The following is a 111,746-nucleotide window of genomic DNA, read 5'->3' as shown; positions in this document are numbered from 1 at the left end:
GCTTCTTTCTCCTTTACATAAATATCTCTATTGAATATTTGGTTATAAATGCGGTTAAAATATGTTTATAAATGAACTATACATGATAGATACTCACAATAAAAACAAGCTGTGGATAAATGTTATTCTTAGGTGGTGGATAAAACTATCCACACATTATCAACAATTGTGGATAACATTTTGCATACACAAATTTATTTACAGAGTAAAACACAATAATCTTATCAAAAAAAACCAGGCAGTTCAAGATTTTTTCGAAGTTATCCACAAATTGCATAAATATACACAACGAACTTATCCACAACAAGTGAATTTGTGTAGAACCTGTCTATAAGTCTTGTGGATAATTTTGAGGGTGTAAAAAAGTGTCCACACTAGTTTTTGAGAGTGAGATAGTAGATTGTGGATAACTTACTAATAAAAAAACGCTGCTAACTGGATCGCGATAAAATGTATTTTCTAAATAAGCATTGACAGAATGACTGTAATTTATATATAATATGCAAGACTGTCTGTAGTATTTTTTATAATAGACTTTCCAGGAGGTGTCATATAAATGAAACGCACATACCAACCGAAAAAACGTAAACATAGTAAAGTACATGGCTTCCGCGCACGTATGAGTTCTAAAAATGGTCGTAGAGTACTTGCTGCACGTCGCCGTAAAGGAAGAAAAGTATTATCAGCATAAGTCCACTGACCAACATCAGTGGTCTTTTTTTTCTTTATGGAGAAATTAGTGTTTAGTATTGTTGGTTTTTCTCCAAAACGGCCAAACTATTATGGTCAACTCCTTTTGCAAAGCTTTAAGAGGTAGGTCGTAAAAATATATCGTTTTGGAGGGAATCAACGATCAGTGTAATTGAAACCTTCATATAGAGAAGAAAGAACAATGAATAAGCAGGTGCAAAGATGAAAAAACGCCGCAGAATTAAAAAGAATGAAGATTTTCAAAAAGTATTTCGTAAAGGCAAGTCATTTGCGAATCGTCAATTTGTTGTCTACTGTTTACCAAAAGAAGGACAAGAAGAATTTCGCATTGGGCTATCCATTAATAAGAAAATAGGTAAGGCAGTCACTAGAAATCAAATCAAACGTTATATCCGTCAGAGTTTCTTCGAATTACAAGATGATTTGAGAAATGATATGGAATACGTGATCATCGCCAGACATCCGGCGGCCACTATAGATTTTCATGAAACGAAAAAGAGTTTACAGCATGTTTTAAAAATTGCGAAGGTTTTAAAAAGAAGTAGTAGAGAGTAATAGAAGGTGCATGATAAAATAGCTGATAGAAAATGAAAGTTATTTTAGGGGGATGAAGATTGAAGAAAAAACTTTGGATCATTCTCGCGCTTACTTCAATAACATTATTATTAACTGGGTGTACAGAATATAACCAACCAATTTATAGTGACACTGAAGGTTTTTGGAGCAAATATATCGTTTGGCCATTCGTAGCTTTCATAACGCTATTTAAAGGATTACTGGGTACGTATGCTTGGGGAATAGTTTGTGTAACAATCATTATTCGCTTAGCTATTTTACCGTTAATGATTAAACAGACAAAAAGTGCGAAGAAAATGCAAGAATTACAGCCTAAATTGGCGAAGTTAAAAGAGAAATACAGCTCCAAAGATGCAGTAACTCAGAAAAAGTATCAAGAAGAAATGATGAAATTAATGAGCGAATCTGGTGCTAATCCAGCAGCTGGATGCTTACCAGTGCTGATTCAAATGCCAATTCTAGTTGGTTTCTATCACGCAATTAGTCGTATGAACTCGACACCAGAAATTAACTTGGGCGACTTTTTCATGTTCCCATTAGCAGAATCGAGTATTGTACTCGCTGTTCTAGCAGGTATCATGCAGTTTATTGTTTTACGTACTGGCCCAGCGATGGATAATCCTCAAATGCGAATTATGATGTACATCATGCCATTTATGATTATTGGATTAGGTAGTTATTTACCTGCCGCTTTATCTCTTTACTGGGTAATTGGTAATATTATTACATTCATACAAAATCTTGTTATGTATAAGCCGTGGAACAAAACAACAAAACCTGCAAAAACAGGAGGGGCCAAAAAGTGAAACAGATTACGCAAATGGGAGCAACCGTAGAAGAAGCGATCTCTATAGCGTTAAAAGAGCTTGACCTTACCCGAGAGCAAGTAGATATTGAAATACTTCAAGAAGGTAAAAAGGGTTTTTTAGGTTTTGGTTCACGTAAAGCAAATGTACGCGTAACTGAAAAACAACTTGAGAAATCGGATCAAGAGCAACAATCTGTGCAACAGGCAATGGTAGAAGTGAGTGAAATTGAATCATCAGAAGCAGTAGCGCTTATTTCGAAAAGTGAAGTAGAAAATATACAAGAATCGACAACTGAAAACTTACAAGAACTATCACCTTTGGAAGTTGAAGAAAATGAATTAATAGATGAGAAACGTAACGATAACACAGTAGCTATTGAGCATGCAGTCACTTATTTAACAGATATAGCTAAGCAGTTAGATATCAATGACTTAACTATCGGTGTTGAAGAAAAGGGTAAAATTATTAATATTAGTTTAGAGAGCAAGAAGGCAGCATTACTAATTGGTAAACGTGGCCAAACGCTAAACTCCCTACAAGAATTGACACAATTAGTTGTTCATCAATACGCAAAGCGATTCGTCTTAGTAAAATTAGACGTAGAAAATTATCGCAAGCGTCGCCAAGAATCATTGGAACAGCTAGCAAATCGTATGGCAGATAAGGCCGTTCATACAGGGAAAAAGATTGAGTTAGAGCCAATGCCTTCGAATGAGCGAAAAATTATCCATCATATTCTTGCCAATCGAATTGATATCGAGACGTATTCCGTTGGATCGGATACCAAACGCTATTTAGTTATTGAACCAATTCGATAAATGAAATATTCTGTTAAAGCCCAGCTCATTTTAAATGAGCTGGGCTTTTGTTTGTTTTAATGGATAATTTTAGTTGGTTAGCCTTTATCCATTTGATAAATAATAAATTTACGAATGAAAAATGGTTGTTTTTTCATTAAATAGAGCTATCTAGCTTCAGGAGCTAATGTTTGGGGAGTTTCGCAGTTAAACGAGCACCCTAAGCTAACAGGACGTTGGTATTGGAACCGTTATGACACGACGTGGCGAACTTAGGTGGCTATCCTCAATTCTCAAAAAAAGTTGGAAAGTTTTTTGATTAGAAGATTCAAGTACTTGTAGAGCTTAACGAGTGCCTGTAGCATTCAAAAAAAGTAATACGGCTTTAGGTGCTAGCTACTTGGGGCTTTTTAACGGAAGGGTAAATTCAAAGAGCGATTTTGGCTTCCGCCTACCAATGACCTTGTCGCTAAGCGGACGCCTTCTGCATTTAAAAAAAGTTGTCCACAATTCTACTTTTCGAGCTTTTATGCTATTATTGTATGTTAGAGAGTTAGTTCGTTTTCAGGTTATCCACATGTGGATAATTTTTAATTTTTTAGGAGGTATTATCTATGGAGTTCGATACAATTGCGGCTATCTCAACGCCAATGGGTGAAGGGGCAATTGCCATTGTCCGTTTGAGTGGAGATGATGCTGTTGCCATTGCAGATCGTGTGTTTCATGCACCGAATCGGAAAAAGTTATCCACACAGCCGTCACATACTATTCATTATGGACATTTAAAGGAGCCTGAATCAGGTGAGGTAGTAGAGGAAGTTATGCTATCGATGATGAAAGGACCAAAAACATTTACACGTGAAGATGTAGTAGAAATTAACTGTCATGGTGGAATAGTTTCAGTGAATCGAGTACTGCAATTAGTATTGAAGAATGGTGCGCGATTAGCTGAGCCTGGTGAATTTACAAAGAGAGCATTCTTAAATGGCCGAATCGATTTATCCCAAGCAGAAGCTGTAATGGATTTGATTCGTGCAAAAACAGACCGTGCGATGAATGTAGCGCTTGGTCAAATGGACGGGAAATTATCACGATTAATCGGTGAACTTAGACAAGCACTATTAGAAACTTTAGCGCAAGTAGAAGTGAACATAGATTATCCAGAATATGACGATGTTGAAGAAATGACAATTCCACTTATGCTCGAAAAGTCTACATGGGTAATGAAAGAAATCGAGAAACTTTTACAAACATCTTCTCAGGGCAAAATTTTGCGTGAGGGCCTTTCAACTGTTATACTAGGTCGTCCGAATGTCGGCAAATCATCACTATTAAATAGCCTTGTACAAGAAAATAAAGCAATCGTTACAGACGTTGCTGGTACAACGCGTGATATTATAGAAGAGTACGTAAATGTAAGAGGTGTTCCATTACGGTTGGTCGATACTGCAGGTATTCGCGAGACCGAGGATATCGTTGAGCGCATCGGTGTTGAACGCTCTAGGCAAGTATTGAAAGAAGCAGATTTAATTCTGCTGGTTGTGAATTATGGAGATGAACTTACTGAGGAAGATGAACGTCTTTTCGAAACGATTCAAAATATGGACTATATAGTCGTTGTTAATAAAACAGATTTGTCACAACAGATCGACTTAGCTCGTGTACAAGCATTAGCGGGCAATCGCAAAGTGGTGACAACATCACTACTTAAAGAAGAAGGTGTCACAGAGCTTGAGGAAGCAATTGCGGCATTATTCTTTGAAGGATCATTGGAAGCTGGAGATATGACATATGTATCAAATGCACGGCATATCGCTTTACTACACCAAGCGCATTCAACGATTAAGGATGCTATTGAAGCAGCTCACGCGGGTGTACCTGTCGATATGATTCAAATCGATGTCACTAGAACATGGGAACTTCTTGGTGAAATTATTGGAGATACCGTGCAAGAAAGCTTAATCAATCAGCTATTTTCACAATTCTGTTTAGGGAAATAAACTTAAATATAGAAAGGAAGTAACGAGCATGCCAACAAAATTTGAAGCAGGCACGTTCGATGTGATTGTAATTGGAGCAGGTCATGCAGGAGTAGAAGCTGCATATGCTGCGTCAAGAATGGGTGCAAAAACACTTATGTTAACAATCAATCTTGATATGATCGCCTTTATGCCATGTAATCCTTCAGTAGGTGGCCCGGCTAAAGGGATTGTTGTACGCGAAATTGACGCATTAGGCGGTGCGATGAGTAAAATTATCGATAAAACACATATCCAAATGCGTATGTTAAATACAGGTAAAGGTCCTGCAGTACGTGCTCTACGCGCACAAGCAGATAAAGTACTTTACCAACAAGAAATGAAAAAGTTACTAGAAGACGAAGAAAATCTTACAATTCACCAAGCAATGGTAGATGAATTAATCGTTGAAGATGGTGAAGTAAAAGGTATCGTTACGCAAGTTGGTGCTGTTTATCATGCAAAAACAGTTATTGTTACAACAGGTACATTCCTACGTGGTGAAATCATTATTGGTGACTTGAAGTATTCAAGTGGTCCAAATAACCAACAGCCATCTATTAAATTAGCAGATAATCTAAAAGAACTTGGCTTTGAGTTAGTACGCTTTAAAACAGGTACACCACCACGTGTTAACAGCAAAACAATTGATTACAGTAAAACTGAAATTCAGCCTGGTGATACAGAGCCTCGTGCATTTAGTTATGAAACGACTGAATATATTACAGATCAACTACCATGTTGGCTGACATATACAAGTGAAGAAACACATGAAATCATTAATGATAATCTTCATTTATCTCCAATGTATTCAGGGATGATTAAAGGTACGGGCCCACGTTATTGCCCATCGATTGAAGATAAGGTTGTTCGTTTTAGTGATAAGCCTCGTCATCAATTATTCTTAGAACCAGAAGGTCGTAATACACGTGAAGTGTATGTTCAAGGGTTATCAACAAGCTTACCTGAACATGTACAACGCAAACTGTTGGAATCGGTGCCAGGTCTAGAAAAGGCAGAAATGATGAGAGCAGGTTACGCAATCGAATACGATGCAATTGTGCCAACACAATTATGGCCAACACTAGAAACTAAACGCATTGCAAACTTATATACAGCTGGACAAATTAACGGTACTTCAGGTTATGAAGAAGCTGCTGGACAAGGTCTAATGGCTGGAATTAACGCTGCTGCTAAAGCGCTTAGTAAAGAAGAGATGATTCTAGGACGTGCAGATGCATATATAGGTGTGTTAATCGATGACCTTGTAACAAAAGGAACAAACGAACCATATCGTCTATTAACATCTCGTGCAGAATACCGATTATTACTACGTCATGACAATGCGGATATGCGTTTATCTGATCGTGCTTATGAAGCAGGTTTAATTACTCAAGAACGTTATGATAGATTTAATATAAAACGTCAAAAAGTAGACAATGAAATTAAACGTCTTCGTGATACAATTTTAAAACCGGATGCTAAAACACAAGGTTTATTACGTGATTTAGGTAGTAGTGAATTAAAAGATGGTATCCGTGCAGCTGATCTATTAAAACGACCAGAAATGACGTATGAATTATTGTCAACATTAACTGAGTCACCTGTTGAGTTATCAACAGAGGAAAAAGAGCAAATCGAAATTCAGGTAAAATATGAAGGTTATATTGAAAAAGCACTTCAACAAGTAGATAAGCTTAAAAAAATGGAAGACAAAAAAATTCCGGAGAACATTGATTATGAAGCAATTTCAGGAATTGCAACTGAAGCAAAACAAAAATTAAAACAAGTAAGACCACTATCTGTTGCGCAGGCATCACGTATTTCGGGTGTAAACCCGGCTGACATTTCAATTTTACTAGTGTATATTGAACATGGTAGAATAGCGAAATTAGCGAGCAACGATTAATATGATAAAACCAACAGTGGCACTACATGGAAGGGGAAAATCATGAACGAAGAACAGTTTGTGCAGGCTTTAAAAGAACAAGGAATTGAGTTATCAGAGGGACAGTTAAAACAATTTCATACTTATTTTGAACTATTAGTTGAATGGAATGAGAAAATGAACTTAACTGCAATTACTGACCAGCCATCTGTTTATTTAAAGCATTTCTACGATTCTATTAGTGCTACTTTTTATATGGATTTCGATAAAGTGCAATCGATATGTGATGTAGGAGCAGGTGCAGGTTTTCCGAGTATTCCGATTAAAATCTGTTTCCCACATTTACAAGTGACAATTGTAGATTCATTAAATAAACGTATTCAATTTTTAACACATTTAAGTGAACAGCTAAATTTAGATCATGTGGAATTTGTTCATTCACGTGCAGAGGATTTTGGTCAAAATCCGAAATATAGAGAACAATTTGATCTTGTGACAGCTCGTGCAGTCGCTAGATTATCAGTACTTTCTGAGTTATGTATACCGCTTGTGAAAACAAACGGCCATTTTGTTGCGATGAAAGCAGCAAGTGGTGATGAAGAGATGAAGGATGCAAAAAAGGCATTAACAGTATTAGGTGCTAAATTAGTAGATAGCTATTCATTCTTATTACCAATAGAAGATAGTGAACGTTCTATTTTTATTTTTAATAAAACAAAAAATACACCGAAGAAGTATCCACGTAAGCCAGGTGTACCAAACAAATCACCAATCCAATAATTGTTTCGTTCCACGTGAAACATAAAAGGGTTCTTACGTTTTTTATAGAAAATAACTATAATGATATGTAGAAGTTACTTATTGCACAATGATAGTCAAAATATAAATAGTTCTCTCCACCTTCTAACGGGCTTTTACCTATGATATTAGATGGAGAATGCTTGGAAATATCGTTAAAGGTGGTGCCAAGGGATGAAAAGTACTTTTTCACGTTTTTTTGGAAGTGGTGAGAAAGTAGAACACGACTCGAAAAATGAGGTAGAAAGTGCGGAATCGGTTGTTAAACTCCTTATTGATGAGATCCAGCCGAATCGTTATCAGCCACGTACAATTTTCGATGATTCGAAGATTGAAGAGCTTGCACGAACAATCCGTACACACGGTGTAATTCAACCAATCGTCGTTCGAAAAATGGAAGAAGGTCATTACGAAATAATTGCCGGTGAGCGTCGTTATCGCGCGATGAAAATGCTAGAGTGGACAGAAGTGCCCGCAATCGTCCGTGAAATGAATGACAAAGAAACAGCTTCAGTGGCGTTAATTGAAAACTTACAACGTGAAGAACTTACATCAATTGAGGAAGCACAGGCTTACCTAAAATTATTAGAACTTCATGGTTTAACACAAGAAGCACTTGCCCAAAGGCTTGGTAAAGGTCAGTCAACAATAGCTAATAAAATCCGCTTATTAAAGTTACCTGAAGAAATCCAAATGGCTATTTTAAAAAGGGAAATTTCAGAACGTCACGCACGTGCTTTGGTACCTGTTAAAGATAAGGAATTACAATTAGCGTTGTTACAAGAAATAATCGACAATGATTATAATGTACGACAGTTAGAGCAAAGAATTGATGGAATTCTAAATCCTGCTGAAAAGCCAAAGAAAAATAAACCAACCCGTAAAGCAATTAGTAAAGACATTCGTATTGCATTAAATACCATTCGACAATCACTTACGATGGTTACAAAAACAGGTATTAATGTAGAAGCCGAAGAAGAAGAACATGATGAGTTTTATCAAATCACTGTGAAGATACCGAAAAAGAAATCATAATTTCATCTATTTTAAACTCTTGTCTAGTATTTAAGACAAGAGTTTTTTTATATATATTTCTTTTATAATAAGAGCCTATTGTACTTTTTTTTGATAGAATGAAAATTAGGTATTCAAATTAATTTAATATTGCCTATTTTTATAAAATTGATTTTGGAAAGCAGGTGCACATGTGGGTAAAACAATTGCAATCGCTAACCAGAAAGGCGGCGTAGGAAAAACTACAACATCAGTTAATCTTAGCGCTTGCCTCGCCCATTTAGGTAAAAAAGTATTAATGATTGATACAGACCCTCAAGGAAATGCAACGAGTGGAGTTGGGGTTAACAAAGGTGAAGTACATAAATGTATTTATGATGTGCTAATTGATGACGAACCAATTAAAGATGTCATTCGAGAAACAAAAGTAGAAAATTTATATATAGTACCTGCTACAATTGCGTTAGCGGGGGCTGAAATAGAACTAGTATCAACAATTTCAAGAGAAGTACGGTTAAAACATGCAATTGAAGATATAAAAAACGACTATGATTACATCGTAATTGACTGTCCACCATCTCTTGGATTGTTAACAATTAATTCATTAACAGCATCTGATTCAATTTTGATTCCTGTACAATGTGAATATTACGCTTTAGAAGGATTAAGTCAGCTATTATCAACTGTCCGGTTAGTACAGAAGCATTTAAATCATCAACTAACAATTGAGGGTGTTTTATTGACGATGCTTGACGCACGTACGAATCTGGGTCTTCAAGTAATAGAAGAAGTGAAAAAATATTTTCAAGATAAAGTGTTTAAAACGGTTATCCCACGTAATGTCCGTTTAAGTGAAGCGCCAAGTCACGGGGAACCAATTATTGTATATGATGCAAAATCGCGTGGGGCAGAAGGATATTTAGAGCTTGCAAGGGAAGTGATTAAAAATGGCTAAAGGTCTAGGAAAAGGAATTAACGCATTATTCCCAGGTGAATCTTTATCTAGTAATGAAACAATTGAGCATTTGGCATTAACAGATTTACGAGCAAATCCATATCAACCTCGGAAAATTTTTGATGAGTCTGCAATCGAGGAATTGGCCATATCCATTAAAGAACATGGAGTTTTGCAACCAATTATTGCACGCAAACGAGTTAACTTTTATGAAATTGTTGTTGGTGAAAGACGATTTAGAGCTTCCAAACTTGCGGGGTTAACAGAAATTCCGGTTGTTGTCCGAGAGATGGACGATCAACAGATGATGGAGTTAGCAATTCTTGAGAATTTACAACGTGAAGATTTAACCCCAATTGAAGAGGCTGAGGCTTATACAAATCTAATGGATAACTTAAACTTAACGCAGGAACAATTAGCAGCTCGTTTAGGGAAAAGTCGTCCACATATTGCGAACCATGTCCGGTTGTTAGCATTGCCGGAAGATGTGCGTATTCTTTTATCAGAAGGTAAAATCACAATGGGTCATGGTCGTGCATTACTGGGATTGAAAAGAAGAAAATTAATATCACAAGTAACTGAAAAAGTGTTAACTCAGCATTTGAACGTTCGTCAGTTAGAGGCATTAGTACAATCTATGAATGACAATGTTTCACGTGAAACAAAGAAGAAAGTGAAAAAGGATATTTTCATTGCCGAAAAGGAATCACAGTTACGTGATTATTTTGGTACGAACGTGACAATTAAGGAATCGAAAAATAAGGGGAAAATTGAAATTGAATTTTTCTCTGCTGATGATTTAGAACGTATATTAGAATTACTCGAAGATTGAGAGGATTTCACTTGGTTCTATTAGGTACGGCAATAAACGCAGTGTTGATTGTAATTGGCACGTTAATTGGTAGATTGTTACAGAGAATACCCGATAACACTAAAGAGACAGTGATGAGTATTATAGGTCTAGCTGTCGCAGTGTTGGGCATTCAAATGGGCATACAAAGTGAGAATTTTATCATCGTCATTGTTAGCCTTGTATTTGGTGCTATTCTAGGAGAATGGATTGATCTAGATAAGCAATTAAACCGTCTAGGTCAGTTTCTTGAGAGAAAACTAGGAAACAAGGCTAAAGATGGGAATATTTCACAAGGTTTTGTTAACGCTACTCTTATTTTTGTTATTGGTTCCATGGCTATAATAGGTGCGTTAGATAGTGGGCTACGTGATGATCATTCTGTTTTAATAACAAAAGGTATTATTGATGGTTTTACAGCAGTAATTTTAGCTTCGACACTAGGGATAGGAGTTATTTTATCTGCTGTTCCGGTATTTTTGTATCAAGGTATTATTGCTGTTTTTGCAGGACAAATTAGTCGGTTCATACCTGATGCTGCACTACAAATGTTCATTCAAGAAATGACCGCGACAGGTGGTATTATGATTCTTGCAATAGGTCTTAATTTAGTAGGCTTAACGAAAATCCGCGTGGCCAATTTACTTCCGGGAATACTCATTGTGGCCATCGCGGTTATGTTCATGTACCTTTTTTAAAGAATAACGACTCCATGCTAAAAATAATGCGCGGGAAATTTGCTGGCTCATTTCGTACGTAACATGTAGGCGAGTGTTTTGTAAAACTGCATGCTCCATAAATCCTCCAATATTGACTATGCCTTTTATAGACATATCGCCAATAGGGGGGAGCTCCTTCTTCACAGCTTTGCCAGGCAGTAAAGGTCCCTCATGTACAATAATTTCCCCAATGCGTTGCTGTGAACCAAGACAAGCATCAATGGCAACTACAAACGGCTGTATTTCATGGGTAGATAAATTATCAACTGTATCTGTTAGATTCAGTGCATGAAGGGGTTTTTCCAAAGTCCCTATAATTTCATAAGGAAATGAAACATACTGATTTAAAAAACTGCCGGCTAATGGTCCGAGTGAGTCTCCAGTAGAGCGATCGGTTCCAATACAGCAAAATACAAGATTTTCGTGATGAAATGGTATATGCTCTAAAAGGAAAGAGCTCAACCTCCAAATGGCACCTGATTCTTTATAATGAAGAACATGTGAAAATGGTTGATTCGAAGTTATAAGCATCCAGAATCTCTCTTTCTTTTTTCAGCATTATACGCATAACGAGAATTTTTTATGCAAGAGGAGCGGCAAAATTGGAAAAAATGTATAAGAACTTTATGGCAGCTTTGACTAGTGAAGAAATGTGGATAGGTGTTGGTCTTGCAACAATAAAAATTACAGCAATCACGATATTATCAATGGTTGTTGTACGTGTAGCTAAAATAGCTATTCGTAAAGGATTTGAAATCCGTATGAAAGCGCCAGCCCCTTTACAACCAGCATCTGAAAGACGATATCGAACTATTTTGAGACTGGTACAAAGTATTGTTTCATATGTAGTTTATTTTTCGGCGATTTTAGCGATATTATCAGCTGTAAATATAGATGTTAAAGGACTTTTAGCAGGTGCCGGAATCGTAGGTTTAGCAGTCGGGTTTGGTGCACAAAGCTTAGTGAAAGACGTCATCACTGGATTCTTCATTATTTTTGAAGATCAGTTTGGTGTTGGTGACTATATTAAAATCACTTCAGTAGAAGGTACTGTACTCGAAATTGGGTTACGTACAACTAAAATTAAAGGTGCTGCAGGAGAGATTAATATTGTTCCAAATGGTTCAATCACTGATGTTGTAAACTATTCTATAAATAATTCAATTGCTATTATCGATGTAAGTGTTGCTTATAGCTCAGATATCGCAAAAGCAGAGCGCTTGATAGAGGAATATCTTAAAGAGCTACCAAAAAAACATGAAGAAATAACTGCGCCTCCTACATTATTAGGCGTACAAAATGTCGTAGGTGCAGAAGTTTCTCTTCGTATTTCAGTGGAAACATTACCAATGCAACATTTTGCAATATCACGTATGGTTCGTCGTGATGTAAAAGAAATTTTTGATCGAAATCGTATCGAAATTCCTTATCCAAAAATGATGGTTTATGAAAGAGATAATAATCAAACATTTAACGAAGAAGGAGAAAGATGATGGAAGCAAAAAAGTTTGAGTTGGGCGACGTTGTAGAAATGAAAAAACAACATCCTTGTGGAACAAACGAGTGGAAAATTATCCGAATGGGTGCAGATATTCGTATTAAATGCGAAGGATGTCAGCATAGCGTGATGATTCCACGAAGAGACTTTGAAAAAAAGTTAAAGAAAATATTAATTCCTGCTAATCCTGTAACAGAAGAGCAAAATTAGACTTTTATTAGATGAGTCTCTATAATTAACAAGTCGTGTAAATATAATACTGTTTATGAAAAATTGAAAGGTTGTGAATAGAATGGCTTTAACAGCTGGCATCGTAGGTTTACCAAACGTAGGTAAATCAACATTGTTTAATGCAATTACAAAAGCAGGAGCAGAATCTGCAAACTATCCATTCTGTACGATTGATCCAAACGTAGGAATCGTTGAAGTACCAGATAATCGTCTACAAAAATTAACGGAATTAGTAGAGCCGAAGAAAACTGTGCCAACAGCTTTTGAATTTACTGATATTGCTGGTATCGTAAAAGGCGCTAGTAAAGGTGAAGGGCTTGGTAACAAGTTCTTAGCACACATTCGTGAAGTAGATGCAATTACACAAGTAGTTCGTTGTTTCGCTGACGATAATATCACACATGTATCAGGTAAAGTAGATCCAATCGAAGATATCGAAGTTATTAACCTTGAGTTAATTCTTGCAGATTTAGAAGCAGTTGAAAAACGCTTGTCTCGTGTTGAAAAATTAGCAAAACAAAAAGATAAAGATGCAATGGCAGAAGCACCGATTTTGACTCGCCTAAAAGAAACTTTTGAAGCTGAAAAACCGGGTCGCTCTATTGACTTTACTGAAGAAGAATTTAAAATCGTTAAAGGGTTCCACCTACTGACTGTGAAACCTATGCTATACGTAGCTAACGTTTCTGAAGATGAAGTAGCTAATGCTGACGACAATGAATATGTACAAAAAGTGCGCGAATATGCAAAAGCTGAAGGCGCAGAAGTAATTGTTATTTGTGCGAAAATCGAAGAAGAAATTGCAGAACTTGATGATGAAGAAAAAGCAATGTTCCTTGAAGAACTAGGAATCGAAGAATCTGGTTTAGACCAATTAATTCGTGCATCCTACAATCTACTTGGACTAGCAACTTACTTCACAGCAGGTGTACAAGAAGTACGTGCATGGACATTCCGTAAAGGGATGAAAGCACCACAATGCGCTGGTGTTATCCACTCTGACTTTGAACGTGGATTTATCCGTGCAGAAACAGTTGCTTACGAAGATTTAATGGCATATGGCTCAATGACTGCAGCCAAAGAAGCAGGTAAAGTACGTCAAGAAGGTAAAGAATACATCGTACAAGATGGCGATGTTATGTTATTCCGCTTCAACGTATAATATAAAATTAAAAGACAGTGCTGGATGTATCCGGCTCTGTCTTTTTTTATTTTAATATGTTTTGTTTTTGTACAAATATAATCTAGGTAAATCAGGGTCATCTTTTACCCAAAATGTATTTGGATATTTACGAAGTGCGAAATACATAGCAAAATCCCCAACAGCACCAGCAATTAACCAAGCTCCTAATACAACAAGCATCGTACTATTAAAGTAGAGACCAAAAACAGCAGGAATAACGCCGGTTGTCCAAAAAGGTAGTAGAAGTGCTTTTTTCATTGCCTTATTACAAATAGGCTCTTTCGTTGTTGCATAGGCAACACCCATTTTCAAATTCACACCGTAATCCAGTGAGTGAAAAGGTACTTTACCAAAAATCATAAAACCAATTAAATGAAAAATTTCATGTAACACAATTAAAATAATATAATATACGATAAATAATATAATACTTAAAAGTGAAAAATTTAGTTCAAATACTTGATGGATCCAACCATTTAGAATAATAAGTCCGATCATTAAGCTAAAAGTCATAATGATGTTTTGCCAAGCTATTTTCTTTAAATCTAGCTCAATAATTGAAGGTTTTTCGTGTTCTATCAAAATAATCACCTCTACGCTAAGTATAATGGAAATGACTTGGAAAAGTATAGGGATGAAGGTTGCTATATTCAAATTAATGTGCTACAATTCACTGATGTGAGTAATAAATTTACTTGCTCCTTGCCCACTGCAACTAGTCGGGCCAAAGTCCATAAGGAGGTGCTTATAGATGAAAAAGTACGAATTAATGTACATCATTCGCCCAAACATTGAAGAAGATGCGAAGAAGGCTCTTGTAGAACGCTTCAACGAAATCTTAACTTCAAACGGCGCTGAAGTCATCGAATCTAAAGAGTGGGGCAAACGCCGCTTAGCTTACGAAATCAATGATTTCCGTGAAGGTTTCTACCAAATCGTGAAAATCAACGCTGACGCTAAAGCTATCAACGAATACACTCGTCTTGCTAACATTAGCGAAGACATTATTCGCCACATTGCAGTTCGCGAAGAAGAAAAATAATCTAAATTTATAAAAATCGCAGATAAAGGAGGTTGTATTCTGATGATTAACCGAGTCGTATTAGTTGGAAGACTAACAAAAGATCCGGAACTTCGCTATACACCAAGTGGCGCAGCTGTTGCTCGCTTTACAATTGCTGTAAATAGAACATTTGCTAACCAACAAGGTGAAAAACAAGCGGACTTTATTAACTGTGTTGTTTGGCGTAAACAAGCTGAAAATACTGCTAACTTCTTGAAAAAAGGAAGTCTAGCGGGCATAGAAGGCCGTATCCAAACAGGTAGTTATGAAGGACAAGATGGTAAACGTGTTTACACAACTGAAGTTGTTGCAGATAGCGTGCAGTTCTTAGAGCCGCGCGGTGCTGCAGGAGATCGTCCACAAGGACAGCAACAGTACGGTGGACAACCATCATATGGTGGTGAACAATCGTACAGCCAAGCTCCACAACAAAACAACTATCAGCAACAACCATCTTATCAACAGAATCAATCACCTAGTCAGCAAAACTATACGCGTGTAGATGAAGATCCATTTGCTAACAACAATGGTGGTCCAATCGAAGTTTCTGAAGATGACTTACCATTCTAAGTAAAAATCCATTGCACGCAATATATACCAATATACTTAAGGAGGCGACAATACTATGGCACCACGTAGAGGAGGCCGCAAACGCCGTAAAGTTTGCTATTTCACTTCTAACAACATCAAACACATCGACTATAAAGATGTAGATTTGTTGAAAAAATTCATCTCTGAGCGCGGAAAAATTCTTCCACGCCGTGTAACTGGTACTAGCGCAAAATACCAACGTAAACTTACAGCTTCAATTAAAGTTTCTCGTATTATGGGCTTACTTCCATTCAGCACAGAAGAAAGATAATAACTTTCTAAAGACCGGGTAACCGGTCTTTTTTTTTTTTTACAAAAATAATACCTACATCAATCTAATTTATTTTATAGTAGTTAAACGAACTGCATAAAATATCTCCATTAAACACCTCATAATCCACAAAAGTATAGCCTAGTGCATTTTTGTTCATGAACATGAAACATGGTACAATAATAAGATGAAATAAAAGATAGTCTTTTGAAAAAAGGAAGGTTATAAATGCCTAAAAATAAAACGCAACAACTGACACAAGGGGCGATGATGGCCGTAATATTTACAGCCCTTTTAGCGATTACTTCATATATTCCTATATTATCTTTGGTAACAATATGGTTTATTTCTTTTCCAATTGCTTGGTATAGTACAATGTATGATCGCAAAGCATCAATGATAGTAGCTGTTGTTAGTATAGGAGTTTCTATACTTGTTACAGGTATAATGTCCCTGCCACTTGCTATTATTTTCTGCCTTGCAGGATTTTTAATTGGCGACACACTGCGTATGAAAAAAAGCAAAGTTTATTTATTTATGACTACAGGTATTAGTGTATTACTATCTATGGCGATTATGTATGTTATCTCGGTAAAATTATTCAATGTAGATAGTTTGAAGATTTTGATGGACATCGCCAGAGAAAGCTATGAAAGATCAAATGAATTAGCTAAGACTATGCCGGGTGTTAAAGCGTTGACTGCTGAACAGTTAGAGCAAATGTTTAATTTAGTAACTATGGTAATGCCGACTATGATTACGATGTCTGTATTCATAATCACTTTTATTATCATTACAGTTAATTTACCGTTATTAAAACGTTTTGGAATAACTGTTCCAAAATTTGCACCATTTAAAGACCTTCAATTGCCTAGATCGGTTTTATGGTACTATATGCTAGTTTTAATAGTGACATTATTTATAAAACCTGAAAGTGGCTCTTTCGCTGATATGGCTTTTTTGAATCTGTCATTTATACTGAGCACATTACTGCTGTTACAAGGGATTTCATTTATTCACTACTATATACATGAGCAAGAATGGCCTAAATGGGTTGCAATAATAAGTACTATTTTAGCGTTACCTCTATACTCGTTTGTTACGCTACTTGGTATTGTGGATTTAGGATTTAATATTCGTGCGCTTGTGACGGGAACGCCGAGAAAATAAGGAGCTGAATTCTATGGGTACTTTGTTCAGAAAAAGACCAATTCGATATCCTCTTTTAATTCTGTCTCTTCTTAGTGTAGCAAGCGTTATCGTATGTATAATGTGGAATCCGTTCATTGGTATCGCTTATGGTCTTGTAGTGGTATTGGCGCTAATAATGACATGGAAAACGGAAAAAACAACCTATGAAGAAACAGAAAAGCACATTGAAACACTCTCATATCGTATGAAAAAAGTAGGGGAAGAGGCCTTGCTTGAAATGCCTATTGGTATCATTTTAATTGATACTCAATATATGATTGAATGGTCGAATCCATATATGCTAGGTATTTTAGATGTAGATACATTAATGGGAGAGGAGATTTTTACACTTTCAGAAGATCTCTATACATTAATCAAACATGATGAGAAGCATGAGATGAATATCACTCTTAGGGATCGTAAGTATAGAGCATTTTATAAACCCGAAGAAAGGTTATTATATTTCTTTGATATCACTGAGCAAGTAGAAATTGAAACGCTTTACTATGAAGATCGGTCAGTAATAGCAGTCCTCTTTGTTGATAACTATGACGAAATCACACAAGGTATGGATGATCAAAATCGTAGTCAGACAAATTCACTCATTACATCGCTTATTAATAATTGGGGCACACAATATGGTATTTTTATAAAGCGCATTTCGACGGATCGTTTTATAGCGATACTAAATGAATCCATTTTACAAGAAATTGAGAAGAAGAAATTCTCTATTTTAGATGATATTCGTGAAACTACTGCAAAACAGAGTTTATCTTTGACATTAAGTATTGGTGTTGGTGCTGGTTCTCAATCACTTATAGAGCTGGGTGAACTAGCGCAATCTAGTTTAGATCTTGTTTTAGGGCGCGGTGGTGACCAGGTTGCAATCAAGCAACCTAATGGTAAAGTGAAATTTTACGGTGGTAAAACAAATCCTGTTGAAAAGCGTACTAGAGTACGTGCACGCGTTATTTCTCATGCACTACGTGATTTAATCCAGGATAGTGATCAAGTCTTCGTAATGGGCCATAAAATGCCTGATATGGACGCCATAGGAGCAGCCATTGGAGTTCGTAAAATGGCTCAGATGAATAAAATTGATGGTTATGTCGTTATGGATTTCGATCAAATTGATAATAGTATTGTCCGCTTAATGAATGTGGTCAAGGAAAAGTCTGATCTCTATGATCGATTTATTACTCCGGAGGAAGCATTATCGAAAATTACCGATAAGTCATTATTAGTCGTTGTTGATACACATAAGCCATCGATGACTATTGAAGAGAAATTAATAAATAGGGCTGAGAAAGTCGTCGTAATTGACCACCATCGACGTGGCGAAGAGTTTGTGAAAAATCCGATGCTTGTATATATGGAACCTTATGCGTCATCGACTGCGGAGCTTGTAACAGAATTATTAGAGTATCAACCAAAAAATGATAAAATAACAATGTTAGAGGCAACAGCTCTTCTGGCAGGCATTATTGTCGATACAAAAAGTTTTACTTTACGTACTGGAGCGCGTACGTTTGAAGCAGCGTCGTATTTACGTACAAACGGTGCAGATACAATTTTAGTACAACGTATATTGAAGGAAGATATCAATACGTATATTGAACGTTCTAAAATAGTCCAAACAGCGGAGTTTGTACATCAAGGGCTAGCTATAGCACGTGGGGATAATGATAAGATTTATAACTCGGTTTTACTTGCACAAACAGCAGATATATTATTAACAATGAAAGACATTTCTGCATCATTTGTAGTTGCTCATCGTCATGATGGAGTCATTGGTATTAGTGCGCGTTCACTAGGTGAGATTAACGTCCAGCTTGTAATGGAAGAGCTTGGCGGTGGTGGACATTTAACGAATGCTGCATGCCAATTAGACGTAGCAACAATTGATGAGGCTATTAACATGTTAAAAGAAGCAATAGAGGTTGTATTAGAAGGGAGTTCGGAATCATGAAAGTAGTATTCTTAAAAGACGTTAAAGGTAAAGGCAAAAAAGGTGAAATCAAAAATGTAGCTGATGGTTATGCACATAATTTCTTATTAAAAAATAATCTAGCTGTTGAGGCAAATCAAGCAGCAATTAGCCAATTAGATGGGCAAAAGAAAAAAGCTGAAAAAGATGCTGCTGCTGAATTAGCTGCTGCTAAAGATTTAAAAGCAAAAATTGAAGAGTTAACGGTTATACTAAAAGCAAAATCAGGTGAAGGTGGCCGTTTATTTGGTGCAGTGACTACAAAACAAATTGCAGATGGTTTAAATAAACAACATGGTATCAAAATTGATAAACGTAAAATGGAATTAGCAGACGCTATTCGTGCACTAGGATTTACAAACGTACCAGTGAAGCTACATCATGAAGTAACAGCTACACTGAAAGTACATGTTACAGAAGAAGCGTAAGGAGAGACATATATGAACGATCCATTATTGGAACGCGTTCCGCCTCATAATCTTGAAGCTGAACAATCTGTCATAGGAGCCATTTTTCTTGAACCACAATCACTCATAACGGCTTCAGAAATTCTTCTTGAAGATGATTTCTATAGATCTGCGCATGTTAAAATCTTCTCGACGATGTTGCGTCTAAGCGATCAAGGTAAAGCAATAGACGTCGTTACAGTGACAGAGGAACTTTCCAATCATAATGAGCTAGAAGACATCGGTGGCATTTCTTACTTAACGGAACTTGCCAATGCTGTACCAACAGCAGCCAATGTCGCTTATTATGCACAAATCGTTTCAGAGAAGGCTTTATTACGCCGTTTAATTAGAGTAGCAACGAAAATTGTAGAAGATGGTTATACACGTGAAGACGAAGTGGATGCACTTTTAGCAGAAGCTGAACGTAAAATGATGGAAGTGGCAAGCCGCAAAAACGCAGGCGACTTTAAGCCCGTGAAGGATGTACTCGTCCAAACATATGAAAATATTGAGCAGTTACAACACCGAAAAGGTGACGTTACAGGTATTCCTACAGGATTCCGTGATTTGGATCGCCTAACAGCAGGGTTTCAACGTGGGGACCTAATCATTGTAGCAGCCCGACCTTCAGTTGGGAAAACAGCATTTGCTTTGAATGTTGCCCAAAATGTAGGAACAAAGACATCGGAAAATGTTGCTATCTTCTCACTGGAAATGGGTGCAGAACAGCTTGTCATGCGTATGATATGTGCAGAAGGTAACATTGATGCACAAGTATTACGAACTGGTGCTTTAAATGTTGAAGATTGGCGCAAACTAACGATGGCAATGGGCAGTTTATCTAAAGCAGGCATTTTCATTGACGATACACCAGGTGTACGTATTAATGAAATACGAGCAAAGTGTCGCCGTTTGAAGCAAGAACATGGACTTGGCATGATTTTAATCGACTATTTGCAGCTGATTCAAGGCAGTGGTAGTGGGCGTGAAAACCGCCAACAAGAAGTATCCGAAATCTCACGCTCTCTAAAAGCATTAGCGCGTGAATTAGAAGTGCCTGTTATTGCTTTATCTCAGTTATCACGTGGCGTTGAACAACGTCAAGATAAACGACCAATGATGAGTGATTTACGTGAATCCGGGAGTATTGAGCAGGATGCCGATATCGTTTCTTTCCTATATCGTGAAGATTACTACGATAAAGAAACGGAAGATGCTAATACGATTGAAATTATTGTAGCTAAGCAACGTAATGGTCCAACAGATACGGTTAAGCTTGCGTTCGTTAAAGAACATAACAAATTTGTTAGTGTCGATTGGTCGCAGCATGAGCCAGCTGGAGGATATTAGAGTATATGAAACACGAACGTTAATTGCTATATATTATAGTGCGTTCGTGTTTTTGTTTGTTTTCAATTGACTATTGCCTTTTCAGTTGATACAATTATCGTGTTTGATTCAGGATGCTTGAAAGCGTCTGACGGAGGTGCTGGTAATGACATCAGTAGTAGTAGTGGGAACTCAATGGGGAGATGAAGGTAAAGGTAAAATCACCGACTTCCTATCAAAAAAAGCTGAAGCAATAGCTCGTTATGCGGGTGGAGATAATGCTGGCCATACGATAAAATTTGATGGTGAGACGTACAAGTTACACTTAATTCCATCAGGTATTTTCTATCAAGATAAGATTTCAGTTATCGGTAACGGATTAGTTGTAAATCCAAAATCCATCGTAACGGAATTGAAAGGGTTACAAGAGAGAGGCGTAAGTACTGAAAATCTTCGTATCTCTAACCGCGCACACGTTATTCTACCTTATCATATTAAACAAGATATCGTAGATGAAGAAAGCCGTGGAGACAACAAAATTGGGACAACTGCTAAAGGTATCGGACCTTGCTATCAAGATAAAGTAGCGCGTATTGGAATCCGTATGGCAGACTTATTGGACCGTGAAGTATTTGAGCATAAACTACGTGAAAACTTAGCTCTTAAAAATCGCCTTTTTGAGAAATTTTATGAAACAGAAGGGTTACATTTTGAAGATATCTTTGAGGAATACTATGGTTATGGTCAAGAAATTGCTAAATATGTAACAGACACTTCAAAAATCTTAAATGATGTTCTTGATGAAGGTGGTCGCGTATTATTTGAAGGCGCACAAGGTGTTATGCTTGACGTCGATCAAGGAACATACCCATTTGTAACTTCTTCAAACCCAGTAGCTGGAGGAGTGGCAATTGGTGCCGGAGTTGGGCCATCTAGAGATATGCGCGTTATTGGCGTTTGTAAGGCTTATACATCTCGTGTTGGTGACGGGCCATTCCCAACTGAATTATTTGATGAAGTAGGTCACCAAATCCGCGAAGTAGGTCGTGAGTATGGTACAACTACAGGACGTCCACGCCGCGTTGGTTGGTTTGATAGCGTAGTAGTACGTCACTCACGTCGAGTAAGTGGTATTACAGATCTATCGTTAAACTCAATTGATGTATTATCAGGACTTGAAACAGTTAAAATCTGTACAGCTTATAAATACAATGGTCAAATACTTACAGAATATCCTGCTAATCTTCACATTATTGAACAATGTGAACCAGTATATGAAGAACTTCCAGGTTGGTCTGAAGACGTTACAGGCTGCAGAACGCTAGAAGAATTACCAGTGAACGCTCGTCGCTATGTTGAGCGCGTTAGTGAACTAGCTGGCATTCAAATTGCTACATTCTCAGTAGGACCAGACCGCGATCAAACAAATGTCCTTGTAGATGTTTGGGAGAATAAGCATTAATTAATAAATAGAAAAAAAGCGGAGATAATTATCTCCGCTTTTTTTATGGCATTACACTGTATAATATTAATTTACACAAAATGCAAAATAGAATGGCAAAGTGCATAGAGATTAATATTTTTATTTAAATAAAAAAGGTTAATTCTTTATAGGGAATTAACCTTTTTACATTTAGTGAATATCTTTCTTCTTAAAGCGTCCACCACGAACTTCAGCTATATTGCCGATTGCCAGGAATGCGTGGTCATCGAGTTCTTCAACAATTGTTGTTAGTTTAGATTCTTCTAGTCGCGTGATGACTGTGAAAATCACTTTTTTCCTGTCACCAGTATAAGCGCCTTCTCCTATTAAGTACGTTACTCCACGGCCAAGACGATCCATAATAGCGCGCCCAATTTCTTCATATTCTTCGCTAATAATATAGACTGATTTCGATTCATCGAGCCCTTGAATGACTACATCGATTGTTTTGTAAGCAATGAAATAGGCTAGTACTGAATACATCGCTTGTTCCCATGTAAAAACAAAACCGGCTATAGCGAAAATGATTAGGTTGAAGAACATAATGATTTCGCCGACAGAGAACGGAGAGTTTTTGTTAAATAAAATGGCCATAATTTCAGTCCCATCAAGAGAGCCACCGTAGCGGATAACGATACCGACACCAGTACCAAGAACAATTCCGCCAAATACTGTAGATAATAGTAAATCGTTTGTGACAGGTTCAATTGGGTGTAATAGAACCGTTGCTATAGATAGAGTAGTAATTCCTAACGCGGTTGATAATGCAAATGTTTTCCCAATTTGCTTATAACCGAGGAAAAAGAAGGGTATGTTCAAGAGGAAAATAAATAATCCTAGTGGTAGACCGCTAAGGTGAGAAACAATAATAGATATACCAACAATTCCACCATCTAAAATATTGTTTGGTACAAGAAATTGTTCCAAGCCAATCGCCATAATGATAGCACCGGTAATCACCATAATAATGCGTTTTAGTAAACGGGTTTTAGACGTTTTCCTATTTCTATCATTGATTTTTTTTGCTTCTGCTAAAATGTCTTCCATACTCCTGTTTGAGTCACTCAAACTAATCTCCCCATTCTCTAAAAAAACTAATTATTCTAACTTAATTTTAACGGAATTTTCTAAAATGCAAAAGTAAAAAGAGTTATATTGTAACAATTTTCATGAAAATGAAATGAGATTTTTGTATATATAGAGAGTGGTATGGTGAATAATGTTTACAAAAAATGTTTATAATAAATAAAAAATACCTATTAAAACCCTTTATTTGTAAAAGATTTAAAATAAATGGAGTTAATTATACATTTTAGTGACATCAAGTGTAATATGTTCAATTGGAAATTGGAATATGTTAAATTAGAGAGGCTTGATTTCGACATAACTCTTGTAAATAATAATTGATTTTTATCAAAAAACGAAAGGAGCTTATCATGCGTTTGAATCGGAATGGTAGTGAGAACTCCATATTTTCTAAACGAAACCGCCAATCAATAGCAATGAAAGTAGCAACTATCGCAATATTCCTCGTGTCATTAGTAGGATTGAATAATGGTTATGTAAATGCTCAGAAAGACAATCAATTGCATAAAATTTATCATATATACATTAAGAATCAATACATGGGAGCAGTATCTAATGAAAAGTTGATTGATAAACATATTGAAGATAAGGTGAAAAAGGCTAGCACCCAATACGAAGATCTCTCGCTTAATGCTACACCAGATTTATCCGTTATATCAGAGCAAGTTTTCCAAGAGGATACAAATGACGAAGATACTTTAAAAAAGCTAGACGATGCTTTAAAAATTAAAGCTTCAGCATTTGCCTTACTTATCGATGGTAAAGTGGCTACCTATGTCAAAGACATCGATGCATATGATGAAACAATTCGTCAGCTTAAATTACAGTATGTTTCAGCCGAAGAGCTTAAGTCATTGGATGCTATGGAAAATAATCATAAAACTTTACCACCATTAAAGAAAAATGAAACACGTATTGTGGATATTTCTATCAAACAATCAGTAGCTGGTATGACTCAGTATACAGATCCAGCTAATGTATTAACTACAAAGGAAGCTGTTAAATTACTAACAAAAGGCAAGCTTCAAGAGAAATCTTATACCGTTAAAAAAGGTGATACACTTAGTAGTATTGCAGCTAAATATAAACTTTCAACTTCTAAGCTTTTGAAACTCAATGAAAATTTAACAGATGAAAAATCTCTAACAATTGGACATACCATAAAAGTAGCAGAGTTGGAGCCTTGGATTAATATCGAACTAACAAAAGAATCCATAAAGTCTGAGAAAATAGAGCACAAAACAATTATTAAAAAAGATAAAACAATGCTAACAAGTGAAAAAGAAGTAAAACAAAAGGGCGAGGACGGTAAAAAGTTAGTAAGGCATGTAATAACTGAAATAGATGGTGAGCCTGCTTTAGAAAAAGTAACAACACAATCTGTTACGAAGGAAGCAGAAACACGTGTAATCGTGAAGGGAACAAAAGAAGTACCTTCACGTGGGAGCGGAAGCTTTGAATGGCCAGCAGAAGGTGGCTACATTTCAAGTGAGATGGGCTATCGTTGGGGCGAATTACATCGAGGACTTGATATTGCTAGACCAGATGGTTTCACAATTAAAGCAGCTGATAACGGTGAAGTCACATTTGCAGGTGTGGATGGATCTTACGGCAATAAGGTAACAATTGACCATAATAATGGCTTTCAAACAGTCTATGGGCACTTGGCATCGATTGATGTGGAAGTTGGACAAGTTGTAGCGCAAGGGTCAAAATTAGGGGTCATGGGTACAACAGGTAATTCAACAGGTGTACACTTACATTTCGAAGTGTCTAAAAATGGAAAATTACTAAACCCGTTAAATGTATTAAAATAAAATAGAACGTTACAGTCCATTATCCAAGTGGACTGTTTTTTTACATAGAATGCTTTGTAAAATGGGTTAAGAATAACATTATTCCCGGGGAAATATTAATATACCTTGAATTCCAAAAGATGCACTGAAGGCTAAAGCATGATAGAGTTAAAGATGTGGAATATACGAAAACTAACGTTAATTGACAATATAAATCCAATTCATATATGAAGGGAAGTATAAATGTGGACAAGACAATTTTAGTTGTAGATGATGAAAAACCGATTGCAGATATACTACAATTTAATTTAATAAAAGAGGGCTACAAAGTTGTTTGTGCCTATGATGGTGATGAAGCACTTGAGAAAGTGGAAGAAATAAAACCAGATTTAATGCTTCTGGATATCATGTTACCAAAAAGAGATGGCATAGAAGTATGCCGTGAAGTACGAAAGAAATATGATATACCTATTATTATGTTAACAGCAAAAGACTCCGAAATTGATAAAGTATTAGGTTTAGAATTAGGAGCAGACGATTATGTGACTAAACCATTTAGTACACGCGAATTAATCGCCCGTGTAAAAGCGAATATGCGTCGACATCAATCAACTATAGCAACAGAAGAGCAAGAAGAAACTTCAAGTGATATCGTAGTTGGCTCGCTTGTCATTCAACCAGAAGCGTATCTAGTATTAAAACGCGATGAAGCAATTGAACTTACACATCGTGAATTTGAATTACTACATTATCTAGCAAAACATATTGGTCAAGTTATGACGCGTGAGCATTTATTACAAACGGTATGGGGCTATGACTATTTTGGGGATGTCCGTACAGTGGATGTAACAATCCGCCGCTTACGTGAGAAGATTGAAGACAATCCAAGTCATCCAGCATGGATCGTGACGCGCCGTGGCGTAGGATATTACTTAAGAAATCCTGAACAGGAGTAAAATACATGCAGAAAGTCCGTTTTTTTAAATCCGTTCACGTAAAGCTAGTACTTATTTACGTGTTATTAATTTTAATAGCTATGCAAATTATAGGATTCTACTTCGTACGGGAATTGGAACAAACATTAAAAGATAACTTTAAAACATCTGTTGACGACCGTTTAAAGCTAGTGACATTTAGTGTTAAAGAGGAACTTTTAAAAGAAAGACCAGAAACTGATCCTAGCTTGGAGCAAAGCTTGAAAACGGTATTAGGCGGAATATCTTCTGGAGATATAAGTGAAATTCAAGTTATCAATGCTAGCTATCGGATTTTAGCTACATCTGATGCGAGTAATCAGTCCATCGTTGGACAGCGTGCGACGGATAAATTAGTGCGCCAATCAATAGCTACTCCAACTCGTTCAGAAAAAATCGCATTAGATGATCAAACTAAAACACGTGTATGGTTAGTAGCGACGCCTATTACTTCCAATGGTAAGGTCATTGGAACCGTTTATTTAAAATCGAATATTGAAAGTGTTTTTGGACAGATGAATGAGATTAATCGCATTTTGGCTGGAGGTACAGCACTTGCCTTAGCCATTACAGTTATACTTGGTATTTTCATCGCAAAAACAATTACAAAACCAATATCAGATATGAGAAAGCAAGCCCAAGCAATGGCTAAAGGAAATTATTCGCGCAAAGTACGCGTTTATGGCAATGATGAAATTGGCCAACTTGCAATAGCCTTTAATCATTTAACAAATAGGCTTCAGGAAGCGCAATCCACAACAGAGGGTGAACGAAGAAAGCTAGCATCCGTTCTAGCTAATATGACAGATGGTGTAATTGCGACTGATCGAAAGGGCCGTATTATACTAATCAATACACCTGCTCAACAGCTTTTAAATAGTGAAAACGATGAATTAATGGGACGCCCACTTATTTCCGTTTTAGGGTTAGAAGAAGAATATACTTTTGAAGATCTAATCCATATGAAAGATGCTGTGAATCTAGATTTTAGTTCACCAGAACGACCTTATATTTGGCGGGCGAATTTCTCTGTTATTCAAAAAGAAACTGGTTTTGTAAATGGTCTGATTACAGTTCTGCATGATATAACTGAACAAGAGAAGATAGAAATGGAGCGCCGTGAATTCGTATCTAACGTTTCGCATGAACTTCGTACGCCATTAACAACAATGCGTAGTTACTTAGAAGCATTAGCGGATGGTGCATGGCGAGATGAAAATATCGCGCCTACTTTTCTAAATGTTACCCAAACAGAAACAGAGCGAATGATTCGTCTTGTAAATGATCTATTACAATTATCTCGTATGGATAGTAGAGAATATGAGTTAAATGCAGATATCGTAGATTTCAATAAATTTTTTGATCGAATTATTGATCGCTTTGAAATGTCTAAATCAAAAAACGTAGAATTCCAACGACACATCTCTGATATACCATGCTATGTAGAATTAGATACTGATAAAATTACACAAGTCATTGATAATATTATTTCGAATGCATTAAAATATTCGCCAGATGGTGGTAATATTCGCTTTGGAGTAACAGCACAAGAAGGAATTTTAAAAGTCATGATTTCCGATGATGGTATGGGAATACCGAAAGAAAATGTTGAGCGTATCTTTGATCGTTTTTATCGTGTAGACCGTGCTAGAGCCCGTTCTATGGGGGGCACTGGCCTCGGCTTAGCAATTTCTAGAGAGATGATTCATGCTCATGGTGGTAAAATTTGGGCAGAAAGTGAAGAGGGGAATGGTACAACGATCTTCTTCACATTGCCGTACGAATTAGATGAGGCAGGTGAATGGGATTGAAGTATGTTGAGCAAACAAAGTCTATCGCTCTATTCGTCCTTGTCTTTTTGAGTATTACACTTACATTTTCTATTTGGACTTACAAACCAAACTATGAAACAATTGGAACTACGAAAGTCTTTGATATTTCAATTGGAAAACAGCGTCAAATGTCAGATATCATTAAGCCCTATCGTATGCTTTTTCATATGAGTGAAAAATGGAAAGGCACAAATGAAAATACTAAAATGGATCCTATTTTAAGTGAAATGAAAAACTGGGAACTTTCTGATTTGACACTTGTAAGTAATAATTTAGATGATAAAAAGCTCAATGAATTAATAGGTATGAATAATCGTATGACTTTGTTTTATACAGATGAAATACCTTTCCCTGTATTCTTCCAAAACCTATTACCCACACAGAATAAAAAATTAACGGAAGCATCATTCAATCGCATGATTATTGATTGGAATAAGTTAAACAATAGTAGCATGTCTAATAATGAGCTTATTGTTTTTTTTGCTAATTCAAAAAACAATAAATTGTATAAAGCTAAAGTAAAAGTTCAAAGTGAAAAACACTTCCAGACTAATGTAGTACAAGTGGCAAAAAGCTTCGCAAATTATCTTGAAATTGAACGTGAGGGAGCAAAGAGTTTCTATTTGCCGGCAAAAGCTATTAGCATTCCTAAATACACGTATATAATTGAATCAGATCCTGTTTATAACTATAAAAATGCGCTTTTCTCTAATCCTAATATAGTGAAACGTAGTCCAGATGAAGCAACTGGCACAGAAAAGTACACAGATGACAAATCACTAATGACTATTGATGTTACAAAGAAAACGCTCAATTTCGTTAATACATCCATAGTAGAAAACAAAGAAAAGGCGTTAGAGTCAGATCTTATTTTGAATACATTTAGTTTTATTAATGAACATGGTGGTTGGACTGGCGACTTCCGGTATAGTGAAGTAGATTACGGGAATCAGAAGGTTACTTATCAAATGTATTTAGAAGATCAGCCAGTCTTTAGTGACCGATCAGTTACTTTAACGGAAATTTCGACTTATTGGGATTGGGGTAACGACCGCATCTCGAAGTATTATCGTCCATACTACCAGCCGGTTCCTATTCCTTTAGTAAGGAATGATGGTAAGTTAATATCTGGACCAGAGGCAATAGAGAAACTAAAGGATAGAAAAGATATTAACTATGAAGATATTGAGGAAATTCGGTCAGGTTTTTATTTAACGAAAAATGCTAATCCAAATTTATTCACACTGGAGCCAATGTGGTTCTATAGTATCAATGGTAAGTGGGAACATTTATCGCCTGTTATTGCGGGAGGTGGCCAAATTGGATTGGAGTAAAACGAAAACAATCTTCATCATTGTATTTTCATTACTAAACGTTTTTCTTTATTCACTTTATGTCAATCGATACAATGAGGACCAAGATGTTGAAAAAGTTGGCGAAGCATCGTTAGAAGAGCGCTTAGAGGATGAGAATATTACGGTTAAAGGCCTACCTGCTAAAAATGAAAAAATTTCGTATATATCTGGTCAAATCAAGCACTTTAAACCTGCTGACTCCAAGAAATTTGATAATCAGCATTATGACATGACTAATGGTTCTATGCGGACTGTAAAATTTGAAAAACCAATATTACTCAGAAACATTAAAGATGCCACGAGTTTTGCAGAATTCATGCAAAAGTATGTGTATGAGGGAGAAACGTATAAACTTTGGCGTATAGATGAAGAAAAAAGAGAGGCAACCTTTTTCCAACAAATTGACAATCGCGTAATCTATTTTAATGAAAATGCGAGGATAACATTGCATTGGAATAAAGACTTAGCAGTGACAGGTTATGAACAAACGATGTTTGAATCACTAGATGCATTTGGTGAGAAAAGTAAGGGTTTCACTGCTAGTGAAGCAATTAAAGTACTATATGAAAAAGGTCTGTTAAAGCAAGATTCGAATATTAATAAACCACAGCTTGGCTATTATACATTTGCTCCTTTAATAGAAACTCAAGTTCTTGCGCCAACATGGCATATCCGTGTTGATTTTGCGGATGGTGACGAAGCAGATTATTTTGTTAATGCGGTAGATGGTCAAGTTATCGATATTCAAGCAATAGAAAATGATAAAGAATTAAATAGCAATAAAGAAGTAGAAAGTGAATAAGGAGTCTTTACTATGCAGTTCAGTGTATTAGCAAGTGGTAGTACAGGTAATGCTATTTATGTAGAAAATGAGGACCATGCATTTATTGTAGATGCAGGTCTAACTGGCAAGAAAATGGAGCAGCTTTTTGCAAAAGTTGATCGCGATATAAAAAAACTAAGCGGTATTTTTGTAACGCATGAACATATTGATCATATAAGAGGCGTGGGCGTTTTAGCACGTAAATATCATGTTCCAGTTTACGCCAACGCTAAAACATGGGCTGCAATGGATGACAAAGTTGGCAATATTCCACTAGAACAGCGCTTCCAATTTGATATGGAAACAGTACAATCATTCGGCTCATTAGATGTCGAATCATTTGCTGTTTCTCATGATGCTGCGGATCCTATGTTTTATACCTTCCATGAAAATGGTCGTAAACTTGTAGTTATTACGGATACAGGTTATGTCAGTGATCGAATGAAAGGGATTATCCAGGGTGCTGATTCCTTTGTTTTTGAAAGTAATCATGATGTAAGTATGCTACAAATGGGGAGTTATCCTTGGTCTACAAAGCGCCGTATACTAAGTGATGTTGGACATGTATCAAATGAAGATGCTGCTGTTGCTATGAGCGAAGTTGTAGAACAAAAACCAACACGTATTTATCTTTCCCATTTGAGTAAAGATAATAATATGAAAGATTTGGCTCGTATGAGTGTATCTCAAACGTTGCAATCATGTGGAATTATGCCAGGCGAATTTGTTACGTTATTAGATACCGATGCAGACGAACCTACTAAAGTTGTAACAGTATAGTGATTTTAACCTCTCTTAAAAAGGGAGGTTTTTTTATGCACTTATAGGGAAATATATGCTACGAAGATGAAAAATAAAGTAAAAAATTTTGAACTGATTTTTAATCCATTTTCATCTGATTTTAATCTTCGAAAGATATAGTATAACTATCAGGTAAACAACGGAGGGATGATACGTATGGGATATTACGATAACATTAACGGAGAAGATAGAAGTCGTTCTAAAAAACGAAGTAGCAGAGCAGGCTATTTTTTTAGTGGTCTAATTGGTGTTATTATTGGTGCTTTACTTGTTTGGCTGCTGATGCCATCGATGGTAGATCGTTTACCAAATGGTTCAGGAAGTTCGGGAGCCATAGGTACAAGCAATAACACAACGAAGCAAGTGACAACTGAGGTAACAACAGATGTTACAGGAGCAGTTGAAAAAGTTGCAGGAGCGGTTGTCGGTATTACAAATATCCAAGAATCTGCACAAGATTTTTGGAGCCAAGCTGAACCAACTACCCAAGAAGCCGGAAGTGGTTCAGGAGTCATCTATAAAAAAGATGGTGACACAGCGTATATTGTAACAAATAATCATGTTGTTGAAGGCGCAAAACAATTAGAAGTAACATTAGCAGATGGTTCTAAAGCAGAAGCAAAACTAATCGGTAGTGACGTTTGGACAGATTTAGCAGTCATTTCAATTTCAAGTAAGAAGGTTAACACAGTTGCTACATTTGGTAACTCTGAGGTTTTAAAACAAGGAGAGACAGTTATTGCAATTGGTAACCCATTAGGTCTTGATTTTTCAGGTTCTGTTACAACAGGGGTTGTTTCGGGTAAGGATCGTACAGTACCAGTGGATTTAAACTCTGATGGTGAGCCAGATTGGCAAGCAGAGGTATTACAAACAGATGCAGCTATTAACCCAGGTAACAGTGGTGGTGCACTTGTAAACCTTGCAGGTGAAGTGATAGGCATAAACTCAATGAAAATTTCGGAATCCACTGTTGAAGGTTTAGGATTTGCAATTCCTATTAACTCAGCAATTCCTGTTATCAATGAATTACAAAAATCAGGTAAAGTAGAAAGACCATCAATGGGCGTATCATTAATCGATCTAACAAATGTACCTGCATTCCATCAAACTCGTACATTAAAATTACCTGCTGAAATAACTGAAGGTATTGTTATTAGTAGCGTCGTTAAAAATTCATCAGCCGAAAAAGCAGGTTTAGAACAATATGATGTCATTGTTGAAATTGATGGCCAAAAAGTAGACAATTCAATTGATCTTCGAAAACATTTATACAATGAAAAAAAGGTCGGCGATAAATTAAAAGTTAAAGCATACAGAGGTGGGGAAATAATTGAGAAGGAACTAACTTTAACGAATAGTCCAACAAGTTAATCTTGTGGATAATGGAAATTAATTACTAACGTATCAACAGGCGAGTAGGAAACGTGAAGACACGACTTTCCTACTCGCTTTTCCTTTGCTACAATAGACTGTGGATAACATTGACCGAATTGTGTATAAGTTTGCGGAAATTTTGAAAATTGAAAGGATGAAATATTTTGAAAATATACAGCTGTGAAACGCATATAGGACACGCTTTAGACATGTTCGTGGCAGAACAAAAAGAGGTTCCGTTATTTGAAATGGCGACAGAGGAAGAAAAGTTATCCACAAGTTGTACTTATTGTGAAGAGGCAGCAACATATGTTGTGGCGAACGAATGAACGCACACAAGATATTGATGTAGCTTGTGGATATGTGTATAACTTCTGTGGATAACGTGTTTGTAAATTAAATGTGAAGGTGGATAACTTGTGAATATAGCGATTATTACCGTTGGGAAATTAAAAGAAAAATACTTAAAGATGGGGATTGAGGAGTATGTCAAGCGCCTTGGCGCCTATGCAAAAATCGATCTTATTGAAGTCCCAGACGAAAAAGCACCCGAACAATTAAGCGAAGCTGAAATGGAAATTGTTAAGAAAAAAGAAGGCGAACGCATTTTAGCTAAAATTTCACCTGACACTCACGTCATCGCTCTTGCTATCAACGGTAAAATGAAAACATCCGAAGAAATGTCCAAAGACATCGAATCACTTATGACATATGGTAAAAGTAAAATTACTTTCGTCATCGGTGGCTCGCTTGGATTACATGACGATGTTCTGAAGCGCGCAAACGAAAAGCAATCATTCGGTAAAATGACATTACCTCATCAGTTGATGAAATTAGTGTTGGTAGAACAGATATATAGAAGTTTTAGGATTATGAAGGGTGAACCGTATCATAAGTAAGTGCGGTTTTAGAAGGGGATTTCTCTTAAGTCATTTAGTGACTGAGAGATGATCTCCTTTATTCATGTATTGATTTCCGTTTCAGACGGACGCGTTCCGCGGGCATGGCTTCAGTCTCCTCATCGCTTCGCTCCTGCGGGGCCTTCAGCTCATGCTATTCCCGCTGGAGCCGCCGTCTTCCACTACAATCCATCACCAACTAAAAATAGTGATTCACTAAAAAGTATACCTGTTTCCATTTAAGAATTTGTTGGACAGTCCTTTTTCTCCAAACTGAGTATAAGCATAAAATGGGAATGGAGTGGATTTATGAATCAAATGTTACTTTCATTTCTAAATCAGTTAGAAGAACATAGTATTTAGTATAAGTTAACGAAAATTCGATAGGCATGTTCAGATAAAATGAATGTGTTTATTTTTTATGGAATAAAAATTTTTGTAATGGAATACAAGTTCAATAGTTATAAGTGAGGGGGCAAAAGATAGGGACTTTGAGGAAATTTATCAAGCATATTTTCATGATGTATATTTATATATGAAATCATTATCGACAGATGAGATTTTTGAAGAGTGAACGTGTATTGGTGCGAATGTTAAATATTACCTCTGAAAGAGAACAAATGACAACAAAAATCGTGCGGAAAATGTAGCTCATGCAAACAGAATCAACAATCAGTTCTTATTCATTGGTATCATATGAATGGTCTGTTAAGTGGATAGAACCATTGAAGGTGACTGGCAATGGAAAAATATAAGGACCTAACAAAAGCGAATTGAAGTTATTAGAAGTCCTTATGGTCGTTCCTATCATCGGATCTAAACAGGCTAGCGCTACCACGGTGAACCGTATCATAAGTAATATAGGTTTTCCATGTATAATAGGATACAGATATAAAATTAAAAATAGTAAAATGATCTAGAACTAGACTGTTACCTAGAAATTATACTTTTAATTTTAGTAGGCTTTGATTGGAGAACATGTGAATGTTAAGTGAACAGACGAGATATTCTAGGCTCGCGAATATAACCAAAGTAATTAATACAAAGTTAGAACTACGTGAAGTTTTACAGCGTGTAACGCAGGCAATATCCGAGGAAATCGTGCAATGTAACTCGGTTGGTATTTATTTACCCGAAAAAGATGGCACATTTAGAGGATTTGTAGGAAAGCCAGAAGATATGAATGGCATAACACTCGATACACAGGTAATTGATATTGAAACAGACTTACTGGCCAAAGAAGTTATTGAAACTAAAAAAACCATCTATATCTCTGATACCTCAAAGGATAATCGGCCGGACCCGAGATCGGTAGAAGCCTTCAAAATTAAATCCTTATTAGCACTGCCTATCTCATATGAACAAGAGATATTTGGTTTAGTTTTTTTATTTGATTATGGAACGCCGATGAATTTAACAGAGTCTGAAATTCAAAGTGTTGAAGCATATGTGAATATGGCTGCAGTTGCAATTCAAAACGCAAATAATTTAAAGCAAAAGGAAAACCTTATTGCAGAAAAGCAGTTGTTACTCGATGTTACACGTGATTTATCGATGTGTTCCTCCGTGCAGAAAAGTCTTGATAAATGTTTTTACTACTTAGGAAAGATTTTAGATAGCAAAAAAAGTGCAGCCCACATCCTGGATCCGTTGGGGAAAAACACAATCACGTTCATGAAGTTAAATAAAGACTGTGATTGGACAGAAGCGAATTGGATGGAGAATCTTAAAAGCATAAGAATGAACCAAAGCTACGAAGCTATGATTCAACAGGTTATTAAAACAAAAAGTATAATTCTCACTCCAAATATAGATAGTATGAGTCTACTTATGATTCCACTGGTTTCAATGGGGGAAGTATTAGGGGTTATAACAGTTGTCAATTTAGGAGGGGAAACTTGTAATTACCATGAATCTCAAATTCAATTAGCAAAATCGATAGTCGATGCCACAGCCCCTACGTTTTCAAACTTGTTATATATGGACCAACTTGAAAATATGGTGGAAGAGCGAACAAGGGAATTAGCTACTGCTAATGAAAAGGTTACAAGTGTTATTGAAAGTATAACGGATGGATTCTTTGCATTGAACAAAGAGTGGGAATTTCTTTACATGAATAAACATCAATATTTGCCGCAAAGGAAAACGGCAAAAGATGTATTAGGCCAGAATATATGGGGAATTTTCCCGAAATGTGTAGACACGGTCATGTATAAGGAATTTCATCGTGCGATGTCAGAGCGAATAGCAGTACATTTCGAAATGACCTCAGCCTATGGTGATTATTGGTACGAAGTAGTTGCTTACCCGTATGATGAGGGAATCTGCTGCCTTTTAAAAAACATAACCGAAAAAAAGAAATATGACAAGGAACTGAATAGATTATCAAACCTAGACTTAATAGGTCAGATGGCAGCAGGTATTAGCCATGAGATTAGAAATCCCATGACAACAGTACGAGGATTTTTGCAGCTATTAATAAAAGAGAGCGAATTCGAAAAACATAATGATTACTTTAATGTAATGATCGAAGAACTTGACCGTGCCAATTCTATAATTACTGAATTTCTTTCTATAGGTAATACAAAGACATCCGATTTACAGATGTTAGATTTAAATTCTATTATTCGAGATATTACTCCTTTAATAAAGATAGATACATTTAATCAAAACAAAATTATTCAATTTAATCTGAAAGACATTCCAGATTTACTTTTAAATCGTAACGAAATACGACAATTGATAATAAATCTATACCGTAATGGCTTAGAAGCAATGAGCACAGGTAAGGTTTTATCCATCAGTACCTACAAAGGAGATGGAAATTGTGTAGTTCTTGCAGTACGGGATCAAGGAGAAGGTATCAGTCCTGCGATAGTAGAGAAAATGGGTACTCCATTTTACACGACCAAAGATAATGGCACTGGCTTAGGACTGGGCATATGCTATGCCATTGCTGCACGTCATAACGCAAAAATTGAAATTCAAACAGGATCTGAAGGAACTACTTTTTTTGTAAAATTTACTTGTATATGAAAAAGTGAAACTCTGCTTTAGTGTTGTTACGAAGAACCGTAGAGTTGAATAGATTAGCAAGATATGCAAACTACTTTACTTGCATATCTTTTTTGTTAAGAAGGTATTTACATATAATGCGCTGAATAAATAAATTTATAAGTCTAAATATTAAAAACCTATTTCTATAATTATTAACAGCTATGATGAAATCTGCGCTATATTGATATGCTATTTCGAAGGAGGTGTAGAATGAAGCAACTTTATATAAAGCAAAAGGTATTCAGTCTAAGTGGCAAATTTACGGTAAAGGATCAGCAGGAGAAGGATGTTTATTACGTAGAGGGTAGTTTTATGCAAATTCCAAAGACTTTCTCCATTATGAACACAAAAAGAGATGAAGTCGCGCTTATTACGAAAAAGGTGTTCAGCTTTTTACCGAAGTTTTTTGTTGAGGTAAATGGTCGAGAGGTGTTAACGATTAAGAAGGAGTTTTCTTTCTTTAAAGCACGCTATACGATTGATGCAGCAGACATTGAGATACATGGTAACTGGTGGGATATGGATTTTCAGGTCCTACAGCATGGTGTAGTCATCGGTAAAGTGAACAAGGAGTGGTTCACTTGGGGAGATAGCTATAAGGTTCAAATATTGAATGAGGAGATGGAGGCCATCATTATTGCGTTCGTTGTCGCAATTGATTGTGTGAAGGCTGACCATGCAGCCGCTTCCTCAGCAGCGACAATTTAATGTAGGGACGTACAATATAAAAAATTCCGACGGGTCTTCTTTAAAAATTCAAAATTAAAAATAACAGTTGAAATAACATCAATAAAGTGGGGAAATTACGAATGGTTTCCCTGCTTTTTAATATGGAGTTTTTAATGATACAGTTAATAATAGTTAATAAAATTATTTTCGAGGATAGATGTATAAATGTATGCGATGTTATAATTTTGGACTTAATAAATATAAAAAAGAAGGGAGAAGCTACTAGATAAAATCTCTAACAATAAATAGTCAGAGTAAAAATAATTCATAAAATATTGATAAATAGGTATTCAAAGTTATTTTTTGTATATATCTTGTGTAGTAGCGATAGAAAAATGAAAAAATGGATTGATGGTGCAAAAAATAAAAAGTTTATAGCATCATATAGTGGAGGGAAAGACAGTACTTTAGCATTATATAAAACTATGCAAGAAGGAACAGCCATAGGAATTATTGTAATGATGGAGGAAACTGGAGAAAGGTCAAGATCACATAGTCTTATTCCATCAGTGCTTAAAGCACAAGCAGAATCTATAAGACTTCCGCTTTACACAGGGGCTGCGACATGGGAAGGTTATGAAGGAGTATTTGTAAAGCTGCTAAAAGACGCGAAAGAATTAGGAGCAGAGGTGCTTGTAACAGGTGATATTGATGTACCAGAACAAGATTGTTGGCATGAAAGAGTTACAAGCAGTGTAGGGCTTGAACTTGGTATGCCACTTTGGCAAAAAAGCCATAAAGATGTAGTAGAGGAGTTTATACATTTAGGATTTGTAACAAAGGTAGTGACAGTTAATTTGAAAAAAGGAATGAAAGAAGAAGATCTTGGACGTGTACTTACTTTAGAATATATGAAAGAGTTAGAAGAAAGGGGTATCGACCCTTGTGGTGAAGCAGGAGAGTTCCATACTACAGTTATAAGTGGGCCACTTTTTAAACAAGATTTAAAGGTTAGAAATGGAGAAATTACGTCAAAAGGTGACTATATGTACCTAACATTAGAATTAGAAAATTAACATTTTGAAAATAACCTCCATTAAAGGTGCAACGGTGAACCGTATCATAAGTAAATGAGGGTTTATAAATGGCGTTTTTTATAATAATCTATAAAATTAATTTATGTAATATGATAAAAAGATTAGAATAAACGATTTTCTTAAATGAAAATCGTTTATTGCTGCTTTTTTATGTAAATCTTTGTCCCAATGTTTACTGTAAAACTTAATACATAATATTGTCTGATTAATATCATAGTATGTGAATAGAATGATATCAACATAAAAGAGGGATAATATGACGATAGTGCCTAAGCTGGCTTCGAAGTTACAACGTCGTGATGAAGAACCAAATATTGAACTAGCACAAGAATTAGTTAAGGATCATAATCTTGAAGGTATAAAAGAAGTAATACAAAACTTATCTAATAAGGATAAAGGAATTCAACAAGATTGTATTAAAGTAGCATATGAAATTGGAGAAGTTAAATCAGAGCTTATAAGTGAATTCGCTTTAACCTTTATAAATTTACTGAAAAGTAGAAATAACCGTTTAGTTTGGGGTGCAATGACAGTATTATCTACCATTGCAACAGTGTCATCTACGATTATGATGGAGCATCTTGAAACGATTTTTTCAACGATGAAAACTGGCTCCGTTATTACTGTTGATAAAGGGGTATTAACTTTAGCAAAGTTAGCATCCGCAAGCAAGGAAAACAATGAACGAATTTTTCCTTTTCTGCTTCATCATTTAGAAACTTGCAGATTTAAAGAACTCCCTCAACACGCTGAGAGTACTCTTATAGCTTCTAATAATGATAATAAAGAAGCATTTTTAACTGTGTTAAAGCGAAGAGAGAATGAACTTACAGCACCTCAATTAAAAAGAATTAAAAAAATTTATAAAGTACTAGGGCTGGATGAATAAAATGTAGAAGAACTATGATGAAAGAATTAAGAAAACCTCGTATTGATTTATAACGGAGAACTGTATCATAAGTAAATGAGGTTCTAATTTGTTTAACAAGTTTTTTCTAAAGTAATTATTTTGTATTTCAATTAAATATTTATTCTGACGATGTATCAACGGTTGAAGTTAGTATTACTCACCTGCAGTAAAGCTATGCCAAGACCTCAATTTAAATTACATCGGTATTCATTAGATTTACTCAGTGCATATTTTCTGAACATATTACAATACTAAGCATTGGATCACAATATGTTTGGAAAGGAATGTGGAACAATGGCTAAGCACTCGGATACAAGTTGGAAAAAGGATCATCCAAGTACTTTGTTAAGCAACTCTGTTCAAAAGGCGGATCGTGCAGTTAAGCAAGCGATGTCACACCCAGAGGAGATAGCGGTTGAGCATGCTTTCAATTCAATATCCCATGCAGAAAATGCACTCTTAAATGCAGAACAACGTCATGAGCATATGGATACAGTGGGACAAAATAAAGATCAGTTAGAGTTGATAAGACAGCAATTGGTCGAAGCCGATGAGATTGTAAAAGAGTAGCATTATAAGACAATAACCCCGTAGGTTAACAATACTTACGAGGGTTATTTTTCTGGAGTGAAGGTTAAGAAGAATTTGCGAAGTAGATACATTATTATTTTTCTTCAACATCTCTGAAAGTCGAGGTGAATTGATATGCTATTTATGCGGGTGTTTTTTCCACACATCCAATGTCTATTGAATTAGATGGTGTACTTAAGAATGTGAGCTTTGTTTATCTCACAGAAACAATTGCTAATTCACCTATGAGAAATCTGACCATAACTCAACTTAATTGCGCTGTACTAGTATATTTAGATACGAAGAATGTTCCCCTTTCTTTTATAGATATTCAGAAAAAAGTCATATTCGAGAGCTCTGATATTCCCACAGTTTTAGTTATTAAATAAATCTAAAATAATACATTGAACCTATTATATTACATCTTAAAAAAGTTATGTATCTGTTATCATTACTTATGAAAAAGCCTCTAGGTCGTACTTTGCAAAAGCTCTTCCCACGTTTTCTCTTTTGTTATAATTATTTTTACTAGATCAAATTCACCGTAATATACCGCATCCACCGAACGACTATCCGGCAAATGGATCTGGTAGGCTTCCGTTTGTTTAACTGAATTGATAATGGGTAAAGGCATTGCAAAAATTTAATTTTTGCAAGATGCTGAGTTAAGGACTTTTTACTGGCTTTTAAATAGCATATAACTATCAAATAGTAGTACATGTTTTAATTATTTCATAACTTTGATAGACTAGGATAGAATAATGATTAATATAGATAAGGTGTCTTCCTAGGTTGCGCCTTGTCTTGCTATGACGCCTAAGCATGAGCGCCTACATCTTTTTTGAAAATTTTAGGAGATAAGGAAGGTTAATATGAGCAACAGTCAGAATAAAACAGACGTTATCTTAATTGGTGCCGGAGTCATGAGTGCGACTTTGGGATCGTTACTGAAAGAATTAGCACCAGAATGGGAAATCAAAGTATTTGAGAAGCTCGCAGACGCGGGAGAGGAAAGCTCTAACGAATGGAATAATGCGGGAACAGGGCACGCTGCACTGTGCGAACTTAACTACACTTCCGAAAAATCGGATGGCTCTATTGATATTAGCAAAGCTATAAACGTTAATGAACAATTCCAACTTTCAAGACAATTTTGGTCTTATCTTGTAAAAAACAATCTAATTAGTAATCCACAAGACTTTATCATGCCATTACCTCATATGAGTATGGTACAAGGCGAAAAAAATGTAGAATTTTTAAAGAAACGTCATGAAACAATGACAAAAAATCCATTGTTCCAAGGTATGGAATTTTCTGATGATCCGGAAACATTGAAAAAATGGATTCCACTTATTATGCAAGACCGTCCAGTGAATGAAGCAATTGCGGCAACAAAAATGGACATTGGAACTGATGTCAACTTTGGTGCTTTAACGCGTATGATATTCGATAACTTAAAGACTCAAAATGTCGATATCAATTATAAACATAGTGTTGAAAGCATTAAGCGTACTAAAGATGGCTCATGGGAATTAAAAGTGCACGATATCGATGGCTGTAAAATGGAATACCATAAGGCGAAATTCGTATTCCTCGGAGCTGGCGGAGGAAGCCTGGAGTTACTGCAAAAAACAGGTATCCCTGAAGGTAAGCACATTGGTGGATTCCCAATCAGCGGTTTATTCTTGGTATGTAAAAACCAAGAAGTTGCTGAGCAACATCATGCAAAAGTATACGGAAAAGCTAAAGTTGGTGCTCCACCAATGTCTGTTCCGCATCTTGACACACGATATATTGATAACAAAAAATCATTGCTATTTGGACCGTTTGCCGGCTTCTCACCTAAGTTCTTAAAAACAGGTTCAAATATGGACTTAATAGCTTCTGTAAAACCGCATAATATTACAACATTATTGGCTGCAGGAGTTAAAGAGATGGGATTGACAAAATATCTGATCCAACAACTAATGTTATCGAAAGAACAGCGTATGGAAGAGTTACGTGAGTTTATACCGAACGCTAAGAGCGAGGATTGGGATATTGTAGTCGCTGGTCAACGTGTACAAGTTATTAAAGATACTGAAGCAGGTGGTAAAGGAACACTTCAATTTGGTACAGAAGTTGTAAGTGCAGCTGATGGTTCAATTGCTGCTTTACTAGGAGCTTCTCCGGGTGCTTCTACTGCTGTTCACGTCATGCTTGAGGTATTAAATAAATGCTTCCCGCAACATATTAAAGAGTGGGAACCAAAAATAAAAGAAATGATTCCTTCTTATGGCGTATCATTAGCGAATAACCCAGAGCTTTTCCAAGAAATTCATAATTCAACAGCGCAGGCACTTGGTCTAAGCGAGGACTTGCAGGATAATAATTAATTTTTGGATGTAGAAATAAAGATACTGAATGAAAGTAAAACATAAAACCTTTGATCAATCTTTGGATTAATCAAAGGTTCTTTTTTTTTAAAACTCGCCGTTAGATAGGTTACTCTTGATGGGGTCATCAGTAATTGAGTTCATTTCAATTTGCAATTTGAAGTTTAATGAAAAATAAAAGAAGGAGAATTGTTGATATATAGCATTCTCCCCCTTTTTATGAAATTGAAAATAATGTTTTTAAGAATCCATTTATATTGTTCTGTAACTTTTTATAATTATTTAAAAAATGGAAGTTTTTTCAGTACAGCACAAACTGGAATGGCAGCACATATCCCTACCACATTTTGAACAATGTTTCCAGGAATAGAGGCAGCTGGTACAATCCAACTACTAAATATAACTCCTTCGCAAATGTAATAACCAGCTAGCATAAAAGGAACTGAAATGATAGTAGCTAATAGATTGAAACCCATACTACGTCCATTACGGCCATTCGACCATGCAATTTTCCCAACTATATAACCTTGTAATCCGCGAGTTAAAATGGTGAATGGTGCCCACAATGTCCAACCAGAGACTAAGTCAAATAAACCCATCCCAATGGCACCCGCTATGGCGCCCTTTTTAGGTCCAAATAAGATGGATACAATAAAGAGCATAGCTGTTCCAAGATGCACTAAACCTCCATTTGCCGTGATAGGTAGTTTGATATTTAATAAGAGCGTTGCAACGAAAACAAGTGCAATTAACATGGATGTTAAAATTAAATTAAAAGTACGTGCGTTTGAATAACTTGTTGTTTTTTGCATATTCATAATCCTTTCTTATCTTTACTTTATAGGCATCAGGGAATAGTAGTGCATGGTTGCCCTTAATATATGATGACTGAATATTTAGAAAAATAAAATTAAAAAATTACCAAGATACCTTTATTGAGTACTAGTGCATAATCAGAGATCGTAGTCATAACTTGTACAAATTACTTTCAATGATAGCATCCTTCCCTTTAAATCAATTTCTTCAATTATTGATAACCATAGCAAAGGATTGGTGTTTTTAAAAGTGCCAATTTTGCGTAAAACTTAGGTGCCAGTTTATATAAAAATCGTAAAAAATTTATGTTGAATCATAAAACAAAGAATTCAAGATTCGAAATAGGATAAATGATGTAATAAAAAACTTGAAAAATGATATTTAGAGACGTATGGTTTTAAAGGCGGTCTTTTCAAAATTCTTCAAATAAAAATTGCAATTAAATAAATCACGATGAACCTTACTATAAATAAAGGATAAAAATAAAATCAACTAAACTAAATAGGAGAATGGCATAATGATTATCGATGTTATTTTTCTATTTCAATATTGGAAGAACATCGTCATTATAAGAATTGCAATGACCATACATTACAATGCTAAATTTTGATTGTTTATGATAAATTATCTTAGTCTATTCAATAAAAAATTGATTTTGCGAATTTTTCGCAGTAGTATATACAGGCAATGTCTTTAAGAAAGTTTGATTAAACAAACGAGTAATTTTGATATTTACTATTATATAGTGCTATTGTTGGAAAGGAAGTTCTTGATTCCATTTCATAAGCAAATGAATATTTTAAAAGAAATCCGTAGGATCTATTTCATTATTTATTTTTTCAATAAAAAACGATGAGGAAGTACCAGTTTGTATGAAAAATCGTAAAATAAAATTAATTTTATTGTTATCTACTGTCTTATTATTAGTATTTACAAGTTTAAATATCTTTACATCTTATGTGAAGATGAAAAAGACGGTTGAAGAGTCAATCGCAAACCAAAGCCTTGAGGCTGCAAAATCCATTGCGGCAGCGATAGATATAGAAGCATATCAACAATTTTTGAATGATCCTGTGAGAAACGAATATTATTGGGATCTAAGAAGCTACCTAAATGATGCAAGGGAAAAACTGGGTGCTTTATATGTATATACATTAGAAATTGATAATCCTAAGGTATCAAAAGCGATGATAGTGGGGCTACCTAAGGAAATAGAAAAGGGCTTTAATATTGGTGAGTTTTGTACAGTACCTGAAGAGCAGGTCAAAAAAGCGTATGAGGGAAATACATATGTAACAGGTGTAATTAAAGATCCCGATTATGGAGCTTATCTGTCTGTTGGTGTACCAATACAGGATGAAATGGGAAAGGTAATTGGATACCTAGGTATCGATATTAGTACTGATAAACTTAATGATATAAAAGTAAAGGTACTGGCAAATAATATCAATCTTTTCGTCTATAATGGTGTATTTATCTTGGTAGTAATTGGTTCATTTTTCATATTACAAAGATGGTATCAAAAAGAAGTGGCTAAAGAAGTAGGGTATACAGAAGATACTTATCAAGCGGAAATTAGAGCATTAATTACTTCTATATCTTCTTTAAGGCATGATTTCACCAATCATATTCAAGTTTTACACGGGTTGCTACAGTTAGGAGAATCTGATCAAGCACAACAATACTTATCATCTCTGTCTAAAGAAGTTCAGGCGATTGAATCGTTAAAATTAAATATTGACCACCCCGGGCTTTCTATATTATTGCAAACAAAGAAACTTGCAGCACAAAATTATAATATTGATATGAATTTTACAGTTTCTCACGATTCATTTGATAAAATAAAAACAACAGATTTAATTAAAATATTATCGAATTTAATTGATAACGCTATTGATGCAACAATAGAATTACCTGAGAGTAAACGTAAAATAATGATTAGCTGTAAAGCAGATGATGTGCAATATGTATTTGAGATAACGAATACAGGACCGGAGATTATGGAGAATGAACATATCTTTAAACAAGGGTATTCAACAAAAAAAGCAGAACGAGGAAAAATTAGAGGGCAAGGTTTATTTATTGTGAAGGAAATAGTGAATAAATATAATGGGGAAATCTCAATTGATTCAACAAATGAATTAAAGACTACAGCCATTGTGGAAATCCCTCTAAAATAAATCTGACTGTAAATGTAAACTTCCTACTAGTAGTTGTAGGAAGTTTTTTTAAATCTCACTGAGTTCATTTGACCACATCAGTGGAAAAGAAAAGAGCTTTCACCTGTAACGATGAAAGCCCCTGACTAATTTTAATAAAAAATGGATAAAATAAATGTCCAAATACAAACAAATGCGAGTAATGCAACGCTGTATTTTAACGTCATTTTAGTTAATTCGGATTCCTTACCAGTTTGACCAACAGCAGCAGTTGCGATGGCAATTGATTGAGGGGAAATTAATTTTGCCATTACCCCACCAGCTGTATTAGCGGATACTAATAGAGCAGAATCTACTCCGATGATGATACCTGCTGTAGCTTGAATTGGTGCAAATAAGGTATTGTTATTAACAACTGATCCGGTCATAAATACGCCAATCCACCCTAGTATTGGTGATAAAAATGGGAAGGCATTACCTGTAGTTGCTACTGCTTCACCTAATGCACTTGTTAATCCTGCGTAAGTCATTAACTTAGCAATCCCAAGAATGGCACAAATCATCACAATAGGAATCCAAAATTCCGAAATTGTTCTTCTTAAAAGCTTAACACCATGCCCAAAACCAATGCCTTTTGTCGTAAAAATAGTTGTTAAGGCTGCTAGCAATATTGCTGTACCTGTTGCACTTATTACTTCAATACTTGAACTTAATGTAGATCCAGGTATGCCAAATGTTACTTTTGTAAAGTCTAGAGCTCCGCCTTCCGCAAACAAAGCTTTAAAAGGTGGAATACTCCATATTAAGATAAATAAACTCAATAAATAAAACGGAGACCAAGCTTTAATCACATCACTAGTTGTATGTTTTTCAATTTTAAGTTCTTTGTTGTTGAGTAAGAATATATTTTTTGGTCTCCATTTTTTTGAGAATAAAGCCAAAATCCCCATAGCAAGTAATGGAGGGATAATATCAGCTAGTTCAGGACCTATAGAAATGGTGATAATAGCTTGTGTCACCGTATAGGTGGTAGATACAACGAGAATAGCTGGTAATGTTTCTTTAATCCCTTTGAATCCATCAATTAAGAAAATAAGTAAGAATGGAATTGTAAAATTAATGATTGGTAAGGTTAGTGCCGTCATTGTTGAAACGTCCATAGCAGTTACATTGCCTTCTAAATTTAATGTACCTGTAATTGCGACAGGTATACCAATTGCGCCAAACGCTCCAGAGGCACCATTTGCTATAAGACAGAGCATAGCTGCTTGCAAAGGTTTGAATCCTAACGAAACCAAAAGTACCGCGCAAATTGCAATTGGAACACCAAAACCAGCTGCTCCTTCAAGGAATGCATTAAAACAAAAGCCTATTAGCAGTAGCTGCAGTCGTTGATCTTGTGAAATACCGGCGATACTTGCGCGTAATACATCAAATTTCCCTGAGTCAACTGAGATTTTATATAACCAAACTGCCATGACAATAATATAACCAATTGGCCATATTCCTTGAATGGCACCTTGAATGACGCTTCCAACCGATTCGCCAAAAGGTAATTTAAATACCATAATTGCGATAAAAAAGGTAATGACTAAATTTAATAAGGCAGCATAAATACCTTTCATTTTAAATATAGTCAAACACAAAATAAAAACAATAATTGGAATTGCCGCAACCATTGAGGAAATGAGTAGTTGATTAAAAGGATTATAAGTTTCTACTAACATGGTCCATGGCTCCTTTGCTAGAAATTCCTACTCCATTTAGGAATTACTTCCAAAATGGAGATTGAACTTCTTTCAATGTTTTTACGGAATTAGCCAACTTTTCCTTTTCCTCTGGGTTTAAAGAAAGTTCTACTATACTCTTTCTTCCCCAACGATTAATAATTGTCGGAACACCAACGTATACATCGCTGTGACCATATTCTCCTTCTAATAATGAGCCAACCGGTAATACGACCTCTTCATTTCGTAAAATGGCTTTTGTTATTCGAGCTAGTCCCATTGCGATTCCATAATAAGTAGCTCCTTTTGACTCAATAATTTCATAAGCTGCATCGCGAACTTGAACGAAAATTTCATCTTTTCTTTGATCAGTTAAATCAGTTGCAATTAGCTTCCCTGAAATATTAGCAGTACTCCAAACTGGAAGTTCTGAATCGCCGTGCTCACCAATGATATAAGCATGAACACTTGTTGGTGCTACACCAAATTCTTCCCCCAATAAAAAGCGGAATCGAGCAGAATCTAAAATTGTACCTGATCCAATAACTCTTTCTTTTGGCAGACCAGAGTATTTCCAAGTTGCATAAGCTAAAATATCTACTGGATTGGAAGCGACTAAGAATATGCCATTGAATCCAGAATTCATAATGCTTCCTACAATAGATTTGAAAATAGCAAGGTTTTTACTTACAAGATCCAGGCGCGTTTCTCCAGGCTTTTGTGCTGCCCCTGCACAAATTACAACGATTGCCGCATCTTTACAATCACTGTAATTCCCATATTTAATTTTTTGAGGTATTGGTGCGTAAACAAGTCCATGATTCAAATCCATTGCATCAGCTTTTGTTTTAGCTTCATTTATATCAACAAGTACAAGTTCTTCACATATGCCTTGATTGATCAACGCATACGCATAACTAGATCCCACTGCACCTGTACCAACTAATACAACTTTATCTCCTTGTGTAAAATTCATCTTATATTCCTCCAATTCAATTTTTATATTTACTATGCTTATCATTCGTTTAAAAGAATTTTATAAATGAATAAGCGTAGTTTGGCGCTGTTTATTTGTAATATACCTTGAGGTATTTAAAGAAGTTTTTCATTTCAGCTAAGCTAAGCTAAGCCCTAAAAAAATCCCACTGGATATTAATCCAATGGGATGATTTGATCATTATATAGGGAATTCTTTTTTCGATATTGAACTATCCATTTCAGATTTTTTAATGAACTTCTTAAATGGATAGTTGTTCTATTACTTTCTCCAAATAACTCATCAATTCATCCAAAAATATTATAACTTAATTCAAATTCTATTAAAGGAGAAATGATTTCCTCCATACATATAAATTACCAATAAAACACCTATTTTTTTCGTTTGCTTTTGGTAATCAATGTATTAAGTTCAGCCAACTCTTGAGAAAACTCTTCATTTACCTTGTTCGGGGCTATTTTTTGATTTTTAGGTGTTTGAGGTAATGTACCCTTGTTATGACTTTTCCCTTGTTTATTGTCTCTTCCCATACTAAATCTCTCCTTTCATTTTGAATTATTCTTAATATGGCATTGATACATTTTTTTATCACAACAAAATAAACAGCACGCAAATGGTTTTCCGCAGCTCTGTATTTATCGCACTTTATTTAAGTGATACTAAGTTAAGTTTTATATAATTTTGATAACCTGTGTGAATTTCAATAAATTTCCATTAGTTGTGATTATGAATACTCTCTTTGAAATTTGTATGTATTAAAAATAGATTTGTTTGTAACCTTAGAGTGCATTGATAATTAAGAAATTCATCAAGTACAATGTTAAGCTTGACTGTACAAACTTTAGTTGTAAAAAATTAAACAATCCAGTATACTTTTCCCGATAAAGAACGCATGATATTACTGAGATAAAGGATGAGTATAAGTGACTTTTGAAGAGGTATTACCACGCTTAAAAGCTGGTGAGAAAGTGATTCGCGAAGGTTGGGGCGGTGCCGAATTGTATGTAAAGCTTGTTGGACAAAGCGAACATGATGGTGAGAATTTAAACCCATACTTTTTAATTAATGTACAAGGTGAGGGCTATACAATGTTCACACCAACAGTATGTGATTTGTTAGCAGAAGATTGGATAATCGTCGATTAATAGGAAAAGCTCATGAGAAATCATGGGCTTTTTGTTATGAGGAGTGTAGTTTTGAAATTTGAAGAATATACGGGAAAAACAGTATTTGTAACAGGTGCTTCATCTGGCATTGGGCAGGCTCAGGCAATTGCTTTTTTAGAGAATGGGGCGAATGTATTTGGTTTTGATATAGATGAGCGGGGGTTATTAAGTATTGATCAAAAATATGGTGCACGCTTTGCCTACTCTATAGGTAGTGTTTGCAAGAAGGCAGATGTAGTGCAAGCGTATGAAGGAGCTATGGCTAAATTCAAGCAAATAGATATTTTACTGAATACCGCTGGAGTTTTAGATGGATTTGCGAAAACACTCGATACAGATGAGGATCTTTGGGATAAAATTATGAACACGAATATAAAGGGTACTTATTTTGTAACGAATGCAATTTTACCTCAAATGTTAAAGCGAAAATCAGGTGTAATAGTTAATATGGCATCAATTGCTGGTCTTGTGGCAGGCGGTGGTGGTGCAGCTTATACAGCATCTAAACATGCAATTGTTGGTTATACAAAGCAGTTAGATCAAGATTATTGTCGAGAAGGAATTCGTGCAAATGCGATTGCACCTGGGGCAATTCAAACACCGATGAATAAGGCTGATTTTGAAGGAGATGGTGAAATAGCAAAATGGGTAGCTAAAGAAACACCTGCGGGACGTTGGGCTCAACCAAGTGAAGTGGCAAATTTAACACTTTACTTGGCTAGTCAAGCATCTGATTATATTCATGGTGCTGTTGTACCGATTGATGGTGGATGGATTGCGAGATAGCCTTGTTCAATGTTAAATTCTTCTGATATAATACGCAAGTAAGCAAATATAGCTTGCACTACGGCACTTCAGATAGGGCGATAGGCTCTCTTCCTTTGGTCGTAGTTATTACTAGAATAGCTGATACGCTATTTTACAAAGGAGAATTAAAATTGAATACGTCTTTTTCAAAGGATTCACCACGAATTTCTGTAAGTGAGCTTACAAAGACGGCACTTGTAGCAGCCGTATATGTGGCAGTGACTGTTTTATTGTCAGTCATTAGTTTTGGAGCAGTGCAACTACGTTTGTCTGAGATGTTCAACTATCTGGCATTGTATAACAAGCGCTATGTTGTGGCAGTGACAGTGGGAGTAATACTTGCAAATTTTATGTCACCAACTTGGATACTAGATGTACCAATTGGTGGTATTTCTACTTTTCTTGTATTAATTCTTTGTCGTGCAGTGACAAAAAAAATAACAAATGACATTTTGAAAATGGTTATTACCGCATTGATTTTTGCTATATCAATGTTCACAGTTGCAGGACAATTAACGATTCTTTATGATCTTCCATTTTGGCCAACTTGGTTAACAGTAGGGATTGGGGAGTTATTGTCTATGACTGTTGGAGGTATCACTATTTACTTATTAAATAAAAGATTTGATTTATCAAAATAAATTAAAACACATTCGCATTAGCGAGTGTGTTTTTTATGCGTATAGAACTAAATTGTTAAACATTTTTTCCTTAAAGCAGATATTATAACTCTTTTTAGTCTGGTTAAATATTATAAATAATGCTGAAAAGTAGGTCTTCTATGTGACTACAACTTTAAGTTTTTCTGGCCGCGGGGAATATAGAGGATTAACGCTTGGTAATTAGCTTCATACAGTATGGATGAAATTTTAAGTGTTGATAACAATTAAACAAATAAAAGCTAAATGAAATAATAGCTTATTGGATTAATCAACAAGTAACTGAATCTAAAAACTGTTTAGCAATTTATATTCGATATTCAAGAAATCTTTAAAATTTATACGTGGTAATTAGTTCCTCTATTAAGATTCGTACTAGTGGTATGCTTAAGTTTTAAACTAATATTAGCAATGGGATTATAATTGTCCTGAGTTACGATCTAATTTCAGGGAGAATAAAACAAAAAGCAAACCAAGGGGAAAATTCCTTGGTTTGTTTTATTTTTTGGAGATATTGAGAAGAGCCTTTTGTCTATAATTAAATCCATTACATAACTATTTTGAATATATTAATAGAACAGTGAATTTCCAATATAATGCTACTAAATAATTTAAATGGATAAGGGATACCTATTTTTTTTCTTTCTTGTTAAAAAACCATAAATGGACTGGTCTTTCTAGTGGCGTAATATTGATTATGAAATAACCAATAATCAGAATTAAAATTATTAGTGAATAAATAAGTGTATCAGTTGGGTGATCATGCTCAACAATAATAAGGCGGATCATTGCCGTAATGCCAATATATATAAAATATCGAAGTGGAAAATGGTAATCTTCCTTAAAATATTTTACAATCATCGTGATAAATTCGAAGTACAAAAAGAAGATAAGTATATTTTCGAGGAATAACTTATAGTCACTACTGCCGCGAGTCATTAAAATCTCAAAGAACACAACTATTTCTTTCACAAGTAAGAATGACAAAATGAGTGCTAAAATAACTAGACAAAAATTTAGGAATAATTGTAAAAATACAGGTATTTTCCTTATCACCGCAGATAAGTCCACTTTGTTTTTGTTCATCTGATTCCCCTATTCCGTTGTAATTTTTATAAAAGTTAGTATGGAGAAATAATATAATGTCATTACAGTCTATGAGAAAAGTCAATAAATGATGAGAAATCATCTTGAGTACATTATTAAAAGTCTTTTAGCCATATTAATTAGTAGAAGAATTGCATGTGTAAGTAAAATTTCGAGTATAATTGAAGTTTGTATAAGATAATCATCTTTTCGGAAATATAAATAGTAAATAATATAAAAATGAGGCTTAGTTATGAGTGGAGAAAGTTTTAAAGATTATAAATTAAGTAATGAAATCGTAAATGCGCTGAATAGCTTAGAATACAGAAATCCAACAGAAGTTCAAAGTAAAGTTATACCACTTGTGTTGGAGAATAAAGATCTTGTCGTGAAATCTCAAACGGGTAGTGGTAAGACGGCTTCTTATGGAATTCCAATTTGTGAATTAGTTGATTGGAAAGAAAATAAACCCCAAGCTTTAATTTTGACACCAACAAGAGAACTTGCGGTTCAAGTAAAAGAGGATTTCACAAATTTAGGTAGATTTAAACGAATAAAAGCAACAGCTGTCTATGGCAAACAACCTTTTGCCATCCAAAAGACAGAATTAAAGCAAAAAACGCATGTAGTTGTTGGTACTCCGGGTCGTGTAATGGATCATATTGAAAAAGGTACACTAGCTTTAGATCAGATTCGTTATCTCGTTATTGATGAAGCAGATGAAATGTTGAATATGGGATTCATTGAACAAGTGGAAGCCATTATCAAAGAATTACCTCGAAAACGAGTGACGATGTTATTTTCAGCTACTTTACCTGAAGCGGTTAAAAGCTTAGCGCTCAATTACATGAAAAAACCTACTGATATTGAAATTAAGGCCACTGGATTAACGACAGATAAAATCGATCACTCGCTTATTGTCGTAGAAGAAAGCAACAAACTATCAATGCTTAAAGATGTAACGATTGTTGAAAATCCCGATAGTTGTATTATTTTTTGCCGAACAAAAGATCGAGTAGATACTTTATGTGAGCAGTTAGCAGATTTAGGCTATAGCTGTGATAAAATTCATGGAGGCATGATCCAGGATATTCGTCTTGAAGTGATGAATGACTTTAAACGAGGGGATTTCCGCTATTTAATTGCCACAGATGTAGCCGCTAGAGGAATTGATATTGATAATATTACGCATGTCATCAATTATGACCTGCCATTAGAGAAAGAAAGTTATGTTCACCGTACAGGAAGAACCGGACGGGCGGGTCAAAAAGGGAAAGCCCTTACGTTAGTTACACCGTTTGAAGATAAATTTTTAAATGAAATTGAAGAATATATTGGTTTCAAAATACCACACATGGTAGTACCTTCAAAAGAAGAAGTTTCAAATAAAAAATCTGATTTTGATGAAAAAATGAACGTAGAACCGAAGTTGAAAGCCGCAAAGAATGAAAAATTAAACAAGCAAATCATGAAATTATATTTTAATGGTGGAAAGAAAAAGAAACTCAGAGCAGTAGATTTTGTTGGTACAATTGCCAAAATTAATGGCGTGACAGTCGAAGATATAGGTATCATTACAATTACAGATACTTTTTCTTATGTTGAAATATTAAATGATAAGGGTCCAATTGTGTTGAAAAATATGAAGAATACGACTATAAAAGGCAAATTATTAAAGGTATATGAGGCCAATAAGAAGTAAAATGTTAGTGTTGCTAATAACAAAGTGGTAAAGATATATATCTATCACTTCTATGCTTTTAAGTGAAAAATTAATTTTAAATATATCAAAAAAAACCGTACCGTTAGCAGGTGCGGTTTTTTTGTTTATTATAACGCTTCAAATTCCTAAATTAAGTAGTTGATGATAATTTTATAAAAAATATAGTTCATCCAACATTTGATTTTAGATAAATTATCATTTATTTCTATGAAACCGTACTCTAAGTATAGAGTACGGTTTTTTATTTAATTTCCTTGAGTTCTAAATAGTTTAATAGTGTCTATTTTAATTGTAGTTATCATATTCTTTTGAAAGTATTTGAAAAAGTAGTTGTAAACATAGTTATTGTTTGATATATTTCTATTTGATAATGATAATTATTTTCAATTAAAATTAGACGGGGGATTTTTAGTAATGAAAAAAGGCTTATATGGAGCGGCATTCTTATCGGCATTACTTGTTTTGGGTGGATGCGGAGAAGATAAGGCGGAACCAGAAACGACAAAAGAAAAAGTTGTAGCTAATCAAAATAGTGATGCTGAGAAATCTCAAAGCGATACAAAGGTTTCTAGTGAACATACAGAAGCAGTAGAAAAGTTATTGAAACAATTTCCAGCAGAACAACCTACATCAATTGTTACAACTTCTGTTTCGATTTTAGAAATGATGAATATTTTAGATGTAAAACCAGTTGGAATACCAACTTCAACGCATAAATTACCTGAGGGATTCGATAAAATTGAGCAGATTGGTTCTACTATCGAGCCAGATGTAGAGAAAATTGTAAGCCTTAAACCTGACATCTTAATCGGACCAGAATCGATTAAAGATAGTTTAGATAAGAAAATAAAAAATAGTAAAGTAGCAACTGCATATATTCCAACAGATTCTTATGAAGATCTAAAAATTTCATTTGAAGTAATGGGGAAAGTTTTACATAAGGAAGATGCAGCTAAAACGTATCTTTCACAATTAGAAGAGAAAGAAACAGCAGTATTAGAAGAGGTAAAAGGTAAAGATTCATCAAAAGTTATGGTGCTATTTGGTTCAGGCGAGTCATTCATGTTGATGAGTGAAAAAACATATGTTGGTAGTTTAGTGAAGAAGTTAGGAGCTACAAATATAGTTAATGAAGCGTTAAAATCAACGGAAGCATATGTACCGATGAATATGGAAGATGTAGTTGCCTCAAATCCAGATGCAATCCTTCTTGTTTCACACGGTGATCCAACAGCAGCATTAGAACAGTTTAAAGCAGAAGTGAAGAAGAATGGCGCTTGGGAGAAATTACAAGCCTTTAAAGAAGATCGCGTTCAAGCACTTGACTATGAAGTATTTGGTTATGCTTCAATTGAAAAAGCAACAAAAGGATTAGAGCAGTTAAACGAAATTTTATATAAGTAATATGACTTAGGATGAGGGTTGGACGTAATGAAAGTGAAACCGAAGAAAAAATTTAGCATAGGTATAACAGCTATTCTACTAATCATTTTTATGATTCTGTCGATCGGTATTGGAAGTGTGCAACTGTCACCTATGGAAACGATAAGAACTATATTCGGTTCTGGTGAATCATTGTCAGAGACAATCGTCTGGGATTTACGAATACCTAGAGTCCTTATTGCTGCTATAGTGGGCATTAACTTAGCTATATCTGGTGCATTGCTACAAGCAGTAATGAGAAATCCTCTGGCAGATCCAGGTTTAACAGGGGTATCAAGTGGTGCTGCAGTGACAGTATTATTTATCTTATTACTATTCCCTGAATTCGGTAAGTGGATTCCTCTCGCAGCTGTAGTAGGCGGATTGATAGCTGTTACGCTCGTTTATGCATTAGCGTGGAAGAAGAATGGTATTTCACCTGTTCGGATTATTTTATCAGGAGTAGCGGTAAATGCAGTATTTGGTGGAATAACAGGGTTACTTTCGATTCTTTATAGTGATCGTCTTCCTTCAGCTTTACAATGGATGAACGGTAGTTTATCAGCGAAAGGAATGGGAGATGTAAGTATTCTTTTCCCATATTCCATTATTGGTTGGATTGCTGCATTATTTTGTATTCGTTCAGCAAACATTTTGAACTTAGGTGAAAATGTAGCTGTAAACTTAGGTGAAAATACAAACAGAATTCGAATAGTACTATCCTTAGTAGCGGTATATTTGGCTGCTATTTCTGTATCGATTGTAGGATTGTTAGGTTTTGTAGGACTTATTGTGCCACATATGTCTAGATTAATAGTCGGTTCAAATTATCGTCTTCTAATGCCTATGAGTATGGTATTAGGGGCTGTTGTTCTGCTAGTTGCCGATACAATTGGACGGTCCCTATTCTCACCTTTAGATATTCCAGCAGGTATCGTCATGGCGATGGTAGGCGGCCCTTACTTTTTATATTTAATGAGAGCGGGTGACATTTAAGATGCTAAAAGCTCAATCATTGGATATTAGCTATGATCAGAAAAAAATATTAGATAATTTTGAGATAAACGTAGAAAAAGGCGAAATCGTTTCGATTATAGGTCCGAATGGTTCAGGAAAATCTACAGCTTTAAAAGCGATGTCTAGATTGATTCCAGTGCAAAAAGAAAAAGTTTTTTTAGATGGTAGAGACTTGCAATCATTAGGTACAAAATCAATTTCAAAAATGATGAGTGTTTTATTCCAATCAAATGAGCCACCGTCAGATATTACAGTTGAAGAACTAGTGAAATATGGACGTATACCTCATAAGAAATGGTATGAACGTACGAGTGATGAGGATTTAAGCATAGTTGAATGGGCCATTGAAAAAACAGGGTTAACACCTTTGAAAGACCGATTAGTAGCATCACTTTCAGGTGGAGAAGCGCAGAGGGCCTGGATTGCCATGTCATTAGCGCAGAGGCCTAAAATTTTGATGCTTGATGAACCTACAACTTACTTAGATATTGCTCATCAACTTCAGTTGTTAGAATTAGTTCATACCGTCAATCGCGAATTAGGCATGACGGTTGTAATGGTACTACACGATTTAAATCAGGCGAGTATTTATAGCGATAAAATATGCGTTATTTCCAAGGGAATAGTGGTAAATTACGGTACGCCAGAAGAAGTAATGACTCAGGAAATGATTCGTAACGTTTATGGAGTGGAATGTGACATTGATTCACATTTTCAGCATGGAAAACCACGTATAAACTTATTAGGAATTTCTAAAGTAACTGCTCAATAATAGGAGGCAAACAAATGGTAAAACAAATTGATATCACTAAAAAGAAAGACCAATATTTACAGTTTATCGAAAAGTGTAAGACAGTTGTTATTAGTAGCTTAGATAGCAATGGTAATCCATTCACTAGTTATGCACCATATGTTCAGCATGATGGGAAGATTTATATTTATATAAGTATCATTACGGACCATTATAAATTTATTGAAGACAATAATTTAATTAGTATAATGATGATTACAGATGAACAAGATTCTCCAAACTTATTTGCACGTGAGCGAGTTCGCTTCCAATGTGTTGCAGAGAATGTAGGAAATGATGGCCATGAAGAAATTTTTGCTAAGTTTGAAAAGAACCACGGCGCACCAATGATGGGCGTTTTACGAGGATTAGATCTATCTTTATTTGAGCTTACGCCAAAAGAAGGTCGCTATGTAGTTGGCTTTGGTCAAGCATTTGATATTGATTTATCTGGCGGAAAATTTGAGCATGTTGTGGTAGATAAAAAGGATAAATAAGCTTTACTTTAATGAAGTGATTGTCCACTACTGAGCTCTATATGATAAAACAAAGCTCAATTTAACAGTAGCAGTTAAATAGTAGGGAAATTGAATACGCTTAATATGAGGAGAAGAGATATCATCCGCTCGTGATGGCATGCCTTCTCCTTTTTCCTATTTATATCTACTTATGAAGATGAATGGTATTTTAATTTCGAAGCTCTAACTTCGCATTTGCATCTCTTTTACACTTCCCAGTTATATTAATCTTCGCTTACATACTAAGAGATTCTATCTATAGTAAAATTAATAAGAGGCTCATCTTCATTAAATCTCTCTACCGTCGTTCACTTCATATTGAGTTCATAATGAAATGCTAAAGTAACTATTATAAGATCGTTAAATCGTTGTATGAGAATATATAAGGAGGAGTATAAACGATGAAAGAAGATATAAAAGAAAATAAATTAAAGGGTTGGCGACAGTTTGTTCAGTTAATTAAACAAACTGAACCGCCTAAGCTTTTGCTAATTATTGCACTTTGTATGAGTTTTGCGACAACAGGAGTAGGCTTTGTCGTACCGTTATTTACAAAAAAATTAGTGGATGGGTTTTCACTAGATTCACTTAACTATTGGCAAATAATTTTATTAGTAATTGCTTTTATTGCCCAAGCAATAGCGAGCGGGCTCTCGATTTATTTGTTAAACCGGGTTGGTCATCATGTAGTAGCAAAGTTGAGAGATCGTTTGTGGAAAAAGCTACTTCACCTACCAATACCTTATTATGATAAGAATGATACTGGGGAGACACTAAGCCGTGTAACAAATGATACTGCTGTTGTGAAGGAGCTCATTACAGAGCATCTTGCTAACTGTTTATCTGGCATTATTGCGATTATCGGTTCTGTTACGATTTTGCTATTCTTAGATTGGAAAATGACGTTAGTAATGCTTGTTGCTGTTCCAATTGCAATGTTGATATTGATGTTGTTAGGTAAGAAAATGTATGTAATTTCAAAAGGAATGCAAGATGAAACGGCAAAATTTACTGCTGTGTTAAATCAAGTATTACCAGAATCACGTTTAGTAAAAGCTTCAAATGCAGAAAACATAGAATATGAGCGTGGAAAAAAAGGCATTACAAATCTTTTCAATTTTGGTTTAAAAGAAGCTAAAATACACGCACTTATTTCACCATTGATTTCTTTCATCCTTATGATTGTGCTTGTGGCAGTTATTGGGTACGGGGGAGTACGTGTCTCTTCAGGTGCATTAACAGCTGGCGATATGGTTGCATTTATTTTATATTTAATTCAAATTATTATACCGATGACGCAATTGACGATGTTCTTTACGCAATTACAAAAAGCAATGGGAGCAACAGAACGTATTAGTGCAGTACTTGAACATGATGAGGAAGACATCTATGAAGGTAAAGAGTTAGATCTAGTGAAAGAACCTATTCATGTAAATCATGTGGACTTTGCATATGGAAATGAAGCGATTTTATCTGATATTAATTTCACAATTGAACCTGGTAAAGTAACGGCTATTGTTGGTCCTAGTGGAGGGGGAAAAACTACTACATTTTCTCTCTTAGAACGGTATTATCAACCTACAAAGGGAAGCATAACATTAGGGGATACACCTATTGATACATTTTCTTTACATTCTTGGAGACGTAAAATTGGGTATGTTGCTCAGGAAAGTGCACTTATATCCGGAACAATACGCGATAACATTTGTTATGGAATAGAAAAAGAGGTTACAGATTCAAAACTTGAAAAAGTCGTAAAAATGGCGTATGCCGATCAATTTATTCAAGCACTTCCAGATAAGTTTGATACTGAAGTAGGAGAACGAGGAATCAAACTTTCAGGTGGACAGCGACAACGGATTGCAATTGCTAGAGCACTATTACGTGACCCCCAAATTTTAATGCTTGATGAGGCGACTTCTAGCCTTGATAGTAAATCGGAAATTTATGTTCAAAAAGCATTAGACAATTTGATGAAAGGCAGAACGACACTCGTTATTGCCCACCGTCTTTCTACCGTTGTCGATGCCGACAATATTATTTTTATTGAGAAGGGCCATATTACGGGGAGCGGGACGCATAATGCGTTATTCCAATCACATGAGATGTACAAGGAATTTGCTAAACAACAATTACGTATTCAAGAGTAAGTATGAAGGGATTTGTTGTCATGACAAGACTGTTAGTTGTGGATGATGATGAACATATTAGAGAATTAGTAAGTGTGTTTTTACAAAATGAAGGACTAAGTATACTTGAAGCTGTGGACGGTGTTGATGCACTGTCCAAGTTAGAATCGGAAAAAGTTGATATGGTCATTATGGATATAATGATGCCAAATATGGATGGATGGGAATTATGCCGAGAAATACGAAGGCTAAATAACGATTTGCCTATTCTTATGCTGACTGCAAAAGGGGAAACCGCTCAAAAAGTAAAAGGATTTAATCTGGGTACGGATGATTATCTTGTAAAACCATTTGAGCCAGCAGAGTTAATCGTTCGAGTTAAATCTATCCTAAAGCGTTACCATATTTCTTTATCTCAAACAGTGGAAGTGGGAAATGTTTGGATGAATCGAGAAACGTATGAGCTAATGTATGGAGGAGAAAATATTACTCTTCGATTAAAGGAATTTGAATTATTATTTACATTAGCAAGTTATCCTGGGAAGACATTCTCACGAGAACAATTGATAGAAGAAATTTGGGGATATGACTATGAAGGTGATGATCGTACGGTAGATGTTCATATTAAAAGACTTCGAGAGCGATTCCCAGAAGATAAAAGTGAATTCATAATACGGACAATCCGGGGGCTCGGTTATCGATTGGAACTAGGCTTATGAAGAAATGGATAATTATATTAAAATTACTGTGTGTGATTATTCTTTTCCTTTTAATTAACACTCTCTTTGCGTTTATCTCTTTTCACGTGACCTCTTATATATATGATTGGCTAGGCAAGTACCCTCAAGGATTTTGGCAACAATTTAATACTGTAATAGGTGTTTTTATACTTTTTGGATGTACTGTTACTATTCTCTTTTTATTTGGATTAAAAAGACAACGTAATTATTGGGATACCATTGTTGATGCCTTAGGACGAATTGCGAAAGGGGATTTTAGCGTCAAATTAGACTTAAAATCAGATGATGACGAAGATCATTTTGGACAACTTATTAGCGGTATCAACCATATGGCAATTGAATTAGGAGAAATGGAGAAAATGCGTCAAGAGTTTATATCCAATGTTTCTCATGAAATTCAATCTCCGTTAACATCGATTAATGGTTTTGCAAAAGCTTTGAAAAATATTAATTTGACTGATGAAAAAAGGCAGCACTATTTAGAAATTATTGAGATGGAAAGCCATCGATTATCGAAAATCAGTGATAATTTATTAAAATTAACTTCATTAGAATCACAACATCATCCATTTGAACCAAAACAATTTCGATTAGATAAACAATTACGTAATGTCGTTTTATCTTGTGAGCCGAGATGGATTTCTAAAAATATTGAAATGGAAATCGATTTGGAAAATGTCACAGTCTTTGCTGACGAAGATTTGATGAATCAAGTATGGATGAATTTAATTAGTAATAGTATAAAATTCACTCCAAATGGAGGAACGATTTATATTCGTTTATTCAAACAAAATGATACGGTCACTATTTCTATTACTGATACTGGGATAGGAATGACAGAAGAAGACCAAAAACATATATTTGAACGTTTCTTTAAAGCAGATAGATCTAGAGCAGTATCAAACGGGGGCAGTGGCTTAGGACTTTCTATTGTGCATAAAATTATAGACATGCATAATGGCAGAATCTCAGTACAAAGCCAACTTGGTGAACAGACTACATTTTTTGTGACGTTGCCTTTAGAGCTAGGTGAAGTGGTTCAAAAATAGCCATGAGGCAGAAATTAAATAATCTATGGTTCAAAGTAAAAAAAGACTTCTAGAGCTTGCTAGAGGTCTTTTCTACTTTCTAAAATAAACCAGGAGTATATTTGATTAAGCAATAGATAACGTAAAACCAGCTAAAACAACCATGTATAACAGCCCACCCTATGGAGTGATACGTAGTATAAGAAATAATCATAGATAGGCAAGTTCCATAACTAATACCCTTCTTTATAACATTAGTTTGTGAAGGATATTTATTATTATTATTTGTTTTCAATGTGCTCATTTTCATTTTGCTGAAGAAGTAACTTCAAGTTTAATACTTTCCCCTGAAATTCGACGTGAAGTTCTTCAAATTCTTTTAGATTATTTAAGTTAGACATGATAGAACCCCCTTATATTCACTCAGAATAGAATAATAATTACGTTTTACCCTTTAAATTTTGTATCCTCTATAATATCTTACAAGCGCACACTTTATTACCTATTTTTGTAAATGATGCCCCCTAATTTTTTCAATATTTTAAATCGCACAAATTGCACATTAATATAAGTCTTTTGTATGGTGTAAAGGTACTTTTCAAGTAATATTTCATGTTTTAGGGAAATATTTATAAAATAAGATTTTTATTTGTCTTATAATTTTTCAGAAAAAAATTATAAAGGAGAACGTAGAGCCGTTATAGAAAAATACATTAGTAAAGTATGTATTTTGAAAGTAGGAAGATTTTATGGATTTACAATTTTTATTTAAAGAGCCAATTAAAGATATGCTGGAATTAAGCCCTGGTTATGAAGACCACGCTAGTGATGTATGGTTGGTTAAAACAGATAATCAAGAAGTGGTTGTACGACCTTCTAAAATGAAAGATGATCCTAATAATGAATTTTGGTGGGGATGTAAAAGGTTATTCGGAATTGACCCAAGGCAAGTTTATGAATTAGAACATGTTAATAATACATTGAGCAACCTTACTTCAATATCAATACCAAAAGTAATAGATAAGGGGAGGATCCTAACAAAAGAATTCGTTGTTGTAGAAAAACTAAAAGGACAAATAGTCGAGTCATTTATTGGTCTGCCATCTTCAGTTTTGCAAAGTTTTGGAGAAGGTTTGGCTAAAATTCATCAATATAAAGAAAATTTTGTAGGTAATCCATCAAGGAGCTATCAAGTAAGTTTAGAAGAATTTAATCAACATATGAAAGATGCTTTATTTGATTCAGTATCCCGATTTCACTTTAAAGAAGAAAGAATAAAAAACATGCTCCCTGAAATAAATAATTTGATCAATGGATTACCTGTCCCTGAATATTCTACATTTGTACTAGTAGATATGGATCCAACACAGTTTTTATCGGACGGTAGAGAAATCACTGGTCTTGTCGATACGGAAGCATATGTTATTGCTCCTAGAGAGTTAGATTTTATCGCATTAGAATATGTGCTAGATGAAAAATCAGTCGAAGACTTTAAGGAGGGTTATGAAAGGGTAATGGAAATTCCCGACTTAACAAAATATAGAGTGCCTTATCGATATTTATACCGATTATTAGCCGTTCAAGGTAGTGTTGATATAGAATCTTGGTTAGGACATAAATCGTTATTTTAATCATTAACTTAAAAAAATAGGTAGTCTTTGAAATAGATACTTATTGCAGAATAAAAGAGATTATATGAATATAACTTGATTTTTAAGGTAAAAGGAGAAATTATCAATGATTTCTCCTTTTTGATTTCTAGACCATAATAGCAAGATTGAGGACGAATTGAATGTGGATACCTTGTTAAAATGAGATTCAATACACTTTAGGAGGAAATGAAATGACCACCATTCAAGAGTTCAATGAACTTCATTTGTTGGAGGAACCGTTATTTTTGGGAAATGCTTGGGATCTTCTATCTGCTTTAATTCTTGAGAAAGTAGGGTTCAAAGCAATTGGTACGACGAGCTGGGGAATTGCCAACTCACTTGGATATGCAGATGGTGAATTAATTAATTTTGATAGGCATTTAGAAATTATTAAGACAATTACAGATAATGTAAAGATACCTGTTTCGGCGGATATTGAAGCAGGATATAGTGAAGATATTGATATAATTGTTAATCATGTGCTAAGAACAGCCGATATTGGTGTCGCAGGAATTAATATTGAGGATTCTCTAAAAAGCCAACAAGGATTGAGAGAGTTAAAGGATCACTGTAATCTTTTAACGAAAATCAGAACAGCTCTAAATCAAAATGGTTTTAAAGACTTTTATATCAATGCTAGAACAGATACTTATTTACAAATGGGAAATCCACTTTTGGAAACGATTAATCGAACACAAGCGTACGTAGAAAGTGGGGCTAGCGGAATATTTGTCCCAGGTTTAACTAAAGAAGATGAAATTAAAGAAATAGTTATTCATATTGACGCCCCACTAAATATATTATCTTTACCTGGTTTAACAAATTGTAATTAGCTGAAGGATATAGGCGTGAGACGTTTTAGTTTTGGAAATGCTTTATCGGATAAAGTAATTGCCTTTTTAGAAAAAAATGCGACACAAATGCTGGAGTTAAAGGATACTTCACTTTTATATGAAGATTAATCCGAAAGGGCGGTGAAATAAAAGGTGAAAAATTTAAATTTTTCTTTTGAAGAAATGTGGGAAAAGATTATTGCATGTGATCGAACATACGATGGGCTTTTTTTTACCGCAGTAAAAACAACAAAAATCTATTGCCGTCCTTCTTGTAAATCAAGGAAGCCTAAAAAAATAAATGTAGAGTTCTACTATGACATCAATGAGGTTGAAAAATCCGGATTCCGTGCTTGTAAGAGATGTCAGCCAGAAGTTGAGCATTCACCACACACCGGACTTGTAAGAATTGTAACTACCTTTTTGGTCAATCACTATAAACAAAAGATATCATTGCAGGATATTGCTGATCATGTCGGTATAAGCCCGTATCATCTTGACCGTCTATTTAAACAGGAAACTTCAGAAACTCCGCGTACTTATTTAGAAAAAATACGAATCGATAAGGCAACGCATCTTCTTAAAAGTACAAGTCACACGAATCTTGAGATTTGCTATGAAGTTGGATTTCAAAGCTCGTCCAATTTTTATAAGTCATTTCGTCGTTTAACGAATTGTTCCCCTAGTGAATATCGAAGCCTTGAAGGGTAAGGAGTTGTGGAAATGAATTGGATTAATCACCAATCATATATAGAAATTTATCCACCTGAAGAATTCAATTTCGAAGAGTGTTTATTGTTCTTAAATAGGTCTAAGCAAGAAGTATTGCATCAAATAAGAGATGGATATTTATATAAACTAATAAAAATAAATCAAGAATTAGTTTTATGTAAAATTGGATGCATTCAAAATATAATTCTTGTCGAATTTCCTATTACTCCGCCCTCGAAAGGAATCCGTGAGGAAGTGGCATCTTATATATGGGAATGGTTTGATTTGGAGACAGATCTTCGTGTGTTTTATGATGCAGCAAAGCAGGACAAGGTGTTACAGATTTTTGTTCAGAAATATTATGGTTTAAGGATTATGTGTATTCCAGATTTATTTGAAGCACTATCCTGGGCAATTATTGGACAGCAAATAAATTTAACTTTTGCTTACATAATAAAAAAACGCTTTGTTGAGACCTTTGGTGAAAGTCTTACCTTTATGGGTGATACCTTTTGGCTATTCCCGACCTATGAAAAGATTGCAACTATAACTGTGGATGATTTAAGGGAACTGCAATTTTCTGTTAGAAAGGCCGAGTATGTAATTGATGTAGCTAAGATAATGACAAAGGGTATATTAACAAAGGAATTGATACTTGGGTATCAGGACTATCAACAAATTCAAAAGTCGTTAATGAAGATTAGAGGAATAGGGGCTTGGTCGGCTGACTATGTGATGATGAAATGCTTACATCATCCATCTGCCTTTCCAATAACGGATGTCGGTCTCCACAACGCGCTGAAAATCCATTTAGGCCTAGGGCGTAAGCCAACAATAGATGAAATCAAAGAGCTATCAGCAAATTGGGCAGGGCTGCAAGCATACGCAACCTTTTATCTATGGAGGTCTTTATATGAGTAAGTTATATAAATTAGATTATGAATCTCCAATTGGAGTGATAGAAATAACAGGTACAGATGAAGCAATTAGCTCTATTATGTTTTCTGAACAGGACAGAGCCGTAAATAATAAGCAAGACGAAACGCCAATTATTTTAGAAAATTGCTATACTCAACTTGATGAATATTTTAAAGGGGAGCGTCGTGAATTTACTTTTCCTATTAAATATGAAGGGACAGACTTTCAAAAAATTGTGTGGAACGCCTTAACAAGTATTCCATACGGAAAAACAGTGGCGTATAAAGATATTGCCGTTTCAATTGGAAATGAGAAGGCCATTAGAGCAGTAGGAAATGCAAATGGAAAAAATAAATTAAGTATTGTTATACCTTGTCATCGAATTATTGGTTCAAACGGAAAATTAACAGGTTATGCAGGGGGCGTGTGGAGAAAGGAATGGCTACTTCAGCATGAAAAAACTAGTTGTAAAGGAATTACGAAAGGTTATGGAAAATAGATTGATAAAATAAAAAGAGAGAATAGACAATTGCCTATTCTCTCTTTTTTGATAAGAGTGCTGATTAAAGTTCTTACAGCCTCACCCATCATCTTTAAATCTTATTTAGTATAGTTATCAAAGTAACCTTGGATAAAGATCATTGGAGTACCTTTGTCACCACTGCCTGATGTTAAATCAGATAAAGAACCGATTAGGTCAGTTAGTTGGCGAGGTGTAGTACCTTGTGCTTCCATAGCGCCTACAAGGTCAGTTCCTTTATTATCAATGTATTCAGAGATAGCTTTTTGAAGTTCTTCGCCTCTTAAATCAGCAAAGTTATTATCAGCAAGATATTTTAATTTGATTTCATTAGGTGTGCCATTAAGACCAGCTGTGTAAGCAGGTGATACAACTGGATCAGCAAGCTCCCAAATTTTACCTACTGGATCTTTGAATGCGCCATCACCATAAATCATAACTTCAACATTTTTGCCTGTTTTTTCTTTCAGCATTTGTTGAATTTTATCTACAACAGGTTGGCAATTACGTGGGAAAAGCTTCACGCTATTTTCTGTTGATTTATTTGATCCTAGTAGACCGTAACTTTCGTTGAAACCACTACCATCAATTGATTCAGCTAGGATGTTATCTAGGCTGTAGATTTTTTCTCCACCGTTAGCTTCTAAAATTCTTTTTGTTCTAAATCTTGTATGGATATCGCAAGTTAATACACTCTTAGTATATTCTAAAATTGTTTTTGGATTGTTCGAGAAGATAACTTCACATTCAACACCGTATTCTTCGACTAGTGATTTGTAGTAATCGATATAATCAACGCCAGTGAAAGTGTGTTTGTTATGTCCGAATAATTCGCGGAATTGTTTTTCAGTTAAAACGTCTGTCCATGGGTTAACGCCTTTTTCATCAAGTGTATCAAGGTCAACTAAGTGATTACCTACTTCATCTGAAGGGTAGCTAAGCATTAAAACAACTTTTTTAACGCCTTTTGCAATACCACGAAGACAGATAGCAAAGCGGTTACGGCTTAAGATAGGGAAAATAACGCCTACAGTGTCATCTCCGAATTTCGCACTAACATCTTTTGCGATGTGATCGATTGTAGCATAGTTACCTTGAGCACGGGCAACGATTGATTCTGTTACTGTTACGATATCTTTATCTTGAATATTAAAGCCCTCAACTTCTGATGCTTTTAATACACTTTCTACAACGATATCTTCAATGCTATCGCCTTGATTGATGATTGGGCCACGAAGACCTCGTACAACTGTTCCAACTACTCTTTCCAAAATAATCGCTCCTCATTGCTATATTGTTTACTATTATTTTTTAAAACTCACAACTTGTAATATACCTCACAATAATGGTATAAGTAAAATTAATATATCAAATGATAGGTATAAGGTGAGGTTATATGGTAAGTAAATTAGATTTATATAAAGTGTTTTGTAAAGTGGGGAAAAGCTCAAGTTTTTCAAAAGCCGCAAATGATCTGTATATGACACAACCAGCTGTTAGTCAGGCGATTAAACAATTAGAAAATGAACTAGATATCCGCCTATTTAATAGAACACCTAAAGGGGTTTCTTTAACGTATGAAGGTAGCTTATTATTCGAATATGCAAATTCAGCAATTAACTTACTTCATGTCGGAGAAGAAAAGCTTTTAGAATTTAAAGATTTAACTACAGGTGAATTGAAAATAGGTGTGGGCGATACAATTTCAAAGTATTTTTTACTTCCTTTTTTAGAAGCTTTTCATAATCAGCACCCAAATATTAAATTTAAAATAATGAATGGTACAACAATGGAGCTTTGTGCAGTATTGAAATCGGGAGAAGTTGATATTGCCTTCTGTAATTTCCCTATTGATGATCCAACATTAGAGCTTAAACCTTGTATTGATGTTCAAGATATATTCGTTTGTGGAGAACAATACATGAAGACAATTACGGAGCCACTTAGCTTTGCTTCAATAGTAGATTTGCCACTAATATTACTTGAGCAACAATCTGTCTCGAGGAAATATGTAGATGATTATCTTATGACAAAGGGTGTTAAGATTTCACCAGAATTTGAACTGGGTTCACATGATTTATTATTAGAGTTTGCAAAAATAAATTTGGGGATAGCTTGTGTAACAAAGGAATTTTCCAAAGATTATTTAAATAAAGGAATTTTATATGAAGTGCCTTTAATGGAAGAAATCCCAAAAAGGAGTATAGGCGTATGCTTTTTAAAAAGTGTTCCTCTATCGCCAGCTTCAACAAAATTTGTTGAAATTGTAGAAAGTAATCAAATATAGATAATTGAAAAAAACCGCCAAGAAATTTTTTGGCGGTTTTTAATGTTTTACAAGTTCTTAGTACGTTTTATCACCATTAAAGATAGAGTTTTTAACGACAACGTAATCTACTGTACGGATAGCGTCAAGTTTTTTGCCGCCAGCATAAGAGATAGATGATTGAAGGTCTTGTTGCATTTCAGTAAGGGTATCTTTTAGAGAGCCTTTATGTTCAACATACAGTTTTTTACCTTCAACGTTTTTCTTCTCACCTTTTTGGAATTCTGAAGCTGAACCAAAATATTCTTTAAGAAGTTTACCGTCTTTTTCAATAGTCTTACCTGGAGATTCTTCGTGTCCAGCAAATAATGAACCAATCATGACCATTGAAGCACCGAAGCGTACAGATTTAGCGATATCGCCATTAGTACGGATACCTCCGTCTGCAATAATCGGTTTAGTAGCAGCTTTTGCACACCAGCGTAGAGCAGCTAATTGCCAGCCACCTGTACCAAAGCCAGTTTTAATTTTTGTTATACATACTTTACCTGGTCCAATACCCACTTTAGTAGCATCAGCGCCAGCGTTTTCTAATTCTCTTACAGCTTCTGGTGTACCAACGTTACCAGCGATTACAAAGCTAGTAGGTAAATGTTTTTTAATATGTTGAATCATATTGATTACAGCATTTGAATGACCGTGTGCAATATCGATTGTGATGAAATCAGGAACAATCTTATCTGCTGCCAATTGTTCGATGAAGGCATACTCTTCTTCTTTTACTCCAACGCTAATTGAAGCGATTAATCCGCGAGCTTGCATATCTTTAGTGAAATCTGCACGTTTTCCTGGTTCAAAACGATGCATTATATAGAAATATCCATCTTCAGCTAATTGAATGGCTACTTTTTCGTCAATAATTGTTTGCATATTTGCAGGTACGACAGGCAATTTAAATGTATGTTCACCTAAAGTAACAGATGTGTCACATTCAGATCTACTATTTACTATACATTTTGCAGGAACCAATTGAATATCTTCGTAATCAAATACATTTTCCATAAAACACACTCCTAAAACCGAATAATTATTATCCTTATAAATAAAATGTTCGTCTTTTAGTAATTTACATCATTTTTGGTCTTATGTCAAAAGATAATAAGCGTTTTCATCTTATTCTGTAGATATTCAAGTAATAATCATAAAAAATCTTATAGGGAAGTTTAAAATACAGAGTTTGATGTAAGAGATTCTTAAGGGAGAGAAGTCTTTAATTTCAAAAAATGAAGTTTATTAAGAGTAGCATTAGGAGATCTTGTTGAAATATACCTTGAAGTTTTAGAGAGTAGTTGTAAATCGCTGTTTATATTCATTTTAATTAAAAATCTTTTAGCAATATCGTATGTTGTATTGGTTTCGTTTCATCGCTGGTAGTTATTTTAAAAAAATCGGTCCACTTCATATTATAATTATTTCTGTTCTTTGAATTACTATTATTGCTTTAATTTAAGCAAATTATGGACATTAAAAAGCATTACGATTAGTGGTATACTGATTAAATAGATTAACCATCTGAAAGGAGATGAAAATCTTTGAAATACATTAAATCACAAATGCAACAATTAATAAATGAAAACAAAGAATTGCATACAAAATTTAAAGAGTTGAAAAAGTCTTTGGATCTTGAAAAAAATTATGCCCTGAAAGCTTTATATCATGCAGAAGTTGCTGATGGCGGTAAATATCAACAAGATTATCAAGCGTTAGATGATCCAAAATACTAAGAGCATTTTTTAGATATATATTTGAGTATCAATGACGTAAAAAAAGACTAAAACAATAAATTTAATATAACTTGTGTAGGAATATCTGCTTATTGTAGAGTTGTATCATACAGAATATATTTAAGGGCTAATTTAGTTTTAATTGGATAATGACAGGGAAAAAGGCTTGCGTAAGGCAGGTCTTTTTTCTTTTTTTTTGGATTTTTTCTGTTAAATTAGAAATATGACGTTATTTGTAGATTATTTTTTTTATTATGTCCTATTTGATAGTAATTCACTGTTTAAGAAGTTAATATTATAGTAACAATAATACATTTCTTGAAAGGGAGCATCGTATGATAGAGATAGAAATGAAATTGAAGAAGTATTTAATTGGACTGCCTCCGATTGTAATCAATGAAGATGAAACAATGGAAGATAGTATTGAAGTCCTGGATGCAAGAAATGATGTCAATTACGGTTATATTGAAGTGACTGACGATAAAGAGTTGACAAACATCAACATCGATTTTGATAAATTAGTAGAAAACAACAATGTTGAGTTAGAAAATCTAGAAGAACTTGAGATGGATGAAATTTTACATATTACAGAGTCCTTTGTGAAGGATTTCGGCCGTGAAGTAATACAATTTAGTAATTTCTCTGAAATTGGCGAAGGAGAATATTTAGTAGTTTATGAAGCTATCGATAAAAAATTAAAACTCCCTTTACCTAATTCTGGTGCAGTTATAGAGATTAATTCATATGGCACTATTACAGCGGCTACAATATTCCAAGAATATTATCAACTTACATATCCAAAAGTGGAAGTAACAGAAGATGAAGCTAGAGAAATTTTATGTAAAGAGACATTAGTGGAATTAGGAATCGAAGAAAATGAAGAGCAAGGAGAATTTGAATTGGTTTATCAACCAATTCGAGATTATATAGGTGTTACTGTTGATGGGGAAGTTCAAAAAGCAAGTCAGTTGTTCAGTGAATCACAGCTTGAACAATTTGCTGTTACACCTGTCCAAGTGACGAAGGCATTACCAAAATTATTGGGTGCAACTGATCAATATGTATTACGTGAAGAAGAGGGTAATTTATATTGGTATGTTGCGGAAGAGTTAGATGAAAAAGGTGAAGATGCAGAAGCTGTAATCGAAGTACTACATTTTGATGATGCAGGCGCTAACTATGAATCTAATGTGGAATGGGATACAGAAGCAAAGATTGAGTTACCTTTTGAGCAATTAAAAGACAATGCAATGCAATTTTTAGAGATTATTGCGGGTGACATACACCATAAATACATGCTTGAAGAACAATCTGTATTGAATGATGATACAGAAGAATTTGACGATGATTCGGATGATGATCTCTTCAATGTGGATGAATATGATGAAGACGAGCATGAAGACGAACATGAAGATGAACCAACAACTATGTTTACTTTTATCCCATTTTTCCAGGGATACAAATTAGACAAATACTCCGTTCTAATTGAGGTAGGTATACATACAGGAATTATTCGTTCATGTTTGTATAGCGCATTAAATATGGAGGCTATTCGAGGTGTGAATACTACACCAATGATTACATTAGAAGAAGCGGATACTATATATAAACAGAGTTTGCAGATGAAACTTTCACGTTTTGAAGAGATAGATGAAGATGATGAAATGACAATATACAGCTTAAATTACTCTATTAATGCACCTTCTGAAAATGGTGTAATTGATAAGATTAATGCTACGACAGGTGAAGTTACGTACGCTGGGTCAGATATTGTTAGAGGCTAAAAACTAGTTGTAAGAAAAAAGATAGTATTCTGAGTATTTTATAAAATGTGTGTTGACACTGAAAGTTCGTTACTGTAGACTGTGTACAATGATAATTGAATACAACCTCACTTGTTAATGGGTGAGGTAGAGGCGCGATATCTATTAGTCTTTAGTGGAGCTTGAGAAACTATGAAACTATTGAGAAGGAGATGTCGCCGAAGTTTGTAATACACTCGATGTTACTTGCTGGGTCTGTAGTTAATAACTGCAGGACTGTCTCAATGAACGTCCTAGTTCGTTGAGTTGAGCTATCTCATTTAGGGATAAGTAGAGGATTTAGGCTATTGTACAATGCGACCTGAGTTCATCTCAGGGCGCGTTTTTTATACGTACAATAGCCTTTTTTAGTATTTTGAAGAAAATTAAGGATATTATTTAGAGGGGGAGAATATAATATGAAAAAAACATGGGCAATTTTTTCTGCTATGACACTACTTGCTATTTTACTATTAGCTGGTTGTGGAACTAAAGATGCAGGTTCGGGATCAGGTGCATCTACTGAAGGGGAAACAAAAAAAGAAACATTCACAATTGGTATGGAAGCGGGATACCCTCCGTTTAACTGGACACAAAAGGATGATTCAAACGGCGGCGTGAAAATCTCTGGTAACGCAGAATATGCTGGCGGTTATGATGTTGAGATTGCAAAAAGAGTTGCAGAATCTTTAGGAAAAGAACTAGTAATCGTCAAAACAGAATGGGACGGTCTAGTACCTTCATTAACTTCAGGTAAAATTGATGCAATTATGGCGGGTATGTCTCCAACTGAAAAGCGTAAAAAGACAATTGATTTCACTGATAACTACTATACATCTAATTATGTAATGGTTGTTAAAAAGGGCAGTAAATACGAGAAAGCTAAATCAATCCAGGATTTTAGTGGTGCCAAAATTACAGGTCAATTAAATACAACACACTATGATGTAATAGATCAAATTACTGGTGTTAAAAAACAAGCTGCAATGGATAACTTCCCTGCAATGCGTGTAGCACTTGAATCAGGTGTGATTGATGGTTATGTATCTGAACGTCCAGAAGGTATTAGTTCTTCAGCTGCAAATGATAAATTTGTAATGGTTGAATTCACAGATGGCTTTAAAGCGTCTGAAGAAGATACAGCAATTGCTGTAGGTATTGAAAAAGATAGCGAATTAAAAGATAAAATTAATGAAGTTTTAAAAGGTATCTCTGAAGAAGAGCGTACAGAAATTATGGATAAAGCGATTGCAAACCAACCAGCTGCAAAATAATGTATGACGGATACCGGCTGCATATGAAGCAGTCGGTATTACTGCTTTTGAAGGAGGAACAGTATGAGTATTGATTGGATTATAAGTATAGCAACAGAAAACTGGGAAATGTTCCTTCGCGGGGCATGGATGACGTTATTAATTGCAACACTTGGTACTGTTTTCGGTGCAATCATTGGATTACTTATCGGTATTATTAATACGATTCCTAAACCTGAAAGAGGATTAAAAAGAATTGTATTAAAACTAATAAATATAATTCTTGGGATATACGTAGGATTTTTCCGAGGTACACCAATGATTGTTCAGGCAATGGTAGTTTTCTATGGTGCTGCCCAAGCATTTGGTGTAGATATGGACCGCACGTTTGCAGCAATTTTTATCGTTGCTATTAATACAGGAGCGTATATGGCTGAAATTGTACGTGGCGGTATTATCTCAGTAGATAAGGGCCAATTTGAAGCAGCTCAAGCGATTGGTATGAATCATTGGCAAACTATGATTCATGTAGTATTACCACAAGTTTTAAGGAATATTTTACCTGCAACAGGTAACCAATTTGTTATGAATATTAAAGATACATCAGTATTGAATGTAATTGGGGTTACAGAACTATACTTCCAAACAAAATCTGTTTCGGGGAATAATTTCAGATATTTCGAGTCATTCTTTGTAGCATGTATTTTATACTTAATCATGACATTCGTAGTGACGAAAATTCTACACTACTTTGAAAAACGATTAGATGGTCCACAAAACTATCAAATGATTGATGATCTAGAACAAATGGAAGGCAAAAAAGCATGATGCGGACAAAGGAGATAGACTTATGAAAAATGTAATCGAGATACAACATCTAAGCAAATCCTTTGGCACTCATGAAGTTCTTAAAGACATTGATTTCTCTGTAAACAAAGGGGAAGTTGTCTGTGTCATCGGCTCTTCAGGATCAGGGAAATCTACGCTTCTACGTTGTATTAACTTATTAGAAAGACCAAGTGGAGGACAGATTGTTTATCAAGGTGACAATATTCTAGATAACAACCATAATATAAATAATTATCGTACAAAACTAGGTATGGTATTCCAATCATTCAATTTGTTTAATAACCTTAATGTATTAACAAATTGTATTGTAGGTCAAACAAAGGTTTTAAAACGCTCTAAAAGTGATGCTGAGAATGTTGCTATGAAGTACTTGAAGGTTGTTGGTTTAGATCGTTATGTCAATGCGAAGCCACACCAATTATCAGGTGGTCAAAAGCAACGTGTAGCTATTGCTAGAGCGCTGTCTATGGAACCAGATGTATTACTTTTTGATGAACCAACATCTGCACTCGACCCAGAAATGGTTGGAGAAGTTCTAAAGGTTATGAAGGAATTAGCAGGTACAGGTCTTACGATGTTAATCGTGACACATGAAATGGAATTTGCAAGAGAAGTTTCAGATCGTGTTGTTTTCATGGATAAAGGGGTCATAGTGGAAGAAGGTTCACCAGAGCAAATCTTTAACCATCCGCAAAATGAACGTACAAAGTCATTTTTAAAACGCACGTTTAAACAATAGGGGTATTGAATAAGAAAGCCGTTTTTACGTCATTCGTTTGATGTAAGAAACGGCTTTTTATATATGCCACTTATTGTTGATTTCTTTTATGAACATAGAGGTATTCTTTTTACTTCCCATAATAGGTGAATATACATAGGAAAAACTCCGCTTAAATATATGGTCTTCTAAACGGATAGCAGCGAGTGTCCCTCTTTTTAATTCATGTTCAATGACACTCTTTGATAGTAGTGTAAGTCCGTCAATTCCTTGTGTCATAAATTCTTTTAATCCTTGATTACTGCTAATGGAGATTAGCGATTTAATATTGATACTGTTAGATTCTAGTACATGAAGTAAGTAATTACGTGTACCTGAGCCTTCTTCGCGAGTTAGCCATGTGTGATTATGTAAGTCTTGAATCGTTATGATTTCTTTTTGGGCAAGCACATGTGAAGGAGATGCGACTAACAATAACTCGTCTTCCATGAAGGGTTCTATAATTAACTCTTTATTGGTTGTTTGCCCTTCGATTAAGCCGATATCTATCTTCAGCAATTGAACAGCTTCAACAACCTCATCCGTATTTCCGATCATTACCTCCAGATGAAGTTCAGGATATTTTTGCTGTAAAGTAACGAGTAATGAAGGTAGTACGTATTCGCCAATGGTAAAGCTTGCGCCAATTAGCAGTTTTCCTTTAATTTCATTTTGAAGTGTTAGAATATCCGATTTGGTCTGATCGTAAATAGCTAACATTTGTTTAGCGCGATCATAGAGAATTTCACCAGAGGGGGTAATTTTTAGAGATTTAGGTGAGCGTAAAAACAACTGTGTATTAAATTCAGTTTCTAAATTTTTTATGTGTAAACTAACGCTAGGTTGAGAAATATGGAGGTATTCAGCTGTCTTCGTGAAGTTTTTTATATCCGCTAAAGCAACGAATGTCTTTAAAGCATCGTAATACATTAAATTCCCCCTTATTAGAAATACTAATAGTCATAATTACTTATCTGTATTTTACTGATTATTAATTCTCCAGTAAAGTTTAGGTACAAACAAAAATAAATGGGGTTACAAAATGAAGAAAATAATAAATGTTCTACCTGGATTGATAATTTGTATTATGATCGCTTTTATTGGAATGGTATTTGGACGTTTCTTTCCAAGTTTAGGCAGTGGGTTATTTGCTATTTTAATAGGTATTATGATTGGCAATTTAAAATTTGGGTCGAACTCGATGTTAAGACCAGGAATAAAGTTTTCAGAAAGTAATCTGCTATACTATTCAATTATTTTATTGGGTGCAACGCTGACATTTAACTCTTTATTTAATATTGGGCTAACGGGTATCTCTTTTATTCTTATTCAAATGGCTGGGACAATTGCTTTTGTTATTTGGTTGGGAAAAAAATTAAGTTTTGGTGAGGACTTTCGCTTATTGATGGCGAGTGGTAATGCAGTTTGTGGTTCTTCAGCTATTGCATCAACAGCACCAGCAATTAATGCAAAAACATCAGATATGGCTGTATCAATAACAATTGTTAATTTACTAGGTACGGTTTTGATGATTCTTTTGCCTGTCATTACAAGTACTGTTTTTCATAATAATATTCTACCGTCTTCAGCTTTAATAGGTGGGACATTGCAATCCGTAGGGCAAGTAGTTGCTAGTGGGAGCATAGTTGGTGAGGCAGTGAAAGATCAGGCAGAAATTTTTAAAATCAGCAGAATCATTTTCTTAGCATTAGTCGTGTTTGTTCTAACACGTATAAAGATGGCAAATCAAGAGGCTCAAGAAGCTCAAGAAGCCACTAAAGGAAAATTCAACATACGTTCAATTGTTCCTTGGTATGTAGCAGGGTTTTTATTATTGTGTGTAATCAATAGTATTGTTTTATTTCCAGCAGCAATTACACATCCAATCAAAGTTTTTGGAAATTATTTGGAAATCACGGCACTTGCAGGTATTGGTATGAGTGTTAATATAAAAGATTTAACACAGCATGGATGGAAATTATCTGCATATGCAGGTGGTATTGGTCTATTCCAAATTATTTTTGCGTTGATCCTAATATTCATTTTGCTTTAATACCCTAAAATAGTTATATTATTTGCAGGCAAAAATAAAGAAGTGGTCGATTTACTATATAAAAATGCAAATGATTGTGGTGTTGAATATATAACCGCTGAAAATGATGCAAGAACAAGTATTAATATAATAATGAAAAAAACCTCTCATAAATGAGAGGTTTTAGTTTATTTTTTAAACAATAGGTAAATGAAGTACGGTGCACCAATTAGAGATACGATAATACCCGCTGGAATGCTACTGAAGCTTATAATATTACGCCCTATAGTATCGGCAAGTAGTAATAGCCAACCACCTGTTAAAATAGCCACAGGTATAAATAATTGATTTCTCGGTCCTACTAGTGCTTTCGCAATATGAGGTGACAAAAGACCAATGAAGGCAATTCCGCCGGTGACCGAAACCGCAGAAGCAGCTAATGCTACAGCAGTTAACAGTAAAACAATTCTTTCTTTCTCAAGTGAGACACCTACTCCAATAGCTACAGGTTCACTCAAGTTTAATAAGTTCAGTTTATTTGCCTTGAATAGAGTATAAGGAATTAATATAACAAGCCAAGGCAAAATTGCCCATACAAATGCCCAATCATTTCCCCAGATATTACCTGCTAACCATTTAGCTATAAAATCCACTTTTGTACGTTCAGCTGATGAGATTAGAACAATCATCACGCCTGAGAGCGCCATTGAAAACCCAATACCGACCAAAACTAAGCGTACCGGTTGTAGACCTTCTTTCTTACTATAAGAAAATGCATATATCAATATAGCCGTTAGCAAAGCACCTAAAAAGGCAACTGCCGGTAAGACATATATAAATGTTCCAACATCAACAGGGAAAAATAAAAAGAAAATAGCTACGCCAACTCCAGCGCCAGCATTAATCCCGATAATTCCTGGATCGGCTAAATCATTACGTGTAATGCTTTGCAAAATGGAGCCAGATAATGCGAGTGCCATACCCGCTAAAACAGTAATAAGAATTCGAGGTAGGCGTATTGAAAAGAGAACAAATTCTTCTTTGAAAGTACCGTTACCAAGAATAGTTGGAATGATACGGTCGAATGAAACTGAAGATGCTCCCATACCTAAACCGATAATAAATGTAGCTATAATTAATGCGCATAGTATAAATATGATTAATCGTTGTCTTCTAATCAAATGAGGTGCAATCATGAGAATACTTTGCCCCCTCTACGAACAATGATTAAAAAGAACGGTAGTCCTAAAACAGCAATAATAGCAGCAATAGGCGTTTCATAAGGTGCGTTAATTGTACGCCCAACTGTATCAGCTAATAGCATAAAGGAAGCTCCTACGATAGCTGACATGGGAATAACAAGACGGTAATCTGTACCGACAATGGCACGCACGATGTGAGGTACCATTAAACCAATGAAAGCCATATTTCCTACAAGTGCCACTGATGTTCCAACTAAAATAATAATGATGAAAAATAAAATGATCTTTACACGCATTGTATTTTGCCCTAAGCCAACTGCTACTTCTTCACTTAAACTTAGTAAAGTGAGCTGTCTTGAAAGAAGGAGAGCTACAATTAGACCTACAATAATAATAGGTATAATTAGTTGTAACTGACTCCATGCAGTGCCGACAAGGCCCCCAGCTGTCCACATAGAAACGTTTTTTGAAATTTTAAAGTATAAGGCTACCCCGTCAGCTATTGCATAAAGGAATGCAGAAACTGCAGTTCCGGCTAACACCATTCGTAGTGGAGAAAATCCACCTCTTTTTAACATACCAATTCCAAATACTAAAACAGCGCCAATTGCGGCACCTATGAAACAAGCAATCATAATACCAAAATAGCTTGTGGATGGTAGAAGAGCAAAGGTGATGGCTAGAGCAGCATTTGCACCAGCAGTTAGTCCAAGTAATCCTGGATCTGCTAATGGATTTCGTGTCATGCCTTGCATAATAGCACCCGCAACAGAAAGGGCGGCACCAACAAAAATGGCGCCGACCTCTCTCGGTAAACGGATTTCTCGAATCATCGTAATGGTATCACTCGCTGAATCTGAAGTAATAGCTAGCCATACTTCTCTTACAGAAGTATTTGCAGCACCGAATACCATAGCTACTGTAAATATACAGATCAGAACGATAATTCCTACTATGAATTTAATAACAAACGGTATGGATTGTTGTTTTTCTTTTGTCATAGTTAATCATCATTCCTATTTTAAAATTAGTGATGCTTATTTTCCTAAGAAATGGTCTTTGAAGAATTCTAATTGATATTCTAGAGTTAACGGATCATTGAAATAGAATTCATTAGCATTTGCTTCATATACATGACCATTTTTAACAGCAGGAATGTTTTTAAATGTTTCTGTTTTTTGGAATGAATTATCACTATCCGAGAATTTACTTAAGATAACATAATCACCAGCATAATCAGGTAAAACTTCTTGAGATAGAGCATAATAGCCGTCTTTTAAGACTGACTCTTCTACTTTTTTAGGCATTTTTAATTTCATTTCTTGATATAAAATTTCTGTTCCACGACCCCAGTGATCGCCGTATACATATAGGTCTTTATTGAAGTTTTCGATGACAGAAACTGTTGTATCTTCCCCGATTTTCGCACGGATTTCATCGCCTGCTGTAGCAGCACGTTCTTTAAAATCGTCAACCCATACTTTTGCTTCTTTTTCTTTATTTAATAATTTACCAATTTCTAAATGTTGTGTAAGGTAATCTACTTTTCCGTAAGTAAATGTTACTGTTGGAGCAATTTCTTTTAGTTTATCAATGTTTTTAGCAGTTGAAAGACCAATGATTAAGTCTGGTTCAAGCTCTATAATTTTCTCTATATCTTCATCTGTTACTTCTTCAACGTCTTTTAAAGTTGAATCAAAACGAGGATTCATTTTTGCCCAAGCGTCAACACCTACAAGTGGTACATCAAGTGCCATTACGTTACCTGCAAAAGAACCTAATACTATAACTTTTTGTGGGTTGGCTGGCACTTCTACTGGACCATCTTCAGATTCATATGTAATCGTCGTTGGCTCATTGTTTTTATCTGCTGAAGTATCCTCAGCTTTATCCTCAGTTTTATTGCCACAAGCGGCAATGATTAAAACGAATAATAATACGAATGGTATAAATAACTTTTTCATTTTTCTGCTCCTTTTAGTAAATCATATGTGACACACATTGGTTTGTTTGTTCTAGGGTCTATTCCGATATGAGCATCAATTGCGAATACTTTCTCAAGTACATCAGCTGTAATAACATCTTCGCAATTTCCTGCCTTCACAATTTCCCCATCTTTTAAAGCAATAATATAATCAGCAAAACGCGCTGCTTGATTTAAATCATGTAATACCATGATAATAGTACGTTCTTGTTCTTCGTTTAACTTTTGTAAAAGGTTGAGAACTTCTAATTGATGAGCTAAATCTAGATAAGTTGTTGGCTCATCAAGGAAAATAATCTCTGTCTCTTGTGCAAGCGCCATGGCAATCCAAACACGTTGTCTCTGACCGCCTGATAATGCATCAACAGAGCGGTATTTGAATTCAGTAGTTCCTGTTACATCGAGAGCCCATTCAATGACGTCATAATCCTCTTTTGTTAACCGGCCAAGTCCCTTTTGATAAGGAAAGCGTCCATAGGATACAAGCTCCCCTACTGTCAACCCACTAACACTCTCTGGTGTTTGAGGGAGAATAGCCATTTTGCTCGCTAAGTCCTTCGTATTTTGCTTGGCAATGTTTTCCCCATCTAGCAAGACTGCACCTGATTGCTGAGAAATAATACGAGTCATTGTTTTCAAAAGCGTTGATTTACCACAACCATTTGCGCCGATGATCGTTGTAATTTTCTTATCGGGAATTGATATACTCAATTCTTTGACAATTAAACGGTCACCATAACCAATGCTTAAGTCATCTGTATATAGGCGAACCATAATATGACTAACCTCCGTTTACAAAATAAAATTAATAGCTTACAATTGAGAATGAATTTCAGTATCATTGCACATGCTTAAATATAAGGTCAATGATACTGAAAGTCAATTAATTTTTTCAATTGAAGAAAATAGATAGATACATAAATTATTTAATACAAATTAGGAGTGTTAATATATGGAACTACAAGAGTTGTACGATGTGACGATAATTGGTGGAGGACCAGCAGGATTATATTCAACTTTTTATAGTGGATTACGTGAAATGAAAACGAAAATCATTGAATATCAACCTTATTTAGGTGGTAAATTGCACGTTTATCCAGAAAAAATGATATGGGATGTAGGGGGACATAAGCCGCTACCAGGAGAGCAATTGATTGAGCAATTAGTCGAACAAGGATTAACGTTTAATCCAACTGTTGTGTTAAATGAAAAAGTAGAATCCATTGTAAAAAATGATGGAAACCTTTTTGAGTTAACGACAGCTTCAGGAAATAAGCATTACTCCAAAACCATAATAGTTGCCGTTGGAAGTGGTATCTTGAATCCAACGAAAATTCAACTTGAAGGTGCAGATAAATTTGAAGTATCGAACTTGAACTACACTGTAAAATCTATTCAACGCTTCAAAGATAAAACGGTCATCATTTCTGGCGGCGGTAATTCAGCAATTGACTGGGCAAATGAATTAGAGCCAATAGCGAAAAAGGTGTATTTAACGTATCGAAAAGATCAACTAAATGGGCATGAATCCCAAGTGAATCACTTATTAGAAAGCTCGGTTACATCTTTTTTTAACACATCTATTACAAAATTTATCGCTAGTGAAAATCGAGAAATAATTGAGAAAGTCGAATTAACAAATCATCAAAGTAATGAAGTAGAGTATGTAGAAATTGATGAAGTCATTATTAATCATGGTTTTGAACAAGATGCGTCTTTACTTCAAAATAGTGAAGTTGAAATTGATATTGCGGAAAACTTTTATATTGAAAGCAACTCTTCGGGCGAATCATCAGTACCAGGTCTATATGCCGCAGGTGATATTGTAAAATATGAAGGGAAAGTGAATTTAATTGCTGGCGCATTCCAAGATGCAGCAAATGCAGTAAATAAGGCTAAAAAATATATTGAACCTGAGGCAAATGGATTTGGAATGGTTTCCTCTCACAACGAGTTGTTTAAAAAACGTAATCGGAAGTTAATTTCAAAAATGATGGAATGTTAAAGTGTTTTGGTAATGTAATGATTAGTACTACTAGCTAACCGTTTATCTAGAGTTAAAATAATGAAGCCCGATAAAGCCAGTGCATCAACTGACTGCTTAATCGGGTTTTTATTATTTATTAAAAGCAAACTAATCAAAAAATTAATTTAAATTGAAGTAACAATACTTATATATGAAGGTATTACCTCAACCATAAAAGACCAATCTAACTGTATAAACAGTCATCTTACGCTTAATTGAATAATTAGAACGAAGTAATATAGTTCTTTAACTTTTTCAATTCATTCCCCTAATTAATTTGGAGTTGCGTTTAATATCTTTGGTGAAAAATGTTAAGAATTCAACCATTATAGTAGAAAACAACTTAAGTCCTCATATTGATCACATTATTTGTGTAACTTAAAGATCATTTTCTTAATAAAAGAAGAGCATTAAGTAAATGTTTTTCCTTGTAAATAGAACAATGGTAAAATGGCGTAGTGATTGCGTTTTCATAAAATAGAGATTTTTAAGCAAATTCATTTTTATTGGGTAATTTATTTTAGGAGAGTTCTAATGATCAATTTAAGTGCTAAATGGAGAAAGTCCGAGCTGATATGGATAATTCTCATCGCTATTTTGACAGCTATTAGCAGTGAGATAAAAGTGGCACCTTTCTATGGGGAAAATTTTCGATTTGGTCTTGGGAGCATTATGTTCCTTTTACTTATATTAATTCGACCGCCTTATGCAATTATAAGAGCTGGGATTGTTACGGGGTTAACGGTAGTTTTATTCCGAATTATGAATGATGTAGCGTTTAATTTGTTTGATATTACGGAAAGCCTAAAGCAAAATGCTCCTGCCTTTATTTATTACTTTATTTTTTCTAGTGGTTTTCGAATATTTGGCGTTGAAAAATATCAAGATAAACCATTACGCTTAGGTATATATGCGACATTACTTGAAATTATAGGGAATAGTGTAGAACATATCATTCGCTCTTTCTTAATAGCTGAAACGAGTATTGATTTATATGATTTGGGGCTATTAAGTGCAGTTGCTTTATTGAGAAGCTTTTTTGTCGTAGGTTTATATAGTTCAGTCGTTATTTCAGAGCAACATAAACGATTAGAGGAAGAGCTAACGGTAGACTCAGGTTTATATGTAGAGACGTTGTATTTGCAAAAATCAATGAATCATATAGAGAAAATTACAGCTTCTAGCTATGATCTATATCGTAAATTAAAGGATATTGAGCAAAGAGAGCTGAGTGTGAAGGCTTTGCATATTGCCCAGGAAATTCATGAAGTTAAGAAAGATGCTCAGCGTATATTCTCGGGTTTATCAAACATCACGCTTCAAAAAACAAATGATGTTTATTTTTTATCGAATTTATTTGATTTCGTTACAACGGCTAATAAGAAATATAGTGAGCTATTAGGTAAACAAATTGTTTTTCATGTGAAAGTATCCACCGATTTTGAAACGAATCAACAAATTCCGTTACTAGCTATGCTCAATAATCTTGTAGCAAATGCTGTTGAGGCCATTGATGATGATGGTGAAATTTCAATTGAGGTGACTGATATAGAAAAGAAGACATGCTTTAAAGTAAGTGATTCTGGCAAGGGTATATCTAAAGAGGATTTAGATATTATTTTTGAGCCTGGCTTTACAACGAAATACAATAAGCAAGGTGTTGCAGCAACTGGGATTGGCTTATCTCACGTACGCGAAATTGTACAAATGCTTGAAGGGGATATTTCTGTTAGAAATCTTGAGAGTGGCTTGATTTTTAGAATCGAAATACCAACGAAGAATATTCGAAAGAGAGTTGAATAATCCTGCGTTATTTTATAGTAGATGATGATGCAGCTAGCCGCCGAATGCTGAAGCAAATAATTATTGAAGGTGATTTGGGGGTAGTAATTGGGGAGGCTGATAGTGGAGAAAGTGCATTGCCACTTATTTTATCAAGCCATCCTGATCTTGTATTAATCGATTTATTAATGCCAAACTTAGATGGTATTGAAACAATAGAACAATTGAGAAAACAAGGATTTAAAGGCCATTTTGTGATGATTTCACAAGTCGTTAATAAGGAAATGGTAGGACAAGCATACGAAAAAGATGTGGAGTTCTTTATCCATAAACCCATCAATCGAGTGGAAGTGCAAAATGTCTTAAAGAAAACTGCTGAGCGTTTTTTATTAAAACGATCACTGCTCACGATTCGTGAATCTTTAATAAATTTTGAAGAGACCACAAAAGAAGAGACACATCGAACTATAAGAGATGTTGTGTTATCCATTTTAAATGATATGGGTATTGTAGGAGAAGTAGGAAGTGATGATATTCTATGCATAATGGAATTGTTGATCAATCGTAGTGAATCTTCAATGCAATTGCCCGCTTTAAAGGATTTATATGAGGAACTTGCATCTGAAACAAAGACTAACGGTGTTGAGATAATGAAAGAAAGTAAGGCCATAGAGCAACGCATACGTAGAACGATATTGGCCGCAATGAACAACTTAGCAACTTTAGGTGTTGTAGATTATACAAACCCTGAGTTTGAATATTATGCTCCGCGCTACTTTGAGTTCTCAGAAATTCGAACATGTATGCGTTCGATTCAAGAGGATTCTAAAGTGACTAGGAAGATAAAAGTGAATGTGAAGAAATTCTTACAAGTGTTATATGTAGAGTCTTTAGAGAAGTATCAACATCCACCTAAATAGGCAAAATAGATAGTGGAAAAACAATATAATTTCTTATTTCAAAATTTTTTAATCAAATAAATGTCGGATTCTGTCGGATTTGATAAGTCGTTATTAAAATGTGAATAAGGCTTTTTCTGTAAAAAGTAAAACAGAACAAAGGGGTGACTTATTGATGAAGAAAAAATTTAAGATAAGTTTAGCTGTTCAAATATTGATCGGACTTGTTTTAGGTATTACAGTAGGTGCGATTTTCTACGGCAATCCAAAGGTTGAAACTTATTTACAACCAATTGGTACAATATTCTTGAATATGATCAAAATGATCGTTGTGCCGATTATTGTTTCTACATTAATTTTAGGTGTTGCTGGAACAGGTGACATGAAACAGCTTGGTAAATTAGGTGCGAAAACGCTTATTTACTTTGAAGTTGTAACAACAATTGCAATTGTTGTCGGTTTATTGGTTGCGAATATATTCCAACCTGGTGTTGGTGTGGATATGAGTGCTATCACTAAAGGTGATATTTCTCAATATCTTCATACAACTGAAGAAGTACAAAGTCATGGTTTCGCTGATACAATTATTAATATTGTTCCAACGAATATCATTGATGCTATGGCTAATACGAACATGTTAGCAATAATCTTCTTCTCTGTATTATTTGGGCTTGGTGTAGCTTCTATTGGTGAGAGAGGGAAACCAGTTCTTGCTTTCTTCCAAGGAACAGCAGACGCTATGTTCTGGGTAACGAACACAGTTATGAAATTTGCTCCTTTTGGTGTATTCGCATTAATCGGGATAACCGTTTCAAAATTTGGTTTAGAGTCATTAATTCCTTTAGGTAAATTGGCGATTTTAGTTTATGCATCCATGATATTCTTTATAATCGTGATATTAGGTTCAATTGCTAAGCTCGTTGGTATCAATATTTTCCGTTTGCTTAGAGTATTAAAAGATGAGTTGATTTTAGCATACTCTACTTCAAGCTCTGAAACCGTATTACCAAAAGTAATGCAAAAAATGGAGAAATTCGGTAGTCCAAAGGATGTCGTATCTTTTGTAATACCTACGGGATATTCATTTAACTTAGATGGTTCTACGCTATACCAAGCGATTGCGGCAATTTTCATTGCTCAAATGTATAATGTTCCTTTAACTATTATGGATCAAATTACATTAGTACTTGTATTGATGGTTACTTCTAAAGGTATTGCAGGCGTACCAGGTGTATCTTTTGTTGTATTATTAGCGACTCTTGGTACTGTTGGTATTCCACCAGAAGGTTTAGCATTTATTGCTGGTATTGACCGTATTCTTGATATGGCTCGTACAGTGGTAAATGTAGTTGGTAACTCTCTAGCTACAATTGTTATGTCTAAATGGGAAGGTCGCTTCGATTACGAAAAAGCGGCAACCTACTTTGACAAACCAGAAGATTCAGTACAATAAATAGCTTAGTGGAAGAATTATTTTCATTCACTTCTAGGACATTTCTTTAATAAAAAATTATGAGCTCCACTAACGGCTATGTTAGTGGAGTTTTTTTAATTTTTTACCGCTTTTCAGTTATGTGTTATTTGTTATTTGTTTATGACATCTAGTTGACGTATTGAAATGATATAATGTTTGGAAAACGAAAATATAAGCGAGTTGGAGGGAATTGTATGGATAAAGTACTCATTGTAGAAGATGAATTTGCGATTAGCCAAGTGCTCAAGGCCTATTTGCAAAAGGTGAATTTTCAAACAGAGCAGGCCTATAATGGTTCTGATGCAATTAAGAAATTCCATGAATTTAATCCTAATCTCGTGTTATTAGATATTATGCTCCCAGGAAAAAGTGGGTGGGAGATCTTAAAGGAAATACGTCAAATAAATACTTGTCCAGTTATCATGTTAACAGCCTTAGGTGAAGTCAATTATCGCCTTGAAGGCCTAAATGAAGGTGCAGATGATTACATTACAAAGCCATTTATTGCTGAAGAGGTTGTTGCACGCGTGAAAGCCGTTTTAAGAAGAACACAAGGCGATAAAGCCCCTAAGAGGAAATTTGGTAGCTTAGAAATTAACTTACAATCACATGATGTACATGTGAATAATCAAGAAATAGATTTAACACCAAGAGATTTATCAGTATTAATGTTTCTAGCAGAGCATCCAAACAAAACATTTACACGAGATCAATTAATTGAGCAAGTGTGGGGATGGGAATATGATGGTAGCGACCGTGCAGTCGATTTAGCAATAAAGAGATTACGTAAATCACTACAAAACTGGCCTGCCGAAGACGGGGAAATAAAGACACTTCGTGGATTGGGGTATCAGTTAAGTGTTAAAAAGTCGTAAAAAGAAAAGGGTATCCTTAACGCGATATTGGACTACGCGCTATTTGCTAACTCTATGTATAGGGCTAACAATTATTGCGTTTATATCAGCAATCTGGTTACGTCATACAACACTAGTGTATCGATTGGATATGATTGAGTTCATGGCAGAGGAAACGACTCATCGCATTTCAGATAATGTTGATGCAGGAATTCCAAATGGTGAAAATCCTGGACTATTTAGAGAGCGTGATCGTTTTATGAATATGGATATTAAGCCCGTCATTTATATAGTAGATACTGAAGGCAAAATCATTTCAAGTAATCGTCCTAAAGGACCGCGAGAGCAAAGTATTCAAGCCGATATTTTATCGTCTAGTGATGAGGTACAGAAACTTACTTATAATGGTACATCAAAAGTTTTTTATGCGGTAAAGAAGAAAATTGAAATTGACGATGAACAAGTCGGTTGGGTAGTCATTGTAGAATCGAAGGAGAGCCTTACACATTTAAATCAAGAGTATGGTCAGCTAGCTATTATGATAGGCAGTTTAGCATTGCTAGGTTTAGGTGCAATTTATTTTTTATCAAGAAGATTAGCTACACCAATTAAAGAGGTTGCCGCCGCAGCAAAACAAGTACAGCAGGGAGACTATAATATCAAACTTCCTGAAAATTTAAAGGAAGAAGAAGTGTATGAACTTGTTCGTTCGTTTAAAGAGATGGCAATGCGCTTGGAACAACTTGAGTCAATGAGAACAGAATTATTAGCAGGTGTGACACATGAATTAAAAACACCTGTAACTTCTATTAGTGGTCTGTTACAAGCCATTCAAGATGGAGTTGTTTCAGGTGATGATGCTCGCGAATTTGTTAAAATGGCGATAAATGAAACATCAAAATTAAAAACAATGGTTGGTGATCTATTGGCATTCAACTCATTTGCTGTAAACGCCATTCCTGTAAAATTTGAAGAACTTGAAATTAACCAAATGGTAAAAGACGTAGTTAATCGATGGAGGCTAATGCAGGACACTGACGATATCCAGTTAACACTGACTACATTAAAAGAGTTAGTAACGGTGAATATTGATGCTATTCGTTTTCAACAGATTTTCACCAATTTATTTACAAATGCTGAACAAGCTATGAAGGGGCAAGGCAATATTAACGTCGTTTTGCATGATGAGAAGGAATCGGTTGTTATTACTGTATCTGATTATGGACAAGGTATTCCAAAGGAAGAGCAAGATTTAGTTTTCGAACGCTTCTATCGAGGTGAAAATAAGAAATACGAAGTGCGTGGCTTAGGTCTAGGGCTACCGCTTAGTAAAATGATGGCGCAGTCCATCCTTGGCGATCTACATCTTGTAGAAAGCTCTGAGAAAGGTACAACATTCAAATTAATAATTCCAAAATCAAATAAATGATAATGACCAAGAAATCCAATTCGATCATAAATTCGAATTGGATTTTTTTCTTTCATAAATACAAATCCCGACATTTAGCTGACACATTGATTCTGTAAAGTAGGTTTTGTAAAGAACAGAACATAAGGAAGGATGATATAAATGACAAAAGAAATATCAGAAGATAAGAAGGGGAGGGGTAAGCGCCTCATTCTAGTTATAGGAATCCCATTAATTTTACTAATGGCGTTAATTACCTACTATTTAACAGTACCAAAAGCAGATAATTACGTCGCTAAAATTAACGGGGAAAAAATAACCCAATCAGAGTTAAATAAAGAACTTGTTTCTCAATATGGGACTGACGTGCTTAGTACACTGATCACAAATAAAGTCATTGAGCTAGAAGCCGTCAAGAAAAAAATTACCGTTTCAGATAAAGAGATTCAGGCGGAGCTAGATGACTTGCAAAATTCTTATGGTGGTAAAGAGGCATTTGAAGCAGCGCTAGAATCTAACGCTATGAAATTACAAGATGCAAAGGACAATATTAAGACGTATTTAACAACTACAAAATTAATAGAACCAACAATAGATATTACCGAAAAAGAGCTAAAAACATATTTTAAAGAAAATAAAGATACTTTTTCTCAAGAAGAGCAAGTACAAGCCAGTCATATATTAGTTGAAGACAAAGAAACAGCAAAAGAGGTAGAGAAGAAAATTAAAAAAGGTGAAGACTTTGCAGAGCTAGCTAGTGAGTATTCAACTGATACAGCAAGTGCTTCAAATGGGGGTAACCTAGACTATTTTGGAAAAGGTGTAATGGACGAAAGTTTTGAAAAAGCTGCTTTTTCCATGAAAGTGGATGAAATAAGCGATCCTATTAAAACAGATTATGGCTACCACATTATTAAAGTTACAGGTAAAAAAGCAGCAAAGGAAGCTACATTTGAAAACTCAAAGGATGATGTAAAAACAGCTTTAATGAACGAAAAAATAAATGCCAACTATTCAACATGGTTGTCTTCTTTATATGAAGATTATGAAATCGAGAATGCATTAGCTGATGGAAAATAAGTGATAAAGGGAGCAAAAAAATATGAGATATCAAGATGAGTTTACTGTTAAAGGTCGAAAAGAACTCAAACATGCCATCTCACAAATGGATTACACCATTTTACGTAATAAACTACAACATGTGATGAAACTTGATGCACATGCTGGTGGTGATGGGAAGTATTTAATTCGTAGCGTGTATTTCGATAACTTTGAAAACAAAATTTTGAATGAGAAAAAAGAAGGTTATTTCAAACGTGATAAATATCGCGTTCGTATTTACGGCCATAATTCATCATTCATTAATCTTGAAAAGAAAAGTAAGCGAAACAATTTAACTTTTAAAGAAAAATGCCGTATTTCATGTGATGAATATGAATCAATGCGTATTGGACAGATTGACTGGATGGAGGAGGATGAACGCCAACTTATTCGTGAACTATTTATTCAAATGTCTTTATATCAATTGAAGCCGATGACAGTTGTTGATTATGTTCGCGAAGCGTATGTTTACCCATTTGGGAATGTACGCGTGACATTTGATGGCCAAATTAAAACAAGTTTTCGTAATACAGATATTTTTAATCCAGATTTACCTATGGCATCTGTATTTGATCCAACACAAGTAATTTTAGAAGTGAAATACGATGAATATTTACCGGATGTTATCAAAATGATGTTGCAAATGATGGATCGTAGACCTGATGCATATTCAAAATATCAATTAAGCCGTATGTACGGTTAATACTTTTTGGAGGAATTAATAATGGATACAACAAATTTCACAGATATTTTCAAATCAAGCTTTATAGAGAAAACGTCAGCTTTCTCGCTAACAGATGCATTAATCGGACTCTTTGTCTCATTTATCATTGGCCTTTTTATCTATGCAGTATATAAAAAGACATTTTCAGGTGTAATTTATTCACACACTTTCAATATTTCTTTAATGATTATGACAATGGCCACAGCACTTATTATTATGGGTATTTCTTCAAATGTCCTATTGTCCCTTGGTATGGTCGGTGCTTTATCAATTGTTCGTTTTAGAACACCTATCAAAGACCCAATGGATTTAGTCTTTTTATTCTGGTCTATCGTATCAGGTATTTTATGTGGTGCCGGATTTATTCCATTAGTAATCGTAGGTTCAATATTAATTGGCTTAGTGCTAGTACTATTCGTCAATAGAATCACAATTGAAAATCCATATTTATTAATCATAAAATATGCAGATTCAACAGTTGAAAATGCTATGGAAAAAGTTATTTCATCTCAATCAAAAAAACACGCTTTAAAATCAAAATCAGTGATGCCTGGTGAAGAGTTAGAAGTAACTTACGAAATTCGAGTAAAAGAAAATGATTCAAAATTCATGAATGATTTAACAGCTATTCAAGGTGTGAAATCAGCAGTAATGCTTAGCTACGATGGTAACTTCACTGCTTAATACAAGAACCACAAATCATCGTAAAGGAGTTACAGCATGATCAAAAATAGAGTAGTATACGGCATTCTCGCTGTACTCGTGATTGTGTTCATATGCGCTGTAGGAATCTTGCCCAATCTATCTTTGGATTCCAAAAATACAGAAACAAGTTATACAAATAAGGTATTTAACAAAGATAAAGTAACCACAGTCGATCTTGAAATTTCTGATAAGGATTGGCAAGACATGTTAGATAATCCGCTTGATGAGGAAATTAAAGAAGCAAATGTTACTGTAAATGGAAAAATACTTGAGCACGTCGGTGTACGTACAAAAGGTAATTTGTCGTTGCGCGAGGTGGCAAGTGATGAAGATTCAGATCGATACAGCTTGAAAATCGACTTCGATTATTACAATGACGAGCAAAGTTTATATGGTTTGAAGAAGCTGAATTTAAACAACAATTATAGTGATGCAACTCTGATGAGAGAATATCTTTCTTATCAGCTAATGGAAGAAATGGGCTTGCCAACACCCTCATACTCATATATGTATGTAACGGTGAATGGTGAAGATAGAGGGCTTTTCCTAGGCGTTGAACAAGTGGACGAAACTTTCCTAGCCAAAAATTTCTTAACCAATACTGGGTCATTATACAAACCAGATGGTACAGGCAGTGATTTGAAATGGATTAGTGATGATATCGATGATTACACTGGTTTGAATGAAAAAACAAGTACAGATGATTCTGATGATGAAGCGATGATTAATTTCTTAAGTGCCATTAACAATAAAGGTGCTAGTATTGAAGACACAGTTGATGTGGACAATATGTTGCGCTATTTTGCAACAAATACAGCACTAGTAAACCTAGATAGTTATCAAGGTAACATGAAGCATAACTATTATTTATATGAAGAAAAAGGCAAGTTCTCCATTATTCCTTGGGATTACAATATGAGCTTTGGAGGTTTTGGTGCAGGGGGAGGCGGTGGCGGCCGTGATAGAACCCAAGAAAACACTAACGAAAATACAGAAAAAGATTCTTTAGCTACTAAAGGTGATAGCAATTCTGAAATAAAATCAACTACTGAGAGTAAAGCTCAAGCAGGCTCAAATAGTGATGAACAAATGGATATGAATGGTATGCCTACACCTCCAGAAGGTACGCAAGGTCAACCACCTAGTGATGGGGGACAAATGCAGCCACCACAGGAAAATAACGGAGAAGTGCAAAATCAGGATCCTATAAATAATGCAGATCAAGAAGTATTAACAGACGATACAATAGGATCTGAATTAAACAAAGAAGAGGCTGATGGAACAAAAGATGCCACTAAGGATAAAGACGCTATCGAAAAACGTGTAGGTATGGGCGCAGGAAATGGTCAGTTGATTTCAGATTCAAGTATCAATTTCAGTGTAACAACACCGGTTTCTGGGACGTCTTTAGAAGAGCGTCCATTATTAAACGCCCTACTATCGAATGATAAATATCGTAAAAAATATGAAGAATATTTAAATGATATAGCTACAAAATATTTAACAGAGGATAAAATTGCAATAGAAACTGCTAAAATTGCAAAATTAATCACTCCTTATGTTGAAAAAGATCCAACGAAATTTTATACAACAGAAGAATTTAAAGCGGCAGTAACAGGTGATAATAGCTTACCTGAATTCGCAAAACAACGTTCACAATCAATTTTGAAACAACTATCAGGTGAATTGGTTGTAGATTCACCCACCTCTACAGGTGATAAAGTAAATCAACAAAATACAAATACTGATAAAGGTACTACCGCAAAAACTAACGCAGAAACCAAAGAAGAGGGTATACAAAATCTACCTGGTGGCGAAGGTTTTGATCCAAACAATATGCCTGAAAGAGGACAACCTCCAAATGGTATGCAGGGTGGTCCTGGAGGAGATGGTGGGCAGATTCTAGGTGTACCCGATAAAGAAAATCAGCAAATAAAGGGTTATTCAAGAGACACGATTATAATAAGTTCTATAGCTATTGGATGCCTAATTATAGCCACGATTCTCGTCTTCCTATTTAAACGCAGACGATAAAACTAACGAATGAATAATCACTGCCCGGTAACTGATTGCCGGTGCTGGCAGAGTGAACCCACCCAACTTCTACTTTAAAAGAGACAAAAGGTTGCCAATTGATTGTATAGCACATCAATCTATGGCAACCTTTTGTTATTTAAAAAAGTTAGTGCTGTTAACTAAATCAACTGATGTTAGTTGAATTTCTTATGTGTATGTCTGACTCCTATTATTAATAAAGGAGTCAGATTTTTGTTGAAGTTAATAAAATATAACTCAAAGAATAAAAAAGAAGCTAGCTGTGTCGAGCAGCTAGCTTAAAAGAAAGGTATTTTGTCGTTAAAACATTTAAATGAGTAAAACTTCTCCTTCAGATTTTGAAAGCCAAAGTTCACTGCCCATTTACATTTAATAAAAACGGATTAAGAAGAGTGAGTTAGAAAATGATTAAAAGAATCTAGCCTCCGTTGCTAGTCCCTAGAGTTCACTTCTTGAACGAACGGTTTCTTCAGCATAAAAACGAGTGGTTTTCATCAATTACGGCACCACTACTAGTAATGATGGAAGCTCATTTTGCTAAACAAGTCGTATAATTCACAAATTCCCTTCCGTTAAATTATTATTAAATTGTGAGACCATTATAATTGAAAATTATTAGATAATCAAAAGTTTTAATTATAAAATATTTAATATTAAAGATTGGGTGAACAAAATATGAATGAAATACAATTTGATCAGCTTTTACATATTGAGACTGGAGGCAATCAGTATGGCTATCCAACATTGACGCATTACCACCGCTATGAGCCTACGCCATACGCCGCACTAGACCAACTTTTTGAGAAATATAGTCTTGAAAGTACGGATTGTGTGGTGGATATGGGGTGTGGTAAAGGACGTGTACCTTTTTATGTGCATCACCGCTTTCATACAAATGTTGTTGGGGTTGAAATGAATTCTACTTTTTATGAAAATGCTTTAACGAATAAAGTTCAATATATGAAGAAACACAGTGTGAAAAATAGTGCTATTGATTTTGAATGTGTGTTAGCACAAGATTATTTAATTCAGCCAAAAGATAATGTGTTTTTCTTTTTCAATCCATTCTCAGTTCAAATATTCCGTAAAGTAGTAAACAATATATTACGCTCTGTTGAATTGGAGCCTCGTCAAATTAGTCTTATTTTATATTATCCATCAATAGATTATGTGCAGTTTTTACAATATGAAACTAATTTTGAATTAGAGAATGAGATATTTCTTAAAGAAGTTTCCATTCGTAATATAAATGAGCGAATATTAGTGTTTAATTATATGTAAATGATATCCATAAAAAGTTGCTGTAAAGACTTATGTAGTATAACTTTTATGAATCAATAGGCTTTTTAAAGGGGGATTTTACATTTCACTAATAAATGTTTTAATGTTAAAATATAATCATGAATAAAAGGAGTTGTGATTAATGGGGAAGTTAGATGAAAAAGTGGTAATTATCACCGGTGGAGCTGGCGGTATCGGTGGCGGTATGGCAAAAGCAATGGTTAAAGAAGGCGCAATCGTTGCAATCGTTGATTTAAATGAAGAAGCTGGAGAAGCAATGGCAAAAGAATTACAAGAAATTTCTCCAAAATCAACATTTATCCAAGCTAACCTTATGGATCGTGATAATTTAGGCAATATCGTGAAGACAGTCGCTGATAAATATGGTAAAATTGATGTCTTAGTAAACAATGCTCATGCATCAAAACAAGTATCAATTGAGGAAACAACTCAAGCAGATCTTGATCTATCATTTGGTACAGGTTTCTACGCAACATTCTATTTAATGCAAGCCGCACTTCCATACTTGAAGGAAACAAAAGGAAATGTTATTAACTTTGCTTCAGGTGCTGGTTTAGCTGGACATGAAACGCAAGGTGTATATGCGGCAGCTAAAGAAGCAATTCGTGGTATTACACGTGTAGCTGCTAACGAATGGGGCCGTTTCGGTATCAACGTTAACATAATTGGACCGCTTGCAAATTCACAAGGTGTAGAAGCTTGGGCAAAAGCACAACCAGAATATTATGAAGCAGTTAAAAACAAAATTCCTTTGGGACGTTTTGGTGATGTTGAAAATGATATCGGTCGCGTAGCAGTATTCTTAGCTTCTGAGGATTCTCAATATATTACTGGTCAAACAATTATGGCTGACGGTGGATCAATAATGCTTAGATAAGTTTTTCTGCAATCAGGGGAGGACAAATTGAGAGACACGAATATTTTTAAACTTATACATGCAGTTGAATTAGTAAACAATGCTAATATCATTCGATTTTCACAAATGTTTCCACATAATATAGGCATATCACCTATATTAGCTCTGAGTGAGTTAAAGATAAACGGACCACAAAAGCAGACTGTTTTAGCAGATAAGCTCGGCTATACGCCAGGTGCTATGACGAATATTGCAACAAAGTTAGTAAAAAATGGCTTTGCAGAACGTCAATATAATGCTAATGACCGTCGTCATGTTTTATTAGCTATTACAGAAATGGGAAGTAAGGTGTTAATTGATGCCCAGTCAAAGGGACATGATTTAGCATTGGAACTTTTCAGCGTATTAAGTGAGGAAGAGGTCGATCAATATTTGGCCATCCAAAATAAATTGTTGAAAAATGTAGCAAAAGAAGAGTTATAATAAAAAGCTTAGTTCTCTCATGGGAACTAAGCTTTTTTTATGAGATTATAAGCTTGTAACGCACGTTTTCTTGCGAAATCATGTTCAACAATAGGGTAAGGATAGTCATTACCTAATTCTACTTGTGCTAATGCTAGTATTTCTTGTGAGGCTTCCCACGGTTTATGAATGAATTTTTTGGACAAATGCTTCAATTCGGGTATCCATTGACGAATGTAATCGCCATTTGGATCAAAACGTTGGCCTTGCGCGACTGGGTTAAAGATACGGAAATAGGGAGCTGAGTCAATGCCACAGCCAGTTGTCCATTGCCAGCCCATAGCATTATTGGCGACATCAAAATCGATTAGCTTTTGCGCGAACCATTTAGATCCCTCTGTCCAGGGAACTAGTAAATGTTTAACCAAGAATGAAGCAACTACCATTCGTACTCGATTATGCATATAGCCTGTAGCTTGCAATTCCCTCATACCAGCATCCACTAGTGGATAACCAGTTTGTCCTAGCTTCCATTTGTTGAAATCACTTGATGTACCTTCCCATGAAAAAGTGTTAAATGCTTCTCTCAATGGCTTTATTGGCATAGTAGGGAAGTGGATTAGCTGGTCATATGCAAAATCACGCCAAACCAGTTGTCTTAAAAACATTTCAGTAGATGGATCTTGTATTTCGTGAGATTGAATAGAATGCCAAATCGATTTCACACTAATATTCCCCCAAACTAAATAAGGGGATAACAGTGATGTAGCCTGTGTGCTAGGGAAATCTTTATAGCGTTCATATTTATTAAGTCCATATTCTAGAAACTCTGTCCAATGACTAATCGCTGCTTGTTCCCCAATTTTCCAATGTAGATCTAGCCTAGGTTCTATGCTGTTAGGTGATAATAATTGTAATTCATGTATTTCTAATGATTCAGGTAATGTTTCTAAAGTAGAAGTCATCTTTGGAATGGCATAAGGAGTGGGTACATGTTCTTGCATAGTTCTCTTCCAGTAAGAAGTGAATACTTTATATGGTTCATGGCTTTTATTTAAAATGGTGCATTGCTGATAGAGAAGATTACCTGGAAATGATTGTACTTCAATTTTAGACTTAGAAAGTTGTATTTCAATCTCAAATAAGGATTGCACCATGAAAGGTTCGTAACATCTATTATAAAAAACCGCATCAGCAGATGTTTCTTTTATAAGCTGCAATAACTCTTTTTGGATATTTCCTTTACGTATAATAAGAGGTATTCCTTTTGTTGCTAAATCTTGTTTCAGGGATATTAATGATTGATGAAGTGACCATTTTGCAGCAATACTATCAGTATATTCGAATTCTTGCTCAGAAGGCCAAATAAAAACAGGTATTATATATCCTTGTTGAGCAGCTTCAAAAAGTGCACCATGATCGTGGATTCTTAAATCTTTTCTGAACCAAACGATTATTTTTTTCATAGTAATACCTCCATTTATAGTCCAGTAAACATTTAGGGAAGGGTGATGGTAGTGAGAAAAAAGGATTTCGTTATAAAAAGTATTATTGCAGGTACTATCGCAGGTCTTTTCCTAGGATACCTCTTTAAATATGTTGAAGTCACTTACAATATACGAGTGTACACATTGTTGTTAAATGTTGATTTTATGCCCATCTTTGGAAATTATCACTATCCGGAAACTGTGGAATTTCTATTGCATCTACTTATTTCCATTGGGTTATCGATTGTTATGGTATACATAATTTACATTAAAAAATATATAAAAAGACATCAATTAATTGTAGTGATTTTAGTATCAATATTCATCGCCTTAGTGTATTTCCCAATGACGGTACTTTCTAATAGAACACCAGCCATTACCTCGGTTGAGGCATTAGTTGTGTGGATAGTGGGTCACCTTTTATTTGGTATAGTATTAGCAAGTCTTTATTTAATATTGTTCAAAAACAAAAAGATTTAGGCGTTTTTATTGAACACCTAAACCTCTAAGATAAAAATCAACAATTTGTTTTGTCGCTTCATCAATGGAAGAGAATATGGATTGGGATTGTGCATCTCGATAATTACCTACGTTTAATAAAGACATGAATGAATGTGTGGCGAATTTAGGGTCGAACTTTGGAATTTCACCTTTGTTCATAGCTTCTATTAATACATTTTCCACTGCTTCATACATTTGCTCTTCAGATTCTTTCATCATTTGTAGCTGTTGATCAGATAAATGCGTTTTGGCGTCTCGCATAAAGCTTCCCATATCCACATCAATTGTTGCTGATAGCTGAATTTTAACAAGCTGATATAATCTTGCTTTTAAAGGCGCATCTGTTGCTAAAATTTGCGAAATTCTTAAAGCGATTCGCTGCATCATATGCACCATAGCATCTGTAAATAACTCTGCTTTCGTAGAGTAATAATAATAAACAGTCGCTTTTGTAATATTACATTCTTTGGCGACATCATCCATGGAAACAATCTTATAGCCGTGTTGAATAAATAATTTTGTTGCTGTATCTAAAATAATCATTTTTGTTGGTTTTGTCGTTTGATTTTGACGAGGTCTCCCAAGGCTACGTGATTTCTGCCTCACTTGAACTCCTCCTACTTGGTTATTTTATATATATTATATCATATTAAGTGAAACCACTTGAAAAATTAACTAACCAGTATATATAATAAAAACAAATGTATTAGGAAGGTGGTAAAGCGTGAAAAAACATCCATTAGAAGCATGGGGTGAATTAGTTGGAGGAAAGAAGTCACGTTGGATTGCACTTATAACGTGGGTATTGCTCGTAACAGTTTTATCATTCATGTGGCCACAAGTAAACAGCATTGATAATGATTCAGCTGAAAATGTCCCAGCTGATGCAATGTCTCAACAAGCTGCTAAGTTAATCGATCAGGAGTTTTCCGATGACTCGGGTAATCCATTATTAGTTGTATGGCATAGAGGTGGGAAATTATCGAAAGATGATTATACAGCTATTCAAAATGTATATAAGAAATTAGCTGATAACCCATTAGAGCAACAAACAGTATTACCACCATTAGGGAATTTACCACCTCAAGCTTTAGCTGCAAGTGCATCTGAAAATGGTACAACAATTGTAACGCCTATTTTCTTTGATAAAGATGCTATTACAGATGACCTTGAAAAAAGCACAGATGAATTTAAAAAACTTGTAAAAGAAGAATTAGGGAAAGACCCGTTCACTGCAAAATTAAGTAGCGATGAATTACAGCTACGTCTATCAGGACCAGTTGGAATTCAAATAGATGCAGTTAGTTTGTTCTCTTCAGCAGATATTAAACTAATGATTGCCACAGTATTACTTGTTTTAGTTCTACTTATTTTGTTATACAGATCACCGCTACTAGCAATCATTCCACTTATTATCGTTGGATTTGCTTACGGGATTATTAGTCCTTCATTAGGTTTTTTTGCTGAGCAAGGATGGATTAGTAAGGATGCCCAGGCAGTATCAATTATGACTGTTCTACTCTTCGGGGCAGGAACCGATTATTGTTTATTTTTAATATCAAAATATCGTGAAATATTACTAGATGAAGAAGATAAGTACAAAGCGATGAAACTTGCTATTAGAGATTCAGGTGGCGCCATTGCTATGAGTGCTTTGACAGTTGTTATTGGTCTAGGAACGCTTGGACTCGCACATTATGGTTCTTTCCAAAGATTCGCAGTACCATTTAGTTTTGCAATATTAGTTATGGGAATTGCAGCGCTAACCTTATTACCCGCATTGCTAGTCTTATTTGGACGTATAGCATTTTATCCGTTTGTGCCACGTACAGTGGATATGGAAAAAGCTAGAGCTAAGAAAAAAAATAAACCTTATAAAGAACCGAAGCCACAGCATAAATTTAGCCGCAAAGTGGGTCATTTAGTAACACATAGGCCCTGGCTTGTTATTACGGCAACTGTAATTTTACTTGGAGGCTTAGCAGCTTTCGTGCCACGAGTACAATTTACTTTCGATATTCTTTCTTCATTCCCCGAAGAGATGGAATCAAGAGAAGGATTTAAGCTTATTTCAGACAACTTTTCTCCTGGAGAACTCGCTCCTGTGAAGATAATTGTTGATACAAAAGGTAAAGATGTAAATTTACAAAAAAATCTTGCTAAATTAGATTATATAGACGGCGTAAATGATGTACGTCAAGGCAGTAATAATAAAGATATTCAGTTGTATGAGTTAACACTTTCTGATAATCCATATTCCGCTGAATCATTAGAGCATATTCCTGATTTGAAGAAGGAAGTTAATTCGTTATTAAAAGAAGCTGATATAGAGAATGCCACAAATAGTTTTTGGATTGGTGGAGAAACTGCCACTCAATATGATACAAAAACGACGATTGCCCGAGATGAATCAGTTATTATGCCAACAATGATTGCTATCATAGCATTACTATTATTAGTGTATTTGCGCTCAATTACAGCAACTGTTTATCTATTAGGTACTGTTGTTCTTTCATTTTTAGGTGCATTGGGTGCAGGATGGCTAGTGTTACATTATGGTTTTGGAGCAGATGCAATACAGGGATCCATCCCACTGTATTCGTTCGTATTTTTAGTAGCATTAGGTGAAGATTATAATATTTTCATGGTGTCAGAGATATGGAAGAAACGACGGACTCAAAGCCATAAGGATGCAGTGGCTGACGGTGTTGTTCATACAAGTAGTGTCATTACATCCGCAGGGCTAATTTTAGCTGGAACATTTGCTGTATTGGCAACATTGCCAATTCAGGTACTTGTACAATTTGGTGTTGTGACTGCAATTGGTATTTTGTTAGATACTTTTATTGTTCGTCCATTATTAGTACCAGCATTAACAACTGTTTCTGGTCGCTTCGCATTTTGGCCAGGGAAATTATCGAAAAAAGAAAATAACTAATTTTAATAAAGAAACCTCGAGGGATATTATATTTCTCGAGGTTTCTTTATGAGTATAAAATGACATAAATATACTATTTGAAAAGGATAATAGTATATAAATAGTATAAAATAATAATATCAACATAATATATAAGAATATTTTAAATAAACTGAAAAATAATATAGACGGAATTGTAAGAATGTTTTAATATATTGAATGTACTTTGAAACCTGTAAAAAACTGATAATCCATTAAAAATTATTTTACTGTATTGCTTATAGTAACCTAATTGTTTATAATTATCAGAAATATCTAAAAATATAGTATTATACTTAAAGGGGGATTCATATGATATCAAAAAACAAACTTAAAAGATTTGCTTCAGTATTCCTAGCTTCTTCATTAATCATAGGTGTTTTAGCAGGTTGTGGTGAAAAAGATGGTGCAACTAGTGGAGGTAGCGGAGGTGGTAAAGACAGTGACGTTATTAAAATTGGTATGAACTTAGAGCTATCAGGTGGCGTAGCATCTTACGGTTCAGGTGTTGCAGCAGGGGCTGAATTAGCAATTGATGAGATTAATAAAGCAGGCGGTATTGATGGTAAACAAATTAAGACCGTTAAAATTGATAACAAATCAGATGCAGCTGAAGCAACATCAGCAGCGATTAAATTAGCAACTCAAGAAAAGGTAGTAGCACAAATTGGTTCCGCAACATCAGGTAATACAGTAGCGGCTGTACAAATTGCAGAGAAAAACAAAATGCCAATCATTGGACCATCTGCTACATCTACAACTGTTACAGTAAACGAGGATGGCTCTGTCAATGATTATGCATTCCGTACTTGTTTCATTGATCCCTTCCAAGGGCAAATTGCGGCAAATTATGCAACAAAAGATTTAAAGCTTAAGAACGTAGCAATTTATGCTGATAGCTCTAGTGATTATGCAAAGGGCTTAGCTAAATCATTTAAAGAAACAGTTGAAGCTAATGGCGGTAAAGTAGTAGCTGAAGAAGCGTATATAGCTAAAGATACAGATTTCAAATCTATATTAACGCGTTTAAAATCAAAGAAACCAGAATTCATTTATATCCCTGGTTACTATGAAGAGGTTGGCTTAATTGTGAAACAAGCTCGTGAAGCAGGTATTGATGTACCTCTTATGGGTGGAGACGGTTGGGATTCACCAAAAATGGTTGAATTAGCTGGTAAAGATGCATTAAACAACACATTCTTTACAAACCATTATTCTTCTGAAGATCCAGATGAAAAGATTCAAAAGTTCGTATCAGCATTTAAAGATGCAAATAAAGATAAAGCACCAGATGCATTTAACGCTCTTGGTTATGACACAGTTTATTGGTTAAAAGATGCAATTGAACGTGCAGGATCAACAGATGGTGAAGCAGTTCAAAAAGAGTTAGCGGCAACAAAAGATTTGCCATTAGTAACGGGTACATTCTCAGTTGATGAAAATCATCATCCAGTGAAAACAGCAACAGTTCTTGAATTTAAAGACGGTAAACAAGTGTTCAACTCTAAAGTTAATCCTTAATGATTTTCTAACCGAAAGGGGAGGCACAGACCTCCCTTTTCGCGTTTTAAATTGCCCGATGCGGGTTTAAAAGGAGTGAGATTTTAATGGAATGGGTGCAACAACTAGTAAATGGTATTTCACTCGGTAGTATTTATGCATTAATCGCATTAGGTTATACGATGGTTTACGGTATTATCAAGCTAATTAACTTTGCGCACGGTGATGTATTCATGATCGGTGCATTTATCGGGTTTTATGCAATATCAGGATGGGGTTTAGGTTTTTTCCCGGCGTTGCTTTTAGCGATGGTAGTGTGTGCGATTTTTGGAGTACTCATTGAGCGGATTGCATATAAAAGACTTCGTAATGCTACGAGAATAGCGGCATTAATCACAGCAATCGGTGTGTCATTGTTAATCGAATACAGTGTAATTTATTTCCGCGGAGCTCAACCAGAAGCGTATCCAGATGTCTTATCAAAAAGTACATTCAATTTTTTGGGAGCTCAAATTAGTGCTCAGTCAATTATGATTTTGTCAGTCTCATTAAGTTTAATGATCATACTACAATTTATTGTACATAAAACGAAAATTGGCAAGGCGATGCGTGCAGTATCACATGATGTAGAGGCAGCCCGATTAATGGGTATCAATGTGGATAATACAATTTCTGCTACCTTTGCTATTGGCTCAGCATTAGCTGGAGCCGCAGGTGTAATTTTCGGTGTATATTATACAAAAATTGACCCATTAATGGGGGTTATTCCAGGAGTTAAAGCTTTCGTAGCTGCAGTGCTTGGTGGAATTGGTATTATCCCTGGTGCAATGGCCGGTGGTATGGTACTAGGAGTTGTAGAGTCAATTGTTAGTGCTCTTGGTTTCTCTTTATGGCGGGATGCTGCGGCATTTGTAATCTTAATTTTAATTCTAATCTTTAGACCGTCGGGTATCTTTGGTAAAAACACCCGTGAGAAAGTGTAGGTGAGTGGTACTTATGAAAAAGTCTAAAGTATTTTGGCTATATACAATTATTGCTCTTGTCGTTTACGCGATTGTTCAATTCATGATTACTAGCGAACAACTGGATATGTATTACTCAAATTTATTAATTACGATTGCCATCAATATCACTTTGGCTGTAAGTTTACATCTTGTCATTGGGATTACGGGACAATTCTCGATTGGTCATGCAGGATTCTTAGCGGTAGGTGCTTACATTTCAGCGATTTGTACGATGAATTTAGGGCTACCATTCCCAGTTGCACTATTTATTGGTGCAGTTGTAGCGGCACTTGCAGGATTAATTGTAGGTATTCCATCTTTACGCTTAAAAGGTGATTATTTAGCAATTGCGACTCTCGGTTTTGCCGAAATTATCCGAATTATTTTCTTAAACACGGATTATGTTGGTGGCGCAGCAGGTATGCAGATTACACAAATGACTACATGGACTTATGCATTCTTTGGTGTTTTTATTACAGTCATTATTATTGCGAACTTTACAAAATCTAGGCATGGCCGAGCTTGTATAGCTGTTCGTGAAGATGAGATTGCAGCAGATGCTATGGGGATTAACACAACCTATTATAAAGTTGTTGCCTTTGCGTTAGGTTCATTCTTTGCGGGCCTTGCAGGTGGTTTGTTCTCACATAACTTCTATATCATTCAACCTTCGCAATTCGGCTTTTTAAAATCTTTTGATATTTTGATTTACGTTGTATTAGGTGGTTTAGGGAGTATGTCAGGTGCAATTATTGCAGCGATACTTTTGACAGTTGTCTCAATGTATCTAACGGAATTCCCAGAAACGCGTATGATTATTTATAGTTTAGTATTAATTATCGTAATGCTTTATCGTCCATCAGGTTTGATGGGGACAAAAGAAATAACAGACTATTTTAGATTCGGGAAGCGTTCTAAAGGAGGTAATATAGATGACCAATAACCTTCTTCTAAAAGTAGAAAATGTCGGCATTCAATTCGGTGGATTAAAGGCCGTGCAAGGTTTGAATCTAGAGCTATTTCAAGGCGAATTAATCGGTTTAATTGGTCCTAATGGTGCCGGTAAAACCACGAGCTTCAATATGCTAACGGGTGTTTATAAACCTACTGAAGGTGACATATTATTTGATGGCAAGCGAACAAATAATATGTCACCGCACCAAGTAACAAAAAGTGGTGTCAGTCGTACATTCCAAAACATCCGTCTATTTAAAGAATTATCTGTATTAGATAATGTTAAAGTAGCAAATCATTCGTTAGCAAAGCACTCCATATTCAGTTCAGTATTTCGTTTGCCTAGCTTTTTTTCTGGAGAAGCCAAAATGGAAGAGATATCGATTGAATTCTTGAAAATATTTGGTCTAGATAAATACAAAGACGAATTAGCAAAAAACTTACCGTATGGAATGCAGCGTCGACTTGAAATTGCACGTGCACTAGCTGCAGGTCCAAAACTACTGCTTCTTGATGAACCTGCAGCAGGTATGAATCCACAAGAAACAAAAGACTTGATGGAGTTAATTGCATTAATTCGAAAGAGATTCGATTTAACTATCTTATTAATTGAGCATGATATGGGATTGGTAATGGGCATTTGCGAACGAATTTATGTATTGGATCATGGTCAATTAATCGCGGATGGTATTCCCGAAGAAATTCGCAACAATCCAAAGGTTATTGAAGCTTACCTTGGTGAGGAGGTTACAGAATAATATGCTTAAAGTAAATGACATCAATGTATATTATGGCAATATTCAAGCAATAAAAGGCGTCTCCTTGGAGGTAAATGAAGGTGAAATCGTAACATTAATCGGTGCAAATGGCGCGGGTAAAAGTACGCTATTAAAAACATTATCAGGATTGTTAAAACCTAAGCAGGGAACAATTGAGTATTTAGGTTCTTCTATTGCAGGGAAGCAAGCACAGTCTATTGTTAAAGCAGGTATTTCACATGTTCCTGAGGGACGTCGTGTATTTGCAAATATGACAGTTGAGGAAAACCTGGAGTTAGGTGCCTATTTACGTAAAGATAAAGGAGGCATAGCAAAGGATTTACAACGGGTTTTTGAGCTATTCCCTCGTTTGCTAGAACGTCGTAAACAACAGTCAGGTACTTTATCTGGCGGTGAGCAACAAATGCTCGCAATGGGTCGTGCAATTATGGCAAAACCAAAGTTATTATTGCTTGATGAGCCATCTATGGGGCTTGCGCCTCTTATGGTAAAAACGATTTTTAGTATTGTAAAGGAAATAAATAAAGAAGGCACTACAATACTACTTGTGGAACAAAATGCACATATGGCATTATCTGTTGCTGACCGAGCTTATGTTATTGAGACTGGGCGAGTAGTGTTATCCGGAACAGCAAAAGAACTGAAGGAAACTGAGCAAGTTAAAGCCGCATATCTAGGTGGGTTGTAAAAAATATGTCTCAACTTTAATTTATAAAAAAATAGAAACACCTTCGGAACCAGTATGTAAACAATACGTACAACTAATCGAAGGTGTTTTTATGTAATGTAAAAATATAAAATTTATAGGGTCTTATTGCAGGTCTATACGTTAGCAAAATCTATAAACCATAATGTGATAAATAGCTATTAAGTCTGGAGTGAATACTAATGATTAAGATAACCATATTGGATAATGACGACTCATTTATAGATATCCATGATGGAGAAGTGCACTGGTCGAATCTATTTGAATTTAATGCTATTCTCACGTTTGCTTATGGTGATAATGGTAAGTGTGAATTCGAAACAATGCACCATTTTATGTTAATAGAAAGTATGTGCGAAGGAATCCTAAATTTATTATTACAACAGAAGCAATCCAGCTATTCTGATTTCGGGAAGACTTGTGATAATAAGTTAGCTTTTAAAATCAACAATCATGATGTAAATATTACTGTTCATCCCTTAAAGGGTGAAAATACTTTAGCTAAAACAACTCCAAAAGTTTTAGCACTAGATTTTTTAAGAGTGTTAAAAAATCTAAAAAAATTATATTTATCCTATAGAATGGATGATTTGTGTGATGAGGAGTTGAAAGCACTTGATGATTATTTCTATTCCATCTCAAAAGCGTTGAATAAAATAAGCTAATGAATAAGGCTACTATTGAATTTAGTAGCCTTACGTACTTCCTAAACAAGCTAAGTGCCCAGCGCTTTGATTGTTGGGGACTGGAAAATGAATCATTACAATAGTACATTTCTGTCTGTGCAATTTGCGCCTTCCATACGTTAAATTACCATTTAATTTCTTTAGGGTATTTTAAGGGTAGCTTCATTTTATGAATGGGGATTTTGGTAATCCTGGATGTTTCTAGTAATTGTTTTTTTAATGCGAGGTATTCAGTGTCTTCAAATGCAATTTTATAAGCAAAAGTTAATAAATTTGATTGCCTTTCTTCTGGCGTCATCTCAATGAACTTCAGGTTTAAGAGATCTATATATTGAACAGCATATTCTGCTATAGATGTTTGATGGACTTGAAGCATATTAATGAAAAGCTTGAAATCACTGGGGTTCATTGAATCCTTCAGACAGTCGATTACATTGGCTTGGAATTTCCGAACTGTAGCCATATGTAGATTCCACTCATGACAATTGTTATGTTCTTGCTGTAATCGGAATAATTCATTTAGAACGATTGTTGTGAAAAGTAATTCTGGCCACAATACTTCAACGGATAGATATACATTTTGTTCAGGAACAATGACATTCTGTGACTTTATAATGTCTTTTTGCATACCATTTTTAACGAAATCGATATTATGCTTACCTTGAGCAGCAAGCCTTATATCGTAGCAGACACCTAAAATCCTAATGCAAACGCCTTCATAGGAGGATTGTAGATCATCAAGAGTCGTGATGTGGTGCAGTGCATGGACAAGCTCTTCGAAGTCCCAAAAGTCGCCACTAATGCAGGCACCAGTCAAATTTTCTGTACTCTTGATTGAAATCATTGTCTAGCCCTCCCACATATCTATCATTTCCATTAAATTAATTTTTAGGTTTATAATTCAGTAAACTAAATAACTTTGAGCTTTCTTTATCAGTTAGGTCACGCCATTCACCGACACGTAGGCCATCGAGTTCAATATTCATAATACGGATGCGCTGTAAGCTTGTTACGGCATAGCCTAAAGATGAACACATTCTACGGATTTGGCGGTTTAAACCTTGCGTTAAAATGATTTTAAAAGTGTTACTAGATAATTTTTCAACTTTACAAGGTAACGTAGTAGTATCTAAAATATCTACGCCTTCAGCCATTCTTTTTAAGAAGTGAGTAGTGATAGGTTGATCCACTTTAACAATATATTCTTTTTCATGTTTGTTTTCAGAACGTAATATCTCATTTACAATATCGCCATCATTTGTTAATAATATAAGTCCTTCTGAATCTTTATCTAAGCGACCTATATGGAAAATTCGTAGTGGGTGGTTAACGAAGTCTACGATATTACCTTTAATATGTTTTTCTGTTGTACTTGTTATACCAACTGGTTTGTTTAATTTAATGTAGACAAATTGATTTTGTTTTCCGACTGGTTTACCGTCTACACACACTTTATCTCCGTCTTCTACTTGGCTTCCTAAAGTTGCTGGTTCACCATTAATCGTTACTTTACCATCTGCTATCCATTTGTCAGCTCCGCGTCTTGAAACTATTCCTGCTTCGCTTAAATACTTATTTATACGCATAATCTTCCACCTTTTTTTGAGTAATATAATTATACATGATAGCATAAATTCTTTTCAGAAAAATTGAGCTCTTTAAGTTGTAATTTATTCTAAAATAAGGGAATATAGTAATTGTAGACAACCACTTGAATAATAGATTATATATTTAATAAATGTAAATGTAAGCGTATTCTATGTGGGCGGTTTTAAATTATTGCAAAAGGGGAGATAAATAATGATTTATGCTAATCCTAATACTGAAGGTGCTTTAGTCAACTTTAAAGGGCAATATGAAAACTTTATTGGAGGCGAATGGGTAGCACCAGTTAATGGTCAATATTTTGAAAACGTATCACCAGTAACAGGGCAAGTGTTTACAAAAGTAGCACGCTCAACTGCTGAAGATATTGAACTTGCATTAGACGCAGCACATGCAGCAAAAGATAGTTGGGGGACTACTTCTGTTACTGAACGTGCGCGTATCTTAAATAAAATCGCTGATCGCATAGAAGAAAACCTCGAACTTTTAGCTGTAGCTGAGAGTTGGGATAATGGTAAGGCAGTACGTGAAACGTTAAATGCTGATTTACCATTGGCGATTGATCACTTCAGATATTTCGCTGGTGCTATCCGAGCTCAAGAAGGTTCAATTAGTCAAATTGATAATGATACTGTAGCATATCATTTCCATGAGCCAATCGGTGTTGTTGGACAAATTATCCCTTGGAATTTCCCTATACTAATGGGTGTTTGGAAAATGGCTCCAGCATTAGCGGCAGGAAACTGTATCGTTTTAAAACCAGCTGAGCAAACACCAACATCAATCCTTGTATTATTAGAGTTAATCCAAGATCTATTACCAGCAGGCGTATTAAACGTTGTTAATGGATTTGGTCTAGAAGCAGGTAAACCACTTGCTACAAGTACAAGAATTGGTAAAATTGCTTTTACTGGTGAAACAACGACTGGTCGTTTAATCATGCAATATGCAACTCAAAATTTAATTCCTGTAACTCTTGAGCTTGGTGGTAAATCACCAAATATCTTCTTTGAAGATGTAATGGATCAAGATGATGCATTTTTAGATAAAGCGGTTGAAGGTTTTGTTATGTTTGCCCTAAACCAAGGTGAAGTATGTACATGTCCTTCACGTGCTTTAATCCAAGAATCTATTTATGATAGATTCATAGAAAAAGCATTAAAACGCGTTGCTGAGATTAAGATTGGTAATCCTCTTGATACCGATGTCATGATGGGTGCTCAAGCTTCTCAAGAACAACTTGAGAAAATCCTTTCATACATTGATATTGGTAAACAAGAAGGTGCAGAGTGCTTAGTCGGTGGCGGACAAAACGAACTTGATGGTGAACTTGCAACTGGTTATTACGTGAAACCAACTGTCTTCAAAGGAAATAACAAAATGCGCATTTTCCAAGAAGAAATTTTTGGACCTGTGCTTTCAGTGACAACTTTCAAAGACAAAGCAGAGGCGCTTGAAATTGCAAATGATACTCTATACGGATTAGGTGCAGGTGTTTGGTCCCGTGATATGAATACAGCTTACCGCATGGGTCGTGAAATCCAAGCAGGTCGTGTTTGGACAAACACATATCACCAATACCCAGCACATGCTGCATTTGGTGGTTATAAGTTATCTGGTATTGGCCGCGAAAATCACAAAATGATGCTAGATCATTACCAACAAACTAAAAACTTACTAGTAAGTTACGCTGAAGGCGCACAAGGGTTCTTCTAAGAAAGGTGTGTTCAGAGCATGGTAGTACGTGTTATTGCAACAGATGAGGCGTTAGCGTTAATCGACTTGCTTAAAAGTAAACATGGACCTATCATGTTCCACCAATCAGGTGGATGTTGTGATGGTTCTTCACCGATGTGTTATGCAGAAGGGGATTTAATCCTAGGGGATGTCGATGTACTTCTTGGTTCAATAGGAGAAGTTCCTTTCTATATGCACGAAAGCCAATATGATTATTGGAAGCATACTCAGCTTATTATTGATGTTGTGAATGGGCGTGGAGGCATGTTTTCCCTTGAAGGTGTTGAAGGTAAACGTTTTTTAACACGTTCGCGTGCGTTTACTGAAGAAGAATATATAGAAGTGAAAAAGCTTTTATAAAAGAAAAGGGTCTCTAGCATTAAGTAGCTAGAGACCCTTTTGCGTTCCTTATTCTTCAAGAGTTTTTGTATGATCATTTAGCCAGATTGTACCGTATTCGATAAGTGGTTTCATTGCAATAACTTTAGTGATGGCTTGCCCTAACGTCCCATAATGTACATGTTCAGAATGCGCCTGTTCAAATGAGTTACCAATCTCAAGGAAGCGGTCTGAATCTACATTTAGCATATCAAAGGTGACCCATTGGCGCTTACCCTCGATTAACATAGCTGCCCCTTGAGGAGATGTATTTTGTACATTTGCAAGGTACTCTGATAAATGAAGTGCTGTACAAGAATCATAATCAACACCAATTAATAATACCTTCATATCGTGTTGAAGCATTTTACCAAGAGGTGATTCAAGTCCAAATGAGCTTTCAATTGGATGCGAACTCATCCATTCTTTTGCATTTAATCCCCATGCCATAAAGGAATGTGCTGGATGCATGCTACGAACCGTTGAGGGGTGTCTTAGAAAGCATTCTGCTATTTTCCCCATACCACGCAAGGAAGATAAATGCGGATCATAAGCTGGGATTGAATCACGAATTGCTTGATGCCAAGGCTCTGGTGCAGGTGGTAGGGCCCAATATGATGGTTCAGAATTGGTAGCAGATTGGGAAGGCATAACGATTGTACCTTTATCAGTTATGATCGCCATTAAAGCCTCAATTACGGCCTGTTCAGCACCTGCAATCCACCCCATTTTGCTAAGGGAAGAGTGAACAATTATAGAATCACCCGCACCTATGCCAAGTTCTTGGAGTTGTACTTTTAATGTGTCTTTTGATTGAAAGATTTTCGTTTCTTGTATGATATCAAATTCTGTCATGCTACTCACCTCATTCGTAAATTATTTACATTATAACAAAATGAAACCAGCCATTAACTAATACGTATAATTTAAAAAAGGAGATGGATAATATGGAAATGGTGCAAGTGAAGCGGGATATACAAGATACATATGGAAAATTGAAAAATGCAGTGAGCTGGGGTGTAGATAAACGCTTTTTAATCTCTATAGCTAGCTATTATGTTATAACTGGGCGTACTTTTGATGCAAAACGATTTATAGAGATATCAGATGAAATTAAAGCACAGACAAAATTATTATCACCTCTAAGATCCCATATTCATCATAGTATGGTTGCTTTCTTAGATAGCACAGATGAGATGCCAGGTACAGCAGTTGGGCAATTAATAGCACGTGAAGAAATCCTGAAGCAAGTAGGATTTAAGCGGTCCATGTATTCTTATTTAGCAGCGCTTTTTATCAATGGTGATGTTATATCAGAAGATGAACAAGGGGTGAGGGGAAAAGAGCTTTATGATGCAATTCGGAAGCATCATCCGTTTCTTACATCACATGAAGATATTCCATTTGCTGTGCTGCTAAGTAAACAAGAAGGGGATATACAAGAGCGCGCTACAACAATGAATGATTATTTTAAAGATTTAAAGGGTAATCATTTTTATAGTAGTGATGAACTACAATGGACTTCGCAAATTATGACCATTACAAATGCTAGTTATAACCGGCAACTTGTAGAAAATGTATTGTATGTACGTGATTATTTTAAAAAAGCGGGTATTAAAGTAAAGAGAACGCATTATATGGTAATCGGTTTGTTGGGGGCTATCTGTGCAAAAGATGAACTATTGCAGCAAATTGTTGATGTCTATTATGACCTTGAACAGATGAATCTCTTTAAATGGGGTTATAAAGAGATGATTTTACCTATTGCGGTTCAGCTTGAAACAAAACAATTAATTGAAACACAAACTGGAACGACAATGACAGTACTCACATCCATAGAATCTATTTTACAGGCCCAGCAGGCTGCAATGATTTCAACTGCTGTAATTGTCAGTGCATCTACTGCAGCAAATAGCAATGGTGGTAATTAAACGCCCACCTGCATTGGTTCAAAAAAATAGTGATAATATGGAAGGAGTAGTGATCTACATATAGGAGGACTTAAAATGGAAGAAACGAAACTTTGGATAGATGGTAAATGGCAAGAGGTATTAGAAAGCTATGAACTACAATCTCCTTATAGTGGTGAAGTGATTGCTAAAGTAGCAAAGGCAACACCAGCAGATGTGAAACAAGCTATTGAAGGAGCGCATAATGCTTTTCAATCTTATAAAAAAACAACGGCATATGAACGAGCAGAAATTTTATATCGTGTGGTTGAAATTATGCGTAGACGTCGTGAGGAATTAGCAGAAATTTTGACGTTAGAGGCAGGAAAACCAATTACAGCTAGCTTAGGTGAGTTGGATCGTACTATTGCTACGTATCAATTTGCAGCAGAGGAAGCAAAACAATTACATGGTGTAACAGTACCGATGGATGCAGCACCAGGGGTAATGAATCGAATCGGTTGGACGAAGCGCGTA

The 111,746-nt window shown here is 35.2% G+C and carries 105 protein-coding genes, 1 pseudogene and 1 riboswitch (1 of these 107 running past the window's edge); of the genes and pseudogenes, 86 read left to right on the top strand and 20 right to left on the bottom strand.

Annotated features, from left to right (window positions below; all coding sequences use genetic code 11):
• Positions 1–556 precede the first annotated feature (556 nt).
• From rpmH to MKY02_RS21865, 11 genes are all read left to right on the top strand, one after another.
• On the top strand, positions 557–691 hold the full coding sequence (gene rpmH, locus MKY02_RS21915) for a 50S ribosomal protein L34 (RefSeq protein WP_036200974.1): 135 nt from the start codon (positions 557–559) through the stop codon (positions 689–691).
• A 221-nt stretch (positions 692–912) separates the two neighbouring features.
• A complete protein-coding gene (gene rnpA, locus MKY02_RS21910) occupies positions 913–1,266 on the top strand; it encodes a ribonuclease P protein component (RefSeq protein WP_038178762.1) in 354 nt (117 codons plus the stop codon).
• Positions 1,267–1,325: 59 nt separating this feature from the next.
• Positions 1,326–2,093 carry a membrane protein insertase YidC gene (yidC, locus tag MKY02_RS21905; protein ID WP_038178764.1) on the top strand — a complete coding sequence of 256 codons (768 nt, stop codon included), beginning with the start codon at positions 1,326–1,328 and terminating at the stop codon, positions 2,091–2,093.
• Complete coding sequence (gene jag, locus MKY02_RS21900) at positions 2,090–2,914, top strand: RNA-binding cell elongation regulator Jag/EloR (protein WP_038178766.1); 825 nt, start codon at positions 2,090–2,092, stop codon at positions 2,912–2,914. The genes yidC and jag overlap by 4 nt, the downstream gene beginning before the upstream one ends.
• A gap of 593 nt (positions 2,915–3,507) precedes the next feature.
• Positions 3,508–4,893, top strand: a complete 1,386-nt coding sequence (mnmE, locus tag MKY02_RS21895; protein WP_038178768.1) for a tRNA uridine-5-carboxymethylaminomethyl(34) synthesis GTPase MnmE — start codon at positions 3,508–3,510, stop codon at positions 4,891–4,893.
• 28 nt (positions 4,894–4,921) lie between these two features.
• The gene (gene mnmG, locus MKY02_RS21890; RefSeq protein WP_038178770.1) at positions 4,922–6,820 is read left to right on the top strand and encodes a tRNA uridine-5-carboxymethylaminomethyl(34) synthesis enzyme MnmG; all 1,899 of its coding nucleotides are present in this window, start codon (positions 4,922–4,924) and stop codon (positions 6,818–6,820) included.
• Positions 6,821–6,862: 42 nt separating this feature from the next.
• Complete coding sequence (rsmG, locus tag MKY02_RS21885; RefSeq protein WP_038178771.1) at positions 6,863–7,579, top strand: 16S rRNA (guanine(527)-N(7))-methyltransferase RsmG; 717 nt, start codon at positions 6,863–6,865, stop codon at positions 7,577–7,579.
• A gap of 192 nt (positions 7,580–7,771) precedes the next feature.
• Positions 7,772–8,632 carry a nucleoid occlusion protein gene (noc, locus tag MKY02_RS21880; protein ID WP_038178778.1) on the top strand — a complete coding sequence of 287 codons (861 nt, stop codon included), beginning with the start codon at positions 7,772–7,774 and terminating at the stop codon, positions 8,630–8,632.
• Between the two features lie 172 nt (positions 8,633–8,804).
• Positions 8,805–9,566 (top strand): ParA family protein, encoded by a 762-nt coding sequence (locus MKY02_RS21875; RefSeq protein WP_038178780.1) that lies wholly within the window; start codon positions 8,805–8,807, stop codon positions 9,564–9,566.
• The gene (locus MKY02_RS21870) at positions 9,559–10,398 is read left to right on the top strand and encodes a ParB/RepB/Spo0J family partition protein (RefSeq protein WP_038178782.1); all 840 of its coding nucleotides are present in this window, start codon (positions 9,559–9,561) and stop codon (positions 10,396–10,398) included. The genes MKY02_RS21875 and MKY02_RS21870 overlap by 8 nt, the downstream gene beginning before the upstream one ends.
• Positions 10,399–10,409: 11 nt before the next feature.
• On the top strand, positions 10,410–11,114 hold the full coding sequence (locus tag MKY02_RS21865) for a DUF554 domain-containing protein (RefSeq protein WP_038178783.1): 705 nt from the start codon (positions 10,410–10,412) through the stop codon (positions 11,112–11,114).
• Here the strand turns inward: MKY02_RS21865 and yyaC are convergent.
• Complete coding sequence (gene yyaC, locus MKY02_RS21860) at positions 11,058–11,666, bottom strand: spore protease YyaC (RefSeq protein WP_081729989.1); 609 nt, start codon at positions 11,664–11,666, stop codon at positions 11,058–11,060. The genes MKY02_RS21865 and yyaC overlap by 57 nt on opposite strands.
• 71 nt (positions 11,667–11,737) lie before the next feature.
• On the opposite strand from yyaC, the gene MKY02_RS21855 reads away from it, so the two are divergent.
• The 3 genes from MKY02_RS21855 (at position 11,738) to ychF (ending at position 14,026) form a co-directional block, all read left to right on the top strand.
• Positions 11,738–12,628 carry a mechanosensitive ion channel family protein gene (locus MKY02_RS21855; RefSeq protein WP_412104671.1) on the top strand — a complete coding sequence of 297 codons (891 nt, stop codon included), beginning with the start codon at positions 11,738–11,740 and terminating at the stop codon, positions 12,626–12,628.
• The gene (locus tag MKY02_RS21850) at positions 12,628–12,843 is read left to right on the top strand and encodes a DUF951 domain-containing protein (protein ID WP_038178792.1); all 216 of its coding nucleotides are present in this window, start codon (positions 12,628–12,630) and stop codon (positions 12,841–12,843) included. Before MKY02_RS21855 ends, MKY02_RS21850 begins: the two co-directional genes overlap by 1 nt.
• An 82-nt stretch (positions 12,844–12,925) precedes the next feature.
• Positions 12,926–14,026 carry a redox-regulated ATPase YchF gene (gene ychF, locus MKY02_RS21845; RefSeq protein WP_038178794.1) on the top strand — a complete coding sequence of 367 codons (1,101 nt, stop codon included), beginning with the start codon at positions 12,926–12,928 and terminating at the stop codon, positions 14,024–14,026.
• 51 nt (positions 14,027–14,077) lie between these two features.
• Here the strand turns inward: ychF and MKY02_RS21840 are convergent, their stop codons facing one another.
• Positions 14,078–14,629, bottom strand: coding sequence for a DUF3267 domain-containing protein (locus MKY02_RS21840; protein WP_235175662.1), 552 nt, complete (start codon positions 14,627–14,629; stop codon positions 14,078–14,080).
• 169 nt (positions 14,630–14,798) lie between these two features.
• Here MKY02_RS21840 and rpsF point away from each other — a divergent pair, with 169 nt between their 5' ends.
• The 8 genes from rpsF (at position 14,799) to MKY02_RS21800 (ending at position 22,390) form a co-directional block, all read left to right on the top strand.
• Complete coding sequence (gene rpsF, locus MKY02_RS21835) at positions 14,799–15,089, top strand: 30S ribosomal protein S6 (RefSeq protein ID WP_038178796.1); 291 nt, start codon at positions 14,799–14,801, stop codon at positions 15,087–15,089.
• A 42-nt stretch (positions 15,090–15,131) separates the two neighbouring features.
• The gene (gene ssb, locus MKY02_RS21830; RefSeq protein ID WP_038178798.1) at positions 15,132–15,680 is read left to right on the top strand and encodes a single-stranded DNA-binding protein; all 549 of its coding nucleotides are present in this window, start codon (positions 15,132–15,134) and stop codon (positions 15,678–15,680) included.
• 55 nt (positions 15,681–15,735) lie between these two features.
• On the top strand, positions 15,736–15,972 hold the full coding sequence (gene rpsR / locus MKY02_RS21825; RefSeq protein WP_038178800.1) for a 30S ribosomal protein S18: 237 nt from the start codon (positions 15,736–15,738) through the stop codon (positions 15,970–15,972).
• Positions 15,973–16,200: 228 nt separating this feature from the next.
• On the top strand, positions 16,201–17,142 hold the full coding sequence (locus MKY02_RS21820) for a YybS family protein (RefSeq protein WP_038178802.1): 942 nt from the start codon (positions 16,201–16,203) through the stop codon (positions 17,140–17,142).
• A 13-nt stretch (positions 17,143–17,155) separates the two neighbouring features.
• Positions 17,156–19,132: a DHH family phosphoesterase gene (locus MKY02_RS21815; RefSeq protein ID WP_038178804.1), complete on the top strand. Its 1,977-nt coding sequence runs from the start codon at positions 17,156–17,158 to the stop codon at positions 19,130–19,132.
• Positions 19,129–19,578, top strand: coding sequence for a 50S ribosomal protein L9 (gene rplI, locus MKY02_RS21810; protein ID WP_038178806.1), 450 nt, complete (start codon positions 19,129–19,131; stop codon positions 19,576–19,578). Before MKY02_RS21815 ends, rplI begins: the two co-directional genes overlap by 4 nt.
• A 12-nt stretch (positions 19,579–19,590) precedes the next feature.
• Positions 19,591–20,949: a replicative DNA helicase gene (gene dnaB, locus MKY02_RS21805; protein ID WP_038178807.1), complete on the top strand. Its 1,359-nt coding sequence runs from the start codon at positions 19,591–19,593 to the stop codon at positions 20,947–20,949.
• A 145-nt stretch (positions 20,950–21,094) separates the two neighbouring features.
• The gene (locus MKY02_RS21800; protein WP_038178809.1) at positions 21,095–22,390 is read left to right on the top strand and encodes an adenylosuccinate synthase; all 1,296 of its coding nucleotides are present in this window, start codon (positions 21,095–21,097) and stop codon (positions 22,388–22,390) included.
• 171 nt (positions 22,391–22,561) lie between these two features.
• On the opposite strand, the gene MKY02_RS21795 is transcribed toward MKY02_RS21800, so the two are convergent.
• Positions 22,562–23,374, bottom strand: a complete 813-nt coding sequence (locus MKY02_RS21795; RefSeq protein WP_445329623.1) for a YitT family protein — start codon at positions 23,372–23,374, stop codon at positions 22,562–22,564.
• A gap of 473 nt (positions 23,375–23,847) precedes the next feature.
• Between MKY02_RS21795 and MKY02_RS21790 the strand changes: the two genes are divergently transcribed.
• From MKY02_RS21790 to MKY02_RS21720, 15 genes are all read left to right on the top strand, one after another.
• Positions 23,848–25,314, top strand: a complete 1,467-nt coding sequence (locus tag MKY02_RS21790) for a peptidoglycan DD-metalloendopeptidase family protein (RefSeq protein ID WP_038178811.1) — start codon at positions 23,848–23,850, stop codon at positions 25,312–25,314.
• Positions 25,315–25,538: 224 nt separating this feature from the next.
• Entirely contained in the window at positions 25,539–26,249 is a 711-nt protein-coding gene (gene yycF / locus MKY02_RS21785) for a response regulator YycF (RefSeq protein WP_038178813.1), read from the top strand.
• A 5-nt stretch (positions 26,250–26,254) separates the two neighbouring features.
• A complete protein-coding gene (gene walK, locus MKY02_RS21780; protein WP_038178815.1) occupies positions 26,255–28,078 on the top strand; it encodes a cell wall metabolism sensor histidine kinase WalK in 1,824 nt (607 codons plus the stop codon).
• Positions 28,069–29,433 (top strand): YycH family regulatory protein, encoded by a 1,365-nt coding sequence (locus MKY02_RS21775; RefSeq protein ID WP_038178817.1) that lies wholly within the window; start codon positions 28,069–28,071, stop codon positions 29,431–29,433. Before walK ends, MKY02_RS21775 begins: the two co-directional genes overlap by 10 nt.
• Positions 29,420–30,256, top strand: coding sequence for a two-component system regulatory protein YycI (locus MKY02_RS21770; protein ID WP_038178819.1), 837 nt, complete (start codon positions 29,420–29,422; stop codon positions 30,254–30,256). Before MKY02_RS21775 ends, MKY02_RS21770 begins: the two co-directional genes overlap by 14 nt.
• 12 nt (positions 30,257–30,268) lie before the next feature.
• Entirely contained in the window at positions 30,269–31,057 is a 789-nt protein-coding gene (locus MKY02_RS21765; RefSeq protein WP_038178828.1) for an MBL fold metallo-hydrolase, read from the top strand.
• A 177-nt stretch (positions 31,058–31,234) separates the two neighbouring features.
• Complete coding sequence (locus tag MKY02_RS21760) at positions 31,235–32,452, top strand: S1C family serine protease (protein ID WP_038178830.1); 1,218 nt, start codon at positions 31,235–31,237, stop codon at positions 32,450–32,452.
• A 167-nt stretch (positions 32,453–32,619) separates the two neighbouring features.
• The gene (locus MKY02_RS21755) at positions 32,620–32,784 is read left to right on the top strand and encodes a CxxH/CxxC protein (RefSeq protein ID WP_038178832.1); all 165 of its coding nucleotides are present in this window, start codon (positions 32,620–32,622) and stop codon (positions 32,782–32,784) included.
• 90 nt (positions 32,785–32,874) lie between these two features.
• Entirely contained in the window at positions 32,875–33,354 is a 480-nt protein-coding gene (rlmH, locus tag MKY02_RS21750) for a 23S rRNA (pseudouridine(1915)-N(3))-methyltransferase RlmH (RefSeq protein ID WP_038178833.1), read from the top strand.
• A 984-nt stretch (positions 33,355–34,338) separates the two neighbouring features.
• Positions 34,339–36,390: a GAF domain-containing sensor histidine kinase gene (locus tag MKY02_RS21745; RefSeq protein WP_038178835.1), complete on the top strand. Its 2,052-nt coding sequence runs from the start codon at positions 34,339–34,341 to the stop codon at positions 36,388–36,390.
• A gap of 231 nt (positions 36,391–36,621) precedes the next feature.
• A complete protein-coding gene (locus tag MKY02_RS21740; RefSeq protein WP_038178837.1) occupies positions 36,622–37,119 on the top strand; it encodes an LURP-one-related/scramblase family protein in 498 nt (165 codons plus the stop codon).
• 356 nt (positions 37,120–37,475) lie between these two features.
• Positions 37,476–38,156: a Dph6-related ATP pyrophosphatase gene (locus MKY02_RS21735; protein WP_038178839.1), complete on the top strand. Its 681-nt coding sequence runs from the start codon at positions 37,476–37,478 to the stop codon at positions 38,154–38,156.
• A 277-nt stretch (positions 38,157–38,433) separates the two neighbouring features.
• Positions 38,434–39,066: a hypothetical protein gene (locus MKY02_RS21730; protein ID WP_051448539.1), complete on the top strand. Its 633-nt coding sequence runs from the start codon at positions 38,434–38,436 to the stop codon at positions 39,064–39,066.
• A 315-nt stretch (positions 39,067–39,381) separates the two neighbouring features.
• The gene (locus MKY02_RS21725) at positions 39,382–39,657 is read left to right on the top strand and encodes a hypothetical protein (RefSeq protein WP_038178842.1); all 276 of its coding nucleotides are present in this window, start codon (positions 39,382–39,384) and stop codon (positions 39,655–39,657) included.
• An 872-nt stretch (positions 39,658–40,529) separates the two neighbouring features.
• Positions 40,530–42,032, top strand: coding sequence for a malate:quinone oxidoreductase (locus MKY02_RS21720; protein ID WP_038178848.1), 1,503 nt, complete (start codon positions 40,530–40,532; stop codon positions 42,030–42,032).
• Positions 42,033–42,310: 278 nt separating this feature from the next.
• Here MKY02_RS21720 and MKY02_RS21715 read toward each other — a convergent pair whose 3' ends face one another.
• Positions 42,311–42,844, bottom strand: coding sequence for an ECF transporter S component (locus tag MKY02_RS21715; RefSeq protein ID WP_179078271.1), 534 nt, complete (start codon positions 42,842–42,844; stop codon positions 42,311–42,313).
• 876 nt (positions 42,845–43,720) lie between these two features.
• Between MKY02_RS21715 and MKY02_RS21710 the strand changes: the two genes are divergently transcribed.
• Entirely contained in the window at positions 43,721–45,028 is a 1,308-nt protein-coding gene (locus MKY02_RS21710) for a GHKL domain-containing protein (protein ID WP_038178855.1), read from the top strand.
• 131 nt (positions 45,029–45,159) lie between these two features.
• On the opposite strand, the gene MKY02_RS21705 is transcribed toward MKY02_RS21710, so the two are convergent.
• The 3 genes from MKY02_RS21705 to MKY02_RS21695 all read right to left on the bottom strand — a co-directional run bounded on the left by MKY02_RS21705 (position 45,160) and on the right by MKY02_RS21695 (position 48,261).
• The gene (locus MKY02_RS21705) at positions 45,160–46,734 is read right to left on the bottom strand and encodes an L-lactate permease (protein WP_038178858.1); all 1,575 of its coding nucleotides are present in this window, start codon (positions 46,732–46,734) and stop codon (positions 45,160–45,162) included.
• Positions 46,735–46,777: 43 nt separating this feature from the next.
• Entirely contained in the window at positions 46,778–47,710 is a 933-nt protein-coding gene (locus tag MKY02_RS21700; RefSeq protein ID WP_038178860.1) for an L-lactate dehydrogenase, read from the bottom strand.
• A 392-nt stretch (positions 47,711–48,102) separates the two neighbouring features.
• Positions 48,103–48,261 carry a YfhD family protein gene (locus MKY02_RS21695; protein ID WP_076034972.1) on the bottom strand — a complete coding sequence of 53 codons (159 nt, stop codon included), beginning with the start codon at positions 48,259–48,261 and terminating at the stop codon, positions 48,103–48,105.
• Positions 48,262–48,654: 393 nt separating this feature from the next.
• Between MKY02_RS21695 and MKY02_RS21690 the strand changes: the two genes are divergently transcribed.
• The 3 genes from MKY02_RS21690 (at position 48,655) to MKY02_RS21680 (ending at position 50,345) form a co-directional block, all read left to right on the top strand.
• Positions 48,655–48,876: a DUF2829 domain-containing protein gene (locus MKY02_RS21690; protein WP_038178863.1), complete on the top strand. Its 222-nt coding sequence runs from the start codon at positions 48,655–48,657 to the stop codon at positions 48,874–48,876.
• A 51-nt stretch (positions 48,877–48,927) separates the two neighbouring features.
• Positions 48,928–49,683 carry a 3-oxoacyl-ACP reductase gene (locus MKY02_RS21685; RefSeq protein ID WP_038178871.1) on the top strand — a complete coding sequence of 252 codons (756 nt, stop codon included), beginning with the start codon at positions 48,928–48,930 and terminating at the stop codon, positions 49,681–49,683.
• Positions 49,684–49,835: 152 nt separating this feature from the next.
• Positions 49,836–50,345: a QueT transporter family protein gene (locus MKY02_RS21680; protein WP_051448540.1), complete on the top strand. Its 510-nt coding sequence runs from the start codon at positions 49,836–49,838 to the stop codon at positions 50,343–50,345.
• 648 nt (positions 50,346–50,993) lie between these two features.
• Here MKY02_RS21680 and psiE read toward each other — a convergent pair.
• Entirely contained in the window at positions 50,994–51,449 is a 456-nt protein-coding gene (psiE, locus tag MKY02_RS21675) for a phosphate-starvation-inducible protein PsiE (RefSeq protein ID WP_051448541.1), read from the bottom strand.
• Positions 51,450–51,702: 253 nt separating this feature from the next.
• On the opposite strand from psiE, the gene MKY02_RS21670 reads away from it, so the two are divergent.
• The 13 genes and pseudogenes from MKY02_RS21670 (at position 51,703) to MKY02_RS21610 (ending at position 65,429) form a co-directional block, all read left to right on the top strand.
• Positions 51,703–53,151 carry a DEAD/DEAH box helicase gene (locus tag MKY02_RS21670; protein ID WP_038178873.1) on the top strand — a complete coding sequence of 483 codons (1,449 nt, stop codon included), beginning with the start codon at positions 51,703–51,705 and terminating at the stop codon, positions 53,149–53,151.
• A 435-nt stretch (positions 53,152–53,586) separates the two neighbouring features.
• Positions 53,587–54,576 carry an ABC transporter substrate-binding protein gene (locus MKY02_RS21665; protein WP_038178875.1) on the top strand — a complete coding sequence of 330 codons (990 nt, stop codon included), beginning with the start codon at positions 53,587–53,589 and terminating at the stop codon, positions 54,574–54,576.
• Positions 54,577–54,603: 27 nt separating this feature from the next.
• Positions 54,604–55,590, top strand: coding sequence for a FecCD family ABC transporter permease (locus tag MKY02_RS21660; protein ID WP_038178877.1), 987 nt, complete (start codon positions 54,604–54,606; stop codon positions 55,588–55,590).
• A 1-nt stretch (position 55,591) separates the two neighbouring features.
• On the top strand, positions 55,592–56,383 hold the full coding sequence (locus MKY02_RS21655; RefSeq protein ID WP_038178879.1) for an ABC transporter ATP-binding protein: 792 nt from the start codon (positions 55,592–55,594) through the stop codon (positions 56,381–56,383).
• 14 nt (positions 56,384–56,397) lie between these two features.
• Positions 56,398–56,898 carry a HugZ family pyridoxamine 5'-phosphate oxidase gene (locus MKY02_RS21650; RefSeq protein WP_038178881.1) on the top strand — a complete coding sequence of 167 codons (501 nt, stop codon included), beginning with the start codon at positions 56,398–56,400 and terminating at the stop codon, positions 56,896–56,898.
• 422 nt (positions 56,899–57,320) lie between these two features.
• The gene (locus tag MKY02_RS21645) at positions 57,321–59,069 is read left to right on the top strand and encodes an ABC transporter ATP-binding protein (RefSeq protein ID WP_038178883.1); all 1,749 of its coding nucleotides are present in this window, start codon (positions 57,321–57,323) and stop codon (positions 59,067–59,069) included.
• A gap of 20 nt (positions 59,070–59,089) precedes the next feature.
• Positions 59,090–59,767 (top strand): response regulator transcription factor, encoded by a 678-nt coding sequence (locus tag MKY02_RS21640; RefSeq protein WP_038179166.1) that lies wholly within the window; start codon positions 59,090–59,092, stop codon positions 59,765–59,767.
• On the top strand, positions 59,764–60,837 hold the full coding sequence (locus MKY02_RS21635) for a sensor histidine kinase (RefSeq protein WP_143691054.1): 1,074 nt from the start codon (positions 59,764–59,766) through the stop codon (positions 60,835–60,837). The genes MKY02_RS21640 and MKY02_RS21635 overlap by 4 nt, the downstream gene beginning before the upstream one ends.
• Positions 60,838–61,565: 728 nt before the next feature.
• Positions 61,566–62,447 carry a phosphotransferase gene (locus tag MKY02_RS21630; protein WP_038178884.1) on the top strand — a complete coding sequence of 294 codons (882 nt, stop codon included), beginning with the start codon at positions 61,566–61,568 and terminating at the stop codon, positions 62,445–62,447.
• A gap of 212 nt (positions 62,448–62,659) precedes the next feature.
• Positions 62,660–63,430 (top strand): annotated as a pseudogene (locus tag MKY02_RS21625) (isocitrate lyase/PEP mutase family protein).
• A gap of 54 nt (positions 63,431–63,484) precedes the next feature.
• Complete coding sequence (locus tag MKY02_RS21620) at positions 63,485–64,012, top strand: bifunctional transcriptional activator/DNA repair enzyme AdaA (RefSeq protein ID WP_038179170.1); 528 nt, start codon at positions 63,485–63,487, stop codon at positions 64,010–64,012.
• Positions 64,013–64,024: 12 nt separating this feature from the next.
• The gene (locus MKY02_RS21615; protein WP_038178886.1) at positions 64,025–64,933 is read left to right on the top strand and encodes a DNA-3-methyladenine glycosylase 2; all 909 of its coding nucleotides are present in this window, start codon (positions 64,025–64,027) and stop codon (positions 64,931–64,933) included.
• Complete coding sequence (locus MKY02_RS21610) at positions 64,926–65,429, top strand: methylated-DNA--[protein]-cysteine S-methyltransferase (protein WP_038178889.1); 504 nt, start codon at positions 64,926–64,928, stop codon at positions 65,427–65,429. The genes MKY02_RS21615 and MKY02_RS21610 overlap by 8 nt, the downstream gene beginning before the upstream one ends.
• Before the next feature lie 101 nt (positions 65,430–65,530).
• Here the strand turns inward: MKY02_RS21610 and MKY02_RS21605 are convergent, their stop codons facing one another.
• A complete protein-coding gene (locus tag MKY02_RS21605; RefSeq protein ID WP_038178895.1) occupies positions 65,531–66,721 on the bottom strand; it encodes a coenzyme F420-0:L-glutamate ligase in 1,191 nt (396 codons plus the stop codon).
• A gap of 125 nt (positions 66,722–66,846) precedes the next feature.
• Between MKY02_RS21605 and MKY02_RS21600 the strand changes: the two genes are divergently transcribed.
• Complete coding sequence (locus MKY02_RS21600) at positions 66,847–67,737, top strand: LysR family transcriptional regulator (protein WP_038178897.1); 891 nt, start codon at positions 66,847–66,849, stop codon at positions 67,735–67,737.
• 57 nt (positions 67,738–67,794) lie between these two features.
• On the opposite strand, the gene guaC is transcribed toward MKY02_RS21600, so the two are convergent.
• Complete coding sequence (gene guaC, locus MKY02_RS21595; RefSeq protein ID WP_038178898.1) at positions 67,795–68,778, bottom strand: GMP reductase; 984 nt, start codon at positions 68,776–68,778, stop codon at positions 67,795–67,797.
• A gap of 530 nt (positions 68,779–69,308) precedes the next feature.
• On the opposite strand from guaC, the gene MKY02_RS21590 reads away from it, so the two are divergent.
• The 5 genes from MKY02_RS21590 (at position 69,309) to MKY02_RS21570 (ending at position 74,143) form a co-directional block, all read left to right on the top strand.
• Positions 69,309–69,500, top strand: coding sequence for a hypothetical protein (locus tag MKY02_RS21590; RefSeq protein WP_038178903.1), 192 nt, complete (start codon positions 69,309–69,311; stop codon positions 69,498–69,500).
• A 335-nt stretch (positions 69,501–69,835) separates the two neighbouring features.
• Positions 69,836–71,284 carry a hypothetical protein gene (locus tag MKY02_RS21585; RefSeq protein ID WP_340711671.1) on the top strand — a complete coding sequence of 483 codons (1,449 nt, stop codon included), beginning with the start codon at positions 69,836–69,838 and terminating at the stop codon, positions 71,282–71,284.
• Between the two features lie 119 nt (positions 71,285–71,403).
• Positions 71,404–71,585, top strand: a riboswitch (Lysine riboswitch).
• Between the two features lie 136 nt (positions 71,586–71,721).
• On the top strand, positions 71,722–72,576 hold the full coding sequence (locus MKY02_RS21580) for a transporter substrate-binding domain-containing protein (protein WP_038178908.1): 855 nt from the start codon (positions 71,722–71,724) through the stop codon (positions 72,574–72,576).
• A 63-nt stretch (positions 72,577–72,639) separates the two neighbouring features.
• Positions 72,640–73,383 carry an amino acid ABC transporter permease gene (locus tag MKY02_RS21575; protein ID WP_038178910.1) on the top strand — a complete coding sequence of 248 codons (744 nt, stop codon included), beginning with the start codon at positions 72,640–72,642 and terminating at the stop codon, positions 73,381–73,383.
• Positions 73,384–73,405: 22 nt separating this feature from the next.
• Positions 73,406–74,143 carry an amino acid ABC transporter ATP-binding protein gene (locus tag MKY02_RS21570; RefSeq protein WP_038178911.1) on the top strand — a complete coding sequence of 246 codons (738 nt, stop codon included), beginning with the start codon at positions 73,406–73,408 and terminating at the stop codon, positions 74,141–74,143.
• Between the two features lie 57 nt (positions 74,144–74,200).
• On the opposite strand, the gene MKY02_RS21565 is transcribed toward MKY02_RS21570, so the two are convergent.
• A complete protein-coding gene (locus MKY02_RS21565; RefSeq protein ID WP_038178913.1) occupies positions 74,201–75,091 on the bottom strand; it encodes a LysR family transcriptional regulator in 891 nt (296 codons plus the stop codon).
• Between the two features lie 112 nt (positions 75,092–75,203).
• Here MKY02_RS21565 and MKY02_RS21560 point away from each other — a divergent pair, with 112 nt between their 5' ends.
• Entirely contained in the window at positions 75,204–76,214 is a 1,011-nt protein-coding gene (locus MKY02_RS21560; RefSeq protein ID WP_038178915.1) for a YeiH family protein, read from the top strand.
• Positions 76,215–76,381: 167 nt separating this feature from the next.
• Here the strand turns inward: MKY02_RS21560 and MKY02_RS21555 are convergent, their stop codons facing one another.
• The 4 genes from MKY02_RS21555 to MKY02_RS21540 are packed head-to-tail and all read right to left on the bottom strand — an operon-like array spanning position 76,382 to position 80,153.
• Positions 76,382–77,389 carry a FecCD family ABC transporter permease gene (locus MKY02_RS21555; RefSeq protein WP_038178917.1) on the bottom strand — a complete coding sequence of 336 codons (1,008 nt, stop codon included), beginning with the start codon at positions 77,387–77,389 and terminating at the stop codon, positions 76,382–76,384.
• Entirely contained in the window at positions 77,386–78,396 is a 1,011-nt protein-coding gene (locus tag MKY02_RS21550; protein WP_038178919.1) for a FecCD family ABC transporter permease, read from the bottom strand. Before MKY02_RS21550 ends, MKY02_RS21555 begins: the two co-directional genes overlap by 4 nt.
• A 36-nt stretch (positions 78,397–78,432) precedes the next feature.
• Positions 78,433–79,359: an iron-hydroxamate ABC transporter substrate-binding protein gene (locus MKY02_RS21545; RefSeq protein WP_038178921.1), complete on the bottom strand. Its 927-nt coding sequence runs from the start codon at positions 79,357–79,359 to the stop codon at positions 78,433–78,435.
• The gene (locus tag MKY02_RS21540) at positions 79,356–80,153 is read right to left on the bottom strand and encodes an ABC transporter ATP-binding protein (protein ID WP_038178923.1); all 798 of its coding nucleotides are present in this window, start codon (positions 80,151–80,153) and stop codon (positions 79,356–79,358) included. The genes MKY02_RS21545 and MKY02_RS21540 overlap by 4 nt, the downstream gene beginning before the upstream one ends.
• Before the next feature lie 178 nt (positions 80,154–80,331).
• On the opposite strand from MKY02_RS21540, the gene MKY02_RS21535 reads away from it, so the two are divergent.
• The 13 genes from MKY02_RS21535 to MKY02_RS21475 all read left to right on the top strand — a co-directional run bounded on the left by MKY02_RS21535 (position 80,332) and on the right by MKY02_RS21475 (position 95,048).
• Positions 80,332–81,384 carry an NAD(P)/FAD-dependent oxidoreductase gene (locus MKY02_RS21535; protein WP_038178925.1) on the top strand — a complete coding sequence of 351 codons (1,053 nt, stop codon included), beginning with the start codon at positions 80,332–80,334 and terminating at the stop codon, positions 81,382–81,384.
• 555 nt (positions 81,385–81,939) lie between these two features.
• Positions 81,940–83,208, top strand: a complete 1,269-nt coding sequence (locus MKY02_RS21530; RefSeq protein WP_076034965.1) for an ATP-binding protein — start codon at positions 81,940–81,942, stop codon at positions 83,206–83,208.
• 2 nt (positions 83,209–83,210) lie between these two features.
• Positions 83,211–84,107 carry a response regulator gene (locus tag MKY02_RS21525; protein WP_038178928.1) on the top strand — a complete coding sequence of 299 codons (897 nt, stop codon included), beginning with the start codon at positions 83,211–83,213 and terminating at the stop codon, positions 84,105–84,107.
• Positions 84,108–84,261: 154 nt separating this feature from the next.
• On the top strand, positions 84,262–85,539 hold the full coding sequence (locus MKY02_RS21520; RefSeq protein WP_038178930.1) for a cation:dicarboxylate symporter family transporter: 1,278 nt from the start codon (positions 84,262–84,264) through the stop codon (positions 85,537–85,539).
• Positions 85,540–85,754: 215 nt separating this feature from the next.
• Complete coding sequence (locus tag MKY02_RS21515) at positions 85,755–86,435, top strand: response regulator transcription factor (RefSeq protein ID WP_038178932.1); 681 nt, start codon at positions 85,755–85,757, stop codon at positions 86,433–86,435.
• Positions 86,419–87,843 (top strand): HAMP domain-containing sensor histidine kinase, encoded by a 1,425-nt coding sequence (locus tag MKY02_RS21510; RefSeq protein WP_038178934.1) that lies wholly within the window; start codon positions 86,419–86,421, stop codon positions 87,841–87,843. The genes MKY02_RS21515 and MKY02_RS21510 overlap by 17 nt, the downstream gene beginning before the upstream one ends.
• Before the next feature lie 141 nt (positions 87,844–87,984).
• The gene (locus MKY02_RS21505) at positions 87,985–88,902 is read left to right on the top strand and encodes a peptidylprolyl isomerase (protein WP_038178936.1); all 918 of its coding nucleotides are present in this window, start codon (positions 87,985–87,987) and stop codon (positions 88,900–88,902) included.
• 22 nt (positions 88,903–88,924) lie between these two features.
• The gene (locus MKY02_RS21500) at positions 88,925–89,626 is read left to right on the top strand and encodes a polyphosphate polymerase domain-containing protein (protein ID WP_038178938.1); all 702 of its coding nucleotides are present in this window, start codon (positions 88,925–88,927) and stop codon (positions 89,624–89,626) included.
• Positions 89,627–89,647: 21 nt separating this feature from the next.
• On the top strand, positions 89,648–90,331 hold the full coding sequence (locus MKY02_RS21495; RefSeq protein ID WP_038178940.1) for a DUF4956 domain-containing protein: 684 nt from the start codon (positions 89,648–89,650) through the stop codon (positions 90,329–90,331).
• A gap of 36 nt (positions 90,332–90,367) precedes the next feature.
• Entirely contained in the window at positions 90,368–92,386 is a 2,019-nt protein-coding gene (locus tag MKY02_RS21490; RefSeq protein WP_340711669.1) for a CotH kinase family protein, read from the top strand.
• 696 nt (positions 92,387–93,082) lie between these two features.
• Positions 93,083–93,688, top strand: a complete 606-nt coding sequence (locus MKY02_RS21485) for a class I SAM-dependent methyltransferase (protein WP_038178942.1) — start codon at positions 93,083–93,085, stop codon at positions 93,686–93,688.
• A 142-nt stretch (positions 93,689–93,830) separates the two neighbouring features.
• The gene (locus MKY02_RS21480; protein WP_038178944.1) at positions 93,831–94,586 is read left to right on the top strand and encodes an SDR family NAD(P)-dependent oxidoreductase; all 756 of its coding nucleotides are present in this window, start codon (positions 93,831–93,833) and stop codon (positions 94,584–94,586) included.
• A gap of 27 nt (positions 94,587–94,613) precedes the next feature.
• The gene (locus tag MKY02_RS21475) at positions 94,614–95,048 is read left to right on the top strand and encodes a MarR family winged helix-turn-helix transcriptional regulator (protein ID WP_038178946.1); all 435 of its coding nucleotides are present in this window, start codon (positions 94,614–94,616) and stop codon (positions 95,046–95,048) included.
• A gap of 26 nt (positions 95,049–95,074) precedes the next feature.
• On the opposite strand, the gene MKY02_RS21470 is transcribed toward MKY02_RS21475, so the two are convergent.
• Positions 95,075–96,493, bottom strand: a complete 1,419-nt coding sequence (locus MKY02_RS21470; RefSeq protein WP_038178948.1) for a cryptochrome/photolyase family protein — start codon at positions 96,491–96,493, stop codon at positions 95,075–95,077.
• Between the two features lie 51 nt (positions 96,494–96,544).
• Between MKY02_RS21470 and MKY02_RS21465 the strand changes: the two genes are divergently transcribed.
• Positions 96,545–96,994, top strand: a complete 450-nt coding sequence (locus MKY02_RS21465; protein WP_143691306.1) for a hypothetical protein — start codon at positions 96,545–96,547, stop codon at positions 96,992–96,994.
• A 6-nt stretch (positions 96,995–97,000) separates the two neighbouring features.
• Here MKY02_RS21465 and MKY02_RS21460 read toward each other — a convergent pair whose 3' ends face one another.
• Entirely contained in the window at positions 97,001–97,621 is a 621-nt protein-coding gene (locus MKY02_RS21460) for a TetR/AcrR family transcriptional regulator (protein ID WP_038178950.1), read from the bottom strand.
• A gap of 118 nt (positions 97,622–97,739) precedes the next feature.
• Here MKY02_RS21460 and MKY02_RS21455 point away from each other — a divergent pair, with 118 nt between their 5' ends.
• The 7 genes from MKY02_RS21455 (at position 97,740) to MKY02_RS21425 (ending at position 105,579) form a co-directional block, all read left to right on the top strand.
• Positions 97,740–99,953 carry an MMPL family transporter gene (locus tag MKY02_RS21455; protein ID WP_340711668.1) on the top strand — a complete coding sequence of 738 codons (2,214 nt, stop codon included), beginning with the start codon at positions 97,740–97,742 and terminating at the stop codon, positions 99,951–99,953.
• 330 nt (positions 99,954–100,283) lie between these two features.
• Positions 100,284–101,492 (top strand): ABC transporter substrate-binding protein, encoded by a 1,209-nt coding sequence (locus tag MKY02_RS21450; RefSeq protein WP_038178954.1) that lies wholly within the window; start codon positions 100,284–100,286, stop codon positions 101,490–101,492.
• An 86-nt stretch (positions 101,493–101,578) separates the two neighbouring features.
• Positions 101,579–102,454 (top strand): branched-chain amino acid ABC transporter permease, encoded by an 876-nt coding sequence (locus MKY02_RS21445; protein ID WP_038178956.1) that lies wholly within the window; start codon positions 101,579–101,581, stop codon positions 102,452–102,454.
• A gap of 13 nt (positions 102,455–102,467) precedes the next feature.
• On the top strand, positions 102,468–103,418 hold the full coding sequence (locus MKY02_RS21440) for a branched-chain amino acid ABC transporter permease (protein ID WP_038178958.1): 951 nt from the start codon (positions 102,468–102,470) through the stop codon (positions 103,416–103,418).
• The gene (locus tag MKY02_RS21435; protein ID WP_340711667.1) at positions 103,408–104,187 is read left to right on the top strand and encodes an ABC transporter ATP-binding protein; all 780 of its coding nucleotides are present in this window, start codon (positions 103,408–103,410) and stop codon (positions 104,185–104,187) included. The genes MKY02_RS21440 and MKY02_RS21435 overlap by 11 nt, the downstream gene beginning before the upstream one ends.
• Before the next feature lies 1 nt (position 104,188).
• Complete coding sequence (locus MKY02_RS21430; protein WP_340711666.1) at positions 104,189–104,896, top strand: ABC transporter ATP-binding protein; 708 nt, start codon at positions 104,189–104,191, stop codon at positions 104,894–104,896.
• A gap of 200 nt (positions 104,897–105,096) precedes the next feature.
• On the top strand, positions 105,097–105,579 hold the full coding sequence (locus MKY02_RS21425; RefSeq protein ID WP_038178964.1) for a hypothetical protein: 483 nt from the start codon (positions 105,097–105,099) through the stop codon (positions 105,577–105,579).
• A 145-nt stretch (positions 105,580–105,724) separates the two neighbouring features.
• Here MKY02_RS21425 and MKY02_RS21420 read toward each other — a convergent pair whose 3' ends face one another.
• Entirely contained in the window at positions 105,725–106,444 is a 720-nt protein-coding gene (locus MKY02_RS21420) for a DUF6904 family protein (RefSeq protein ID WP_038178965.1), read from the bottom strand.
• Between the two features lie 37 nt (positions 106,445–106,481).
• The gene (gene rluF / locus MKY02_RS21415) at positions 106,482–107,186 is read right to left on the bottom strand and encodes a 23S rRNA pseudouridine(2604) synthase RluF (protein ID WP_038178966.1); all 705 of its coding nucleotides are present in this window, start codon (positions 107,184–107,186) and stop codon (positions 106,482–106,484) included.
• A 214-nt stretch (positions 107,187–107,400) separates the two neighbouring features.
• Here rluF and adh point away from each other — a divergent pair, with 214 nt between their 5' ends.
• Together adh and MKY02_RS21405 are read left to right on the top strand one after the other, a co-directional pair.
• A complete protein-coding gene (adh, locus tag MKY02_RS21410) occupies positions 107,401–108,921 on the top strand; it encodes an aldehyde dehydrogenase (protein ID WP_340711665.1) in 1,521 nt (506 codons plus the stop codon).
• A gap of 18 nt (positions 108,922–108,939) precedes the next feature.
• Positions 108,940–109,302 (top strand): DUF779 domain-containing protein, encoded by a 363-nt coding sequence (locus MKY02_RS21405; RefSeq protein WP_340711664.1) that lies wholly within the window; start codon positions 108,940–108,942, stop codon positions 109,300–109,302.
• A gap of 48 nt (positions 109,303–109,350) precedes the next feature.
• On the opposite strand, the gene MKY02_RS21400 is transcribed toward MKY02_RS21405, so the two are convergent.
• Positions 109,351–110,175, bottom strand: a complete 825-nt coding sequence (locus tag MKY02_RS21400) for an aminoglycoside N(3)-acetyltransferase (protein WP_340711663.1) — start codon at positions 110,173–110,175, stop codon at positions 109,351–109,353.
• A 92-nt stretch (positions 110,176–110,267) separates the two neighbouring features.
• Here MKY02_RS21400 and MKY02_RS21395 point away from each other — a divergent pair, with 92 nt between their 5' ends.
• Both MKY02_RS21395 and MKY02_RS21390 read left to right on the top strand, forming a co-directional pair.
• Entirely contained in the window at positions 110,268–111,251 is a 984-nt protein-coding gene (locus MKY02_RS21395; RefSeq protein WP_038178970.1) for a DUF4003 family protein, read from the top strand.
• Positions 111,252–111,326: 75 nt separating this feature from the next.
• A protein-coding gene (locus tag MKY02_RS21390; RefSeq protein WP_340711662.1) for an aldehyde dehydrogenase family protein crosses the window boundary here: on the top strand, positions 111,327–111,746 show its 5' end (the start). Its footprint extends 1,008 nt past the window's final position; 420 of the gene's 1,428 nt are visible here — the first part of the coding sequence; its start codon is at positions 111,327–111,329; the stop codon falls past the right edge of the window.

This window comes from Viridibacillus sp. FSL R5-0888 (assembly GCF_038009105.1).
GTDB lineage: Bacteria > Bacillota > Bacilli > Bacillales_A > Planococcaceae > Viridibacillus > Viridibacillus arenosi.
Note: the sequence above shows the minus strand (reverse complement) of the source record. Positions and strands in the feature narration are given on the sequence as shown.

Coding starts and splice junctions, on each gene's coding strand:
- rpmH (WP_036200974.1), top strand. CDS start 557: ATGAAACGCACATACCAACCGAAAAAACGTAAACATAGTAAAGTACAT.
- rnpA (WP_038178762.1), top strand. CDS start 913: ATGAAAAAACGCCGCAGAATTAAAAAGAATGAAGATTTTCAAAAAGTA.
- mnmE (WP_038178768.1), top strand. CDS start 3,508: ATGGAGTTCGATACAATTGCGGCTATCTCAACGCCAATGGGTGAAGGG.
- mnmG (WP_038178770.1), top strand. CDS start 4,922: ATGCCAACAAAATTTGAAGCAGGCACGTTCGATGTGATTGTAATTGGA.
- rsmG (WP_038178771.1), top strand. CDS start 6,863: ATGAACGAAGAACAGTTTGTGCAGGCTTTAAAAGAACAAGGAATTGAG.
- noc (WP_038178778.1), top strand. CDS start 7,772: ATGAAAAGTACTTTTTCACGTTTTTTTGGAAGTGGTGAGAAAGTAGAA.
- MKY02_RS21870 (WP_038178782.1), top strand. CDS start 9,559: ATGGCTAAAGGTCTAGGAAAAGGAATTAACGCATTATTCCCAGGTGAA.
- yyaC (WP_081729989.1), bottom strand. CDS start 11,666: ATGCTTATAACTTCGAATCAACCATTTTCACATGTTCTTCATTATAAA.
- MKY02_RS21850 (WP_038178792.1), top strand. CDS start 12,628: ATGGAAGCAAAAAAGTTTGAGTTGGGCGACGTTGTAGAAATGAAAAAA.
- ychF (WP_038178794.1), top strand. CDS start 12,926: ATGGCTTTAACAGCTGGCATCGTAGGTTTACCAAACGTAGGTAAATCA.
- rpsF (WP_038178796.1), top strand. CDS start 14,799: ATGAAAAAGTACGAATTAATGTACATCATTCGCCCAAACATTGAAGAA.
- ssb (WP_038178798.1), top strand. CDS start 15,132: ATGATTAACCGAGTCGTATTAGTTGGAAGACTAACAAAAGATCCGGAA.
- rpsR (WP_038178800.1), top strand. CDS start 15,736: ATGGCACCACGTAGAGGAGGCCGCAAACGCCGTAAAGTTTGCTATTTC.
- MKY02_RS21820 (WP_038178802.1), top strand. CDS start 16,201: ATGCCTAAAAATAAAACGCAACAACTGACACAAGGGGCGATGATGGCC.
- MKY02_RS21815 (WP_038178804.1), top strand. CDS start 17,156: ATGGGTACTTTGTTCAGAAAAAGACCAATTCGATATCCTCTTTTAATT.
- rplI (WP_038178806.1), top strand. CDS start 19,129: ATGAAAGTAGTATTCTTAAAAGACGTTAAAGGTAAAGGCAAAAAAGGT.
- dnaB (WP_038178807.1), top strand. CDS start 19,591: ATGAACGATCCATTATTGGAACGCGTTCCGCCTCATAATCTTGAAGCT.
- MKY02_RS21800 (WP_038178809.1), top strand. CDS start 21,095: ATGACATCAGTAGTAGTAGTGGGAACTCAATGGGGAGATGAAGGTAAA.
- MKY02_RS21795 (WP_445329623.1), bottom strand. CDS start 23,374: ATGGTGATTACCGGTGCTATCATTATGGCGATTGGCTTGGAACAATTT.
- MKY02_RS21790 (WP_038178811.1), top strand. CDS start 23,848: ATGCGTTTGAATCGGAATGGTAGTGAGAACTCCATATTTTCTAAACGA.
- walK (WP_038178815.1), top strand. CDS start 26,255: ATGCAGAAAGTCCGTTTTTTTAAATCCGTTCACGTAAAGCTAGTACTT.
- MKY02_RS21775 (WP_038178817.1), top strand. CDS start 28,069: ATGGGATTGAAGTATGTTGAGCAAACAAAGTCTATCGCTCTATTCGTC.
- MKY02_RS21765 (WP_038178828.1), top strand. CDS start 30,269: ATGCAGTTCAGTGTATTAGCAAGTGGTAGTACAGGTAATGCTATTTAT.
- MKY02_RS21760 (WP_038178830.1), top strand. CDS start 31,235: ATGGGATATTACGATAACATTAACGGAGAAGATAGAAGTCGTTCTAAA.
- MKY02_RS21745 (WP_038178835.1), top strand. CDS start 34,339: ATGTTAAGTGAACAGACGAGATATTCTAGGCTCGCGAATATAACCAAA.
- MKY02_RS21740 (WP_038178837.1), top strand. CDS start 36,622: ATGAAGCAACTTTATATAAAGCAAAAGGTATTCAGTCTAAGTGGCAAA.
- MKY02_RS21735 (WP_038178839.1), top strand. CDS start 37,476: ATGAAAAAATGGATTGATGGTGCAAAAAATAAAAAGTTTATAGCATCA.
- MKY02_RS21730 (WP_051448539.1), top strand. CDS start 38,434: ATGACGATAGTGCCTAAGCTGGCTTCGAAGTTACAACGTCGTGATGAA.
- MKY02_RS21725 (WP_038178842.1), top strand. CDS start 39,382: ATGGCTAAGCACTCGGATACAAGTTGGAAAAAGGATCATCCAAGTACT.
- MKY02_RS21720 (WP_038178848.1), top strand. CDS start 40,530: ATGAGCAACAGTCAGAATAAAACAGACGTTATCTTAATTGGTGCCGGA.
- MKY02_RS21715 (WP_179078271.1), bottom strand. CDS start 42,844: ATGCAAAAAACAACAAGTTATTCAAACGCACGTACTTTTAATTTAATT.
- MKY02_RS21710 (WP_038178855.1), top strand. CDS start 43,721: ATGAAAAATCGTAAAATAAAATTAATTTTATTGTTATCTACTGTCTTA.
- MKY02_RS21705 (WP_038178858.1), bottom strand. CDS start 46,734: ATGTTAGTAGAAACTTATAATCCTTTTAATCAACTACTCATTTCCTCA.
- MKY02_RS21700 (WP_038178860.1), bottom strand. CDS start 47,710: ATGAATTTTACACAAGGAGATAAAGTTGTATTAGTTGGTACAGGTGCA.
- MKY02_RS21695 (WP_076034972.1), bottom strand. CDS start 48,261: ATGGGAAGAGACAATAAACAAGGGAAAAGTCATAACAAGGGTACATTA.
- psiE (WP_051448541.1), bottom strand. CDS start 51,449: ATGAACAAAAACAAAGTGGACTTATCTGCGGTGATAAGGAAAATACCT.
- MKY02_RS21670 (WP_038178873.1), top strand. CDS start 51,703: ATGAGTGGAGAAAGTTTTAAAGATTATAAATTAAGTAATGAAATCGTA.
- MKY02_RS21665 (WP_038178875.1), top strand. CDS start 53,587: ATGAAAAAAGGCTTATATGGAGCGGCATTCTTATCGGCATTACTTGTT.
- MKY02_RS21660 (WP_038178877.1), top strand. CDS start 54,604: ATGAAAGTGAAACCGAAGAAAAAATTTAGCATAGGTATAACAGCTATT.
- MKY02_RS21655 (WP_038178879.1), top strand. CDS start 55,592: ATGCTAAAAGCTCAATCATTGGATATTAGCTATGATCAGAAAAAAATA.
- MKY02_RS21650 (WP_038178881.1), top strand. CDS start 56,398: ATGGTAAAACAAATTGATATCACTAAAAAGAAAGACCAATATTTACAG.
- MKY02_RS21645 (WP_038178883.1), top strand. CDS start 57,321: ATGAAAGAAGATATAAAAGAAAATAAATTAAAGGGTTGGCGACAGTTT.
- MKY02_RS21640 (WP_038179166.1), top strand. CDS start 59,090: ATGACAAGACTGTTAGTTGTGGATGATGATGAACATATTAGAGAATTA.
- MKY02_RS21635 (WP_143691054.1), top strand. CDS start 59,764: ATGAAGAAATGGATAATTATATTAAAATTACTGTGTGTGATTATTCTT.
- MKY02_RS21630 (WP_038178884.1), top strand. CDS start 61,566: ATGGATTTACAATTTTTATTTAAAGAGCCAATTAAAGATATGCTGGAA.
- MKY02_RS21620 (WP_038179170.1), top strand. CDS start 63,485: ATGTGGGAAAAGATTATTGCATGTGATCGAACATACGATGGGCTTTTT.
- MKY02_RS21615 (WP_038178886.1), top strand. CDS start 64,025: ATGAATTGGATTAATCACCAATCATATATAGAAATTTATCCACCTGAA.
- MKY02_RS21610 (WP_038178889.1), top strand. CDS start 64,926: ATGAGTAAGTTATATAAATTAGATTATGAATCTCCAATTGGAGTGATA.
- MKY02_RS21600 (WP_038178897.1), top strand. CDS start 66,847: ATGGTAAGTAAATTAGATTTATATAAAGTGTTTTGTAAAGTGGGGAAA.
- guaC (WP_038178898.1), bottom strand. CDS start 68,778: ATGGAAAATGTATTTGATTACGAAGATATTCAATTGGTTCCTGCAAAA.
- MKY02_RS21585 (WP_340711671.1), top strand. CDS start 69,836: ATGATAGAGATAGAAATGAAATTGAAGAAGTATTTAATTGGACTGCCT.
- MKY02_RS21580 (WP_038178908.1), top strand. CDS start 71,722: ATGAAAAAAACATGGGCAATTTTTTCTGCTATGACACTACTTGCTATT.
- MKY02_RS21575 (WP_038178910.1), top strand. CDS start 72,640: ATGAGTATTGATTGGATTATAAGTATAGCAACAGAAAACTGGGAAATG.
- MKY02_RS21570 (WP_038178911.1), top strand. CDS start 73,406: ATGAAAAATGTAATCGAGATACAACATCTAAGCAAATCCTTTGGCACT.
- MKY02_RS21565 (WP_038178913.1), bottom strand. CDS start 75,091: ATGTATTACGATGCTTTAAAGACATTCGTTGCTTTAGCGGATATAAAA.
- MKY02_RS21560 (WP_038178915.1), top strand. CDS start 75,204: ATGAAGAAAATAATAAATGTTCTACCTGGATTGATAATTTGTATTATG.
- MKY02_RS21555 (WP_038178917.1), bottom strand. CDS start 77,389: ATGATTGCACCTCATTTGATTAGAAGACAACGATTAATCATATTTATA.
- MKY02_RS21550 (WP_038178919.1), bottom strand. CDS start 78,396: ATGACAAAAGAAAAACAACAATCCATACCGTTTGTTATTAAATTCATA.
- MKY02_RS21545 (WP_038178921.1), bottom strand. CDS start 79,359: ATGAAAAAGTTATTTATACCATTCGTATTATTATTCGTTTTAATCATT.
- MKY02_RS21540 (WP_038178923.1), bottom strand. CDS start 80,153: ATGGTTCGCCTATATACAGATGACTTAAGCATTGGTTATGGTGACCGT.
- MKY02_RS21535 (WP_038178925.1), top strand. CDS start 80,332: ATGGAACTACAAGAGTTGTACGATGTGACGATAATTGGTGGAGGACCA.
- MKY02_RS21530 (WP_076034965.1), top strand. CDS start 81,940: ATGATCAATTTAAGTGCTAAATGGAGAAAGTCCGAGCTGATATGGATA.
- MKY02_RS21520 (WP_038178930.1), top strand. CDS start 84,262: ATGAAGAAAAAATTTAAGATAAGTTTAGCTGTTCAAATATTGATCGGA.
- MKY02_RS21515 (WP_038178932.1), top strand. CDS start 85,755: ATGGATAAAGTACTCATTGTAGAAGATGAATTTGCGATTAGCCAAGTG.
- MKY02_RS21505 (WP_038178936.1), top strand. CDS start 87,985: ATGACAAAAGAAATATCAGAAGATAAGAAGGGGAGGGGTAAGCGCCTC.
- MKY02_RS21500 (WP_038178938.1), top strand. CDS start 88,925: ATGAGATATCAAGATGAGTTTACTGTTAAAGGTCGAAAAGAACTCAAA.
- MKY02_RS21495 (WP_038178940.1), top strand. CDS start 89,648: ATGGATACAACAAATTTCACAGATATTTTCAAATCAAGCTTTATAGAG.
- MKY02_RS21490 (WP_340711669.1), top strand. CDS start 90,368: ATGATCAAAAATAGAGTAGTATACGGCATTCTCGCTGTACTCGTGATT.
- MKY02_RS21485 (WP_038178942.1), top strand. CDS start 93,083: ATGAATGAAATACAATTTGATCAGCTTTTACATATTGAGACTGGAGGC.
- MKY02_RS21480 (WP_038178944.1), top strand. CDS start 93,831: ATGGGGAAGTTAGATGAAAAAGTGGTAATTATCACCGGTGGAGCTGGC.
- MKY02_RS21470 (WP_038178948.1), bottom strand. CDS start 96,493: ATGAAAAAAATAATCGTTTGGTTCAGAAAAGATTTAAGAATCCACGAT.
- MKY02_RS21450 (WP_038178954.1), top strand. CDS start 100,284: ATGATATCAAAAAACAAACTTAAAAGATTTGCTTCAGTATTCCTAGCT.
- MKY02_RS21445 (WP_038178956.1), top strand. CDS start 101,579: ATGGAATGGGTGCAACAACTAGTAAATGGTATTTCACTCGGTAGTATT.
- MKY02_RS21440 (WP_038178958.1), top strand. CDS start 102,468: ATGAAAAAGTCTAAAGTATTTTGGCTATATACAATTATTGCTCTTGTC.
- MKY02_RS21435 (WP_340711667.1), top strand. CDS start 103,408: ATGACCAATAACCTTCTTCTAAAAGTAGAAAATGTCGGCATTCAATTC.
- MKY02_RS21430 (WP_340711666.1), top strand. CDS start 104,189: ATGCTTAAAGTAAATGACATCAATGTATATTATGGCAATATTCAAGCA.
- MKY02_RS21425 (WP_038178964.1), top strand. CDS start 105,097: ATGATTAAGATAACCATATTGGATAATGACGACTCATTTATAGATATC.
- MKY02_RS21420 (WP_038178965.1), bottom strand. CDS start 106,444: ATGATTTCAATCAAGAGTACAGAAAATTTGACTGGTGCCTGCATTAGT.
- rluF (WP_038178966.1), bottom strand. CDS start 107,186: ATGCGTATAAATAAGTATTTAAGCGAAGCAGGAATAGTTTCAAGACGC.
- adh (WP_340711665.1), top strand. CDS start 107,401: ATGATTTATGCTAATCCTAATACTGAAGGTGCTTTAGTCAACTTTAAA.
- MKY02_RS21405 (WP_340711664.1), top strand. CDS start 108,940: ATGGTAGTACGTGTTATTGCAACAGATGAGGCGTTAGCGTTAATCGAC.
- MKY02_RS21400 (WP_340711663.1), bottom strand. CDS start 110,175: ATGACAGAATTTGATATCATACAAGAAACGAAAATCTTTCAATCAAAA.
- MKY02_RS21395 (WP_038178970.1), top strand. CDS start 110,268: ATGGAAATGGTGCAAGTGAAGCGGGATATACAAGATACATATGGAAAA.